This window comes from Microbacterium croceum (assembly GCF_023091245.1).
Taxonomy (GTDB): domain Bacteria; phylum Actinomycetota; class Actinomycetes; order Actinomycetales; family Microbacteriaceae; genus Microbacterium; species Microbacterium croceum.
Map to the genome: position 1 here is coordinate 454,151 of NZ_JAHWXN010000002.1, position 111,418 is coordinate 565,568.

Genomic DNA, 111,418 nt, shown 5'->3' on the forward strand with positions numbered 1-111,418 from the left:
GTCGGCAGCCAGGTGTCCCAGCTCGCGCGACGTGCCGCTGCGCTTCACGCCACCGAACGGCAGCTCCGGGCTGTCGGCCAGCACGAGGTTGACGTAGACCATGCCCGCCTCGATCTGGTCGGCCACGCGTTGGGCCTGCTCGGCATCCGTCGTGAACACGTAGGAGCCGAGGCCGAACGATGTGTCGTTGGCGAGCGCGACCGCAGCCGCCTCGTCCGCGACGCGGTAGACGACGGCTGCGGGGCCGAAGAGCTCCTCGCGGTACACGTCCATCTCCGGCGTGACGTCGGCGAGCACGGTGGGCGCGAAGAAGGCGCCGTCGCGGGTGCCTCCGGTGAGCAGCGTCGCCCCCTGCTCCACGGCCCGGTCGATCTGCTTCTGCAGGTTCTCGGCCGCGGTCTCCGACGCCACCGGTCCGAGCACGGTGTCGTCGAGGGTGGGATCGGTCGCCTGCACGGATGCCATCGCCGCCGTGAACTTCTCGACGAAGGAGTCGTAAAGGCCGTCGACGATGATGAAGCGCTTGGCGCCGTTGCAGGCCTGACCGTTGTTGTCCAGACGCGCATCGACACCGGCCTGCACCGTCGCATCGAGGTCATCCGTGGACAGCACGATGAACGGGTCGGAACCGCCGAGCTCGAGCGCGACCTTCTTGAGGTTGCGACCGGCGATCTCGGCCACCGCGGCCCCCGCACGCTCGGACCCCGTGAGCGAGACGCCCTGCACGCGGGGGTCCGCGATCATCGTGGCGATCTGCTCGTTGGTCGCCAGCACGTTCTGGTAGGCGCCCTTCGGGAATCCCGCATCGTGATAGATCGCCTCGAGGGCGGTCGACGACTCGGGGCACTGCGGTGCGGGCTTGAGCAGGATCGTGTTGCCGACGATGAGGTTCGGCGCCGCGAATCGTACGATCTGGTAGGCCGGGAAGTTCCACGGCATGATGCCGACGAGCGGGCCCAGCGACGAACGGCGGATGATCGCCGTACCGTCTCCGAGGATCGCGATCGGCTGGTCGGCCATGATGGCCTCGGCCTGATCGGCGTAGTACTCGGCGATGTCGGCGGCGAAATCGACCTCGCCCAGCGCGGCCTCGCGCGGCTTGCCCATCTCGCGCACGAACACGTCGGCGAGGGCCTCGCGACGCTCGCGGTGCAACTCGGCGGCCCGGCGCAGCAGCGCGGCACGCTCCGCGACGGTCGACGAGCGCGACCACTCGCGGTGCGCCTCGTCGGCGGCCGCGACGGCCTCCTCGATCTGCGCATCGGTGAAGGTGTCGAAGGACGCCAGCGTCTCTCCGGTGGCGGGGTTGATGACGGCGTAGTCGGTCATGTCTCGTCCTCTCTGCAGGCCGGTCAGGATACCGGGATCAGCGTGTACTTGGTGGACAGGTACTCGTGGATGCCCTCGAAGCCACCCTCGCGGCCGACACCGGACTGCTTGACGCCGCCGAAGGGTGCTGCCGCGTTCGACACCACGCCCACGTTGAGACCCATCATGCCGGTCTCGAGAGCGTCGATCATGCGCTGACCGCGCTGCAGGCTCTCCGTGAACACGTACGACACCAGTCCGTACTCGGTGTCGTTGGCCAGGCGCACGGCCTCTTCCTCGGTCTCGAAGGTGGCGATCGCGAGCACCGGTCCGAAGATCTCCTCGCGCAGGATCGCGCTGCCGGCGACCACGTCGGTGAGCACGGTCGGCTCGTAGAAGCTGCCGACACCGTCGAGCGCCTTGCCTCCGGCGAGCAAGGTGGCGCCGCGGCCCACGGCCTCGTCGACGAGTTCGCCGGCCTTGGCCACGGCGTCGTCATCGATGAGCGGTCCGATCGCCACGCCGTCCTCGGTACCGCGACCGATCTTCATGGCCTCCACGCGCTCGGTGATGCGCTTGGCGAACTCGCCCGCGATGTCCTTGTGCACGATGAAGCGGTTGGCCGCCGTGCACGCCTGGCCGATGTTGCGGAACTTCGCGGCCAGCGCGCCCTCCACCGCCTTGTCGAGATCGGCATCGTCGAAGACCACGAACGGCGCATTGCCTCCGAGTTCCATCGACACGCGCAGCACGCCCTCGGCGGCCTGCGCGATGAGCTTGCGACCCACCTCGGTCGAGCCCGTGAAGGAGAGCTTGCGCAGCCGCGGGTCGGCGATGATCGGAGCGGACAGCGCGCTGGAACGCGAGGTCTGCACCACGTTGACGACCCCGGCGGGAAGACCGGCCTCCTCCAGCAGCGACACGAAGAAGATGGTCGTCAGCGGCGTGAGCGCCGGGGGCTTGATCACCACGGTGCAACCGGCGGCGAGGGCCGGCGCGATCTTGCGGGTGGCCATCGCGAACGGGAAGTTCCACGGCGTGACGAAGAACGATGGTCCGACAGGACGCTGGGACACGACCATGTGGCCCGTGCCCTCGGGGTTGAGCCCGTAGCGGCCGTTGATGCGCACGGCTTCCTCACTGAACCAGCGGAGGAACTCGCCGCCATAGCCGACCTCACCGCGCGCCTCAGCGAGCGGCTTGCCCATCTCGAGCGTCATGAGCAGCGCCAGGTCCTCCTTGCGCGCCTGCACGAGGTCGAACGCACGGCGCAGGATGTCGCTGCGGGTGCGCGGCGCGGTGGCCGCCCACGAGTCCTGTGCGGCGACCGCGGCGTCGAGCGCACGGATGCCGTCGCCCGGTGTCGCGTCCGCGATCGTGCGGATGACCTCGCCCGTCGACGGGTCCTTCACATCGAAGGTCCCTCCGGTCTCGCCATCCATCCACTTCCCGCCGATGAAGAGTCCGGTGGGGATGCTGTCGAGCAGCGCCTGCTCTGCCGGTGCGATCTGAGTGCTCATGGATTCTCTTTCTGTGGGGAGAGGTGGTCAGCGACGGCGGGCGCTCGGCGGGGCGTCCATGCTCAGCGTCTTGCCGCGGAAGAAGTCGGGATTCACGATCCTCTGCACGAGCATCAGCACGGCGCCGAAGACGAGCAGACCGACCCCGATGAAGAACACGATGCCGATGCCGCCCTCGCCGTTCGCATCGGCACCGATGGCGATCGATCCGAAGTCGGGGGCGAGGCTGTCGATCGCGGTGATCACGAAGAGCACCAGCAGGATGACGCCGCCGACGAGGGGGCTCGCGAGCTTGAAGAAGAAGTCCTTGCCGGAGTCGAACCACTGGTGACGGAAGTACCACACGCACGACAGCGCGGTGATGCCGTAGTAGAAGCAGATCATCATGCCCAGCGCGAGGATCGTGTCCCACAGCGCATCCTCGCTGAGGAAGCGCATCACGGCGTAGAACCCGCCCGCGACGATGGCCGAGGCGATCGTCGCGAATCCCGGCGTGAAGAACCGCGGGTTGACACCGGCGAATCGCTGCGGCACCGCCCCATAGTGCCCCATCGCGAGCAGAGTTCTGGCCGGGGAGATGAACGTCGACTGCAACGACGATGCCGACGAGGTGAGCACGGCCAGCGAGAGCAGGAACGCAAGGCCCCCCATCACCGGGCCGGACAGGGCGAAGAACACGTTGCCGCCGATGTCCTCGTTCGTGAGTCCGAGGCCCTTGTCGCCGATGCCGGAGTACATCAGGCTGCTGACCGTGAGCAGCAGGTAGATCGCGATGATCGAGAGCACCGTGAGCATGGCCGCGCGTCCGGGCGTGCGCTCCGGGTCCTTGGCCTCTTCGTTCATCGTGAGGGTGACGTCCCATCCCCAGAACATGAAGACCGAGGCGGAGAGGCCCATCACGATCACCGAGATTCCGCCCTGGATGGCGAAGGGGTTGAACCACGAGAGTTCGGGCATGTGCGGCTCGAAGGCACCGCCCTGGATGGTCTGGACGATCGCCATCACGGCGAACACCACCAGGATCACGATCTGGAACGCCACGAGGCCGTACTGCAGCTTCTGCGAGGTCGAGACGTCCCGATACGACACCCAGGCGGCGAGAGCGACGAAGATCAGACACACGGCCACGTTCACGAACGGGTTGCGAGTGATCTCGGCGATCGCCTCGTTGCCGGAGATCTGCGAGATGAGCAGGAAGAGGAAGTCCACGGCGATGCCGGCGAGATTGGAGAGCACCAGGATCGTCGCAACGATCAGACCCCACCCCGCCATCCAGCCGACGTACGGTCCGAATGCCCTGGTCGCCCAGGTGAAGCTGGTGCCCGAGTCGGGCATGGCCTTGTTGAGTTCGCGGTACCCGAAGGCGACGAGCAGCATCGGGATGAACCCGAGCAGCAGGATCGCAGGTACCTGGAACCCGACGGCGCCCACCGCACCGCCGATGCCGGCTGTGTAGGTGTACGCCGGGGCGATGCACGAGATCCCCATCACCAGCGCGCCGAGCACGCCGACGGTGCCGACGCTGAGTCCCTTGCGGGAGATCCCGCCGGTCACCGGTGCCGCGGCCTCGGTGGCTCCGCCGAACTCGGGCTCCATTGCCCGACCTGTCGTGGTCATGAGAGGTTTCCTCCCTCGCCACGCGTACGCGGGACGACGATCATTGGTACGGGAAGCTCGTGCAGCATCTTCGCTGCTGTGGAGCCGAGGAAGAGCCGACGCGGCTGGGCGAGCCTGCTCGACCCGACGAGGACGACCTCGCCCGGGAGCCAGGAGAGATGAGCGACGGCATCTTCGACGCTGTCGCCGGGGGCGTCCACGGAGGAGGCTTCGAGGCCGCTCGGCAGTGCCGCGGTGACCGTGGCGAGCGCCTCATCCGCGTGCGCGTTGCCGACCAGCCGGATGGCGCCGGTGTCGAGCCCCGGGGGGACGTCGAACGGGACGAGGGAGACGAGGCGGATACCGCTGCCGCTGTCTCGCGCGACGGCGACGGCCTCATCGAGGAGCGCATCGGCTCCCGGACGGGTACCGACGGCGACCGTGACCCGGGAGACGACGTGATCGTCGGTCGAGGCCGTTCCGACGGGAGCGAGCGCGACGGGGATCGTGGAGGAATGCAGCAGCTCGGAGGCGACGCTCCCGAGACGGTGGCGCCCGAAGATCCCTCCGCCCGCGGCTCCGACCACGATGAGGCGCGCACCGAACTCCTCACCGGCGGCGATCAGCCCCTCGGCGAACGACTCGGCGATGCGCACGTGACCGCTGCGAGCGATCTCCTGGGGCAGCCGGACGATGGCGTCCTGCAGCCATTGCTTCGCCTGGGCCTTGATGTGGTCCTCGTAGGCGCGCTCGGGCGGGACCACCGAGGGGCTGCGAGTCCCCTCGGAAGGGAGCACGAGCACGAGGTGCAGCTGCGCGCCGAGGCTGCGGGCGAGGCGCGCGCCGAGAGCCGCCGCGTCGGCACCCGCATCCGTCGCCGTGTAACCGACGACGATGGATCCCCCGGGCATCAGCTGCCCTCCGCGGAGCCGGCGACGCGGCTGGACTCCACGATCTGCGAGGCGACCAGGCGACCCATGCGGATCGCACCGTCGACGTGCTGGTAGCCCGCCCCGGCCATGTCGCTGCAGGCGAAGCTGATGGGCCCGACCGGGGTGCGCAGGTCGGCGCCGTAGCGGTGCAGACCGCCCATGTCGAAGCTCGCCGCGTAGGCGCCGCGGGTCCACTCCTCGCTACCCCAGTCGCTCTCGTAGTAGACAACCGGGTTCTTGGCCTCGGGACCGTAGTAGTGAGAGAGCGACTCGAGGATGCGCTCCTTGCGCTCCTCCGCCGAGAGCTCGAAGACGCCGTCCGCGTTGCGATCGGACACGAAGCCGACCAAGGTGCCGCGCTCGTCGCCGTGGTTGGTGTTGTCGTAGGCCTCGTGCGAGAGCTCGTACGGGCTGAACGCGGTGCCGCTCAGGCCTTGCTCGCGCCAGAACGGCCGGTCGTACACGGCGTGCACCTTGATCACGAAGCCCATCGAGAGGTGCTGGTGCAGCTGGTGCTGACGACGCGGCAGCGGCGGCACGAACGAGATGCGGTCGTAGAGCACCGGGGCGTGCGCGAGGATCGCGAAACGGGCGCTGACGGTGAGGTCGTCAGTGATGGCTGTGACACCGTTCGCGCCCCATTCCAGGGTGCGTACGGGCTGGTTCAGGAACACGTCGTCTCCGAGGCGCTCGGCCAGCAGGATCGGCACCTGCTGAAGTCCGCCGACGACGCGCTTGTCGAGGATGAAGTCGGCGTCGACCAGGTGCGAGTAGGAGCCGGCGGATGCCGCCATGAGCAGCGACTGCAGCAGCGAGAACGCGTGCGTCGGCTTGGTGAGCATCGCGGACCCGGTGGCGAAGGCGAGGTTGCGCACGGCCTCGTCGTCGTCGGTCTGCGCACGCAGCCAGGCGTCCCAGGTGACGGAGTCCCACTCCGCCGCGTTCGGGTGCTCCCACGGGCGGTCGGGGTCGATCTCGGCGACCATCGCGTCGAGCCGCTCGGTGATCTCGGCGATCACCCGCTCGGTCTCCGCGGAGACCGGGAACATCTCACCCGTGAACCGCGAAGCCGTGCCGTCAGGCCCGACGTAGACGCTGTCGCCCTCGCGGTAGCGGCTGTAGGTCTCGAGGCCGAGCTCGGCGACCGTGTCGATCAGCGCATCCTGATCGGGAGAGACCCACTGTCCGCCGATCTCGAGCATGGCGCCGTCGATGACGTCGGTCCAGAGTCGTCCTCCGACTCGGTCCCTCGCCTCGAGGACGGCGACCGAGAGGCCGGCCTTCCGCAGGTCGTTCGCGGCCGTGAGCCCTGCGGCTCCGGCGCCGACGATGAGCACGTCGCGTGTGATCTCAGCCATCTGCAACTCCTTCGTTGGGAAAAATGCCGGTCGCGACCCGAAATCCCCCGATTGGGGTCGCGACCGGACGTGGGGTGGAGGCTGCGCGGGAGCGCGACCTCGAGCTTCTCCTAGGCCGCGGCGAGTGCCGCAGCGACGACGTCGAGTCCTTCGCGCAGGAGATCGTCGCCGATCGCGAGCGGAGGGAGGAAGCGGATGACGTTGCCGTACGTACCGCAGGTGAGGACGATGACGCCCTGTGCGATGCACGCCTTCGCGACGGCCGCGGTGAGTGCCGCGTCGGGAGCGTTGGTCTCGGGGTCGACGAACTCGGCCGCGATCATCGCACCGTGCCCGCGGACGTCGCCGACGCGCGGGTCGTTCTGCTGGATCGCGGTCAGACGCTCGGTGAGGATCGCGCCGATCTCGCGAGCGCGCTCGATCACTCCGTCGTTCTCGAAGACGTCGATCGCGGCGAGCGCCGCAGCGCAGGCGATCGGGTTGCCGCCGTAGGTGCCACCGAGACCACCGGCGTGCGAGGCGTCCATGATCTCGGAGCGACCGGTCACGGCGGCGAGCGGAAGCCCGCCGGCGATACCCTTGGCCGTCGTGATGAGGTCGGGCTCGATGCCGAAGATCTCGCTCGCGAACATGTGACCGGTGCGGGCGAAGCCGGTCTGCACCTCGTCGGCGATGAACACGACGCCGTTCGCGCGGCACCACTCGACAATCGCGGGCAGGAAGCCATCGGCCGGTACGATGAAGCCGCCCTCGCCCTGGATCGGCTCGATGATGACGGCGGCCAGGTTGTCGGCGCCGATCTGCTTCTCGAGCTGCAGGATGACACGGGCTGCGGCCTCCGGCCCTGCGAGCCCGTCGCGGAACGGGTACGACATCGGGGCGCGGTACACCTCGGGGGCGAACGGTCCGAATCCGCTCTTGTACGGCATGGACTTGGCGGTGAGCGCCATGGTCAGGTTCGTGCGGCCGTGGTAGCCGTGGTCGAAGGCGACGACCGCCTGGCGACCGGTGTGCTTGCGCGCGATCTTGATCGCGTTCTCGACGGCCTCCGCGCCGGAGTTGAACAGCGCGCTCTTCTTGGCGAAGTCGCCGGGAGTGACCCGGTTGAGCGCCTCGGCGACCTCGATGTACGACTCGTACGGCGAGATCATGAAGCAGGTGTGCGTGAACTGCGCGGCCTGCGCGGCGACGGCAGCGGCGACCTTGGGGTGCGCGTTGCCGACCGTGGTCACGGCGATGCCGGATCCGAGGTCGATGAGCGAGTTGCCGTCTGCGTCGACGACGACTCCGCCACCGGCCGCCACGGTCGCGACGGGCACGGTGTGACCGACACCGGCGGCGACGGCGTCCGCCTTGCGGGCCAGGATCTCGGCCGATCGGGGCCCGGGGAGTTCGGTGACCAGTCGACGCTCCTGAGGGAGCTCGGGTCCGCCGAGGGGAACTGCAACAGCTGCGGTGTCGAGGAGTGCCATGTCGCGAGCGTACGGCCACCCTCCGACATCGTGCATTCGCCACCTTGTACAATCTGGATGCCCCTCTGTACATCCCGTACACCTCGACGACACCCAGGAGGACGCATGGCCGCCGCGGAACAACCGACGCTGCGGGCGCTGCTGGACCGCCGCGATCTGGGGCTGCGCCTGGTCTCCCCCGACGGCTCCCTCCCCGCCGAAGCGCTCGACCGCCCTCTGCGCTGGGTGCACAGCTCCGATCTGGCCGACCCCACGCCGTTCCTGGCCGAAGACCTCGTGCTGCTCACCACGGGCACCCAGTTCGACGACGCCGCGGCGATCGACCTCTATGTGAGCCGCCTGATCGACCGCGGCGTCCTGGGGCTCGGCTTCGGCACCGAGGTGCATCGCGCCGGCATCCCCGAAGAGCTCCTCACCGCCTGCGTCACCCGCGGTCTTCCGCTGTTCGAGGTCCCCTACCGCACCCCCTTCATCGCGGTGGCGCGCGCGCACTCCGAGGCCATCGCCGCCCAGGCGTACGCGCGCCGCTCCTGGGCCCTCGACACACAGCGCGGGCTGGCCCTCGCCGCCCTCCGTCCACGCGGACTCGACGCGACCCTGGACGAGCTGGGACGCCGCCTCGGCGCGTGGGTGGGGATGTTCGACGCCGCCGGCGCCCTGGCCGTGGCCCATCCGCGCGGCGCGGTCGGACGCGATGTGCTCGACGACCTCGGCGAGCGCGTCATGGAGATCCTCACCCGCGGGCTCGAAGCGGGCCAGTCGCTCACGATCGACGAGCACACCTTCATGCTGTTCACGATCGGACGCGGCGGGCAGCTGCGCGGAGTGATCGCCCTCGCGATCGATGCGCTCGACCAGGAGGCGCGTTCCGTCGTCACCTCGGTGATCGCGATGGCCGGACTCTCGATGGAGCAGAGCGAGCAGCTCGCCCGCAGCCGCCGCCGCCTGCACAGGCAGCTGTTGGTCTCACTGCTCGACGACGATCCCGCCCTGGCTCGCCGGGTGCTCGGCGGACTCCCCCAGACCCCTGTGGTCGTGGCCGTCGCGGCCGACGCTCCGGCCGGCGCCCTCACCGACTGGTGGGAGCGGCAGCGCACCGAGCATGGCACCGCCTCCTTCCTCGCCGAGTCGGACGACGGCCTCACCATCTGCCTGTCTGCGAGCGATGAGGCACTTCTCGACGAGGTGGCGACGCGCTTCGGCATCCGCATCGGAGTCTCGGAACCCGAAGAGTTCGATGCCTTCTCCCGTGCGCACGCCCAGGCCGTCACCGTGCTCCGCCAGCGCGGGGCCATCGGCGCCGAACGATACGCCGACACGATCGGCACCAGCATCCTGTCCGCACTCGCCACGGATGAGGCACGGCTGGTGGCCGAGTCGCGGCTGGCACCGCTGCGCGAACACGATGCCCGCACCGGGTCAGCCCTCGAGTGGTCGCTGCGCTGCTGGCTGGAGCACGACGCCCGTGCGGAATCGGCAGCGGCGGTGCTCGGCGTGCACAGGCACACGCTCCGCGCCAGGATCGCGCAGGCTGGAGCGCTGCTCGGCACCGATCTGTCGACGTTCCCCGCTCGGGCGGAGCTGTGGACGCTGCTGCAGACCGCCAGGGAGTGACCGCGACATCAGCGGGCCAGGGCCGCGTCGCTGTCGGCGATGTCGATGACCGACTGGGCGATGAGGGCATCCGCGTCGGCGAAGCACAGCGTGGGGCGCAGGTAGGCCACGAGCTCCACCGCGAGCGTGCGGCCGTACAGGTCGACGTCGACTGCGTGCAGGTGCACCTCGACACGACGCTCCCGCTCACCGGCGAAGGTCGGGTTGGTCCCGACACTCACGGTGCCTGCCCGGGGTGTCGGATCATCGTCGATCCGCACCCACACCGCATAGATCCCGTCGTCCGGCAGCACGCCGTCGTGGCACCGGAGATTCGCGGTCGGGAATCCGAGGACGCGGCCGCGGCCGTCGCCCGGCACCACCTCGCCACGGAGCATCCGCGGGGCCCGGGTGGTCACCCCGGAAGTTCGGCCGCTGCGATCGAGCGGTAGCGACTCTGCTGGAAGACCAGCGGCTCGACGTCGTCGAACACCGTGATGTCGGCGATCTCGTAGAGCGCCACCTCGTGGTCGCCGCCGTCGAAGGTGCTGTGCAGGCGGCAGGTGAGCCACAGCGCGGCATCCTGCACGAGCACGGCGCCCTGCTCGCTCCGGTGCCAGCCGTGGGCGCCGAACCGGTCGTCCTCCCGCGAGGAGAGCAGGCGGCTGAGCGGTTCGTGATGCGCAGCGAGCACGCTCATGCCGAGCTCAGGCACGGCGCGGAGCACGGGCCAGGTCTTCGAGGTGCGCGCCGCGCTGATCGCCACCAGCGCGGGCTCGAGCGAGATCGACGTGAAGGAGTTGACGGCCATCCCCACGGCTCGACCGTCGACCTCGGCGGCGAGGGCGACGACACCGGTCGGATACACCGAGAAGGCCCGGCGGAGGGCGCGATCCCTGGGCAGGGTCTCAGTCGCAGCAGTCGTCATTTCTGCATCCTTTCGTTAGTCAACTTTGACTAGTTCTGATCATAGGCAACTTTGACCATGCAAACAACCACGACTTCCCGCCCCCAGCGGTTAGCATGAGGGCATGTCGACCACCCGCCTCGTCGTCCTCGGCGCCGTGAAGCAGTTCCAGCCCGTGCACGGGTACTTCCTCCGCCGCGAGCTGATGACCTGGCACGTCGACGAGTGGGCGCACATCCAGCCCGGGTCCATCTACAACGCCCTGCGTGCCCTGGAGGTCGACGGCTACATCGCTGAGAGCGGCACGGAGACCGAGGGGAAGCGCCCTGCCCGCACCACCTACCGCATCACTCCGGCCGGCGAGGTCGAGCTGCAGCGGATGCTGCGCGAGAACCTCTGGAACGTCGCGGCCTTCGACACGCAGGCCATCATGACGGTCGCGTCGTTCATGTTCGTGCTCAGCCGTCAGGAGGTGATCGCCGGACTGGAGCACCGCCTCATCAAGAGCGACGCGATCATCACGCAGAACGGCTTCGACGTGCAGGACACGCTGCGCTCCGAGACGACACCGAAGTACGTCCGTGAGATCTTCGACCTCTCCACCGCGCGGCTCACGGCCGAGAAGCAGTGGCTGCTCGACCTGCTCGAGCGCCTGCGCGAGGGCGAGTACGTGTTCGCCGGTGAGACGGTCGCGGAGGCCGCCGCAGCGAGCGAGTAGGCACCTCATGCGGGGCCCGGGCCGTCAGCGGCTCGGGCCCCGCATCGCGAACACTGCAGAGTCACTCGCGAGGAGCTGGTGCGGCCTCTGTCTTCGGGGGACCGACCAGCTCCTCGCGAGTGGTGTCAGACACGAGACATCGTCCGCCGGTACTGCGAGCCCGTGTGCGTGTCGGCCAGCGCCGGCGTCGGCGTGCCGATCAGGCGCTCGCGCAGGCTCTGCGGCTCGGCCGGTGGCTCGACGATCGCCCCGCGTTCCTTGAGGATCGGCAGCACGTGCTCGATGAAGTCGACGGTCGATGCCGGCGGGATGACGGGGGCGAACAGGAAGCCGTCGAGGTCGGCGCCATCGGCGAGCTCGATCATCCGGTCCGCCACCTGCTCTGGGGTGCCGACGATCGGCCGGGCGCCGACGCCGTGCGCATGCCAGTCGCCGAGCACGTCGCCGACCGTCTTGTCGGCGAAGCGCGCGACCTGCGTCTGCGACAGCTCGGTGCTCAGCTCGGCCATCGGCGTGCTGGGCGCGTAGGCCGAGAGGTCGAGGCCGGTGAACCACGCGTACGAGGCGACCGTGACGTCGGGGTTCTGCGCGTCGGCGACCTCGGCGTACTTGCGCTGTGCCTCCTCCTCCGTGCTGCCGACGATCGCGGCGAACGCCGACATGATCTTGACGTCGCTCGCTGCACGGCCGTTCTTCACGGCCTCTTCACGGATCGCGGTCGAGTGCGCACGCAGCTGCTCCACCGAGCCGCTGCCCACGAAGATCGCCTCGCCGTGCTTGCCGCCGAACTCGCGCCCGGCGGGAGAGGCTCCCGCTTGGAAGAGCACAGGGGTGCCCTGCGGCGAGCGCGAGGTGTTGCCGTACCCGTGGGAGCGGAAGTACGGGCCGTCATGGGCGATGCGATGCACCTTGGACGGGTCGGCGAATCGCCCGGACTTGTCCCGCTCCAGCGCCCCCTCCTCCCAGGCCTGCTCCCACAGCTTGTAGACGACCTGCATGAAGTCGTCGGCCATGAGGTAGCGCTCGTCGTGCCCGACCATGGGCACCCCGAAGCCCTGCACCGCGGTGTCTGCCGTGCCGGTGGTGACCACGTTCCAGCCGATGCGTCCGCCGGAGAGGATGTCGAGGGTCGCCATCCGACGGGCGAAGGAGTAGGGCGGCTCGAGCAGCGTCGATCCGGTGGCGACGAGTCCCAGCCGCGTGGTCTCGGGGATGAGGGCCGCGAGGATGATCGCCGGGTCGAGCCGCGGCAGGTCGAGACCCTCGACCGAGCAGATGTCGGGACGTTCGCCTGCGACGTCGGCCCACCCCCAGGCATCCGCGAGGAAGAGGAAGTCGAAACCGGCGTCCTCGACCATGCGCGCGGTGTCGCGCCAGTACTCGAGCTTGTCGAACAGGTAGCGCCCGTTGTCGGGGTGCCGCCAGGTCGCGGTGCCGGAGTCGTTCGCCTGCGCGTTCTCGAAGAGGCCGAGACGCAGGGGCTTGACGGAGTTCTGATCGGTCATGTGCGGGTGCCTTCCTTGTGGGTGGTTCGTAGGATCTTCCCTGGCGTCGGGCACGCCGGAGGAACCCGGGGCGGGTGGGGGCCCGCCCCGGGATGAGGATGCGGCGTCAGCCCTTCGCCGTGACCTCGCCGTCGCTCCACCACAGCACGCGCTTGCGCACGATCGCGAGGAGGATGATGAGGAGCACGCCGAGCAGGCAGAGCAGGGCGATGCTGGCCCAGGTGACGGGCAGGTTGGCCTGGGCGGCCGACGTCGTCACGAGCGAGCCGAGACCGGCCTGCTGCCCGGCGGCGACGAACTCCGCAACCGCGGCGCCGACGACCGCCAGCGGCAGCGCGATGCGCAGACCGGCGAAGACATACGGCATGCTGCCGGGGAAGCGCAGCTCGCGGAAGATCTCCCAGCGCGAGGCGTGCAGCGTCTTGAAGACGTCGAGTGCGCGCTGGTCGACGTCGCGGAGCCCGGCCAGGGAGTTCACGAGCATCGGGAAGAACACCACGAGACCGGTGACGATGAACTTCGGCACCATGCCGAAGCCGAACGCCACGACCAGCGCAGGAGCGATCGCCACGATCGGCGTCACCATCACGATGATGACCAGCGGCATCACCGCGCGCTCGATGATCTGGAACTCCGCCATCACCACCGCGAGCACGAAGCCCGCGAGGATGCCGGCGGAGGCGCCGACCACGACCTCCAGCAGCGTGACCAGGAAGTTCGACCAGTACATGCCGGCGTCGTCGATGAGGCTGCCGCCGATCGCCTCCAGCGTCGGGAGCACGTACGGGTTGGTCCAGGCCACCACCTGCCACAGTGTCGCGGCGATCACGAAGGTGATCAGGGTGGGACCCCAGGAGCCCCAGCGCAGCCACGGCGGGATCCCGCCGCGTCGTGCACCTGCACGCAGCCGCGCGGTGGCGAGCGTCGCGGTCGTGTCACGGATCGTCATCTCAGACATGGGCCTTCTCCGTCTGCGCGCGCAGGGTGGTGCGCACGACTGCTTCCAGTTCGCGGAACTCGTCGGTCGCGTACGCCTCTTCGGTGCGCGGCCGCGGCAGGTTCACATCGATCACCGCGGCGATGCGCCCGGGGTGGGCTGCCATCACGACGATGCGGTCCGAGAGCATGATCGCCTCGGGCACCGAGTGGGTGACGAACATGACCGCCTTGCGATTCGACTGCCAGAACTCCAGCAGCGCGATCCGCTGCAGGTCGCGGTTCATCTCGTCGAGCGCCGAGAACGGCTCGTCCATCAGCATGATCGCCGGGTCGAACACGAACGCCCTGGCGATCGCTGCACGCTGCTGCATGCCGCCGGACAGCTGCCCCGGGTACTTCTTCATCGCCTTACCGAGACCGAACGTCGAGAGCAGTTCCTGGGGGTCGCGCAGCGCGCGGCCCCCGTTCGCCTTGCGGTTCAGCCGGACGGGCAGCTCGACGTTCTCCTGCACGGTCTTCCACGGCAGGAGCGCAGGAGACTGCGGGACCAGGCCGATCTTCTTGTCCCTCGACGCCGCAGCCACGCTCTCGCCGTCGATCGTCACGCTGCCGGAATCGGCATCGATGAGACCCGCGACGACCTTGAGCAGCGTCGACTTTCCGCATCCACTGGGACCGATCACCGACACGAACTCGCCCATGCCGATCGTCAGACTCACATCGTCGAGCACGGTCACCCGCGTCCCGTCGACGCCGAAGGTCTTCGTGACGTTCCGGACCTCGACGCCGGCGCCCTGTGCGGCCGACATCACTTCGCCGGCCAGATCAGCGCGTCGCCGTCGTAGAGGTCGGCGACCAGGTCGGCATCCATCATGTCCTCGATCGCGGGGAGGTCCTTGACGTCACCGTACTTCTCGACGAGCGCGTACTCGGGCTTCCACATCGCCGCAGTCTGCACTCCGGGGTTGCCGCCGGCGCTCTCACGGACCCAGGCGGACTCCACCTCCCACGTGCGGGCGAGCTGGTCGCGCGGGAAGGCCGCACCCTGGTTGTTGTCCTCCGCGAGCTGCGCGAGCGTGTCGATGCAGGCATCCGACTCGTCCAGGCAGTACTGCAGCGCCTTGAGGCTCGCCCGCATGAAGTCGGCGGCGACCTCGCGGTGCTCGGCGAGGAAGCGCGAGTTGACCTCCATCACGTTGTACGTGCCCTCGACGCCGAGGTCGGCGGGGAGGAACTCGCTGAAGGGCAGATCCTGTGCCTTGAGCGACTGCGGCTGGTTGGAGGCGTAGCCGACGATCGCGTCGACCTGACCACGCACGACCACGGTCGGGTCGTAGTTGGTCATCTTCACCATCTCGACCTTCGAGACGTCGACGCCGGCCTCGTCGAGCATGGCGGAGGCGATCGGGGTGAGGTTGATGAAGTACCCCAGAGATCCGCCCTCGAGGTCCTTCAGGCTCTTCAGCTTCTCGTTGCCGAAGATCGAGAACGGCGGGGTGGTGCCGTAGGTGGCGACCGCGGTGAGGTTCTTGCTGTTCGCCGCCGCGAGCATCACATCGGATGCCGAGCCGAGTGCGGTGAACTGCGCCTGGCCAGAGGCCACGAGCTGCTGTCCGTTGGCACCGGAGGCGTTGATCTCGACGTCGAGGCAGAGCTCGTCGAAGTAGCCCAGTTCCTCGGCGAGGAACACGTCGAGCTGTCCGGCGCTGGCGGAGTAGCCGTAGCCGGAGATGTAGGTGATCTTGCCGGCATCCTTGTTGCGCTGGCAGGTGTCGGATGCGGCATCCGTGGGGGCGGTATCGCTGCCGGCTGGTTGCGCGGAGCAGGCTCCGAGCGTCAGCGTGGCGGCGAGAACGCACGTCAGGGTGGCGGTGATGCGGAATCGGGTTTCCGCAGAGGAAGTAGCCATGAGGGTCCCTTCTCGGCCGTTCGTCATTGATGGCTCGTTGAAAGTAACATAGTCAAGATTGACTAAGCAACAACAAACTACTTCTTGACGACGCGCCGGCTCCGGCGGACGCTCGAGTGCACGGCTTCGCGCCGAATGCCCGACCTATCGGCGCGCGGAAGCCGTGCATACGGCAGGATGTCGTGCACTCGGCGAACCGAACCGGGCCGCGAACCGGGCGGCGCGAGCAGGAGTGTGCGGGACTCAGCGCGGGGCGTGCGCCTCGAGGAACTCGTACACATCGGTCGTGTCGACGCCGGGGAACGCACCGGTCGGCAGGGTCGCGAGCAGCGTGCGCGGGGTCTTCACGTTGGGCCAGGAGTTCTCGCGCCAGCGTTCCTCGAGCTCGGCGGGCGCGCGGCGGCAGCACACCTCGACCGAGTGCTTCGAGACGCCGCGATTGGCGGTGTCGCGACCCACGAACCACTTCGTATCGTCGAAGCGCACCCCCACGCTCAGCGAGTGCAGCCCCTCGCTCGACGCCTCCACGCGGGCGGTGCACCAGTAGGTGCCGTTGCCGGTGTCGGTGTACTGGTAGTACGGGTTGAAGCGGTCGTCCTCGTCGAACACGACGCGACTGGTCCACTTGCGACAGCACATCTGCCCCTCGATCGCGCCGAGGCGGTCGGTGGGGAAGTTCACGTCATCGTTCTCGTAGGCCTTCGTGATCGTGCCCGACTCGTGCACCTTCAGGAAGTGCACCGGGATGTCGAGATGCCTGGTGGCGAGATTGGTGAACCGATGCGCCGCGGTCTCGTACGACACGGAGTAGGCGTCGCGCAGGTCCTCGATCGAGATCGCGCGCCGTGCCTTGGCCTCCGTCAACGCGGGGACGACATGCGCCTCGGGGATCAGCAGCGCACCGGTGAGGTAGTTGGTCTCGACGCGCTGGCGCAGGAACTCCGCGTAGCTGCGGGGTTCGGAATGGCCGAGCATGCGGCTCGACAGCGCCTGCAGCACCGCGGTGCGCGCATCCCCCTTGGCCTGGACCTGGCTCGACAGGTAGAGCCGCCCGTTCGCCAGGTCGGCGACGCTGCGCGTGGTCTGCGGCAGATCGGGGGCGTAGTGCAGGGTGAATCCGAGGTAGGCGGCGATCTCGGATGCCGCGCGCTGGGTCAACGGTCCACCCGAGTGCCCGACCGCCGCGAGGATCTCAGAAGCCTTGGCCTCGAGATCAGCGAAGTGGTTGTCCTGACGGCGCATCAGATGACGCAGCTCGACGTTCGCACGCCGCGCCTCCTCCGGAGTAGCCGCCCGCTCATCCTTGAGGCGGTCGATCTCGCCGTGCAGCGCGAGCAGCGCCTTCAGCGCATCCGTCGGCAGACTCTTGCCGATACGGAACGGCTCGATGCCGAGCGCCTGGAAGGTCTGCCCCTTCATCGCGCGTTCGAGCGCGATCTCCGCGGCGCTGCGCTCGTCGAGCGGCTCCCCCTCCATCAGCGCGTCGATCGCCGTCCCCAGCGCACGGGCGATCGCCTGCAACTGGGTGAGCTTGGGCTCGCGCTTTCCGGTCTCGATCATCGACATCTGGCTCGGCGCGCGATCGACCGCGGAGGCGAGCTCCTCGAGCGTCATCCCTCGGGCGGTCCGGAGCTGCCGGATGCGGCGGCCGATCGTGAGGGCGTCGGCCTCTTCCGAGTCCACCGGGGTCCCTGAGCTGGTCGAAGGGTGCATGGCGGCGATTCTGTCACAGAAACAGAATTTCGGGCAAACTTCACGCCCGTATTGGTCGTGAGAAGCCCTGAACTTCACACACAGTGGTCTCAAGCCAGACGGCGTCACAGCCGGACCATTCGAAGAAAGGGCTTCTGATCATGAGCACTCCCACCGTCACCGCGCCGATCCAGACGACCCAGCCGGGTCCGGCGATCGACGTCACCGGACCGCTCCGCGACCGCTACGACGAGATCCTCACTCCCGAGGCGATCGCCTTCCTCACCGAGCTGCACCACCGGTTCGCCTCGCGCCGCCATGACCGGTTGGCCGATCGCATGCGCCGCCGCTTCGAGATCGGCAACGGGCACGACCCGCGATTCCGCGAGGACACCGCGCACATCCGCCAGGATGCCGAGTGGCGCGTCGCCGGCGCCGGACCCGGGCTCGAGGACCGCCGCGTCGAGATCACCGGTCCCACCGACCCCAAGATGACGATCAACGCGCTGAACTCCGGCGCCCGCGTCTGGCTCGCCGACCAGGAGGATGCCACGAGCCCGACCTGGAAGAACGTGATCGAAGGCCAGCTGTCGCTGCGCGACGCGATCCGCGGAGAGCTGTCGTTCACGTCACCGGAGGGCAAGGAGTACCGCGTCACCGCAGAGCGCACGCCCACGATCGTGATGCGCCCCCGCGGGTGGCACCTGCCTGAGAAGCACATCTCCTTCGTCGACAGGGCAGGGCGCCGCACCTCGGCGTCCGGGTCGCTGGTCGACTTCGGGCTCTACTTCCTGCACAACGCGCAGGCCCTGATCGCCGACGGCCGCGGACCCTACTTCTACATCGCCAAGATCGAGTCGAGCGAGGAGGCGAAGCTGTGGGATGACGTCTTCTCGTTCAGCGAGGAGTACATCGGGATCCCGCACGGCACCATCCGGGCGACCGTGCTGATCGAGACGCTCCCCGCCGCGTTCGAGATGGACGAGATCCTGTTCGAGCTGCGCGACCACTGCGCCGGCCTCAACGCCGGCCGCTGGGACTACATCTTCTCGATCATCAAGAACTACCGCGGTCGCGGTGCGCGCTTCGTGCTCCCCGACCGCAGCGAAGTCACCATGACGGTGCCGTTCATGCGGGCGTACACCGAGCTGCTCGTGCAGACCTGCCACAAGCGGGGCGCCTTCGCGATCGGCGGCATGAGCGCATCCATCCCCAACCGCCGCGACCCCGAGGCGACGGCACGGGCGATCGAGAAGGTCGCGGCCGACAAGAAGCGCGAGGCCGGAGACGGCTTCGACGGCACCTGGGTCGCCCACCCCGACCTGATCCCGACCGCGCTGGCGGAGTTCGACGCCGTGCTCGGCGACCGTCCGAACCAGGTCGACCGCCAGCGGGACGACGTGCACGTGGAGGCGGCGGATCTGCTCGACCTGCACATCGGTCGTCCGATCACCGCCCAGGGCGTGCGCGACAACGTGTCGGTCGCGATCCGCTACATCGAGGCCTGGCTGCGCGGGCTCGGCGCCGTGGCGATCGACAACCTCATGGAGGATGCCGCGACCGCCGAGATCAGCCGCTCGCAGGTGTGGCAGTGGATCCACCAGGACCGCAGCACACAGGACGGGACGGCGATCACGGTGGAGTACGTCGAGGAGCTGATCACGCAGGTGCTCGCCCGGGCGACGCGCAGCGCGGGCGACCGCTTCGACGATGCCGCTGACGTCTTCCGGGAAGTCGCGCTGCAGGAGGAGTTCCCCACCTTCCTCACCCTGGGCGCCTACTCGCGCCACCTCATCGAGAACGACTGACCCGCTCACCCACCGCAACGAAGGACTTGACATGACTCAGTACCAGGACGACATCGACGCCATCCGGGCGCTGAAGGAGGAGCACGGCTCCCCCTGGAACGCCATCGACCCGGAGTCGGCCGCACGGATGCGCGCGCAGAACAGGTTCCGCACGGGACTCGAGATCGCGCAGTACACCGCCGACATCATGCGCCGCGACATGGACGAGTACGACGCGGACTCCTCCGTCTACACGCAGTCACTCGGCGTGTGGCACGGGTTCATCGGGCAGCAGAAGCTCATCTCGATCAAGAAGCACCTGAAGTCCACGAACAAGCGCTACCTCTACCTCTCCGGGTGGATGGTCGCCGCGATGCGTTCTGAGTTCGGGCCGCTCCCCGACCAGTCGATGCACGAGAAGACCGCAGTGCCCGCTCTGATCGAGGAGCTGTACACGTTCCTCCGCCAGGCCGATGCCCGTGAGCTGGACCTGCTCTTCACCCAGCTCGACGCCGCGCGAGCCGCCGGCGACGAGACGGCGGCGGAATTCATCCAGTCGCAGATCGACGGCTACGAGACCCACGTCGTCCCGATCATCGCCGACATCGACGCCGGATTCGGCAACCCGGAGGCGACCTACCTGCTCGCGAAGAAGATGATCGAGGCAGGGGCGTGCGCCATCCAGATCGAGAATCAGGTCTCGGACGAGAAGCAGTGCGGCCACCAGGACGGCAAGGTCACCGTTCCCCACGAGGACTTCCTCGCGAAGATCAACGCGGTCCGCTACGCGTTCCTGGAACTCGGCATCGACAACGGCATCATCGTCGCCCGCACCGACTCGCTCGGTGCGGGGCTGACCCAGAAGCTCGCCGTCTCGCAGGAGCCAGGAGACCTCGGCGATCAGTACAACTCCTTCCTCGATGTCGAGGAGATCTCGGAAGCCGGTCTGAGCGACGGCGACGTGGTCCTCAAGCGCGAGGGGAAGCTGCTGCGCCCGAAGCGTCTCGCGAGCAACCTGTACCAGTTCCGCACCGGCACCGGCGAGGAGCGCGTCGTGCTCGACTGCATCACCTCGCTCCGCAACGGCGCCGACCTGCTGTGGATCGAGACGGAGAAGCCGCACGTCGAGCAGATCGCGGGCATGGTCGACGCGATCCGTGCGGAGATCCCGAACGCGAAGCTGGTCTACAACAACAGCCCGTCGTTCAACTGGACGCTGAGCTTCCGTCAACAGGCCTATGACCTGCTCGCAGAGCAGGGCGGCGACGTGTCGGCGTACGACCGCAGCGCTCTCATGAACGTCGAGTACGACGACACCGAGCTCGCACGGCTGGCCGACGAGAAGATCCGCTCGTTCCAGCGCGACGGCTCCGCCCGCGCGGGGATCTTCCACCACCTCATCACCCTTCCGACGTACCACACGGCTGCGCTGTCGACGGATGACCTCGCGAAGGGCTACTTCGGCGACGAGGGGATGCTCGCCTACGTCAAGGGCGTCCAGCGCCGCGAGATCCGCGGAGGCATCGCGACGGTCAAGCACCAGAACATGGCGGGCTCCGATCTCGGCGACAACCACAAGGAGTACTTCGCCGGCGACGCCGCACTCAAGGCCGGCGGTCAGCACAACACGATGAACCAGTTCAGCTGACGAAGAGTCCGTGACGACCCGGCGACCTCCGGTTTCTCGGTGACGAGGACTGAGCCGTCGCCGCGGCACCCCTCGCCCGTTCTCCCACGGGCGAGGGGTGTCGCGTGTCCGCCCCGCTCGACTCTCACGGGCGTAGCCTGGAGCCATGACGGACGCATGGCACGGCATCGCCGAGGAGTTCCTCCACCTCTACCCCGCAGGACGTCGACTGCTCGCCGTGGCAGGTGAGGATGCGGAGCGCTCCCGCACGGCCGCGGACGCGCTCGCGTCGGCGCTCGTCGAGACCGGCCACGAGGTCGAGCGCGCGCACAGCGAGGACGGCGACGAGCAGACCCTGCGCGCCGACGTCGTCGCACCGTTCCGGAGCGGTCCGAAGGCCGACCGCGTGCTGGTCGTCTCCGGGCCGGCGGCGCTGCTGAGCCCGACGGCGCGCGGCATGTGGAACTTCACCCTGTGGCAGCTCGCCGGCGACGAACCGCCGCACAGCGTGGCCTCCGCGCTGGTCGACCTGACCGATCCCGCGCATCCGATCCGCCGCACTGCCGACTACTGCGCTCTGCCGGCGTCTTTCGGGTCCTGAGCCGGCCCCCGAGCTTCCGGGCGGGGCGCCGAACCACACCCGGAAGTCGTGACGGGGCGCTGGGGAGGCAGCCTCGGCTCGCAGGAGCTCTTCCGTCAGAAGCCCGACTGGGGAAGCGGGCAGATTCAGAGTAGGCGCGCGCTTCCACCCCGAGAAGAGCGCGGGCGAGGTCTGTCACCGCTTGCCGTCAAACCCGGCACGGAATAACCGGCTTGGCACTCGTTGCGCGTTCGCATGTCGCCGGATCGCCGCTGCGCTCACTGCGGAGGACTCGTCTGCTCATCCGTCAACAGCATCGCTTCGGCGAGTTGCACCGGCCGTGAGCGGGCGGCGAGGCGGAAGGCGCTGGGGCTCCCGCCCACGTGCCGCGAGAACTGCGCGCGCAGAGCCGCCGCATCGACGAACCCCGCCTTGCTCGCCACCACCGCGAGCTCCTGCGCGGGAACCACGAGCAGCTCCTCCCGCGCGGTCGCGAGGCGGCGACGCAGCAACTGCGCCGAGAGGCTCTCATCGGCGCCCGCGAAGAAGCGGAACAACTGGCGACGGCTCATGTGCAGCTCTGCGGCGAGCTCGTCGATCCCGAACCCGGCGTCGCGGTGCCGGCGTTCGATGATCTGCGCAGCCTCCGCTCTGACCCGGCTGACCCGGTCGGTCTCGCCGTCGCCGGGGAGCTGGCGGAACAGCCCTCGCACAAGAGCGACCAGCGCCGACTCCGTGCCCGTGAGCGCACCCGCGTCCTGATCGGCATCCCGCACCCACTCGTAGAGCATCCGGCCCATCGCCGCCCCCGCCGCCCGCGTGAGCGGCGTGTCGGGGAACAGCCCGGCGCCGTCCGACAGCGTATGGCGGTATCCGGGGATCGCCGTGAGCGGGACCACCACCCCGGTCGTCTCACTCAGACCGAGGTGCTCGGCAGCGGAGGAGCCCACGCTCGACATGAACCCCATCCGGCCGACGCGCAGGTCGTGGACGCCGTGCGCGGTGTGCAGCCGCTGCCCGCCGAGGTTCGACATCCCGACGATGATGATGTCCTCATCCTGCGGAGCGCCGCGATCGTAGGTGACGGTATGCGGCGTCTCGAGTGTGCTGAACAGCATCGTCGCGCCGATGGAGCGACGCAGCAGCGCCGCCTCAAAGGCGAGAGGGTCGGCGGCCTTCATGGTTCCGAAGTTCGACAGCTGCTGCATGCCGATCGGACCGTCGAGTCGGATGACCGCGGAGGTGTACCAGTCCGGCGGGTGCTGGTCACGATGGTCCTCCGTGTCCTCACGCGAGAGGCCGCCGGACAGGCGCCGCATCCAGGCAGCGGTCTCACCGGCGGTGATCGCCGTCACGCGCGACGCTCGCACACGACGACGAAAAGCGACTCGCACACGACGAGAGCATCGGAATTCCCCAGAGCCTGCACCATCATGGTCCCCCATGTCAGGCGCGTGCCGCCCACGCGACGCGCGCACCCCAACCCCATCCCCGCACACACCCTAACGAAGCGCTTCGGGCGCGTGCAATATACGATGCGGCCGCCCGCAGCGCTGCGGTGTCCACACCTACCCGGGCGCGGAAGGCGTGGGATGCGGGCCCGCTGAAGAGTGCCGAGAGGCGCGGCGTGGACTAGCGGAAAGCCGCTGCGACGGAGTTGCGGTGGTAGTCGAAGACGATGCTGGTGCGGGTCGATGCGACGCTGCTCTGCGCCGAGAGGTGCTCGAGCACGAACTCGCGCATCTGCGAGGAATCGGCCACCGCGATGTGGAGCAGGAAGTCGTCCTCTCCCCCGAGGAAGAACACCTGGATCACCTGGGGCAGCGCGCGCACCCGGTCGGCGAACGCGACGATGCTCTCCCGCCGCGCGCTCGGACGCAGGCTCACCCCGATGATCGCCTGGAGACCCGCGCCCAGCATCCGCTCATCGACGCTCGCGTGGAAACCGGTGATGACTCCGCGCTCGATCAGCGACCGCAGGCGCGCGTGGGCCGTGGAAGGCGCCACACCGAGCGTGGCGGCGAGCTCGGCGTTGGTCATCCGGCCGTCCGCGCCGAGGAGGCGCACGATCCGGGCATCGATCTCATCGAGCGCGGGCGCCCGAAGAGTGTTCGGCGAGCCTGCCGTATCCGACTGTTCCATACGAAGCATTATTCAGGATTTCGCGTCCCGCCGAATGTTCTGAATGAAATCTGTTGAAGTGCCGATGTTTCTGCGATTCTGTGTGCAGTCACACCCACACGAGGAGGATCGATGAAGATCGGCGTACCCACTGAGGTCAAGAACAACGAGAACCGCGTCGCGTTGACGCCCGCAGGCACCGACCGCCTCGTCCACGAGGGGCACCGAGTGCTCGTGCAGTCCGGCGCCGGCCTCGGATCGAGCATCTCCGACGACGCCTACCGCGCCGCCGGCGCCGAGATCGTCGACTCCGCGGCCGAGGTCTGGGGCGACGCCGACCTCCTGATCAAGGTCAAGGAGCCGATCGCGCAGGAGTACGGCTTCCTGCGACCGGACCTCACCCTCTTCACCTACCTGCACCTCGCCGCCGACCGTCCGCTGACCACGGCCCTCGTCGACGCCGGGACCACGGCGGTGGCCTACGAGACCGTGCAGCTGCCCGACCGCAGCCTGCCGCTCCTGGTGCCGATGAGTGAGATCGCCGGCCGACTCTCCGTGCCCATGGGCTCCTATTCGCTGCTGCGCTCGAATGGCGGACGCGGCACCCTGCTCGGCGGCATCGCGGGCACGCCGCGTGCCAAGACGGTCGTCATCGGCGGCGGCGTCGCCGGCGAGCACGCCGCGGCCAATGCGCTCGGCCTCGGCTCGAAGGTCACCGTGATCGACATCTCGCTGCCGCGCCTGCGCGAGCTCGAGCACCGCTACGGCGGTGCGCTGGAGACCCGCGCCTCCAGCCGTTACGACATCGCCGAGGAGCTCGCGACCGCCGACCTCGTGATCGGCTCCGTGCTCATCCCCGGTGCCGCCGCCCCCAAGCTCGTCACCGACGAGATGGTCGCGACCATGAAGCCCGGCTCGGTGCTCGTCGACATCGCGATCGACCAGGGCGGATGCTTCGAGGGTTCGCGCCCGACCACGCACGACGCTCCCACCTTCCCGGTGCACGATTCGATCTACTACTGCGTGGCGAACATGCCCGGCGCCGTTCCCGAGACAGCGACCCGCGCTCTGACCAACGCGACGCTGCCGTACGTCTCGGCGATCGCGGGCAAGGGCTGGGAGCGCGCCGCTGCGGATGACGCCGCCCTCGCGAAGGGCCTGAACGTGCAGGGCGGACGCATCGTGCTGGATGCCGTCGCGCGGGCGCACGGCCTGTGACCTGGACCACTCCTGCGGCGCACCCCGTGAGGAGTCAGGAACCGCCGCATGCCGGTCATCCGGCACGGCGTTTCGTGACTCCTCATGAGCGAATGGCGCCGACCCGAGTACGCTCGTAATCGTGACTGAACGCGCTCCTCTCTCCCGCAAACTGTCCGCGATCGCCGAGTCTGCGACCCTCAAGGTCGATGCGAAGGCGAAGGCTCTCAAGGCGGAAGGCAAGGACATCATCTCCTATGCCGCCGGCGAGCCGGATTTCGCGACGCCGCAGTTCATCGTGGATGCCGCCGCCGAGGCTCTCGCCGACCCCGCGAACTACCGGTACACCCCCGCAGCAGGTCTCCCCGCGCTGCGTGAGGCGATCGCCGCGAAGACTCTGCGCGACTCCGGTCTCGAGGTGTCCCCGAGCCAGGTCATCGTGACCAACGGCGGCAAGCAGTCCGTGTACCAGGCGTTCCAGACCGTGGTGAACCCGGGCGACGAGGTGCTGCTCCCCGCCCCCTACTGGACCACCTACCCCGAGGCGATCCGCCTGGCCGACGGCACACCCGTCGAGGTGTTCGCCGGCGCCGACCAGGATTACAAGGTCACGGTCGAGCAGCTCGAAGCCGCCCGCACCGAGCGCACCACGGCGCTCGTCTTCGTGTCACCATCGAACCCGACCGGCTCGGTGTACACCGAGGAAGAGACCGCGGCCATCGGCGAGTGGGCACTCGAGCACGGCATCTGGATCATCAGCGACGAGATCTACCAGAACCTCACCTACGAGGGCGTGAAGGCGACGTCGATCGTCGAGGCCGTGCCTGCTGTCGCCGGCCAGACGATCCTGGTCAACGGCGTCGCCAAGACCTACGCCATGACCGGATGGCGCGTGGGCTGGATGGTCGGGCCGGCCGATGCCATCAAGGTCGCCGGCAACCTGCAGTCGCATCTCACGAGCAACGTGAACAACGTCGCCCAGAAGGCCGCGATCGCCGCGCTCAACGGCCCGCAGACCGAGGCGGAGCAGATGCGCGAGGCCTTCGACCGCCGCCGCCGCCTCATCGTCTCGGAGCTCTCGAAGATCGACGGACTGGTCGTGCCGAACCCGCTCGGTGCCTTCTACGTGTACCCCGACGTGCAGGGCCTGCTCGGCCGCACCTGGGGCGGAGTGACACCGACCACGTCTCTCGAGCTGGCCGACCTGATCCTGGAGCAGGCCGAGGTCGCTGTGGTGCCCGGCGAGGCGTTCGGCCCCAGCGGCTACATCCGCATGTCGTACGCCCTCGGGGACGAGGCCCTGCTCACGGGCGTACAGCGCCTCCAGCGCCTGTTCTCCTGAGACGCACGGGCGCGCGCGGGCACCGACTGCCCGCGCGCGCCCTTCACTCCTGCGGGTGGTAGCCGATCAGCCAGCGGATGCCGTAGCGGTCGACGAGCGTGCCGTCCCAGTCACCCCAGGCACGCCGCTGCAGCGGGTCGATCACACGACCGCCCACGGACAGATCGGCGAACCAGCCGGTGAGCGTCGACGCATCGGCGGTGCCGAGCAGCGCGAGGAACATGCCGTTCATCTGCACGGCGTCGTCGTCGATACCGGCATCCGCTCCGGACAACGCCACGACGCCCTGCAGCGTCGCGTGCCCGATCGCGTCGCTCGGACCGTCGTGTCTGTCCAGCTGCTCGTAGTCGAACATCTCCAGCACGCCGCCGAAGACGGATTGATAGTGGCGCATCGCCTCGGCGGCGTTGCCGGGGAACAGGAGATAGGGGACCAGTCCGCTCATGCGGCGAGTGTAGCCCCGACCGCCCTCAGAGCTCGACGCCGACCAGCACCGGTTCCGGCTGGAGCACCAGCCCGAACTCCGCGTGGACTCGGCTCTGGATGAAGCGCGCGAGCTCTGCGACCTCGGCGGCGCTCGCTCCCCCACGGTTCGTGAGCGCAAGGGCGTGCTTTGTCGATACAGCGGCACGCGAGCGGGGCAGCCTGAACCCCTTGCGGATCCCGGCGTGTTCGATGAGCCAGGCGGCGCTCACCTTGACGTCGGTGGGACCACGCCGCGGGGCGGGAACCAGGCCGTCGTAGTTCGCCAGCGGGATGATCGTGATCGCGTCGAGATCGGGGGCGACGGGCCAACGCGGGCACTCCGGAGGCAGCGCGCGGGCGACGGATTCCGGCACGATCGCGTTCTGGAAGAAGGACCCCACGCCGTGCGTGTCTGGATCGTTCTCGTCGAGCAGCATCCCCTTGGACCCGCGGGTGGCGAGGATCCGCTCGCGCACCCACGACAGGGAGACCGGAGCGTCGCTGTCGAGCCCGAGGGCTCGGCGCAGCTGCTCCCCGCGCACGATGCGCTCCGGCGTCACGACCAGGTCGACGGTGACGGACAGGATGACGGCTCGGCGCTGCGGCTCGCTGCCGTAGTGGTGCTTGAGCACCGAGGTGCGGAATCCGAGCCCGAGCGCAGCGGCGGGAACGGTGGAGATCTCGCCTGTGCTCTCGTCGATCAGCTCGACCTCGACCAGGGTCTCCTGCACCTCCTGCCCGTAGGCACCGATGTTCTGTACCGGGGCAGCACCGACAGTGCCGGGGATCCCGGACATCGCCTCGAGCCCCGCATAGCCGTGCTCCACGGCGTAGGCGACGAAGTCATCCCACCCGTGCCCCGCCTGTGCGCGAAGACGGATGCGGCCGGCATGCGGCGAGGGCAGCTCTTCGATCCCGGTGGTGCGGATGCGGATGACCGTGCCCTCGAAGGGCTCATCTCCGACGAAGAGGTTGGAACCGCCGCCGAGCACGAACCACTCGTCGCCGCGAGCCCAGGTATCGCGCAGGGCCTCGACGAGTCCCGCGGTGGTCGTGGCCTCCTGCATCCGCTCGGGGGCAGCCCCCGTGCGGAGCGTCGTGAGGTCGGCGAGACGGATCGGATCGATCTCCTGCATGTCAGGCCGCGATGCGCAGCTGCGCCTTGACGAGCACGGTGGCGTCACCGAAGGTGACCTTCAGGTCGACCCGTGCGGCTTCGTCATCGACGGCGCCGACGGTCGCGATGACGTGCACATCAGCGCCCTCCACCGGGTCGACGACCACGGGCTTCGTGAAACGAACGCCGTAGTCGAGAATGCGCACGCCGGGGTCGAGCGCGGCGAGGAGCACGGATGAGGCGATGCCCATCGTGAGCATGCCGTGGGCGAGGACGCCCGGCAGTCCCACCGCGGTGGCGATGTCGTCGCGGTAGTGGATGGGGTTGAAGTCTCCGGATGCTCCGGCGTAGCGCACGAGCGACTCTCGGGTCAGGTGCACGGTGCGTTCGGCGAGGACGTCTCCGACGGAATACGACATCAGTGCGTCCCCTCCTCTTCCTTGGCATCCTCTGTGTCCTCGCCGACCAGCAGGACGCTGGTGGCGGTCACCACGTGGGCGCCGGCGACATCGGTGATCTCAGCCTCGCTGGTGATCAGTGCGTTGCCGGCCATCGTGCGGATGCCGGTGACGCGCAGCTGTCCGACGAGCTCGTCGCCGGCCACGATCGGTCGCGAGTAGGTGAACCGCTGCTCCGCGTGGATCGTGCGGGACAACACGATGCCCGAGTCCGGCAGCGCGAGCAGCTGCTGCAGCGTCAGGTCCTGGATGACCATCGCGAAGGTCGGCGGTGCCACGACGTCGGCGTAACCGGCCGCGCGGGCCGCCTCCACGTCGGTGTGCTGAGGGGCATCGGCGAAGACAGCGCGCGCGAACTCGCGCACCTTCTCACGGCCGACGAGGTACGGGGCGGTCGGCGGGAACTCCCGGCCGATCAGATCTGTGTTCACTGCCACCCCTCGATCCTATCGAGCGTGGCGGTCGGCGGGTTCCGCGTCAGCCCTTGCGGCGACCTCGCACGGCCTTGAGCGCCATCTGCACGGCGATCACCACGAGATATGCCGCGAAGAGAATGTTGCCGACCGTGGGGTCGATCAGGGTTGCGATCCAGGCGCCGAGAGCGGTCGTCGTGCAGGCCGAGACTCCGATGAATGCGGCAGCGGGCAGGTCGACGTTGCGGGTGCGCAGGTTGCCGATCGTGCCGGACACCGCCGTCGGGATCATCATCAGCAACGACGTGCCCTTGGCCACCAGATCGCTGGTGCCGAAAGCCAGCATCAGGACGGGGACGACGATCACGCCGCCGCCGACGCCGATCAGGCCGGCGAGCACACCCGTGCCGAGCCCCACTCCGACCAGCGCGAGTCCGGTGAGCAGCGTGAGATCGAAGGTCGCATCGCGCGAAGGAATGACGACGAACAGCGTGATGATGACGAGAACCAGGAAGCCGACGAAACCCCAGCGCAGCGCGGTCTGCGAGATCCGCGGAAGGAGTCGGGTGCCGATCTGCGCGCCAACCACGGCCCCGGCCGCGAGGATGAGGGCGGGGATCCAGGCGACTGAGCCGGAGATGGCGTAGGAGATCACCCCGACGCTGGCCGTCGGCACGATCGCGGCGAGCGAGGTGCCGGCGGCGATGCGCTGGTCGAACTGGAGAAGCAGCACGAGCAGCGGCACGATGACCGTGCCCCCGCCGACGCCGAAGAGACCGGAGAGCAACCCGGCGAGCAGGCCGATTCCGATGAAGGCGGCGTATGCTCGCGGCCCTCGGCGCAGACCTGCTGCGACTTCGTCCACGCTGCGTTCCTCCCCCGCGACGCACGACGGCCGCACCGCCGACCAGCCTACTCCGTGCCACGAGCTTCCCGACGACCGTGACGGTGACGACGACGAGCAGAAGGCCCGAGCGCGGGGGGAGCCGCGACCGGGCCTTCCGGTGTGCCTGTGCATCGTCGCGCAGTGGGAGTCACGCGACAGCTGCGATCAGTTCACGAGCGGCGCGGCACGGTGGGGAAAGGGGAGATGTGCGCACCTCTCGCTCCCAGGAGAGCACACCCTTCCGCGGGCGTCACGCCCCCAGCACGGGATCCCCCAGTTGCGGGGTACACCGCGTGGTGGCAACTCGCGCCGTGTCGTGATGCTCGATGACCGCGTTCACCCCTGGGACGCAGTGCCGTCATATGCGAGACTGGATCGCGACACCGGTGATGGCGCCGGCATCGGACGGATCGAAGGAGATCTGATGGTTCGCAGCACATTCCCCGACCTGGACATCCCGGACCTCTCCGTGTACGACTTCTTGTTCGGCGACCTCGACGATGCGCGTCTGGACGCGGTCGCGCTGGTCGACGGCATGAGCGGCGCGACCACGACCTATCGAGAGCTCGTCGGGCAGATCGGTCTCTTCGCCGGCGCGCTCGCGGCACGGGGCGTCGGCGTCGGGACGCGCATCGGCGTACTGTGCCCGAACATCCCGGCCTTCGCCACGGTCTTCCACGGCATCCTGCGCGCGGGGGCCACAGCCACCACCATCAACTCGCTCTACACCCCTGACGAGATCGCGAGCCAGCTCACCGATGCCGGCGCAGAGTGGCTGATCACCGTGTCTCCCCTGCTGCCCGGAGCTCTCGCTGCTGCGGCCGAGGTCGGCATCGACGCCGATCACCTCATCGTGCTCGATGGGACCGAAGGACACCCGTCGCTCCCCGGGCTCCTGGGCGAGGGACGCGCAGCGCCGGAGGTCTCGTTCGACCCCGCGACACATCTCGCCGTGCTCCCCTACTCCTCGGGGACGACCGGACGCCCGAAGGGTGTGATGCTCACTCACCGCAATCTGGTCGCCAACGTCTCGCAGTGCCGCTCGACGATCGCGCTCGGCGATGACGACCGGGTGCTGGCCGTGCTGCCGTTCTTCCACATCTACGGCATGACGGTGCTCCTCAACTTCGCGCTGCGGCAACGCGCCGCCCTCGTCACCATGCCGAAGTTCGACCTCGTCGAGTTCCTTCGGGTGGTCGCCGAGCATCGCACCAGCTGGGTCTTCATCGCCCCGCCGATCGCGGTGGCGCTCGCGAAGCATCCGCTGGTCGATCAGTACGACCTCTCGGCGATCAAGGTCATCTTCTCGGGGGCCGCCCCGCTGGACGGCGCTCTCGCCTCGGCGGTCGCCACGCGCCTGGGCTGCACGGTGTGCCAGGGCTACGGCATGACAGAGACCAGCCCGGTGACCCACGCCATCCCCTACGATCGCGACGACATCGATCGCTCCTCGGTGGGACTGCTGCTCGCCGGCACGGAGGCGCGTCTGCTCGACGCGGAGACCGGCGCCGAGGTCGAGGTTCCCGCCGACGGAGCCAGCGAGCCGGGAGAGCTCCTCATCCGCGGTCCGCAGGTGATGAGCGGATACCTGAACCGACCGGATGCCACAGCGGAGATGCTCGACGCCGACGGGTGGCTGCACACCGGAGACGTCGCCACGGTCACCCACGACGGTATCTTCCGGATCGTCGACCGCCTCAAGGAACTGATCAAGTACAAGGGCTACCAGGTCGCCCCGGCGGTACTGGAGGCGGTGCTGCTCGAGCATCCGTCGATCGCCGACGCCGCAGTGATCGGCGCGCTGGACGACGACGGCCAGGAGGTGCCGAAGGCATTCGTCGTCGTGCAGCAGGGCGCGGAGCTCGACGCCGATGCCGTGATCGCCCATGTCGCCGGGCGCGTGGCGCCGCACGAGAAGGTGCGTCAGGTCGAGTTCATAGACGCGATCCCGAAGTCGACATCCGGCAAGATCCTGCGCAAGGACCTGCGCTCCCGTTGACACGACGGCGCGCACGCTCCGTCCGACGATTCACGGAGTGTGTGACGATCTGCAGAGGTTTCGGCGGCGGATGCTCCGCGATCCGTCTCGACGTCCGTGAATCGTCGCGGCACCCCGCAGCCGCCCGACATCGCCCCGGACAGGACGAAGCCCGCCACCCCGGAAGGGCGGCGGGCTTCTTCATGAGGTCGAGTGATTACTCGGACTTCTCCTCGGCGGGAGCCTCGGTGGTCTCCTCAGCGGGAGCCTCCTCCGCGGCAGCCTCGGGAGCCTCCTCGACGGGAGCCTCCTCGACGGGAGCCTCCTCGACGACCTCGGCCGGCTTCTCAGCCTTGGCGGTCTTCTTGGCCGACTTCGGCTTCGGGTTGACGGGCTCGAGGACGAGCTCGATCACGGCCATGGGGGCGTTGTCGCCCTTGCGGTTCCCGACCTTGGTGATACGGGTGTAGCCACCCTCGCGGTCCGCGACGAGCGGAGCGATCTCGGCGAAGAGCGTGTGGACGACGCTCTTGTCACCGATGACGGCCAGCACGCGACGACGCGCGTGCAGGTCGCCACGCTTGGCGAAGGTGATCAGACGCTCAGCGAGCGGACGGAGGCGCTTGGCCTTCGTCTCGGTCGTCTTGATCGACTTGTGGGTGTAGAGCGCGGCTGCGAGGTTCGCAAGCATGAGGCGCTCGTGTGCGGGGCCGCCTCCGAGGCGGGGACCCTTAGTGGGCTTGGGCATAATCGTCTAGCTCCTGGTCAGAAAGGTCGGGTATCAGAAGGACTCGTCTTCGCTGCCGCCGTAGAAGTGGGCGCCGTCGAAACCGGGCACCGAATCCTTGAGCGACAGACCGAGCGAGATGAGCTTGTCGCGCACCTCGTCGACCGACTTCTGGCCGAAATTGCGGATGTTCATGAGCTGCGTCTCCGACAGGGCGACGAGCTCAGAAACGGTGTTGATGCCCTCACGCTTCAGGCAGTTGTACGAACGGACCGACAGGTCGAGGTCCTCGATCGGCATCGACAGCTCGCTGGAGTTCACTGCCTCCACCGGCGCCGGGCCGATCTCGATGCCCTCGGCCTCGACGTTCAGCTCGCGAGCGAGACCGAACAGCTCGGTCAGCGTCTTCGCAGCCGACGCGACGGCGTCGCGGGGGCTGATCGAGGACTTGGTCTCGACGTCGAGGACGAGCTTGTCGAAGTCGGTGCGCTCACCGGCACGAGTCGCCTCGACGCGGTAGCTGACCTTCAGGACGGGCGAGTAGATCGAGTCGATCGGCACCTGGCCGGCCTCGGCGTACTCGTTGCGGTTCTGCGTCGCCGAGACGTAGCCACGGCCACGCTCGATCGTCAGCTCGAGCTCGAACTTCGCGGTGTCGTTGAGCGTCGCGATGACGAGCTCGGGGTTGTGGACCTCGACACCGGCCGGAGCCGAGATGTCAGCGGCGGTCACTTCGCCCGCACCGGTCTTGCGCAGGTACGCCGTGATGGGCTCGTCGCGCTCCGAGGAGACGACCAGCTGCTTGATGTTGAGGATGATCTCGGTGACATCCTCCTTCACGCCGGGGATGGTGCTGAACTCGTGCAGCACACCGTCGATGCGAACGCTGGTGACCGCGGCGCCGGGGATCGACGAAAGCAGGCTGCGGCGCAGCGCGTTGCCGATCGTGTAACCGAAGCCGGGCTCCAGAGGCTCGATGATGAACCGGCTACGGTTCTCGACGATCTTTTCCTCGGTCAGTGTGGGACGCTGTGCAATAAGCACTCTGTGTTCCTTTCGATCACATGCCCGCTATATGACATGTGGTGGGTGAGGTCTTGAGTTGTGGAAGTCGATGCCCGCACGCGGGCGGAGAGCCGCTCGGCGCTTCAGTATGTCGAAGGCACGAGCGGCTCAACCAGCCGGATCAGACGCGGCGACGCTTCGGCGGGCGGCATCCGTTGTGCGCCTGCGGGGTGACGTCCTGGATCGAGCCGACCTCGAGGCCTGCGGCCTGGAGCGAACGGATCGCGGTCTCGCGGCCGGAGCCTGGACCCTTCACGAGGACGTCGACCTTCTTGACGCCGTGCTCCGCCGCCTGACGGGCAGCAGACTCGGCAGCCATACCGGCGGCGTACGGGGTCGACTTGCGGGAGCCCTTGAAGCCCACGCCACCCGACGATGCCCACGCGATGACGGCGCCGGACGGGTCGGTGATCGAGACGATCGTGTTGTTGAACGTCGACTTGATGTGGGCCTGGCCCAGCGCGATGTTCTTCTTTTCCTTGCGGCGCGGCTTGCGCGCGGCGGCCTTGGGTGCAGCCATGAAAGTGTTCTCCTAGTCCCTGGGGCCCCGCTTAGCGGGCCTTCTTCTTGCCTGCGACGGTGCGCTTCGGGCCCTTGCGGGTACGGGCGTTGGTCTTGGTGCGCTGACCACGGACCGGGAGACCACGACGGTGGCGGATGCCCTCGTAGGAGCCGATCTCGACCTTGCGGCGGATGTCTGCGGCGACCTCGCGGCGCAGGTCACCCTCCACCTTGTAGTTGCCTTCGATGTAGTCGCGGAGGGCGATCAGCTGGTCGTCGCTGAGGTCCTTCACGCGGATGCTCTCGTCGATCTCCGTTGCCTTGAGGATCTCGACCGAGCGGGTACGGCCGACGCCGTAGATGTAGGTAAGGGCGATCACCACGCGCTTATCGCGCGGGATGTCAACGCCGGCAAGACGTGCCATGCGGTTCTCCTGGATGTTGTGGAGGTGTGGGACAGGATCGGTGCCCGGGCCTCCGCCCGAGGTGTCCCCCTTCTGGGCCCCTGAGCCTGTCGAAGGGCCCGGGAGGGAAGGGTTCTGATCCTGCCGTCTGTGTATTCAGTTATGAGATGTGCGCGAGCGATGCCGCGCAACGCCGGTGCTTAGCCCTGGCGCTGCTTGTGACGCGGGTTGCTCTTGCAGATCACCATGACGCGGCCGTGACGGCGGATCACCTTGCAGTGATCGCAGATGGGCTTGACGCTGGGGTTGACCTTCATGATGTTTCCTGTTCGCTGTCTTCGTACCGCCCCGATGCCGAGGCAGGCCGTTACTTCTCGACCGGTCAGCGGTAGCGGTAGACGATACGGCCGCGGGTGAGGTCGTAGGGGCTGAGCTCCACGACCACGCGGTCCTCGGGGATGATACGGATGTAGTTCTGCCGCATCTTGCCGGAGATCGTTGCCAGGACCTTGTGTCCGTTGCTGAGCTCAACGCGGAACATCGCGTTGGGCAGTGCTTCGGAGATCACGCCCTCGATCTCGATGACACCGTCTTTCTTAGCCATAGCCTCGCTGACGCTTCTGCAGACCGGTCGATCTGCGGTGGGTGATTGGATTGTGGTGCTGCACCGCCGGACACGCCGAATCAAGGCACAAAGCACCAAAGATCTATATTAGACGACGAAGGGAGTTCCGGCAACCTGAGCAGGATGCCGGAACTCCCTTCGCGTTCCCGGTGGGGGGCTAGGCCTTGCTGACCGAGTACGAGACTTTGCCTTTCGAGTAGAACGGCTTGTGACAGCCACTGTCCCACACGAATGACTGCGACGCGCGGATCACCTTGGTCTTGGTGAAGGCCTGATACCCGGGGAGAGACTGGCACGTCACCTTCACAGTGACCTTCTTGCCGGGGTCAACCCGACACGTACCTACAACGTCTGGCTTCTCGTTCGCCCAGCTGAGATTGCAGGTCGTTGCGGCGCTCGCGGGTGCGGCGGTCAGCACTCCGGCGCCCAGAGCGCCCATCACGATCGCTGCGCCTGCGAATAGCTTCGCGCCAATCGAGCGGTACTTCGTCTTCATTCCCTGTCCTCCGGTCGTATCGAATCGATTGATTCGATGCGACCGTAACTCGCACGAGTCCGGGACCGGGCGTTATCCCAGTATCTTGCTGAACTCCGCCTGGATGTCTGCGTTGTTGATGCGATCGCCGTTGATCACCACAGTCGGCGTTCCCACGCGCCCGGTGTCGGGGTCCGGCGGAGTGTTCTTCGTCTGGTCCGCTACGAACTTCGAATACGTGCCGTCGGTGATGCAAGAGACCGCGGCCTCCGCGCCGGCCTGTGTGGCGAGGTCGCCGAGCTGCTCGTCAGTGAGCCCTGCAGTGCCTTCCTGCGGCTGGTTGGCGAAGAGCGAGTTGAAGTAATCGAGCGCGGAGTCCGGAGCCTCAGCCGCCACGCAGTACATCGAGTTGGCGGCGCGCGTCGAGTACTTCGAGTTCTGCGACTGGAAGTCAAGAATAGAGATCGGATGGATGTTCAAGGTGATCTTGTCATCCGCCGCCGCCGTTTGGAGCTGCTCGCCATACGCGTCCTCGAATTGCCCGCAGACGGGGCACATGAAGTCAACGTAGGTGTCGATGCTGTCTTCGCCACCCCCGAAGGTGATGGCTCCGGTTTTATCATCCACAATCGCGCTCTGCGGTGCGACGCCGGGAGCCGTGGCCTGGTTGTTCAGGAACACCACGAGTCCGCCCAGGGCGACCAGTACGACGACCACGGCGGCGGAGACGCCGATCGCGAACCAGTTGGTGTTGCTCTTCGCCGCTGCCATTGTCTTCCGTTTCTCTCGGTATCGCCGCACCTCATGCAGGCGCATGTACCTTTGGATTCTGCCGTATCAGCCTATGCGGTTCGTGTGAGGGATGCCCGCAGGATCAGGCGACAGGTACCGGCACGATGCCGAACGGCGCCAGGCCGGCGGCACCGCCATCCGCCGCCGTGAGCACCCAGATCCCGCCCACGTGACGGGCGACGCTGTGTTCCCAGTGCGAACCATCGCTACCGTCGACGGTCGTGACGGTCCAGTCGTCGTCCTCGATGTAGGTCGCCTCGCCGCCCGCGGTCACCATGGGCTCGATCGCCAGGACGAGGCCGTCCTTGATCTCGGGGCCGGGATCCGGCGTGCGGTAATTGAAGACGCTCGGCGCCTCGTGCATCTTGCGTCCGATGCCATGGCCGACGTACTCGCGGAGGATGCCGTAGGTCTCCCCCGACACGGCCGATGGCCCCTGCGCCTCGATGTACTCCTGGATGGCTGCGCCGATCTCGCCGATGTGCGACGCCGTGGCCATGGCCGCGACTCCGGCCCAGAGCGAGCCCTCTGTGACGCGCGAGAGCTCCTCGCGTCGGGCGACGAGCTCAGGGCGCTCCGGGTCCGGAACGACGAAGGTCACGGCGCTGTCGCCGTTCCAGCCCTCGAACTGCGCACCGCAGTCGACGGACACGATGTCGCCCGGCTGCAGGACGAGCTCACCGGGGATGCCGTGCACGACCTGCGCGTTCACCGACACGCAGATGGTGTGGTGGTAGCCGCGCACGAGCTGGAAGTTGGACTCCGCTCCCCGCTCGACGATCACGCGGTTGGCGGCCTCATCGAGCTCGAGCGTCGTGACACCGGGCCGGATCAGCGGACGCACCGCGTCCAGGGCCGCTGCGGTGATGAGACCGGGCTCGACCATGGCCCGCAACTGAGCCGGAGTCTTGTAGATCGACCGACGGAACATCGGTCCGCTCAGGCCGCGAGGCGAAGACCACGAGCGGTCAGCGCAGCGAAGATACGCGAGGTGATCTCCTCGAGCGATCCGACCCCATCGATGCGGTCGACGATGCCCTTGGCGCCGTAGACCTCGAGGATCGGCGCCGTCTCACGCTCGTAGATGTCGAGGCGGTGACCGATGGCCTCCGGCGTGTCATCCGAACGCCCCTGCTCGGTCGCACGCAGCGTGAGCCGCGACAGGCTCTCCTCGCGTGGGACATCGAGCAGGATCACGGCGTCGAGAGCGACGCCCCGCTCGGCCAGGAACGCCTCGAGGTGCGCCACCTGCGCCGTGTTGCGGGGGTAGCCGTCGAGCAGGAACCCGTTCGCCGCATCCTCCTGCGACAGGCGGTCGCGCACGATCTCGCTGGTCAGCTCGTCCGGCACCAGATCACCCTTGTCGAGGATCGCCGTGACCTGCTGGCCGAGCGGCGTCCCCTCCTTGATATTCGCGCGGAAGATGTCTCCCGTCGACACCACGGGGATGCCGTACGACTCGGCGATGCGCACACCCTGCGTGCCCTTGCCGGAGCCCTGAGGGCCGACGATCAGGAGACGTGCGGATGCTGTCATCGAAGAAGCCCTTCGTAGTGGCGCTGCTGCAGCTGCGCGTCGATCTGCTTGACCGTCTCAAGACCCACACCCACGATGATCAGGATCGAGGCGCCACCGAACGGGAAGTTCTGGTTGGCGCCGACCGTGGCGAGGGCGATGAGCGGAATCAGCGCGATGAGACCCAGGTAGATGGAACCGGGGAGCGTGATACGTGTGAGCACGTAGTCGAGGTACTCGGCGGTCGGACGTCCGGCACGGATGCCCGGGATGAACCCGCCGTACTTCTTCATGTTGTCGGCGACCTCGACCGGGTTGAACGTGATCGCGACGTAGAAGTAGGTGAAGCCGATGATGAGCAGGAAGTACACGGCCATGTAGACCGGGTGGTTGCCCGTGGTGAAGTTCGCACTGATCCAGGAGACCCATGCCGGCGGAGTCGATCCGTCCTGCGGGGTGTTGAACTGCGCGATCAGCGCCGGGATGTACAGCAGCGACGAGGCGAAGATCACGGGGATCACACCCGCCATGTTCACCTTGATCGGGATGTAGGTGTTCGTACCGCCGTAAGTGCGGCGTCCGACCATCCGCTTGGCGTACTGCACCGGGATGCGACGCTGCGACTGCTCGACGAACACGACGAGACCCATCACGATGATGCCCACCAGGAGCACGAGCAGGAAGACCTCGAAGCCCTTGCTCTCCCAGATCATCCACATGGCGCCGGGGAAGGTGGCGGAGATCGAGGTGAAGATCAGGAGGGACATGCCGTTGCCGATGCCACGCTCGGTGACGAGTTCCGCGAACCACATGATGAGTCCGGTACCGGCGGTCATCGCCATGATGATGAGCAGCTGCGCCCACCACACGTCATTCGTGAGCAGGTTCTGGCAGGCGGCGACATCCGTCGTGCCGAAGAGCTGGCCGCTGCGGGCCACCGTGACCAGCGTGGTCGACTGCAGCAGCGCCAGCGCGATGGTGAGGTAGCGCGTGTACTGGGTCAGGCGGGCCTGACCGGCCTGGCCTTCCTTGTGCAGCGCCTCGAAGTGCGGAATGACGACGCGCAGCAGCTGCGTGATGATCGTCGCGGTGATGTAGGGCATGACGCCCAGCGCGAAGATCGACAGCTGCAGAAGCGCTCCGCCGGAGAAGAGGTTGACCAGACCGAGCAGTCCGTCTGCGCCCGAGTTCTGGGCGAGGCACTCCTCCACGTTCGGGAAATGCACGAACGGGGCAGGCACGTTGGAGCCCAGCCGGTAGATGGCGACGATCGCCAGGGTGAAACCGATCTTCCGACGCAGGTCGGGCGTGCGGAAGATCCGCGCGATGGCGCTAAACAAGGACGTTCCTCCTGAAAGGGTTGCCGAATCCCGAAGGGCGGCTGAAAGACCAGGGTAACCTACACGGACCAGGCGGGGAGACCAACCACAAGAGGGGCCGGAGAATCTCCGGCCCCTCTTGCCTGGTGGTTACTTGACGGATCCGCCGGCAGCCACGATCTTCTGCTCGGCAGAACCCGAGACCTTGTCGACCGCGACGGTGAGCTTCACGGCGATGTCGCCGTTTCCGAGAACCTTGACCTTCTCGTTCTTGCGAACGGCACCCTTGGCGACGAGGTCGCTGATGGTGACGTCGCCACCCTTCGGGTACAGCTCCGCGAGCTTCTCCAGGTTCACGACCTGGTACTCCACGCGGAACGGGTTCTTGAACCCGCGCAGCTTCGGGGTGCGCATGTGCAGAGGCATCTGCCCACCCTCGAAGCCGACGCGAACGGTGTTGCGAGCCTTGGTGCCCTTGGTACCACGACCGGCGGTCTTACCCTTGGAGCCCTCACCACGACCGACACGGGTCTTCGCGGTGTTGGCGCCGGGGACCGGACGCAGGTGGTGAACCTTCAGCACGCCGGGGCGGGATGCCGGAGCATCCTTCTTCGGCGCAGCCTTCTTGGCGGCGGGCTTCTTGGCCGCAGCGTCAGCCTTGGCGTCGGAGGCGGCGGCCTTGGCCGGAGCCTTCTTCGCTGCGGGCTTCTTCTCGGCGGCAGCCTTGGGAGCGGCAGCCTTCTTCGGGGCCTTCTCGGCCTCGACGGCGTCGTTCTTCTCAGCCATTAGTCGATCTCCTCAACCTTGACGAGGTGGGCGACGGTCTTGACGTAACCGCGCGTCTGCGCGTCGTCGGGGCGAACGGTGCTGTCGCCGATTCGCTTGAGACCGAGGCTGCGCAGCGTGTCACGCTGGTTCTGCTTCTCACTCACCTTGGACTTGACCTGCGTGACCTTGAGGCGCGAAGCCATCAGGCACCTACCTTCTGTGCGGCGATGGCCTCGGCCTCCGCACGGACGAGACGCGCCGGAGCCACCTGGTCGAACTCGAGACCACGACGCGCGGCGACCGCACGGGGCTCCTCGAGCTGCTTCAGAGCAGCGACGGTCGCGTGCACGATGTTGATCGTGTTCGACGAGCCGAGGGACTTCGACAGGACGTCGTGGATACCGGCGCACTCGAGCACGGCGCGGACGGGACCACCGGCGATAACACCGGTACCGGCCGCGGCCGGGCGCAGCAGAACCACACCGGCGGCCGCCTCACCCTGCACCGGGTGCGGGATCGTGCTGCCGACGCGCGGAACGCGGAAGAAGTTGCGCTTGGCCTCTTCGACACCCTTCGAGATCGCGAGGGGAACCTCACGAGCCTTGCCGTATCCGACACCGACGAGACCGTTGCCGTCACCGACGACCACGAGAGCGGTGAAGCTGAAGCGACGTCCACCCTTCACGACCTTCGAGACACGGTTGATGGTGACCACACGCTCGAGGAACTGGTTGTCCCCACGATCGCGCGAGTTGCGGTCACGTCCGCCGCCCTGGTTGCGATCGCGTCCGCCGCCACGGCGGCCTTCGCGAGCAGGCTCGGCCTGGGTCGTACCGGCGGCCGTCTCAGAGACGACTGCGGCCGCCTCAGGAGCGGCAGCTGCCGTTTCGGTCACTTCGTTCTCCTTGTTGTCACTCACAGTGCCAGCCCCCCTTCACGGGCGCCATCGGCGATGGCTGCGACACGACCGGCGTAGCGGTTGCCACCACGGTCGAACACTGCCTCGGAAACGCCGGCAGCCTTTGCGCGCTCGGCGAGAAGCTCGCCGACCTTGCGAGCCTTGGCGGTCTTGTCACCCTCGAGCGAGCGCAGGTCGGTCTCGAGCGTCGAAGCCGACGCCACGGTGTGACCCTTGCTGTCGTCGACGAGCTGCACGAAGACGTGGCGAGCCGAACGGTTGACGACGAGGCGCGGCCGCACCTCGGTGCCGACGACCTTCTTGCGAAGGCGGGCGTGACGACGCGCGCGGGCGTCAGACTTTGACTTGAGAGCCATGGTTACTTACCACTCTTTCCGGCCTTGCGACGCACGATCTCGCCGGCGTAGCGCACACCCTTGCCCTTGTACGGCTCGGGCTTGCGGATCTTGCGGATGTTGGCAGCTGCCTCGCCGACAGCCTGCTTGTCGATTCCGCTGACGGTGAGCTTGTTGTTGCCCTCGACCGTGAGCGTGATCCCGGCGGGCGGGTCGATCAGGACCGGGTGCGAGAAGCCGAGTGCGAACTCGACCGAGCTGCCCTTCTGAGCCACGCGGTAACCGGTTCCGACGACCTCGAGACCCTTGGTGTAGCCCTGGGTCACGCCGATGATGTTGTTGTTGATGAGCGTGCGGGTCAGGCCGTGAAGCGACCGCGACGCGCGCTCGTCGTCGGGACGGGAGACCAGAATCTGGTTCTCCTCGACCGCGACCTCGATGGGGCTGGCCACCGTGAGGGTGAGTTCACCCTTGGGGCCCTTCACCGCGACCTCACGGCCGTCGACCGAAACGGTGACGCCCGCAGGCACGTCGATGGGAAGTCGTCCAATACGCGACATTTCGAATTACCACACGTAGGCGAGAACTTCTCCGCCCACGCCCTTCTGCTCTGCCTGACGGTCGGTGAGAAGACCGGAGGAGGTGGACAGGATGGCCACGCCGAGGCCGCCGAGGACCGTGGGGAGCTCCGTGGACTTCGCGTACACGCGGAGGCCGGGCTTCGAGACACGCTTGATGCCTGCGATCGACCGCTCACGGTTCGGGCCGTACTTCAGCGTCAGCGTCAGGTTCTTTCCGACGCGAGCGTCAGAGGTCTCCCAGCCGGCGATGTAGCCCTCCTGCTGGAGGATGGCGGCGATGTTCGTCTTCAGCTTGCTCGACGGCAGGGTCACGGATTCGTGGTGCGCCGAGTTCGCGTTGCGCAGACGGGTCAGCATATCTGCGACCGGGTCTGTCATTGTCATGGTTTTGTTCCTTTGTTCATGAGGTTCCGGCTGCCGTTACACGACAGACGGCCTGCGATGAGCACGCAATCTTCAATTGTACGTGCACATTGGCGATGAATCCGACAGGCTCAGAAACCCGAGGGTTCCTGAGCCTGTCGAGGGATCACGCCTGTGCGTCTTCCGAGCGGAACGGGAAGCCGAGGTGGCGGAGCAGTGCCCGACCCTCGTCATCCGTCTTCGCGGTGGTGACGACGGTGATGTCGAAGCCGCGAACCCGGTCGATGCGGTCCTGATCGATCTCGTGGAAGACGCTCTGCTCCTGGAGACCGAAGGTGTAGTTGCCGTTGCCGTCGAACTGCTTGCCCGAGAGTCCGCGGAAGTCGCGGATACGAGGCAGTGCGAGCGAGACGAGGCGGTCCACGAACTCCCAGGCGCGGTCACCGCGGAGGGTGACGTGCGCGCCGATGGGCTGTCCCTCACGCAGCTTGAACTGCGCGATGGACTTGCGGGCCTTCGTGACGATCGGCTTCTGGCCGGTGATCTTGGTGAGGTCGTCGACCGCGCCATCGATCACCTTGCTGTCGCGAGCTGCCTCGCCGACACCGGTGTTCACGACGACCTTGACCAGTCCGGGGATCTGCATGACGTTCGCGTAACCGAACTCTTCCTGCAGAGCCTTCTTGATCTCAGAGTTGTACTTCGCCTTCAGGCGGGGCTGCACCTTGACAGCCTCCGCAGCGTCAGTAGCTGCCATCAGAGGTCCTTACCGCTCTTCTTCGCGAAGCGCACGCGGACGTTGCGCTTGACGCCGTCCTTCACCTGCTCCTCGACCCGGTGGCCGACCTTGGTCGGCTTCTTGGTCGAAGGGTCGACGAGTGCGACATTCGAAATGTGGATGGGAGCCTCGACAGTCTCGAGGCCACCCGTCTTGGTGCCACGCTGCGTCTGACCGACGCGGGTGTGCTTGGTGACGTAGTTCACGCCCTCGACGACGACGCGGTTGCGCTCGGACAGGATCTCGAGGACCTTGCCCTGCTTGCCGCGCTCGTCCTTGGATCCGGTGATGACCTGAACCAGGTCACCCTTCTTGATCTTCGCCATGATTAGATGACCTCCGGCGCCAGCGACACGATCTTCATGAACTTCTTGTCGCGAAGCTCACGACCGACCGGCCCGAAGATACGGGTGCCGCGGGGCTCCCCGTCGTTCTTCAGGATGACGGCGGCGTTCTCGTCGAACTTGATGTACGAGCCGTCAGGACGGCGCGTCTCCTTCTTGGTGCGGACGATGACCGCCTTGACGACGTCGCCCTTCTTGACGTTTCCACCGGGGATCGCGTCCTTGACGGTCGCGACGATGGTGTCGCCCAGGCCGGCGTAACGACGCTTGGAGCCACCGAGCACACGGATGGTGAGCAGCTCCTTGGCACCGGTGTTGTCGGCGACCTTGAGTCGGGATTCCTGCTGAATCACTTGGCCTTCTCCAGAATCTCCACCAGACGCCAGCGCTTCGTGGCGCTCAGCGGGCGGGTCTCGTTGATGAGGACCAGGTCGCCGATGCCGGCGGTGTTCGCCTCATCGTGCGCCTTGACCTTCGAGGTGCGGCGGATGACCTTGCCGTAAAGCGGGTGCTTCACGCGGTCCTCGACCTCGACCACGATGGTCTTGTCCATCTTGTCGCTGACGACGTAGCCACGACGCGCCTTGCGGTACCCACGGGCATCCGCATCGCGGACGTCGTGAGCGGCGTGCTCAACCTCGACGGCTGCTTCCTTCTTGGTGGCCATCACTCAGCCTCTTCCTTCACGGCGTCGTCAGCGGAGTCCGCCTTCTTCGCCTTCGACTTGGTCGCCTTCTTCGCCGGGACCTCGACCGGAGCGGGCGTCGCACGGATGCCCAGCTCGCGTTCGCGGATCACGGTGTAGAGACGCGCGATGTCGCGCTTGACGGCGCGGATGCGGCCGTGGCTCTCCAGCTGGCCGGTGGCCGACTGGAAACGGAGGTTGAACAGCTCCTCCTTGGCCTTACGCAGCTCCTCGACGAGGCGCTGGTCTTCGAACGTGTCGAGCTCTGTAGGAGCGAGCTCCTTGGTGCCGATCGCCATTACGCGTCGCCCTCCTCGCGCTTGATGATGCGTGCCTTGAGCGGCAGCTTGTGAATGGCACGGGTCAGTGCCTCGCGAGCGAGTTCCTCGCTCACGCCGGCGACCTCGAAGAGGACGCGACCCGGCTTGACGTTGGCGACCCACCACTCGGGAGAACCCTTACCGGAACCCATGCGGGTCTCAGCAGGCTTCTTCGTGAGCGGACGGTCCGGGTAGATGTTGATCCACACCTTGCCGCCACGCTTGATGTGACGCGTCATGGCGATACGAGCGGACTCGATCTGACGGTTCGTCACGTAAGCGGGCGAGAGCGCCTGGATGCCGAAGTCTCCGAACGAGACCTTGGTGCCACCAGTAGCCTGACCCGAACGACCGGGGTGGTGCTGCTTGCGGAACTTGACCTTACGGGGGATGAGCATTATGCCGACGCTCCTTCTGCAACAGGTGCCTCGTTGCGCGGGGCACGACGGCGGTCGCCGCCACGGTCGTCGCGACGGGCCTTCGGTGCGTTGGCCTGCTCGCGAGCGAGCTCCTTCGCGGTGAGGTCGCCCTTGTAGATCCAGACCTTCACGCCGATGCGGCCGAAGGTGGTCTTGGCCTCGTAGAAGCCGTAGTCGATGTTCGCGCGCAGCGTGTGCAGCGGCACACGACCCTCGCGGTAGAACTCCGAACGGCTCATCTCGGCGCCGCCGAGGCGGCCGGAGACCTGGATACGGATGCCCTTGGCGCCAGCGCGCTGTGCGCCCTGGAGACCCTTGCGCATCGCACGACGGAACGCCACACGAGCAGAGAGCTGCTCGGCGATGCCCTGCGCGACGAGCTGAGCGTCAGCCTCGGGGTTCTTGACCTCGAGGATGTTCAGCTGGATCTGCTTGCCCGAGAGCTTCTCGAGGTCGCCACGGATACGCTCGGCCTCTGCACCACGGCGACCGATCACGATGCCCGGACGGGCGGTGTGGATGTCGACGCGGACGCGGTCACGGGTGCGCTCGATCTCGATGTTCGAGACACCGGCGCGGTCCAGCTGCGTCTTCAGCAGGTTGCGGATCTTGATGTCCTCGGCGACGTAGTCGGCGTAGCGCTGACCCGGCTTCGTCGAGTCCGAGAACCAACGCGACACGTGGTCCGTGGTGATGCCGAGACGGAAGCCGTACGGGTTTACCTTCTGTCCCATTACTTGCTCGCCTTCTTGTTGCTGTCACCCGTGGCGGCCGGAGCTGCCTCAGGCGTCGAGAGCACGACCGTGATGTGGCTCGTGCGCTTCTTGATCTGGAAAGCGCGACCCTGTGCACGGGGCTGGAAACGCTTGAGCGTCGTGCCCTCGTCGACGTAGGCGTTAGCCACGTACAGGTCCTGCTCGTCGAGGTACTCGCCGTCGCGATCCGCCTTGACCTGCGCGTTGGCCATAGCCGACGCGACAAGCTTGTAGATCGGCTCACTGGCGCTCTGCTGTGCGAACTTCAGGATCGCCAGAGCCTCCTGGGCCTGCTTGCCCTTGATGAGCGCAACGACACGACGAGCCTTCTGAGGGGTCACGCGGATGTGTCGCACGCGTGCGATCGATTCGACCATTAGCGGCGCCGCCCCTTCTTGTCGTCCTTCTCGTGGCCGCGGAAGGTGCGGGTGGGCGCGAACTCGCCCAACTTGTGACCGACCATGGTCTCGGACACGAACACAGGGATGTGCTTGCGACCGTCGTGGACCGCGATCGTGTGACCCAGCATGGCCGGGATGATCATGGACCGGCGAGACCAGGTCTTGATGACGTTCTTCGTGCCCTTTTCGTTCTGACCGATCACCTTGCGAAGCAGGTGCTCGTCGACGAAGGGGCCCTTCTTAAGACTGCGAGGCATCTTCTCTTACTCCTACTTACGCTTCTTGCCGGCGTTACGACGACGCACGATGTACTTGTCGCTTTCCTTGTTGGCGTGACGGGTGCGACCCTCAGCCTGACCCCAGGGGGAGACCGGGTGACGACCACCGGAGGTCTTACCCTCACCACCACCGTGCGGGTGGTCGACCGGGTTCATGGCGACACCACGGACGGTCGGGCGGACGCCCTTCCAGCGCATGCGGCCGGCCTTACCCCAGTTGATGTTCGACTGCTCGGCGTTGCCGACCTCGCCGATGGTCGCGCGGCAGCGCGCATCGACGTTGCGGATCTCGCCCGAGGGCAGACGCAGCTGGGCGTAGGGGCCATCCTTGGCGACGAGACGGACCGAGACTCCGGCCGAACGTGCCATCTTCGCGCCGCCACCGGGGCGGAGCTCGATCGCGTGGATGACGGTACCCGTCGGGATGTTCTTCAGCGGGAGGTTGTTGCCCGGCTTGATGTCAGCCCCGGCGCCCGACTCGACGATGTCGCCCTGCTTCAGCTTGTTCGGCGCGATGATGTAGCGCTTCTCGCCGTCGAAGTAGTGCAGCAGCGCGATGCGTGCGGTGCGGTTGGGGTCGTACTCGATGTGAGCGACCTTGGCGTTGACGCCGTCCTTGTCATTGCGACGGAAGTCGATGACGCGGTACTGGCGCTTGTGGCCACCACCGATGTGACGGGTCGTGATGCGGCCCTGGTTGTTGCGACCACCGGTCTTCGAGAGCGGGCGCAGCAGCGACTTCTCCGGCGTCGATCGAGTGATCTCGGCGAAGTCAGCCACCGACGAGCCGCGACGGCCCGGGGTCGTGGGCTTGTACTTGCGAATAGCCATTATTGTCCTTATCCCCCGGGTCAGCCGATTGCCGTGAAGATGTCGATGGTGCCCGACTTCAGGGTGACGATGGCGCGCTTGGTGTCCTTGCGCTTGCCGGTTCCGAAGCGGGTGCGACGAGCCTTGCCGACGCGGTTGAGGGTGTTGACCCCAGCGACCTTGACGCCGAAGATCTTCTCGATGGCGAGCTTGATCTCGGTCTTCGAAGCGCGCGGGTCGACGAGGAAGGTGTACTTGCCTTCATCGATGAGACCGTAGCTCTTCTCGGACACGACCGGCTTCAGGATGATGTCGCGCGGGTCCTTGTTCAGGGCCGTCTGGAGAACAGATGCCTGCTCGCTCATGCGGAGACCTCCTGGTTGGCGCCGGACTTCGAGGCGATGAACCCCTCGAGCGCGGCCTGGGTGAAGACGATGTCGTCGGAGACGAGCACGTCGTAGGCGTTGAGCTGGTCGAACGTCAGCACGTGCAGGTTCGACAGGTTGCGGATGCTCTTCAGCGTCACGTCGTCGCCCCGCTCGATCACGACGAGCACGTTCTTCGACGAGACGACGTTGGTGAGGAAGCTCACCGCGGACTTCGTCGAAGGCGTGCCGTCGATCCCGAAGGACTCGATGGCGTGGATGCGGTCACCGCGGAAGCGGTCGCTGAGCGCGCCCAGGAGGGCGGCGGCGATCATCTTCTTGGGGGTGCGCTGCGAGTAGTCGCGCGGCTTCGGTCCGTGGACGATGCCACCACCGGTCATGTGCGGCGCGCGGATGGAACCCTGACGGGCGTTACCCGTGCCCTTCTGCTTGAAGGGCTTGCGGCCGGCACCGGAGACCTCACCGCGACGCTTGGTCGAGTGCGTTCCCTGGCGAGCCGCCGCGAGCTGCGCGACGACGACCTGGTGGATCAGCGGGATGTTCGTCTTGGCGTCGAACAGCGCGGCGGGAAGCTCGATCGAGCCTGCCTTCTTGCCGTCTGCCTTGAGGACGTCGAGCGCGAGAGTGGAGTCAGCCATGGTCAGGCACCCTTCACTGCGTTGCGGACATAGACGATGCGGCCACGAGCACCGGGGACGGCGCCCTTGACGAGCAGCAGACCCTTCTCGATGTCGATGGCGTGCACCGTGAGGTTGAGGACGGTCACGCGCTCGCCACCCATACGGCCGGCCATGCGCATGCCCTTGAAGACGCGGCTCGGGGTCGACGATGCGCCGATGGAGCCGGGCTTGCGGTGGTTGCGGTGCGAACCGTGCGATGCCGAGACGCCCTTGAAGTTGTGACGCTTCATGACACCGGCGAAGCCCTTGCCCTTGCTCGTGCCGACGACGTCGACGAGCTGGCCGGCCTCGAACGTGCCGTCGACCGTGAGCTCCTGACCGAGTGAGTAGTCAGCAGCATCCGCGGTGCGGATCTCGGTGACGTGGCGTCGCGGCGTGACGCCGGCAGCCTCGAAGTGAGCCGTGAGGGGCTTGTTCACCTTGCGCGGGTCGATCTGGCCGTACGCGATCTGCACGGCGTTGTAGCCGTCCTTCTCGGGCGTGCGAACCTGAGTCACCACGTTGGGTGCGAGTTCGATGACGGTGACGGGGATGAGCTTGCCGCTCTCGTTCCACACCTGGGTCATGCCGAGCTTCGTGCCCAGCATGCCCTTGGAAATCTTTGCGTTGATATCAGCCATGTCGAACCTCAGAGCTTGATCTCGATGTTGACATCGGCCGGGAGGTCGAGACGCATCAGCGAGTCGACAGCCTTGGGCGTCGGGTCGACGATGTCGATCAGACGCTTGTGGGTGCGCATCTCGAAGTGCTCGCGGCTGTCCTTGTACTTGTGGGGCGACCGGATGACGCACACGACGTTCTTCTCGGTCGGAAGCGGCACGGGGCCGACGACGGTCGCGCCCGCACGGGTCACGGTGTCGACGATCTTGCGTGCCGACGAGTCGATGACCTCGTGGTCATACGACTTCAGGCGAATGCGGATTTTCTGTCCCGCCATTGTCTGCTCACTCTCTTTAAGCGTCTTACCGACCTGGGCCGGATGGCCCGGGGGCATTGGACGCACGTCGGCGCTGTTCGCGCCTCGGCACTCGAACGGCTCTCGCGAGTCGATCTGCTGCACCACTGTTCTTCTGTCAGCCCGGGCACCTCTCAGCGACCGGGATGCCGACGTCTGCCGCACATGGCGGAGCCCTCATCATGAAGGTGTCGGGGGTTGTGTTCTGCTACCCGCGGCCTAGAACCCTGCAGCTCCCGGAGGAGACGCCGTCTATGCACTGCCCTGGTAGTGATCCGGCATACGCATAGCGCGCCGAAATGTCGAACCTGTCTATTCTGCCACGGCTGATTTCACTTGTGCAAACCCGGGCGTGTCGCGCGTCGGATCCGACATCGCGAAGCGGGGTCCGCCCCCTCCCCCGCAGCCATCTGCGGCCATGTCCTGAGGGTCAGATCTCTCCGTTCTGCGCGCGAACTGCAGGAGGGACGGCGGCGTGCAGGACGCATCGGCGGCATGTCATCCGACGCCTCGCGATCACTCCTGCAGATGGCGGTCGGTCACGGCGCCTCGGTCGATACCGAACGTCGATATCGACCAGGGGTCGAATGACGTCACGCCGCAGGAGATAGCGGGGCGAGGCATCCCCATGCCTCGCCCCGCTTGGGGAGGGCGTTCAGTGCGAGGGGGCACACCGAACGCGAGGAATCCGGCGTGAAGGGACGCCAGGATCCTCGTTCGAGGGCGCGGCGGAGAACCCGCTGCGCGAGCGGGGCGGAATGGCGGCGCACAGACGGCGCGCAGCGCACGGTGATCCCCAAATCGATTCCCCAGTTGTGAGCACGGCGACCGCCGTGCAGCTTCGGTGCGTCGAACCCCTTCGATGCACCAGGTCGCAAGATCCCCAGGCGACTGACCACAGTCTACGGGTTCCGCATCACGGATGCGAGCGTCCCGGCCAATGATTCTCGGGGAGGAACGCGGAGACGGCGGCCCACCTCAGTGGGTCGCCGTCTCTGCGAAGCTCGGTCGAGCGCTTACTCGTTGCCGACAGCCTTGTCGGCACTGTCGCGGATCTCGTCGATCTTGTCCGCCGCCCCCGGAGCGATCTTCTTGGCGAAGTCGGCCACCCCGTCGAGCACCTTGTCGCTGATGTCCTCGGCCTGCTCGCTCTTGACCGCCTCGGCGATCTTGTCCTTGTTCTGCTCGAAGAGATCCTTGCCCTTGTTCACGGCGTCTTCGATACCCATGTTGTCCCCCTTAGCGGTGTGTGCTGCCGACCGGTCAGGTCGATCAACCTCATTGTGCATGTCCGCATCGGGGAACGGAACCCTCGACACTGATTGATACCGCAGATGTCTCCGCGCCTCGTCCCCTCAACGACAGCAGGGCCGGACCCGAAGGTCCGACCCTGCTGCGAGAAAGCAGATGCTTACTTGATGATCTTCGTGACCGTACCGGCGCCGACGGTGCGTCCACCCTCACGGATGGCGAAGCCGAGGCCCTCCTCCATGGCGATCGGCTGGATCAGCTCGACCGTCACGTCGGTGGTGTCGCCGGGCATGACCATCTCGGTGCCCTCGGGCAGCGTGATGACGCCGGTGACGTCGGTGGTGCGGAAGTAGAACTGCGGGCGGTAGTTCGTGTAGAACGGGTTGTGACGCCCACCCTCATCCTTGGACAGGATGTACGCGGTACCGGCGAAGTCGGTGTGCGGCGTGACCGAACCCGGCTTGACGATGACCTGACCGCGCTCGACGTCCTCACGCTTCGTGCCACGGAGCAGGAGACCGCAGTTCTCGCCGGCCCAGGCCTCGTCGAGCTGCTTGTGGAACATCTCGATACCCGTGACCGTGGTCTTGACGGTCGGACGCAGTCCGACGATCTCGACCTCGGAGTTGATGGCCAGCGTGCCACGCTCGGCGCGGCCGGTGACGACGGTTCCACGACCGGTGATCGTGAAGACGTCCTCGACGGGCATCAGGAACGGCTTGTCCTTGTCGCGCACGGGGTCGGGAACGTTCTCGTCGACGGCCTCCATGAGGTCGAGGATCGACTGGACCCACTTCTCGTCGCCCTCGAGGGCCTTGAGAGCGGAGACGCGGACGACAGGGGCGTCCTCGGCGAAGCCCTGCGAGGCGAGCAGCTCGGAGACCTCGAGCTCGACGAGCTCCAGGATCTCCTCGTCCTCGACCATGTCGGACTTGTTCAGCGCGACGAGCAGGTACGGAACGCCGACCTGCTTGGCGAGCAGCACGTGCTCACGCGTCTGCGCCATCGGGCCGTCGGTGGCGGCGACCACGAGGATCGCGCCGTCCATCTGAGCCGCACCGGTGATCATGTTCTTGACGTAGTCGGCGTGGCCGGGGGCGTCGACGTGCGCGTAGTGGCGCTTCGGGGTCTCGTACTCGATGTGCGAGATGTTGATGGTGATACCACGCTGGCGCTCTTCCGGCGCCGAGTCGATGGAAGCGAAGTCGCGCTGCACGTTGGTGTCAGACGGGAACTTGTCAGCAAGCACCTTCGAGATCGCTGCGGAGAGCGTGGTCTTGCCGTGGTCAACGTGACCGATGGTTCCGATGTTGACGTGCGGCTTGGTCCGCTCGAACTTGGCCTTAGCCACTGGGTCCTCCTCAGGACGTCATGTAGAGGTTGCCGGGCACTGGTTTGCGACCGGTTCTCTACGGGTGTGAATCTCAGTTTAGTAGAGAGGGAATGTGAAGTTGTAGGGGACCTGAGAGCCGGGCCGGAACCCGGCTCTCAGAAAGACGATTACTCGCCCTGGTTCTTCTGGACGATCTCGTCGGCCACAGCGCGGGGAACCTCAGCATAGCTGTGGAACTCCATCGAGTAGACGGCACGACCCGAGGTCTTCGAGCGCAGGTCGCCGATGTAGCCGAACATCTCGGACAGCGGCACGTGCGCACGGACGACCTTGACGCCTGCAGCGTCTTCCATCGACTGGATCTGACCGCGACGCGAGTTCAGGTCACCGATGACGTCACCCATGTACTCCTCGGGAGTACGCACCTCGACCGCCATCAGCGGCTCGAGGAGCACGGGGTTCGCCCGACGAAGAGCTTCCTTGAAGCCCATCGATCCGGCGATCTTGAACGCCATCTCCGAGGAGTCGACGTCGTGAGCGGCACCATCGACGATGGTGGCCTTCACGCCGACGATCGGGTAGCCGGCGAGCACGCCGACGTTCATGCCGTCCTGGAAACCGGCATCGATCGATCCGATGTACTCACGAGGGATGCGACCACCGGTGACGGCGTTCACGAACTCGTAGGTCTTGTCGCCGTCCAGGTCGAGAGGCTCGATGTTGAACTGGATCTTTGCGAACTGACCCGATCCACCCGTCTGCTTCTTGTGGGTGTAGTCGTACTTCTCGACGGCCTTCTTGATCGTCTCGCGGTACGCGACCTGGGGCTTTCCGACGTTCGCCTCGACGTTGAACTCGCGCTTCATGCGATCCACGAGGATGTCGAGGTGCAGCTCGCCCATGCCCTTGATGGTCGTCTGACCGGTCTCGGGGTTGAGCTCCGTGCGGAAAGTCGGGTCCTCCTCAGCGAGCTTCTGGATGGCGACACCCAGCTTCTCCTGGTCGGCCTTGGTCTTCGGCTCGATGGCCACCTCGATGACCGGCTCCGGGAACGTCATCGACTCGAGGACGACCGGCTCGGCGGGGTCGGTGAGGGTGTCACCCGTGGTGGTGTCCTTCAGACCGATGACCGCGTAGATGTTTCCCGCGGTGACCGAGGGGACCGGGATCTCCTTGTTGGCGTGCATCTGGAAGATCTTCCCGATGCGCTCCTTCTTGCCCTTGGTCGAGTTGACGACCGCGGAGCCCGACTCGAGGTGACCCGAGTAGACGCGCACGTAGGTGAGACGACCGAAGAACGGGTGCACGGCGACCTTGAACGCGAGGGCCGCGAACGGGTCATTGGCGTCGGGGTGACGCTCGATGATCGTGTCGTAGTCCTTGGGGTCGTGCGCCTCGATGGAACCCACGTCGAGGGGGTTCGGGAGGTAGTCGACGACCGCGTCGAGCATCGGCTGGACACCGCGGTTCTTGAACGCGGAGCCACAGAGCACCGGGTAGATCTCGGAGGCGACGGTCAACTTGCGGATCGCGCCCTTGATCTCGGCGACGGTGAGCTCCTCGCCACCGAAGAACTTCTCGAGCAGCGCGTCGTCGGTCTCCGCGACGGTCTCGAGGAGAGCCTGACGGTACTCGTCGGCCTTCTCCTTGAGGTCGGCCGGGATCTCCTGGATCTCGTAGGAGGCGCCCATGGTGACGTCACCCTTCGAGTCTCCGGCCCAGACGAGGGCACGCATCTCGACGAGGTCGATCACACCGATGAAGTCGTTCTCTGCGCCGATGGGCAGCTGGATGACCAGCGGCTTCGCGCCGAGACGGTTGATGATCGTGTCGACCGTGAAGTAGAAGTCCGCGCCGAGCTTGTCCATCTTGTTGACGAAGCAGATGCGGGGGACGTTGTACTTGTCAGCCTGACGCCACACGGTCTCGGACTGGGGCTCGACGCCCTCCTTGCCGTCGAACACGGCGACGGCACCGTCGAGGACGCGGAGCGAACGCTCCACCTCGACCGTGAAGTCCACGTGACCGGGGGTGTCGATGATGTTGATCTGGTTCTTGTTCCAGTAGCAGGTCACGGCGGCAGACGTGATCGTGATGCCGCGCTCCTTCTCCTGCTCCATCCAGTCGGTCGTCGAGGCGCCATCGTGCGTCTCGCCGAGCTTGTGGTTGACGCCCGTGTAGAACAGGATGCGCTCGGTCGTCGTGGTCTTGCCGGCATCGATGTGCGCCATGATGCCGATGTTGCGGACCTTGCTCAGGTCGGTGAGCACGTCTTGTGCCACAGGAGTGTCCTTATCTGTCGAGCAGTGGTACTGCGAAGAGTGGGTGCCCGCCCCCGGCGAGTGGCCGGGGGCGAGCGAAGCTGTTTACCAGCGGTAGTGAGCGAACGCGCGGTTCGACTCGGCCATCTTGTGAGTGTCTTCACGGCGCTTGACCGCGGCACCCAGGCCGTTCGACGCGTCCAGGATCTCGTTCTGGAGGCGCTCGGTCATCGTCTTCTCACGACGACCCTTGGCGTAGCTGACGAGCCAGCGCAGCGCGAGGGTGTTCGCGCGGTGCGGCTTGACCTCGACCGGCACCTGGTAGGTCGAACCACCGACGCGGCGGCTGCGGACCTCGAGGGTCGGGCGCACGTTGTCGAGCGCCTTCTTGAGGGTGGCGACGGCATCCTGACCGTTCTTCGCCTCGACGCCGCGGAGGGCACCGTAGACGATCGACTCGGCCAGCGACTTCTTGCCGTCGACGAGGATCTTGTTCACCAGCGAGGTGACGATCGGAGCGCCGTATACCGGGTCGTTGACGACGGGGCGCTTGGGGGCGGGACCCTTACGAGGCATCTAACTCAACCCTTCTTCGCGCCGTAGCGGGAACGAGCCTGCTTACGGTTCTTGACAGCCTGGGTGTCCAGGGCGCCACGGACGATCTTGTAACGCACACCGGGGAGGTCCTTGACACGACCGCCGCGGACGAGCACGAGCGAGTGCTCCTGCAGGTTGTGGCCCTCACCGGGGATGTACGCGGTGACCTCGGTGCCGTTGCGGAGCTTCACACGAGCGACCTTGCGCATCGCCGAGTTCGGCTTCTTCGGGGTGGTGGTGTAGACGCGGGTGCAGACCCCGGCCTGCTGCGGGTTCGACTTCAGGGCGGGCGCCTTGGTCTTGGTGACCTTGGGCGAGCGACCCTTGCGAACCAACTGCTGAATGGTTGGCACGTTCTCTCCTCATAGTGCTGCACGGTGACAGCGTGATGGGTTTCACATCATGACCCACCGGCACGCCGGAATCGACGCGCTTTGTGGTGTGGTGGGTATGCCGTGGAGGCGGACCGGCAAGGTGCCGGCGCCCAGTGCACACGCCGAGACGTGCACACACCTGATCAAGTGTAATGGCGCGTAACGTGACGGTCAAATGAGGGCGGACCGGATTCCGGCGACTCCCCCACCGCTGACGGGCGTCGTGCCCGTGGACGCGGGGTCAGGGCGCGTCGGGGTCGAACGGCGAGTCGAGCGACTGCGTCAATTCGGCGAGGAGTGCCTCGATCTGCGGCTCGACGTGCTGCGAGATCGCCGCCTGGATGGACAAGCGGTGCCGCAGCAGCAGGCCGCAGACCTCGCGCCCGATCATGTTCGCGTACTCGTCGGCCAGGCCGACCTCCTGGCGCAGTGCGGCCTTCGCCTCGTCGGACAGGGGCGGCAGGGGCGGCAGCTCGGCAGCCGCATCGTCTGCGAGTCCGGCGATCGTGAACAGGAAGGGAGCGCCGGCGACCGGTTCCGGATCCAGCGGCAGCCCGTCGAACTCCGGGTCGAGGTCCTCGTTCGGGCGGTAGGCGCGGGCGCGGTTGCGTGCAGCCTGCTGATCGAGCTCGCGCTGCAGGGTGGGCAGATTCCGCGCGGTGTACTCGGCGACCGCGTGGTCCACGATCGTCTTGATCCGGGTCGAGAGACCGTGCTGCACACCGTGCGGGACATCAGCTCCGATCCCGGCGGCGGAAAGGATGGGAGAGCCGAGGCAGCGGCGGCACGGGGCCACGCGGCCCCGATGGGTGGCCGGCTCCCAGCGCGGCACCCAGCGCAACCAGGACTCGACAGCCTGGTCCACCTGCGCCTCCAATGAACGCTCCACACCGACAGCGTACGGCGCTCACGCCACCCGCGCGCCGATTTCTGCCGCGACGGCGGGGCGTCACTCCTCTTCGTCGCGCTCCCAGGGCCAGCGCGGCCTGGCTGATCGCGTACGTCGCAGCGCGATGCCGGACCAGGCCGCGATCGCGGCAGCGATGATCAGCACGACGCTCGGCCCGCCGCGGACCAGGTCGCCTGCGACGGCCGTCGCGGTGATCAGACCGCCCGTTCCGATGAGCACGGCGATCCACACGCCGACCAGATGCCCGAGCGCCGTCGCCAGCGAGATCGCCAGCGAGGCGGCAGAGGAGGGGGAACGCCGACGCAGCGTGAGCCCCAGCATCAGAGCGAACACGAGGAGGGCGATCAGCATCCCGGTCACCCCCGGCCCCTGGCCGAGACCGGGCACCGAGATGATGTCGGTATCCGTCGCCGCGCTCACCGCACCGAGACCGAAGACCGCGAGCGCGAAGAATCCGATGGTGGCGAGCACCAGCGCCAGGATGGCCGAAACCCCCGCGGACTCAGGTCCGCGGGGGTTCGGCGTGGTGGCGTTCGTGATTACCTCGCCAGCGTGGGGCCGGCCTCGAGCGTGCGCTCGTACTCGCGCTGCGCCTCGGCGTTCTGCTCGGTCTTGCGAGCGCCGCTGCGCGCGACCCAGGCGCCGAACCAGATGGTGAGCTCGCGGGCGAAGATGAAGGCGGCGATCGCGAGAGGCGCAAGGAGCTGCTCGCCGACGAGTTCGGATGCGGCCGAGGGGGTGAGCGTGAGGATGCCCGCCTCGAAGATCTGGCCGAGGAGGTGCCCACCGTAGGCGATGGCGCCCACGATGATGCCGAACACGACCCACAGACCCCAGCGGCCGCGGTTGATGATCGCGCCCAACAGCCAGAAACCGATGAAGAAGACGACGACCGGCGTCCAGTACCCCCACGTCGCAAGCGGCGCGAGTGCGGACTGACCGATGTTCTCGCCGGTCACGTCTCCCGCGAGAGCACCGAGGCCCAGCGTCGTGCCGAGGTACAGGACGGCGAAGACGAGCGTGGCGAGCAGACCGATCGCACCCGCGGTTCCCCGATTGCCGCGGTCGCGCGGCGGCTCGGGAGCCTGCACGAAGATCGGCTGCGGGAGCTGCGGAGATGCCGCGGCGACGAGCAGGGGCTCGGAGGGAACGACCTGGGTGTCAGCAGCGCCGTACGCCGGCGCGTAGGCGGCATCGGCCACGGAGGGTTCCTCGACGTGCGAGGCCGGAGCGGCGAAGACGGCGGTCGCGTCCGAATCGCGGTCGGAGCTGACGACTGCCGGCGGCGCTGCGGCAGCGGCCGGAGGCGCGAAGGTACCGGGGTAGGAGCGCTCGGCCTCTTCGAAGGCGGCGAGGTCGGGGTCGACGGCCTTCTCCTCGATCGGACGTTCGACGGCGTCGGGTTCCTGGACCGCACCGGGGACGTCGGCGCCCGCTGCGGCCGCAGCGTCCAGGCCGGCGTTCGCGCTGCCGACGACGTCGTCGACGTCTGACGGCTTCTCGGGCTGGGGAACGTCGGGGTCACTCATGGGGGTGCGCCTCTCATCGGATGTCTGCATTGCGAGGGTACCGCCGGGAGCGCGGGCGCTCAGGGAGGCGTGCCGACGTGTCGCCAGACCCCGTCACCCGCACTGCGTGCGTGATCAGGGCAGTGCGTTGCGCAGGGCCGTGTCGGCGAACTCGGCGAGCACGGGGAGCATGGGGAGCGAGAGCCAGAGCAACGCCAGGATCACACCGGTGCAGAACACGCCGGCGATCCAACTCATCGCCAGATTGCGCCCAGCCACCCGTGCCATGGTCCCACCGTACGACGAGGCCCGGCCGCGACGCGGAAGCAACGCCGAGCATTCGTGCGCGTCGCCCGATCAGCGCGTTGCGCGTCCCCGCAGCCGCCACAGCAGCCAGAGTCCCGACGCGGGGATGAGGACCAGCCCCAGCGCGATCACTCCGAACCAGATGAAGTCGTACCACGCGGGCAGCAGGGGGTTTGCGACGGGCGGCGGTGTCCCGGTGCCCGAGGAGCTGCCGCTCGTCTCGGCGACGGCGAAACCCTGCATGGTCGTGATCAGGACGGCCGTGAGCACGAACACGCTGAACGGCACCACGATGGCGACGACCTTCTCCCACGTCTTCCACAGCGCACTGAGGCTGACCAGCGCGGCGCCGACGAACCAGCCGACGACGGGCACGATGATCCCGCCGAAGCTCAGGGTCAGCGCCGCCGTGATCGCGAAGCCGCGCGTCGACGTGATCGGCGGACGAGGGGCCTCCGGTGCGGGCACGGGAGCCGCCACGACGAAGGTCGGCCCGGCCGGCGTCTCATCCTGCGCCTCACGCGCGATCGCCACCGGGTCGCCCAGCTGCGCGATCCTCGCGGCGGTCGCGGCGGCGTCCAGGCCGTGCAGCTCTTCGGCGATGCCCCCGCGGATGTCGGCGGCGACGCCGTGCGGCAGTCCGCGCATGGCCTCGTCGAGTCGCGCGAGATAGTCCTCGCGCAGCCCCTCAGCGGTGGTCTCGGTCATGATCATCCCTCTCCGACGATGCCAGTGACGACACGGGCGAACGGGGCCCACTGCGCACGGAACCGGGCGAGCTGCTCGATTCCGGCATCCGTGAGCCGGTAGTACTTGCGCACCGGCCCGCTCTCCGAGGGGAGGTCGAACGTGCTGACCCAGCCGTTGTCCCTCAGCCTGCCCAGCAGGGGGTAGAGCGTGCCGATGCTGGCGATCAGGCCCGCCTGCGTGAGCGCGTCCGCCAGCTGCCAGCCGTACATCGGCTCGCGCGAGAGCAGCCCGAGCACGCAGTACTCGACCACCCCTTTACGCATCTGCGCGCCGATGTCAGCTGTCATGCATCACAAGGTAGCATGCGTGGCACGTTAGTGCCATCCTGTCTCACCCCTTGGTGGCCCCTGCGGTGAGACCGCCGACGATGTACTTCTGCAGGAACAGGAACAGGATCATCACCGGGATCGCCGCCATCACCGCGCCGGCGGAGAAGGCCGACCAGTCGGCGTAGCGCGGGTTGGCGACCAGCTTGGTGAGACCGACGACCAGCGTCTGCTGCTCGGGCTCGATCAGGATGACGCTCGCGATCACGTACTCGTTGACCGTGCCGATGAACGACAGGAGCCCCACGACAGCGAGGATCGGAGCGACCAGGCGCAGGATGATCGTGAAGAAGATGCGGGCGTGGCCGGCGCCGTCGATGCGCGCGGCCTCATCGAGCTCCTTCGGGATCGTGTTGAAGAAGCCGTACATGAGGTAGGTGTTCACGCCGAGCGCGCCGCCGAGATACACCAGGATCAGGCCGGTATGGGTGTTCAGCCCGATCGCGGGGAACCAGTCCCCCAGCGTCGACAGCAGCAGGAAGATCGCGACGACGGCCAGGAGCTGCGGGAACATCTGCACGACGACGATCGTGACCAGTCCCACCCGACGTCCGGCGAAACGCATGCGCGAGAACGCATATGCGGCGCAGGCGCCGATGAAGACGGTCACCGCCCCGGTCACCAGCGCGATGAGGAGCGTGTTCCCGAACCAGCGGAGATAGGGGTTCTGCGGATCGGTGAGGATGCGCACGTAGCTGTCGATGCCGATCGCGGAGAACAGCTGGTTCGATCCGGTCAGCGTTCCCTTCGGGTTCAGCGACGCCGAGACGACGTAGAGCAGCGGGAACAGAGCGAATGCGCTCACCACGATGCCGACGACATGGCGCCATCCGGTGTCGGCGAACCAGGCTCCGACGCTGCGCCGGCGCACGGGGGTGTCGATGGTGCTCATCAGTTCAGCTCCTCGAGGGCCTTGGTCTTGCGGAAGCTGATGATCGAGATCGTCGCCACCACGATGAAGATCAGGATCGTGAACGCGGACGCGAGACCGTAGTCGCGCGTCTGACCGGTGAAGGCCACCTTGTAGACCATCGAGATCAGGATGTCGGTGTGACCGACCGGGATCGACACGTCACTGAAGCGCGGGCCGCCGTTGGTCAGCATGTAGATCAGGTTGAAGTTGTTGAAGTTGAAGGCGAACGACGAGATCAGCAGCGGCGCGACCGTCACCAGCAGCAGGGGCAGCTTGATGCGTCGGAACACCTGCCAGGGGTTCGCACCGTCCATCACGGCCGCCTCGTTCACGTCTTCGGGGATGCCCTGCAGTGCTCCCATGCAGACCAGGAACATGTAGGGGAACCCGAGCCACAGGTTCACGATGAGGATCGAGACCTTCGCGAGCGTGGGGTCGGTGAGCCACGGGATGTCCGCTCCCCCGAAGATGACCTGGTTGATGAAGCCGAAGCTCTCGTTCATCATTCCCGCCCACACCAGCGCGGAGAGGAAGGCGGGGAACGCGTACGGGAGGATCATGATGATGCGGTAGCCGTTGCGGAACCGCATCCGGGTGTTGTTGAACACCAGCGCCAGGAGCAGGCCGAGGAAGAACGTCGTGGCGACCGAGATGATCGCGAACACGAACGTCCAGATCGTCACAGAGATGAGCGGGCCGCGGATCGAGGCGTCGGTCACGGCGCGCACGAAGTTGTCGAAGCCGACGGTGACCTGCCAGCCGGGGAGAAGCTCTTCACCGTTCTCGGCGGTGAAGGCCCCGGTGCCGATGTCGGCGTATACCGTTCCGGTGCGGGTGTCGGTGATCGCGTCTGCGTCGGCATCGTACTCGAGCGTCGAGACGTACAGGTATCCGCTCTGTCCGTCGGGAGCGCGGAGGCTGCCGTCGTTCGGATCGTCGCTGAACGGCACGGCGAGGTTCTCGAGCTGCTCGGAGAGCGTGAACACCGTGGCGAGCGGGAGCGTCGTCCATCCGTCGACCGCGACCGCCTTGCCGCCGTCGAACTCGGCCTGCACCTGCTGCAGCGGCTGGTCGGCCGTGCCCAGCAGCGCATCGCCGGAATCGGGGTCGGTCACCAGCAGGCCGTAGGTGCCGAACTGCTCGACGACGGTCACCGGGTAGGTCGGGGAGTCCTCCACCCGCTCCTGCGCGGAGGCGAGCAGAGAGGAGATCGCCTGGCCCTTGGACCCGTTGTGCCCCGTGCCGTAGTTCGTGAAGCCGATGTACCCCGTGTACAGCAGGGTGAAGACCTGGAACACGACCAGGAAGATGATGCCGGGAGTGAGGTACTTCGCCGGTACCCGCCGGCGGGAGAAGTAGATGTAGTTGACGAAGACCGTGACCGCGATGACCAAGGCCAGGATGAGCCACTCCTGGTGCATATACAGCACGAATGCCGCGTAGACCGCGATGGCATCGACGACGGCCAGCAGCAGGATCTTCAGCAGCAACCAGCCGATCGGGCTGGATGCCGCCTCCGCGATCTTGGCGGCCTGTCGCTGGCGCTTCGTGAGAGGAGCCGTGGGCTCGACGGTGTCTGTCATCTCGTCCTCGTCAGGGTTCTGCCGGGGCGGGCGCGCAGCGCCCACCCCGGCAGGGTCGGTACGTGAGGTGTTACTTGATCGCGGCGGTCACGTCATCGACGAGCTTCTGCCACGTCGACTTCGCGTCCGCGCCGTTGATGATCGCGGCCTCGGCCACGCCCCAGTACTGCCAGACAGATCCCATCGCAGGGATGGCGGGCATCGGGACCGCGTCGGCGCCGACGGCCTGGAAGCCGGCGATGATCGGGTCGGATGCCGCGGAGTCCGCTGCCGCGGTGAGGGCGGGAAGCACGTTGCCCGCCTTGAAGAGCTCGAGCTGCACCTCTTCGGTGCCGAGGTAGTTCACGAGGAAGTCGTTCGCGGCGACCTTGTTCTTGGACTCGGCGCTGACGAAGAAGCCCTTCACGCCGGCGAACGGCGAGGCCGTCTCACCCGTGGGGCTCGGCACCGGGTCGATCGCGACGTTGATGCCGGCGTCCTTGGCAGCTCCGACGTTCCACGGACCCGTCAGCCAGAAGGCTGCGGTGCCGTCGAGGAACTGCTGCTTGGCGATCTCGCCGTCGATGTCGGTGTTCAGCGTGCCCGCTGCACCCTGCGCGGCGAGCCAGTCGGCGAAGGCGAAGCCACCCTCGCTGCCCAGCTGGAGGTCGGTGGAGTCGTAGCTGCCCGACTCGTCGGTGCCGAAGACGGGGGCGCCGAACGCGGTCTGGAACGGGTACAGGTGGTACGGGTTGCCCTCTGCGCCCTGCTCGACCACGAAGGTGCCCTTCGACACCATGTCGTCGAAGCTGGTGGGGGCGTCGGGGACGAGGTCGGCGTTGCGCAGGATCGCGATGTTCTCGACCGCGTACGGGAGCATGTAGACCGTGCCGTCATAGGTGGCGGCCTGCAGTGCGACGGGCAGGTAGTCCGCGGAGCTGTCTCCGAGCTCGATCGGCGCGACGACACCGTTGGTCGACAGCTCGCCCAGCCAGTCGTGTGCGCCCATGACGACGTCGGGGCCCTTGCCGGTCGGGACCTGCTGGATGAAGTCGTCCTTCATGTCGTCGACCGACTTGCCCACGAGCTCGACCTTGACGCCGGTCTTGTCCTGGTAGGAGTCGGCCGCACCCTGCAGCGCATCGACGCGCTCGGCGTCGACCCAGACGGTCAGCGTGCTGGCGCTGCCGCTGTCGGAGGAGTCGTCGCTGCTGGTCCCGGTGGAGCAGCCGGCAAGCGACAGAGTGGAAACGATGGCGATGGCGCCTGCGGCGACGATGCCCCTCTTGTTCACCTTCATTGGTGTGTGCCTCTCTCAGTGCTGATGGCCTGCGATACTGCAAGCGCTTACAGTATGCAATGAGTTCCGCTCGAATCGCAATGGACCATCCCTTCGATATCAAGCTGTGATGCCGATCTGTTGCCCGCCGCCGAGTGAAAGCGTTTCCAGACGGGCGGCACGCGGCCAGGCTCGGTACACTGCCTGTATGGCTGACAGTTCCTTTGACATCGTCTCGAAAGTCGACCACCAGGAGGCGGAGAACGCCCTCAACCAGGCCCGCAAGGAGATCGAGCAGCGCTACGACTTCAAGGGAACCGGTGCGTCGATCGCATGGAGCGGCGAGCAGATCCTGATCATCGCCAACTCCGAGGAACGCGCCAAGGCCGTGCTGGATGTCTTCCAGTCGAAGCTCATCAAGCGCAGCATCTCGCTGAAGAGCCTCGAGTCGGGCGAGCCCTTCGCCAGCGGCAAGGAGTTCCGCATCGTCTCGACCATCAAGGACGGCATCTCCTCCGAAAACGCGAAGAAGATCAACAAGATCATCCGCGACGAGGGCCCCAAGGGCGTCAAGAGCCAGATCCAGGGTGACGAGCTGCGCGTGCAGTCCAAGAGTCGCGACGACCTGCAGGCCGTGATCGCGCTGCTCAAGGGCTCCGACCTCGACGTCGACCTGCAGTTCATCAACTACCGGTAAGCACCGCCGCCCCCGGACATCACTTCGCCTCCCGCACGCACCAGCCAGCGGGAGGCGAAGTCACGTCGGTGTCAGTCCGGGAAGACCTGCGTGTACGGGACGACGATCTCGGCATCCGTGTAACCGGGCGCGGAGAAGCGGATCGTGTAGGCACCGTCGTATGCGGCGAAGCCGCCGATCGGCGTCTCCTCGCCGTACATGATGGCGTTCGATGTGCTGCCCAGACGTCGCGAGACGACAGGGACCTGCGTGGTGCCGGTCGCGACGGTGGTCTGGAGGATGACTGCGGGATAGAGTCCGTCGTTCGGTGCACCCTGCACGAAGGTCCATCCGTCGATGGTGCTGTCAGGTGCGTAGACCCAGATGCCGTCCGTTCCCGCGTTGTCGCCCGCACCCGCCCACGTGAACGTCACGGTGACGTTCGTCGGTGCGGTGGTCGCCGAGGAGAAGGTGATCTGACCGCTCAGGGAGAGCTCGGAGCTTCCGCCCAGGTTCGCATCGGGGAACGTCAGCACGACCCCGTCTGCGTTGATCGCGCCGGTGGCGACGCTGGCCGCGTGCAGCGGCACGGCGACCGCGGCGGCGACCACCGGGATCGACCAGGCGCCGGCGCTGAGGACCGTGCGGCGTGACAGTGAGGCGCGGGAAGCGGGGACGACGGACTCTTCAGTCATGGGACATCCTTAACGATGCGATCTCGGGGGCCGAAACCGGGGCGTCTCGGAATGGGACGAGCCTAGCAGTGAGGTCGACGCGGCCAGTTCATGTTTTCGGTCCGCCACCGCATCCCCCGAACTGGGGGTTTGGGGGCTCGCACCCGGCGAATAGCCGCAATCCGAGGAATAGCATACCGATATACGGGTCGCTATCACCAAGACTGTATGAGGCCGCAACCGGAGGCGGCCGACGACGCGGAGTCACATGCCGCGCTGCCGCACTTCGGCTTCGCGGTCTCGGGATCACGGAACCGGCCCTGTGGGGAACGGGAACCGGCAGCCGCATGTGGACGCGTCGTCCGTGGCCGGCGGGTGCCTCAGGCGCCCACCGGCCACAGAGCGGTCGCGCATCCTGTGCGTCCACCGTTCGGGTATTGGCACTGCGCACGATTCATGATGTAGTTGCCCTCCCGGGCGAAGATTCATGGGGTGCGCGGGAACAGAAGGACAAAACTGGGGGCAGTTCCATGAGCATCACGGAATCCAAGAGCATCGGGGAGAGCAAGCAGCTGTTGGCCGATGAGGTCTTCCACCACATCGGCCAGCAGATCATCGACGGCGTCCTGCCGCCGCAGCACCGGATCCGCGACGTCGAGGTCGCCGAGGAGTTCCACGTGTCGCGCACGCCTGTGCGCGAGGCGCTCCAGCGGCTGGAGCGCCTCGGCCTCGTCATTATGTACCCCAGCAGGTACACCGAGGTCACGATCGTGACGGAGGAGATCGTCGAGCAGACCCGCGTGTTCGCGGGCTACCAGGCGGGGATCTCGGCCCGGATGGGCCTCCCCCGGATCACGGCGATCCAGCGCACGCACCTGGCGAAGCTCGTCGACGACATGCACACCGCGCTGGAGGGCGATGAGGGCACCTCCGAGAGCCGGTGGGCGGTGTTCTCGTACCTGAGCGATCACAGCGGCAACACACAGCACATGTCGCTGATGAACGATGCCGAGGTCGCGCTGTTCCGCAACCTGCGCGACTGGCGAGTGCCTCGCGACGATCGGGAACGCATGCACACGACGTACGCGAGTTTCCGTGCCGCCATCCTCCGCGGCGATGCCGACGAGGCGGAGCGGCTCGCCCGAGCGATGTACTACGTCTGAGCGACGCTCACCATGTCGCGCGCCACCCGGTGACCCACGTCGCGAGCCGGTGATACGCGTCCTCCCGCGCCTCGTGCCGTGAGAGGAAGATGTCGTGCAGTGCGCCGTCGATGCGCTCGACCGTCACGGACGAGCCGAGCTTGAGCGACGCGCGCGCGATGTCATCCACGACGAGCACCGAGTCCGCCCTGGTGAGGTCATCGGACCAGCGAGTCGGAGTCGCCGAGCGCGCGGAGAGCAGCACGCACACCGGCGCGGCGATCGAGAGTCCGGACGCGACAGTGCGGTGCCCCGAGAGGATCGCGCTGAGCCATCCGGCGTACACCGCCATGCTCTGCACCGGACGCCACTCCAGGTTGATCTCCATCGGATCGTCCGGATCGAGGACCTCCTGCTGCGCCCGCGTGTAGAAGCCGAGATCCACCTGGGGTGCGACCTCGAGCGGACGCAGCCGCGCCGTCAGCTCGACCATCGGCGCGATCGCCGAGCGCACCGACGCGAACTGGAACTCCAGCCACGGGCTGTTCAGGACCACGGCATCGGCGGCATCCGGATGCCGGGAAGCCCACAGGCTCAGCGTCAATCCCCCGGTCGAGTGGCCGAGGAGCACGAGCTTCCGCGTCGTGCCCGTGCCGTCGGCACCGCGTCCCATCGCGTCGAGAGCCGCAGCGATGTCTTCGTCGTAAGTGCGCAGATCGGTGATGTACCCGGGCGTCTGCCCCTGGCGTAGGCTGCGGCCGTACTTGCGCAGATCGAGCGCGAAGAACCGTGCACCGCGCGACGTCCAGAAGCGCGCCAACCGCTTCTGGAAGAAGTAGTCCGACCAGCCATGGATGTAGAGCACGTCGACGCTCTCGAGCGGACGGCTGGTACCGGCGAGGCGCTCCCACCAGCGCAGCGGCCTCGGCAGCGCCCGCACGAGCGTCGCCACCACCGGACCCTGATCGTCTTCGCCGAGGTCGAGCGTCAGCTGCTCGAACTCGTCGCCGAGCACGTCCGGAGTCCAATCGACCATGCCGCCAGGCTAGCCGAGGGAAACGCGACGACAGGGCGGCAGGCCCGTCAGGACCTGTTCTTCACTCGCCGCGGGAGACCCGGACCATCTCGTCGCGCGGCACGACCTTGATGCGCGCACGCTCTTCGGGAGCGCCGAGTGCGATCTCATGCTCGTCGAGCCGGTGCCAGCCGTCGAGGTCGGTCCAGGTGACGCCGCGCTCCTCCAGGAGCGCGGGGATCGCCTCTTCCGAGGGGTCCTCCGGGCGCCACCAGGAGCCCTGGTCGTTGATGATGTGCCGCACGGTCTCCATCGCGTCGGACTTGGTGTGTCCGATGAGCCCGACCGGACCGCGCTTGATCCAACCCGTGGCGTAGATGCCCGGCATCTGCTGGTTCGAGTCCTTCGCGAGCACCTGCCCCTCGCGGTTGGGGATGACGCCGTGCTTCTTGTCGAACGGTACGCCGGGCAGCGGCGAACCGAAGTACCCGATCGCGCGGTACAGCGCCTGAATCGGCACCTCGCGCATCTCGCCGGTGCCGATGGCTCCACCCTGGCCATCAGGCCGGGTGCGCTCGTACACCAGGGCCGCGACGCGACCGGCGTCATCCTTGCGGACCTCGACGGGGCGCGCCCAGAAGTGCAGGTGCAGTCGGCGCGAGGCCGTTCCGCCCGCGTTGTTCACGGATTCGCGCTTGCGCCACGACTGGAGCACCCGGTCGATGACCATGACCTGCTTGTTGCTGGCGACGGCATCCTTCGACGCATCGTCGTAGTCGAAGTCCTCGTCGTAGACGACCATGTCGACATCGCGCAGCTCACCCAGCTCGCGCAGTTCGAGCGGCGTGAACTTCACCTGCGCCGGTCCCCGGCGTCCGAAGACGTGGACGTCGGTGACCTCGCTGGCCTTGAGTCCCTCGTAGACGTTGGCCGGGACCTCGGTGACGAGGAGGTCCTCCGCGTGCTTCGCGAGCATGCGGGCGACGTCGAGCGCCACGTTGCCGTTGCCCAGCACGGCGACGGAGGCGGCATCCAGCGGCCACTCGCGCGGCACGTCGGGGTGACCGTCGAACCAGCTCACGTAGTCGGCTGCCCCGTAGGAGGCGACCGCATCGATGCCGGGGATGTCGAGGGAGGTGTCGCGGATCGCTCCCGTCGCGAAGATCACCGCGTTGTAGTGGCGCTTGAGATCTTCGAGAGTGATGTCCTCGCCGAAGCGGACGTTGCCGAACAGGCGGATGTCGCCGCGGTCCAGCACGTCGCGCAGCGCCGTGATGATGCCCTTGATGCGTGGGTGGTCGGGGGCGACCCCATAGCGGACCAGACCGTACGGCGCGGGGAGCTGCTCGAAGAGGTCGATGGAGACATCGAACCTGCGCTCGGCCTTCAGCAGGATGTCGGCGGCGTAGATGCCGGCGGGCCCTGCTCCGACGATGGCCAGTCTGAGCTTGGTCATAGGGGGGTCCTTTCGTGTGCCGTCGCCTCCTCCGCGCGCAGCCGAGGAGGCCGCGCCGTCGTCAGCTGGAGCGTTCGACGAGGGTCTCTGCGAAACGGGTGAGCGCGTCGCGCACGGTGCCACGCGGGAGCGGGGCGAGGGCGGCGATCGCATCCTTGGTCCAGGTGTGCGCGAGTGTCAGCGTCTTCTGCGTCCCCGCGTGGTCTCGCAGCTCGGTGAGCGGTCCGTCCAGGATCGCGGGATCGGCGCCGTCGGCGATGCGGGCGACTCCGTCGTCGATGCGTGCCGCGAGCTCGACCGAAGCCGCATCGGACTCGGCCTTCAGCAGCAGGTAGGGCATGGTCGGCACACCGGCGCGAAGGTCCGTTCCCGGCACCTTGCCCGTGTCCTCGGGCTTGGCGGACAGGTCGATCACGTCGTCGAGCAGCTGGAACGCGACTCCGATCTTCTCGCCGTACACGCGCAGCGGCTCTTCGTATTCGGCCGGTGCGTTCGAGAAGATCACGCCGCCCTGCGTCGCCGCGGCGATCAGGGAGCCGGTCTTGTCGGCCAGCACCTGGATGTAGAACTCGATCGGGTCGTCGTCGGGCTGCGCCCCGAGGGTCTCGTGCATCTGTCCGAGCACCAGGCGCTCGAAGGTGTCGGCTTGCAGCCGGATGGCCCGCTCACCGAGGCGCGACATCAGCTGACTCGCCCGCGAGAACAGGATGTCACCGGTGAGGATGGCGATGTTGTTGCCCCATACCGCGTGCGCGGCGGGCACGCCGCGGCGGCGGTCGGCGCCGTCCATCACGTCGTCGTGGTACAGCGAGCCGAGGTGAGTGATCTCCAGCGCCTTGGCGACGTCGATCACGGCCTCGGTGTTGCCGTCGCCGAGCTGCGCGGCGAGCAGCGTGAGCACCGGCCGGATGCGCTTGCCCCCGGCCTCGTACAGATAGCGGCTGGCAGCGTCGGCCAGCGGATCGGCGACGCGCACGTCTTCCGCCAGTCCCGTCTCGACGAGCTCCAGCCCGTCTTCGATGGACTGGGCGATCCGCCTCGCGGCAGGGCCGATGAAGACACGGTCGCTGAAACCGAGACGGCTCGCCAGTCGCGAACCCGGGGCTACGCGGCTCGAAGTCACGACCCCAGCCTACCGTCGTCGCGAAGCGGTGAGACGTCCATGCGACTACTCCGGCTTGCGCGCACGGTGCAGGGCGACGATGCCGAACGTGAGGTTGCGGTACGCGACGTCGGTCCAGCCCGCATCGCGGATCCAGGCCGACAGCTTCTTCTGGTCGGGCCAGTCGCGGATCGACTCGTTCAGATAGTCGTACGCATCGCCGTTCGTGCCGGCGACGCGGGCCACCCGCGGCAGGACCTTCGCGTTGTAGAAGCGGTAGACGCTGCGGAACAGCGTGCCAGGAGGAGTGGAGAACTCGTTGATCACGAGGCGTCCGCCCGGCTTGGTCACGCGGAAAAGCTCGCGCAGCGCCTGGCGCGGGTCGCTGACGTTGCGCAGCGCGTACGACATGGTGACGGCGTCGAACTCGGCGTCGCCGAAGGGCAGGTTCGTGGCATCCGCCTCGACAAAAGAGAGGTTGCGCATCGCCCCGTGGCGGCGCTGGCCCTCGGCGAGCATGCCAGGCGAGAAGTCCGCGGCGACGACCTGGGCGCCGCTGCGCGCGAGCGATGCGGACGACGAGGCGGTGCCGGCCCCCAGATCGAGGATCCGCTCCCCCGGCTTCGGGGCGACGGCGCGGGTCGTGGCGGCACGCCACAGTGCATCGTTGCCGAAGGTCATGGCCGTGTTGGTGCGGTCGTAGCCGGCCGCGACCTGGTCGAACATGCCGCTGACGCGGGCGGGGTCCTTGCCGAGATCGGCGCGATTGGGCTCGTTCGGGGTCACCTGATCCAGTGTAGGTGTCATGACCTGGGCGCGAGCCCCCGCTCCTCGAGCCGGTCGAGCCAGATGTCGGCGGTGGCGTCGTCGAAGGGCGCCACCTGCTGTCGGACCCGGTCTTCGAGGTCCAGGGCGAGAGCCTCCAACCGCGACATCACGTCGGCGGGATACCCGTAGCGGATGCTGTGCTCCGCCCACTCGTCGCGGTCGTCGACCCAGGTGCCGCGCTCGCCTTCGACCCGCACGACGTCGAGGTCCATGTCGATGCCGGTGGCCAGCAGGGGGTCATCCGACCACCGCACGTCGTAGCCGAGGTCGATGTAGATGCGCATGCCCTTGGGATGGTCACGGTTGACGGTGAGCGCGAAGTCGCCCTCCGGCGGGACGAGCGTCACGTTGGGCCCGGCGGCCACGAAGGCGGCTCCGGGTCGCGCGCTTCTCCAGCCCACGGGCTGGCCGAGCCAATCGCCCCATTGGTCGGCACCGAGGTACACGCACTCGTGCCGCCAGTGCGGCGAGTCGTCCCACTTGCGCCACTGGAAGATCATCTCGGCACCGGCTGCGGGACGTGCGTCACTCATCCGCCCACCCTAGAGCGACGCGCTGTGCGCGATGGCGTCCCGCCCCCAGCCCCGAGTCTTAGGCTGGAGCAGTGAGCAGCACGCTGGTCGTGGAGACCCGAGAGATCGATCCGGTCGAGGATCTTCTGGCCGCGGCGGACCCCGCGCGACCGCTGGCCTGGCTGCGACGCGGCGAGGGCATCGTCGCGGTGGGTGAGCCGCTGCGCGAGCTGCGTGCGTCGACCGGCTCCACCGGACTGCGCAGTTCCGCGCTCGCGACGGCGTGGCGCCACCTGGCGTCCGGAGCTCGGATCGACGACCCTGTCGGCCTTCCCGGCACCGGACTGGTCGCCTTCGGCGCGCTCGCCTTCGACGAGAAATCCGCCTCCGACAGCGTGCTCGTGATCCCCTCGCAGGTCATCGGACGACACGGCCATACCTTCTGGCGCACGACGATCCGCGCCGCGGACGCCCCCGACCCCGTCGTCGCCGAGGACCAGCCGTATGGGCCGCACTGGGCCGGCACGGTCGGTCCGGGGGCGCAGAGTCCGCAGGGCTATCAGGACTCGGTGCGCCAGGCGCTCGGGCGCATCGCTCAGGGGGAGCTGAGCAAGGTCGTGCTCGCGCGCGACCTCACCGGCACGATCCCGGCCGGTTCCGACCTGCGGCGTCTCGTGCGGGCGCTCTCGACCGGCTACCCCGACACGTGGGCGTTCGCGGTCGACGGGCTCATCGGCGCCAGCCCGGAGACCCTGGTGACGGTGCAGAACCGCACCGTCACGGCGCGGGTGCTCGCCGGCACGGCCGGGCGCGGGGCCGATGCCGATGCCGACACCGCCGTGTCTGCTGCCCTGGCCTCGAGCACCAAGGACCTCGACGAGCACCAGTACGCGGTGCAGAGCGTGCTCGCCTCGCTCCGCCCGCACACGCGGGCCCTCGCGGCGAGCGAACAGCCGTTCCTGCTCAAGCTGCCGAACCTGTTCCACCTCGCGACCGATGTGGAGGGGGAGCTCGCGGAAGGCGAGTCTGCGCTCGACCTGATCGGCGCCCTGCATCCGACCGCCGCGGTCGCCGGCACCCCGACCACCATCGCGATCGGTGTGATCCGCGAGCTCGAGCCCTTCGACCGCGGCCGCTACGCCGGGCCGGTCGGCTGGGTGGACGCGGAGGGCAACGGCGAGTGGGCGATCGCACTGCGGTGCGCGCAGTTCGAGGCGGGAGCGGACGACATCCACGTCACCGCCTACGCCGGGGCGGGGATCGTCGCGGGTTCCGACCCGGAATCCGAGTTGCTCGAGACGCGCGTGAAGTTCCGCCCCCTGGTCGACGCGCTGGCCTGAATCGGTCCGGGAGCCGGGGACGCGACCTCCACGACTCAGGCGCAACGGAACCGAACCCAACCGAATCCGCCGTTTCCGGCGCGAGCGAGGCCGATCGTTCTGAGTTGAGGCGGGGCTCGGCGGTCAGCTCGCCTCGAGGCGCTTCTTCTCAGCCTCGACATCGAACTCCGCGACCGGCCACTGCGGATCGATGTCCTCCAGCACCGCGAGCAGCAGCTCCTGCACGGCCAGCCGCGCGTACCACTTGCTGTTCGCCGGGATCACGTGCCACGGCGCAACCTCGGTCGAGGTGCGGTCGAAGGCTGTCTGGTACGCCTCCATGTACTGCGGCCACAGCAGGCGCTCGTCGACATCGCCGGGGTTGTACTTCCAGTGCTTGTCCGGCCGCTCGAGGCGCTCGCGCAGGCGTGCCTTCTGCTCGTCGGGCGAGATGTGCAGCATGACCTTGATGATGCGCACGCCGGATGCCGCGACCTGCGCCTCGAACGCGTTGATGGCCTCGTAGCGGCGCTCGATCTCGGAGGCGTCGGCGAGTGCGCGGACCTTGCCGATCAGCACGTCCTCATAGTGCGAGCGATCGAACACGCCGATGAACCCCGGCTCGGGGAGGCGCTTCTCGATGCGCCACAGGAAATCGTGCTCCCGCTCCTCGGGAGTCGGGGCCTTGAACGCCGCGAGCGCGACGCCCTGCGGATCGACGCCTCCGACGACGTGCCGCACGATGCCGCCCTTGCCCGCCGAGTCCATCGCCTGCAGCACCAGCAGCACGGCGTCCTGCGCCACCCCGGCGCGGCTCTCGGCGAACAGCCGTTCCTGGAGCGTGTTCAGCGAACCGAGCCCCTTCTCCAGGTCGAGGGCCCCCTGCGCCTTGCCGTGCTCGTAGCCTGGCGTGCTCTCGGGGTCGACGTCCGCGAGACGGAAGCCCTCGTCGACACGGAGGATGTCTGCCCAGCGGCGCGCATTCGTCATGTGCTCATCCTGCCTACTCTCGGCCGGTTCCGCACCTGTGGCGTCAGCGCGGCAGCGGGACCTCGATGAGCTGACGGCCGCCGCCAGGTGTGGTGAGTACCTGGTCGAGCGCCGTGCGAGTGGTCACCCGCTGGTATTCCCAGCCGTAGGCGATGGCCAGGTGCTCCAGTCGCACGGTGTGCGGAGTGTAGAAGGCGCGGTCCAGATCGGCGGGCGCTGCGGAGCTCGCGACCTCGAGCGAATCGAAGATCGTGCCGCCTCCGTCGTTGCCGACGATGACCTGCAGCCGCGGCTCGATCTCGTCCGGTGGTAGCAGCAGCGAGCCGACGTCGTGCAGGAAGGCGAGGTCGCCCAGCAGCACCCGGGTGACACCGGGCGTGCCGTCCGCCTGACTCGCCAGCGCGATGCCGGTTGCGGTCGCGATCGTGCCATCGATGCCCGCAAGACCCCGGTTGGCGTGCACCGGCACCTTCTTGCCGCCGAGCACGGCATCGGCCACCCGGACCAGCCGCGAGGACCCGAACACCAGGCGGTCGTGCGGCCACGTGGCCCGCCACACCGAGTCGACGAGCAGTTCCCGATCCAACGGCCGGCGCACCGCGTCGAGCTCGGCACGCACGGCGTCGCGTCGAGCGGCGAAGTGCGTGGAGGAGAGTCCGTCCTGGTCGGGAGCCGCTTCGCTGAGGTCGACGACCGCCCCGGCAGAGGCTTCGAGCCAAGCGCCGAGCCACTCCCGATCGGGGGTGCCGTCCGCGACGACCACGGACGCCGCCGCGCGAGTGCGGTGGTTGAGATCGAGTTGCTCGCCGCCTCGCCGAACCGCCACGACATCGACGTGCGGACGGGAGAGCAGTGCCGTGACCTCGCGGCTGAGCGTGGGATGCCCGAGCACCACGGCGCGCTCGATGCGACCGCCGAGGTCGTCGCGGCGCAGGAGCCCGCGATAGCCGTGCACGATCTGACGCCCGAACCGCGCTCCGCTGACGATCTCGGCGATCAACGGCCAGCCGCCGGCATGCGCGAGCTCCTCCGCACCGGCTCCGGCATCCGCCCCGGCGATCACCACCGTGCGTGGCCCTCGTTCCAGCACGAGCGGTTCGCCCGCCACGATCACGGGGGGCGGCCCGGGGATCGCGTCGGGCGTGGAGACCCCACCGGATAGCGGCTCACGCGACGGCAGGTTGAGGTGCACAGGGCCGGCGACTCCGGCACGACCACGAGCCGCGTCGGCGCCGAGAGCGACGCACACGACGCGCCCTGCCAGGGCCGACCACTCGTCACCGACCACCGGGACCGGCGCATCGATCTCTTCACGCGCCCACGACGAGAACATCCCCGGCTGCGCGGTGGCCTGGTTCGCGCCGACGCCCCGCAACTCCGGAGGGCGGTCGGCTGTCAACAGCAGCAGCGGCACACCGGAGTGGAAGGCTTCCATGGCCGCGGGCAGGAGGTTCGCTGCCGCGGTCCCCGAGGTGCACAGCACGGCGACAGGGAGTCCGGTCTCGCGCGCGATGCCCAGGGCGGTGAACCCGGCGACGCGCTCGTCGATGCGCACGTGCACGCGGAGCAGACCCTCGTCGGCCCGACGGACCGCGGCAAGCGCGAGCGCCTGGGAGCGCGAGCCCGGCGACAGGACGAGATCGCGCACGCCATGGGCGATGAGTTCGGCGATCAGCGACGCCGCGGCTTCGGAGGCGGGAGACGTGGTCACGCGCGAGGTTCCGGCGCCGGACCTTCGTCGGTCTCGTCGTCCAGGCGGGCGAGTTCCTCTTCGAGACGGCGGATGCGGGCGTCCTGCTCGGTCTTGCTGATGCTGCGCAGGAACGCGGGGTCGTCATCCGGAGCGAGCACCCGGGGGACGCCCTGATCATCGGCGCGGCGACGTCCGATCACGAACCAGAGGATCCCGCCGATGACCGGGATCAGGATCACGATGACCAACCACACGGGCTTTCGCACACCACGATGCCGCGTCGCCGGCTGCACAGCGCAGTCGACGATGCTGAACACCCAGAACACGGCGGCGAGGAAGCCGCCGACGATCAGTAGTCTCGCCACCCTTCCAGTCTAGGCGGGTCGACAGGAGCCGGGTCCGCCTCCCGATCCGCACCGACGCGCCGTTGCTAGACTGCGCGGGAAATGCCGCTCTCGCTCCTTCATCTTCCGCTGCGAGCGCGGACCGAGCAGATGCTGCTGGCGAAGATCGTCACGGCCCTCGGTCTCGCGCTCCTGCTCGTCGTGGGCGCCTGGTCGACGTCGCGCGGTGACGCCGATGTGCACGCCACCCTGTGTCTGGCTCCCGGAGCCTCCGCCCCGGCTGCCGCCGCAGGGGCCGAGCACCACGACGAGGGCGCCGCTGTGGACGTGCTGTCATCGGATGCCGCGCTCTGCGTGATCGCCGTGCTCTGCGGTGTGGCGCTCGTGCTCCTGCTTCGCCGTGTGCTCGCGCGCGGCCGCGGTGTTCTCGCGGGAAGAGGAACCAGGACGGTGCCGCTCGTGCGCGCGGGACCGCAGCGCATCCCCTCCGCTCTCACCCTCATCGAGCTCTCGATCTCCCGTACCTGAACGACCGCGTCGAACGAGCCGCCGCCCGCGGCACCCTTCCCCTGTCGTTGCACCCGTACCTGGAGACCCCTATGAGAACCCCTGTCAAGGCGACCCTGATCGCCATCGCCGTCGCCATCGTCCTGCTGATCGTCGGCATCGTCTTCGCCATCAACCAGCGCGCTGCCACACCGGAGCCGCAGGCCGGAGAGAAGCTGCAGACCGTCCGTGCCGACTCGCATGTGCTCGATCAGGGCGGTGCGGATGCCGTCACGGTCGTCGAGTTCCTCGACTTCGAGTGCGAGGCATGCGGCGCCTTCTACCCGATCGTGGAGGAGCTCCGCGAGACCTACGCCGGCGACATCACCTACGTGGTGCGGTACTTCCCGCTCCCCGGCCACATCAACTCGACCCAGGCCGCACTGGCCGCGGAGGCCGCAGCCCAGCAGGACCGGTTCGAGGACATGTACCACCGCCTGTTCGAGACTCAGGCGCAGTGGGGCGAGGGTTCCGAGGAGACCCCGGCCGTGTTCCGCGCGTTCGCCGAGGACCTCGGTCTCGACATGGCTGCGTACGACGCCGCGATCGCCGACCCCGCCACGCGCCAGCGCGTCGAGTCGGACAAGGCCGATGGCGAGAAGCTCGGCGTGAGCAGCACCCCCTCGTTCTTCATCGACGGCGAGCCCGTGGTGCTGCAGGAGTGGGACGACCTCGAGCAGGCGATCGAGAAGGCCGTGAACGGCTGAGTCCGGCCTCCCTGTCGGTGCCCGCTGCGGCACCGACAGGGCTCGCGCCGCGTTCCGAGCGGCGCATTCGAAGAAGGGCGGATGTGCCGCCACCCTCGCTACGCTGAGCGCATGACCGAGGCGCGAACGCACACGCCGAACCGCGTGCTCTCCATCGCGAGGCGCATGCCGGCGACGCTGTCGATGGTGCTGCTGATCGTGGCAGTGGGCGTGATCTGGCACGGTCTGTGGGCCCCGTTCGAGGACACGGCTCTGTTCCGCACCGTGGCGTACGGGCTGCCGAACCTCGCCGACGGCAAGTGGTGGACGCCGCTGACGGGCACGTTCTTCGTCAACCAGCCCTGGGTGTACGTGTTCACCATCTCCGGATTCTGGGGCATGGCGTACCTGGAGTTCCGACGCGGTTCGCGCGTGGCGCTCGCGTACTACTGGATCGGTCAGCTCTTCGCGATCTTCGCCACCGCACTCCTGCTGCTCGCGCTCTCTCAGTTCCCCTGGGCGTGGGCCGCGACGCAGGCGCAGGCGCTCGACGTCGGCGCATCCGGCGGCACCATGGCCTGCATCGCGGCAGCAGTCGGCCTCTTCCGCCCTCCCTGGCGGGTCCGCGGCTGGCTGATCCTGCTCGGGTTCGTCTTCATCGCGATGCTGTTCTGGGGCAAGGTCGCCGACCTCGAGCATCTGCTCGCGGTGCTGCTGATCCTGGTGGTCGACCGGTCTCTGCGCGTGCGCCGCACCACTGTGCGGGAGCAGCGGCTCATCGCCGTGGTCGCGATCCTCGTGCTCGGCGCGGTCGAGCTCATCACGACCTTCGTCGCGACCGACGGTCCCTTCGGCCCGACCGATCCCGCTTCCGGTGGCTTCATCGATCTCGCGATCGACCTCGTCGTGATCCTGGTGCTGGTCAACGGCCTGCGTCGGGGACGACGCTTCGCCTGGGTGCTCGCGATCCTGCTGGGTCTGTACAACCTGCTGGGTGCTGCGCTGGTGCTCACTCTCATCATCCTGACCAGCCAGGCGGAGCTCGATCTGCACTGGGACGGCGAGACCGAGCTCGTGATGGCCAACGGATTCCTGTGGCTGATCATGATCGTCTACCTCGTATGGGTGCGCCGCGCATTCCGCGCCAAGCGTCGCTCCCCTCTGGGCATCCAACCGCCGCCCACGATCGACGACGCGAAGACCGAGCTGCGCACGCATGGCGGCGGGACGCTGTCGTGGATGACCACGTGGGACGGCAACAGCTACGCGCGCACCAACGGCGGCATCCTCGCGTACCAGCGGCGCAACGGCGTGGCGCTGGCTCTCGCCGACCCGATCGGCCCGGCCCCGCTGCGGGCCACTGCGGTCGAGGACTTCATCCGCGACGCCGAGCTTGCGGGGCTGGTCCCCTGCTTCTTCAGCGCGGATGAGGCCACCCGCGCTGCCGTCCCGCCGACCTGGCGCAGCATCGTGGTCGCCGACGACACGATCGTCGACCTACCGGGACTGACCTTCACCGGAAAGCGCTGGAACTCCGTGCGCACCTCGCTCAACAAGGCGGGTCGCGAGGACATGACCTTCCGCATGACGCACCTGAAGTCGGAATCGTGGGGCGTGCAGCAGCAGCTGCGTGCGATCTCCGAGGCGTGGGTCGGCGACAAGGACCTGCCCGAGATGCGCTTCACGCTGGGCACGCTGGAGGAGGCGGAGGACCCCGAGGTGCGACTCGCGCTCGCGCTCGCGCCCAACGGCGACGTCGACGGCTTCCTCTCGTGGCTCCCGGTGTACGGCGAGGGCGGCGCGGTGCGCGGCTGGACGCTCGACCTGATGCGGCGCCGCGAGGGGGGCTTCGGCCCGGTGATGGAGTACCTGATCGGATCGTCGGCGCAGCAGTTCTCGGAGGAGGGCGCCGCGATCATGTCACTGTCGGGCGCGCCGCTCGCGCACGACTATCCGCCGGACGCGGGAGTGATCGCGGCGCTGAGCGATCGGCTCGCCGAGGCACTGGAGCCCGTCTACGGCTTCGGATCACTGCACCGGTTCAAGCAGAAGTTCCACCCGCGCTACGAGACCATGTATCTGCTGTTCCGCGACGAGAGCGACCTCACCCGGATCGGCGGGGCGCTGACGCGTGCCTTCCTGCCGGATGCGACGCTGCGGCAGTTCGCGGGTGCAGGCCTGGAGCTGGTGCGCGGCGGCGACAAGGACTGACCGCGACCGGGTCGGGTGAGCGGGGGCACGTGCTGCCACACGCGACGTGCAGGAGAAGTGCGAGATGCAGGAGCATCCACCCCCCGTTTCGCCCTGCAGGTCGCGGATGATCCTGTACGTCGCGCCGGGAACGGGGCGGGTGTGACCGCGCCGGATGCCGGCCTCAGGAATCGCGGGGGCGCTGACGCAGCTGCTTGACGTCGGTGCGTCGCTGCTTCGCCTTGAGCCGACGCTCCTTCGAGCCGCGGCTCGGCTTCGTCGGGCGACGTGGCGGGGACGGCGGGCGCAGCGCCTCGGCCACCAGGGCCACGAGCCGCTCCCGCGCGGCATCCCGGTTGCGCAGCTGCGCGCGATGCTCGGAGGCCGCGACCGTCAGGACGCCGTCGACCAGGCGGCCATCGAGGCGCTCCAGGAGCCGCTCGCGCTGCGCCGGAGACAGGGCGGTCGAGGCTGCGGCATCCCACACGAGCTCGGCGCGGGAATCCGCGGTGTTCACGCCCTGTCCGCCGGGACCGGACGACCGCGAGAACCGCCACGAGAGCTCGGACTCGGGGATCGTGACCCCGGCCGAGACGCGCAAGCCGGGACGGTGGGCGGAGGGCATGCATCCATCATCCTCCGCTCACTGCCCCGGCGGCCAGCCGGGGCTCAGGCGAGAGCGTCCGCCCGCTCGACGTGCGCCTCGTTCGGCGCGACCTTCGCCGTGTTGGCGATGTGCGCGCGAGCGACCACCACCGCCGCGACCACCATGAGCGCGGCCCCGAGCCAGTACGGAGCCGCGTGGCTGACCGTGACGTACAGCGCTCCGGCGATCAGCGGGGCCGCGGTGTTCATGGCCGCGGTCAGCGACTGCGTCGCCCCGCCGAGCCAGCCCTGCTCGTCGTCGCCGACCGCGTTCGACATCGCGCCGTCCATCGCGGCCGTCGATGCACCCTGACCGGCGGCGAGCATGAGCGCGCCGACGATGAAGACCCACGGCTGGGCGAAGACCGAGGCCACGACAGCGAGACCGATGAGACCGATCATCTGCGCGATGATGGCGCTCACGATCACGCCGCGCTCGCCGATGCGCGGGAGCAGGATGCCGAGCAGCACGCCCTGGATCAGGATGTCGATGATGCCGACGGCCGCAGTCAGCAGCCCGATCTGCGTCGGACCCCACTGGATGGCGTCGAACGCGAGCACGCTGAAGTTGTTGACGAAGAACCCGAACGGAAGCGCGAGGATGCCGAAGGCGATCATCAGGCCCCGCAGCTCCTTGCGGCCGAAGGCCTCCCTGAAGACGCCGAACGGCTGGATCTCGCGCAGCGCGATCCGGGGGACGCGGTTCTCGGGCTTGAGGCTCTCGGGGAGCAGGAAGATGCTGAGGATCGCGATCACGAGACCGACGCCGGCCGTGACGAACACGGGGAGCTGAATGCTGACCGCTGCGAGCAGACCGCCGAGCGCGGGGCCGAGCATCATGCCGATACCGGTGAGAGCACCGAGCAGACCGAATCGCTTGGCGCGTTGCTCCGGTGGCGTGATGTCGGCGAGGTAGGCGAACAGTGCCGGCATGTCACCGGCGGTCAGGCCCTGGATGACGCGGGCGAGCACCAGCACCCAGAGAGCACCGCCGATGCCGAAGAGTGCCATGGAGAAGGCGGCGCCGAACGCAGCGCCGATGATGACGGGGCGTCGTCCGAAACGGTCGGAGAGACGTCCGAGGAACGGCGCGACGAGGAAGGCGCAGAGCCCGTTGACCGCCTCGAGGATGCCGACCCAGATGGCGAGATCCTTCTCCTCCGAGACGTACTGGAGCACGACGAAGGGAAGAACGGGAAGGACGACGGTCATCCCGATGACGGTGAGCATCGTCAGCACGACGAGCATGACCCAGGCGCGGTTCACGCCGCGCGGGGAAGAAATAAGTGAAGTCATACCGAAAGTGTATCGATACCAGTTTTGGTGTCAAGCCAGTTTTGTATCGAGTGCGCGATAGGCTGAAGGCATGACCAGCACCGAGCCGATGGGGCGCCGCGAGCGGAAGAAGGCTGCGACCCGCAAGGCGATCTCCGACGTCGCGACGATGATGTTCCTCGAGCGCGGCTTCGACAACGTGAGCATCCGGGAAGTCGCGGATGCCGCGGACGTCTCCCCCACCACCGTCTTCGCGCACTTCCCGCAGAAGGAGGCGCTGGTCTTCGACGAGGACGACGAGCAGCGCGACCGGCTCGTCTCCGCCGTACGCGATCGACCCACGGGCAGCACGATCAACCGCGCGATCCACGACTTCTACGCCACGGAGCTCCGCGCCAACGTCGATGAGCACGGCGACGACGTCACCCGCATCTTCATGAAGTTCCTGAACGAGACACCGGCGTTGCGCGACTACGCGGCGCGGATGTGGCTCCGCCACGAAGACGCCCTCTCGGATGCGATCGCCGACGAGCTCGGACTGCCCGAGCCCACCGCCGAGATCCGCGTCTACTCCCGCTTCATCCTGCAGATGCAGCTGCTCGTGAACGACACGGACGACCAGCTCGGCACGCTCGACGCCGGGTTCGCGATCCTGGAGCGCGGCTGGTCGCCGATCGAGGCACGATTGGCGAGCGCGAGCGACGCAGCACGATGAACTCATACCGGCGGGACGACTGGGACGCGAGCCCGGAGCTCGCGTCGACCGTGGTCCCGCCGTACCTCATGGGAACAGGGGTCGTCACCGGGGAGGACACCGGCACCCGCCCGCTCTCCCCTCCGCACTCCCACGCCGACGCGATGCTCGCGTGGTGCTATCGCGGCACCGTGTGGGTGCACCTGCAGGACGCGATGTGGCGCCTCGCCCCGGGCCAAGGCGTGTGGATCCCCGCACGGACGCCGCACACGGCGCATCACGAGCGGGACTCCGTCGGCTGCTACACCTACCTGCCCGCCACCTCCGCGATCACGCCGATCGTTGACATCACACGGATCCTCGTGCCACGGGCCGTGCAGGAGATGCTGCTGCATCTGGGCATCAACGACATGCCCACCGATCTGCGCGTGCGCATCCAGTCCACTCTGATCGAGATGCTGCAGCAGCCGGCTCCTGAGGCACTGGACGGCTGGGGCGAAGTGCCGCTGCCCACCGACGAGCGTGTGCGCGCCCTGGTGCAGGCGGTGCTGGACGATCCGGGCGACCCGCGCAGCGCGGGCGAGCTCTTCCTCGCCCACGGCCTGCATGAGCGCACCGTGCTGCGCATCTTCCAGAACGACGTCGGCATGACGTTCGGTCGCTGGCGCACCGGGGTGCGGATGACCCTCGGCGCCCGCCTGATCGTCGACGGCACCCCCATCGGCGCCGCGGCGCACCGGTGCGGCTACGCCACGACCAGCGCCTTCTCCGCGAGCTTCAAAGAGAGGTTCGGACTCACGCCCCGTCAGCACGTCGCTCGCGTGCAGGCCGATTCCGCGCACCACCTCTACTGGCGCTGACTCCCGCGCCCACCCGACGCGATCTGTCCGTTTCGCGACACAAGTCGTCCATCGATCGACACTTGCCCGAGCATCCGCGTTCTAGCATCGTTCTGTTAGGGCATGCTTACCTAACTTCTCGCCGCGCCGACGCGGCACTCCCCTCCCCATCTCTCAGAAGGAGAACCATGTCGCACGCTCTCGCGCGCCCGAAGATCCGACGAGGCTCTGCGCTCGTCGCCGCGGCCATCGCCGCCGCTCTCACCCTGGCCGGATGCTCGACCACCGGTGACGACACCGAATCCGCCCCGTCGTCGACATCCACCGACGGCGTGGTCATCGAGCACGGCCACGGTGAGACCGTGATCCCCGAGAAGCCCCAGCGCGTCGTCGCCCTCGGCTGGATGACGCCCGACATCGTCGCCGCCCTCGGCACCAACCCCGTCGGCATCGAAGAGGTCTGGGGCGCCGGCGAGAGCGGCTACCAGCCCTGGTTCGAGGACTTCGTCACCGAGGAGTACGGCGAGAGCCCCGAGATCATCCCGTTCACCGAGGACGGCCCCAACTACGAGGCGATCAAGGCCCTCAAGCCCGACCTGATCCTCAGCCTGTACTCGGGCGTGAGCGACATCGAGTACGAGCGGCTGAGCGAGATCGCGCCCACCGTGCCCTACATCGAAGGCCCTTGGAACCCCGGCACCTGGGAGGGAATGACCCGCACCGTCGGCAAGGCGCTGTCGGAGGATGCCAAGGCCGAGGAGCTGATCGCCGAGACCGAGGAGCAGATCAGCACTCTCGCCGGAGAGCACCCCGAGTTCCAGGACAAGACCTTCGTGTGGGGGCTGACCCTGAACGAGGGCGGCACCGACCTCGGCGTCTACCTGGAGTACGACCCCCGCGTGCGCATCACCGAGGCGCTCGGCTTCACCTCCACCTCCTCGATGGACAGCTTCCTTGCGAGCGCCGAGGGCGACAACTGGTACACCGGCGTCAGCCTGGAGAAGCTGTACGACGTGCAGGCCGACCTGTTCGCCGCCTGGGGCAGCACCGCCGCCGAAGGCGAGTACACGGTCGAGAACAAGGTGGTCTCGCGCTGGAACCCGATCGCGAACGGCTCCTACGTGATCTATGCCGATGCCGCTGAGGCCTCTGCGATCAGCGCCCCGACCGTGCTGTCGCTGAAGTACATCCTCCCGAAGTACGTCGACGACCTCGCAGCCGCGCTGCAGGGCGAGCCGACCATCGCCGGAGAGTGACGCGCGAGATGTCCCTGGCGACGGAAGACGGCACGGACGTCTCGAACACAGGTGCGGGGGGTCGTGCAGACGGCTCCCCGCACCGGCGCGGGACGCTGGTGCGGGGACTGATCGTCTCGGCGGTGGTGCTGGTGCTCGCCACCATCGCCTCGCTCGCGGTCGGCAACCGTGCGATCGATCCTGTCACCGTGCTGCAGTCCCTCTTCGCCTACGACGACGCGAACGCGCTGCACCTCATGGTCCTGGAGCTGCGGCTCCCGCGCACACTGCTCGGCATCGTCGTCGGCGCCGCCCTGGCGGTGTGCGGTGGGCTCATCCAGGCCTTCACCCGCAACCCCCTGGCCGACCCCGGCATCCTGGGCGTGAACGCCGGTGCGTCCTTCGCCGTCACCTTCGCGGTCGGCGTGCTCGGGCTCACCACCCCCGGCGCCTATGTGCCCTTCGCGCTGGCGGGCGCCTTCGTGCTCACGATCCTCGTGTACGCGCTGGGCTCGTTCGGGGCCTCCGGAGCGACCCCCATGAAGCTGACGCTCGCCGGGGTCGCCCTCGGAGCGGCGTTCACGGGTCTCACCACCGCGATCGTGCTGCACGACCTGGGCACTCTCCAGGTCATGCGCTTCTGGGGCGTCGGCTCGATCGGCGGACGCACTCTCGACCAGCTCGCCTGGGCGGCGCCGCTGATCATCGCCGGCCTCGTGATCGGGCTGCTCTGCGCTCGCTCACTGAACGCTCTGACGCTCGGCGACGACCTGGCACAGGCGCTCGGCGCCCGCGTGCAGGTCACGCGCGTGCTGGTGATCATCGCGGTCACCCTGCTGGCCGGCACGAGCGTCGCCGCCGCCGGCCCCATCGCCTTCGTCGGCCTGATGATCCCGCACATCGTCCGCTGGTTCACGGGCCCGGATCAACGCTGGGTGCTGTCGTACTCGATGATCATCGGTCCGTCCTTCCTGCTGTTCGCCGACATCCTCGGCCGCATCGTGCTCCCCAGCGGCGAGCTCCGCGTCGGGATCGTCACCGCGCTGCTGGGCGCCCCGCTCCTGATCGCACTCGTGCGCCGCAAGCGGGTGAGCGGACTGTGAGCATCGACCAGCGCCCCGCCGTCCCCGCCACCGCCGCCGCGCACGTCGGCGCGGATCTCACCCCCGTCGACCACGGACGCCGCCAGATCCGGATCGATACCGCGCGCATCGCGACGCTCATCCCGGTGCGCTCGATCGTGGTCTGCGCGGTGCTGGCCGCCGTGATCATCGTCGCGGGTCTCGCGTCGATGACGATCGGCGCCTACGAGGTGGACTTCGGCTCGGTCATCCGTGCCATCGTCGACCCCTCCTCCGACCCCGACATCCGCCAGGTCGTCTTCGAGTGGCGGCTGCCGCGCGTGCTGTTCGCGGTGCTCTGCGGTGCGGCTCTCGCCCTCGCCGGCGGCATCTTCCAGTCGCTCACCCGCAATCCGCTCGGCTCCCCCGACATCATCGGCTTCGGCATCGGCGCGCAGTTCGGCGTGACGCTCATGATGGTGGTGCTCGAGCTCAACACCTACATGTTCAAGGCGGTCGGCGCGCTCGTCGGCGGACTGATCACTGCGCTGCTCGTGTACGTGCTGGCGAGCAAGAACACCCTGTCGTCGTTCCGCCTGATCATCGTGGGCATCGGCGTCTCCGCAGGGCTCGGGTCTCTCACCTCTTGGATCCTGATCTCGGTCAGCGTCGAGAAGGCGATGATGGCCGCGACCTGGGGAGCGGGTTCACTGGCCTCGCTCGGCTTCGACCAGCTGATCCCCGCCTCGATCGTGTTCGCGATCGTCACCCTGCTGTCACTGCCGCTGAACCGTACGCTGCCGGTGCTCGAGATGGGCGACGACGCGGCGACGGCGCTGGGCATCAGCCCCGGTCGCACGCGGCTCGCGGCAATGGTGTTCGGCGTCGCCCTGGTCGCACTGGTCACCGCAGCCGCCGGGCCCATCTCGTTCATCGCGCTCGCAGCTCCGCAGATCTCGCAGCGCCTCACCCGCTCGAACACCCCCATGGGCACCATCCCCGTGATGCTCACCGGCGCCGCCCTCGTCGTGGTCTCCGACGCGGTCGCCCAGCTCGTCGCCGTCCCCGTCGGCGTCGTGACGGTCTCGATCGGCGGACTCTATCTCGCCTGGCTGCTGGCCTCCCAGTACGCGCGCCGCACCTGAAAGGAACACGCATGACCGCTTCGCTGCAGGCCCGCGACATCACGCTGGGCTACGGGGAGACCCCCATCATCTCCGACCTGTCGCTGGAGGTGCCGGACGACTCGTTCACGATCATCATCGGACCGAACGCGTGCGGCAAGTCGACCCTGCTCCGAGGGTTCGCCCGACTGCTGCGTCCGACCACCGGCACCGTGCTGCTCGACGGCGCCGAGCTGCGCTCCCTCAAGCCGAAGGAGGCCGCGCGCAAGCTCGGCCTCCTCCCCCAGTCATCGATCGCGCCGGACGGGATCACGGTCGCCGACCTCGTCGGGCGGGGCCGGTTCCCACACCAGAGCGCGATGCGCACGTGGAGCAGCGCGGATGAGCGCGCGGTCTCCGAAGCGATGGCGGCCACCGGGGTGACGGATCTCTCGCGTCGCCTGGTCGACGAGCTCTCGGGTGGCCAGCGCCAGCGGGTGTGGGTGGCGATGGCCCTCGCCCAGCAGACCCAGCACCTGCTTCTCGACGAACCGACGACCTTCCTCGACATCGCGCATCAGATCGAGCTGATGGAGCTGTTCGCGGATCTGCACCGCAGTGGCACCACCCTGGTGGCCGTCCTACACGACCTCAACCACGCCGCGCGCTATGCGACCCACCTCGTGGCGATGCGCGACGGGGCCATCGTGGCGCAAGGCGATCCGCGAGAGATCATCACCGCCGAGCTCGTGCAGGCCGTGTACGACCTTCCCTGCAAGGTCATCACCGACCCGGTCTCCGGCACGCCGCTCGTGCTCCCGCTCGGGAGGAGAAGGCCGTGACGAACACCCCGCGGCAGCTCTTCGGGATCGCGCTGAAGGCGGAAGGACGTGGCATCGCCCTGGCTGGAGCGACGGCGCTGCTCATCGTGCACGCCCTGGCCGAGGCCACGATCCCCGTCATCATCGGAGCGACGATCGACCGCGCGGTGCTCCCCGCCGATCCGCTCGCGCTCGCGATCTGGATCGGCGTGCTGGTCGTGACGTTCCTGGTGCTGACCTCGAGCTACCAGTCCGCTTCCCGCCTGATGGTCTCGATCTACGGCTACGGCGAGCAGGCACTGCGCCACCTCACCCTGTCGCGGATGCTGCACCCCCGCCTCTCACGCCGCACGATGTCCCCGGGTGAGGCGCTGACCTTCGTGACCTCCGACACCTATCGCGTGGCCGGTGTGGCCTGGTCGGTGGCGCAGCAGTGCTCCACGATCGCCGCGATCATCGGGGCCGGGCTCGCGATGCTGGTGATCTCGCCCGTCGCGACGCTCGTCGTGTTCGGCTCGACCATCGCGATGATGTCCGTGATGCGGGCCGTGTCGCGTCCACTCGAACGTCGCGGCTTCGCCGAACAGCATGCAGCCACCGAGGCCGGGGCCGTCGCCGCCGACTTCATGAGCGGATTCCGCGTGCTCGTGGGCATCGGCGCTCGTGAGGAGGCCGTGCGGCGCTACGTCGCCGCGAGCGACACCTCCCGGCGCGCCGCGACGGCCGCCGGTCGATCCCTCGCCTCGTATGAGGCGATCAGCAGCACGCTGGCCGCGGTCGCGACGACTGCACTGGCGGGGATGTCGGCGTGGTTCGCTGCCGAGGGCCGCATCAGCATCGGCGAGTTGGTCACCGTGCTCGGCCTCGCCCAGTTCATCAGCGGCTACCTGGCCCATGCGGGCTCGTTCCCCTCGAACTGGATCCACAAGCTCGCCTCGGCCAAGCGACTCGCCGAGGTCATCGATGCGGAAGAGCTGCTCGACGGCCCGGCCTCACACGAGGGACGCGCGGACCCGGCGGATGACATCGTGCTCGCCTTCCGTGCAGGCCCGGGGTACGAGTCACTCGTGGAAGTGCGGGACGGTGAGCTGCTCGGCATCCGCCCCGCCGACAGCGACAGCGCGCGGGCGCTCTCCCGGCTTCTCGGTCTGCGCACGCCGCCTGAGCGCGGCAGAGTGCAACTCGCCGTCGACGGCGAAAGGCGGGATCTGACGGAGTGGGATCCGGTGGAGTACCGCCGCCGCGTCGTCGCTCCTCCGCACGGGCAGACGATCGTGAGCGGCACCCTGCGCGAGGCGGTGCGCGGGCACGGCATCGACGGATCGCCGAACCCGGCCCTCGTCGACATGGCGGCGCTGCACGATACCGTCGTGCAGGTCGGCGGCTGGGAGTCGCAGGTCGGCGAGGCGGGCCGACGCCTCTCGGGCGGACAGCGCCAGCGCATCGGGATCGCACGGGCGCTGCATGCGGAGGCCGACGTGCTGGTGCTGGACGAGCCGACCTCGGCGGTGGATGCCGTCACCGAGGCGCACATCGCCCGCTCGCTGGCGGCGCACAGCGACACCGTCATCGTCATCGTCATCACCACCTCGCCCGTGCTGCTCGGCGCGTGCGACCGGGTCATCGAGCTCGCCTCCCACGGAAAGGATGCACAGCATGACTGACCCCGGCACCACCTCACCCCTGTTGCCGATCGCCTCCAGCGCCCGCGTGCGCGCCGTGGTCCGAGCACTGCTGCGGCAGCATCCGGGCAGGGCGACCGGCGTCGCCGTGCTGTTCCTCGCGGCATCCGCTCTGGGCATCGTGATGCCCGCGTGCCTGGGGCGCATCGTCGACGCCGTGTCATCCGACGCCGGATTCGCGATCATCGCGGGCTGGGTCGTCGGAGCCGGCGCCGGCGCGATCGGCGCCGCCGCCGTGATGCTGTGGGCCGTGCGGGTGCTCACGGGGCTGGTGCAGGACATGCTGGCCACCCTGCGCGAAGACGTGTTCACCTCGGCCATGCGCCTGCCGGTGAGCACGGTCGACGACGGCGAGAGCGCCGACCTGCTCTCGCGCGTCACCGGCGACGTCGACGCCGTGGCCGAGGCCGGTGGGAACGTCGCACCGACCCTGTTGTCCGCCGCCTTCGCGATCGCCGTCTCGGTGGTCGCGCTGACCGCGCTCGACCCCTGGCTCGCGCTGGCGGGCGTCGCCTCCGCGCCGTTCTACGTGCTCGGCACCCGGGCGTTCCTGCGCCGGTCGCGTGTCGTGTTCCGCGAGGTGCGCGTGCGCGAGGCCGCGCGCAGTCAAGCAGTGCTCGATGCGGTCGAGGGCATCGACACGCTCACCGCGTTCAACGAGCAGGAGCACGCGCTCGCCCGCGTGTCCGAGCGAGCTGAGGCCTCGATCAGGATGCAGATCGAGGGCGTGCGCGTGACGAATCGGCTGTTCCGGTGGATCAACGGCGGCGAACTGGTCGGTCTGGCCGCGATCCTCGGCACGGGCTTCCTGCTGCAGTCCGCCGGTGCCATCACGGTCGGCATGGTCACCACCGCGGCGCTGCTCTTCCACCGCCTGTTCGGCCCGGTCGGTCAGTTGATCTTCAGCCTCGACGACATCCAGCGCGCGGCGATCGGACTCGCACGCCTGGTGGGCGTCATCGACCTCGCCCCGGCGACCTCCGAGGCGCAGGTCGCCGAACCGGATGCCGTGCCGACGGCCTCTGCGGGCATCGAGGTGCGCGACCTGACGTTCCACTACCCGACCACCGGCCGCGGCATCAGCGACGTGAACCTGCACGTCCCCGCCGGCACGACCGCTGCGCTGGTCGGCACCTCCGGGTCGGGCAAGAGCACCCTCGCGCGGGTGATCGCGGGCCACCACCCGGCGACCTCGGGCAGCGTGCATCTGGCCTCGACCACGGATGCGCCGTACTACCTGTCGCAGGAACTGCACCAGTTCCGCGGCACGATCGCCGACAACCTGCGACTGGTCGCACCGGAGGCGAGTCATGACGAGATGGTCGCCGCGCTGCGGGCGGTCGGGGCTGAGTGGGCGGTCGATGCGCTGAACCGGGAGTCCGAGGCCGACTCGTCGGATGAACCAGCCGTGCCGATGGACGAGGGCCGCATCCAGCAGCTCGCGGTCGCACGGGCGTTCCTGGCCGACCCCTCGGTCGTGATCCTCGACGAGGCGACCGCCGACGTCGGACTGCATCACCGCGACGCGGTCGAGGGCGCCATCACCGCACTGCGCAGGGGCCGCACGGCGCTGCTCATCGCGCACCGGCTGCAGCAGGCCACGACCGCCGAACAGATCGTCGTGTTCGCCGACGGACGCCCGACGCAGCGCGGCACGCACGAGGAGCTCCTCGCCGCCGACGGCCTCTACCGCGACTCCTGGCTCGCCCAGACCGCGCACGCCCCGACCACCCCCACTCACTCCCCCACCCCGAACGAAGAGACGGAGACTCCGTGAGCATCCACCGCGGCATCGTCAGCAGCACGACCACCCTCACCCCGAACCTGGTGCGCATCACCCTCGGCGGCGAGGGCGTCGCCGACTTCCTCAGCACCGGCATCGGCGACGAGTACGTGCGCGTGTTCTTCCCGCATGGAGAGGATCCCACCGACGTCTCGCTGCCCGTGCCAGCCGGCGACTGGTGGGAGACGCCGGAGGGGGCACCGGAGGCCCCGATGCGCACCTACACGGTCAGCGGTGTGCGTCCGGATGCCGGCGAGCTCGACATCGACTTCGTCATCCATGAGGCGGGGGTCGCCGGTCCGTGGGCCGCCCGCGCCGAGCCCGGCCATGTGCTCGGGCTGAACGCGCCGACCGGCCTGTACGCACCCCCGGCCGACATCACCTGGCAGGTGCTCGTGGCCGACCTGACCGGTCTGCCCGCCGTCGCGCGCATCGCCACTGCGGCGCCGGAGGGCGTGCGCACCCGGGTCGTGCTCGAGGTGCCCAGCGCGCAGGATCAGATCGCGTTCGAGGTCGGCAGCGACGTGGAGGTCACCTGGGTCGTGGGCGGCAACGGTCAGGGGCCGAGCGCGCTCGGGCAGCTGGTACGCGGCATCGTCGACGACCGCCTCGCCCTCGACGAGGGATACGTCTGGGTGGCGGGCGAGACGGTCGCGCTGCGCGATGTGCGCAAGTATCTGCGCAAGGAGCTCGGTCTGCCCGCGACGCGTTTCAAGGTCGTCGGCTACTGGACCCCGATCGCCGCCTGGGACGAGAAGTTCGCCGCACTGCCCCCCTTGGTGCAGAAGGAGCTCGACGCGATCTGGAGCGAGATCGACGACGACGAGCCGGAGGACGTGCAGGTGCGGTTCGAGGAGAGGCTCGACCAGCTCGGGCTCTGAAGGAGGGGCGGCACTGCGGCTCTGTGAGGCGCCGCGCGAGCGTCTGTTGCCGATCGCTCGGCCTTCGCCGTACGTTTGTCGCACACTCGACAAGTCCCCTGGAGATGACATGTCCCTCGTCCGCGTGCACAACTTCTCGGTCTCCCTCGACGGCTTCGGCGCCGGCGAAGGGCAGACCCTCGAGGCGCCGTTCGGCCACGCCGACTCGCGCCTGATGCAGTGGGCGTTCGGAACCCGCACGTTCCGCGAGATGGGACTGCCCGGTCCGACCCCCGGCTCCACCGGCGTCGACGATGCGTTCGCCCGCCAGTGGGGACCCGGCATCGGCGCGGAGATCATGGGGCGCAACAAGTTCGGCCCGCAGCGTGGTGCGTGGGAGGACGAGGAGTGGCAGGGGTGGTGGGGCGATGAGCCCGTCTTCCGCACTCCGGTCGTGGTGCTGACGCATCACCCGCGACCGACGCTGGAGATGGCCGGAGGCACCACGTTTCACTTCGTCGACGCCGATCCCGTCGACGCACTGGCGCAGGCGCGTGCTCTGGCCGGTGACGGCGACATCCGCATCGGCGGAGGCGTCGACACCGTGCGGCAGTTCCTCGCTGCCGACCTGATCGACCACCTGCACATCGTGCTCGTGCCGATCGTGCTCGGCCGCGGCGAACGCCTGTGGGACGGACTGGAAGGACTCGAGGAGCGGTTCGACATCGCGGCGACGCCGTCACCCTCCGGCGTCGTGCACCTGGTGTTCACGCGGCGATCCGCGCGGTGACGACCTGACGACCGGGAGGGGTCGTCAGGTCGCGAGGCGTCACGCCACCCGTGGGTGGTCGCGGTGTTGCTGCGACCACCCACGGAACGTCAGGGCTCGTTCGCGCGAGCCCTGACCGGTCAGGCCGTCACTGCCTTGGCGTTGTGAGAGCCGACCGAATCGATCTGGATCTTGCGCGGCTTGGCACGCTCGGCGATCGGGATCACCACGCTGAGCACGCCGTTGTCGTAGGTGGCGCTGATGCCCTGCGCGTCTACGTCGTCACCGATCGTGAAGCGGCGGACGTAGGACCCGAACGGGCGTTCCTGTGCCAGCCAGCGCGAGTTGTCACGGTTCGCCTCGGTGCGTTCGGCGCGGATCGTCAGGAGGTGGCCGTCGACATCGACATCCACCGACCCTGGGTCCACCCCCGGGAGGTCGGCGTTGAGGACGTAGCGGTCGCCTTCACGGAACAGGTCCACCGGCATCAGGCGCGGTTGCCGGCTGGTGTCGAAGACGCTCTGGGCGATGCGGTCCAGCTGGCTGAAAGGATCAAATGACATCGACATGGTGAAAGATTCTCCTTCCATGGGAGGACGGCGTCAGGAGCCGTCCGGTCGTAGCGGGTGATGAGAACGGCCGCGCGCGGCGGCCCCCTGCGGAGGCGCCCGCACCCGTTCGGAGAGTGCTCGGACCCACAGCTCCACGACCGGTGCTGTTCGGCGGCCCCGGAGAGCGCCGCGCTCTTCTGCGGGGCGCGGCACGGTGGCAGTCGCCGTGGACTCGGCCGCCAAGACGGCCACGATCTGCGCGAACTCCGACGCGATCCACTCCGCATCCGCGGACACGATGTCCGCGAACTCTTCTTGCGCAGCAGTCACCTGCGTGTCATCCGCCTGGCACATCGCCGCCATACGCGATCACCTCCATACCTGTCGTCGCCTGCCGTCGCGGTGCCCGTGTGTCGTGGGCTCGCGACCCGGATAGATCTGGATCAACTGATGCATATTTTCTACACCCAGATTTGACGAAATGCAAGTCCATGCGAGATGCTCCCTTCATGGATCAGACTTCCCGCGCCGTGCCGGTGTACACCATGAGCGTCGCGGCCGAACTCCTCGACCTGCCTCCGGCGACACTGCGGCTGTACGAGCGGAAAGGACTGGTCCTCCCGGCGCGCACCGACGGCGGAACCCGGCGCTACAGCGCGGATGACATCGACCGCATGCGACGGATCGCCGACCACCAGAGTGACGGAATCAATCTGGCCGGCATCAGAACGGTCATGGGGCTCGAAGATGAGAACGCGGAGCTCAGGGCGACCCTCGATCGACGGGATCCCCGCCCCGACGCCCGCGAGAAGGACGACCCCGCGCCCTGACGCGACGCCGGGAGAACCCGCGGGTCGACGCGTCAGGGGCGTGCGGGCGACGCACGGCACGCGGCCAGCGCGATCGCCACGGCACCCAGCACCACGGCGGCGATCAGGAGGGCCACCCCGCCTCCGAGCCGGTGAGCCGCCGCGCCCACGACCGCTCCGCCCGCAAGCGCGCCCCACAACAGCAGGGGACGCTGCCACGCTGTACGCGAGCGCCCTGTGACCAGTGCCGCGAGCGCCAACCCGAGGCTCACCAGCGTGCCGGTGGCATAGGTGATCGCGACCCGCGCGCGTCCTTCCGACAGATACAGAGTGTTCAGCGCGCCCATCGCCGCCGCGAGCAGCAGAAACCGCCACGGTCCGTCGGGCAGCAGGAATGAAAGGCCGGCGCTGAGCGCGACGGCGGCGGCGGATGCGGCCACAGCCCAGGCCCGTTGTTGTCCGTGCCGACCGATGAGAGCCCCGGCGGTGACGCCGACGACGAACGCCGCGACGAGCGAGAGCGGCAGGAACACCACCCCCGCCCCTTGCGCGATGACCTCGACACCCGCCTGGGTGGAGTTGCCACTCATGAACGAGACGAACAGGCCTCCCGTCTCGATGAAGCCGATGGCGTCGACGTATCCCGCGATACCGCCGAGCAGCAAAGAGAGCAGCAGGCCGCGACGTGTCACGTCTCTCATGCCAGGAGCCTCATGCTGCGAGTCTAGGAGGCTGTGCCACCACAGCCGTCGAAGGAGAAGCCCCGCGAGCCCTGAATCATCAGGACAAGCGGGGCTCCCGACATGGACGCGACGGCGGGAGTCGAACCCGCAACGCCACCAGGTATGAACTGAGGCCCGGGACCGCCCGGATCGCCGCGATGAGCACGACGTTACCCGGCCGTGATCTGCAAAGCCAGGGAGGGCGCCTGAGATGACGCCAGGAGTCGACGGATGACGCAGGGTGTCATCCACGGGGACGGGCCGGGCACCAGCGCGCGGCATCCTGGGCGGGCGGATGCCGGGCGCACGCTCAGTCGGCGAGTCTGATCACGGTCTTGCCGCGACCCCCTCCCCCGGCGAGCCCGGCCAGCGCTTCCGGCAGTCGCGTGAACGGATACGTCTGCGCGACCACCGGCCGCAGCACGCCCTGATCGATCAGGGCGGCGATCTCGCCGAGCTGCGCGCCGTCCGCCCGCATGAACAGGAACTCGTAGGTCACCCCGAGCTTCTTCGCCTGACGGCGGATCCGCAGGCTGAGCGCGGTGATCGCCAGCCGCAGGAGTGGATTCATGCCCCGGGCTGCGGCGAATGCAGGATCGGGTGGGCCGGAGATGCCGATCGCCCTACCGCCCCGCTTCAGCACCCGCAGCGACCTTTCGAGGTTCTCGCCACCGAGGCTGTCGAGCACCAGGTCGTAGCCCGACAGCTCCTCCGCGAAGTCCTGCGCGCGGTAGTCGATCACGACGTCGGCGCCGAGCTCGCGCACGAACGCGGCGTTCGCCGCGCTCACCGTGGTCGCCACCGTCGCCCCCAGGTGTGCAGCGAGCTGGATCGCGATCGAACCGACTCCCCCTGCACCGGCATGGATGAGCACCTTCTGCCCCGGGCCCACCCCGCCGCGCTCCACCAGTGCCTGCCACGCCGTGAGCGCGACCAGCGGCAGCGAGCCCGCCTCGACCATCGAGATGCTCGTGGGCACGAGGGCGAGGTCGGCCTCCGCAACCGCGATCCGCTCGGCGAACGTCCCGATGCGGGAGTCGTCCGGCCGGGCGAAGACGCGGTCACCCGGCTGGAAGCGCCGCACCAGCCGGCCGACGCGGATCACCGTGCCGGCCAAGTCGTTGCCCAGGATCAGCGGCAGCTCGTAGGGCAGGATCTGCGCGAACTCACCGTTGCGGATCTTCTCGTCCAGCTGGTTGAGACTGGCCGCTTCGACCCGGACCAGGACGTCCCGGTCCCCCACCACGGGTTCCGGAACGTCTCTGAGGACCAGCGGCTGCTTGTACTTCTCGACGACGAATGCGCGCATGACTCCGTGCTCTCCCTTTGCTCGATCGACGGTCGCGGATCAGGCCGCCGCGGCCCGGAGCTGCGGGTAGAGCGCTTCCAGCGGCGCGCTCAGGCCCGCCTTGACCTGCACCGAGGTCTCGTCGGCGAGCACTTCGTACTCGCCGCGCTCGGTCGCGTCGAGGACGGCACGCACCAGCTCGGCGGGGTCGGTCTTCGGGTCGTCGACGTGCGCGGCCATCGCGGTGTCGACGTAGCCGACGTGCACCCCGACGACGTGCACTCCCGCCGGCGCCAGCTCGAGCCGCAGCGAGTTCGTCACCGACCACAGCGCCGCCTTCGTGGCGCTGTAGATCCCGGCGACCGCGAACCACGAGAGCGCGGAGTGGATGTCGATGATCGTGGCACCGGGGCGACCGGCGAGGAGCGGGGCGTAAGCGCGCGCGAGGAACAGCGGCCCGAGGAAGTTGGTCTCGACGTTGCTGCGGATGTCGTCATCCGAATGGCTCAGGATGCCGGCCGTCGGCACGGACGCCCCCGCATTGTTGATCAGCACGGTCACATCGGGTGCCGCCTCCACGACGGCACTGATCGATGCGGGATCGGTGACGTCGAGAGCGAGAGGCACCACCCGCTCGTCATCCCAGGTCCGCGGCGTGCGGGCCGTCGCGTAGACCTTGGCGGCACCGCGCGCGAGCGCCTCGGCGACGAACTGCGTGCCGATGCCTCCGTTCGCTCCGGTGATGAGGACGACGGATCCGGTGAGTGAAGGCATGGACTGTTCTCTCTTCTTTGCGACAATGGATTCTGAGTGCGCACGTAAGCGACTTCACTCATAACTGAACACACTCAGTTTCTATTCCCGGAGGTTCCATGTCATCCGACGCAGCCGTGGGCCGCCGCGAGCGCAACAAGCAGCAGAAGCTCGCGCGCATCACCGCGGCAGCCGCCGAGCTCTTCGCGGAGCGCGGCATCGACGACGTCACGACGCAGCAGATCGCCGAACGGGCGGATGTCGGCACCGGCACGCTGTTCCTCTACGCCAAGACCAAGGGTGAGCTGCTGCTGCTGGTGCAGAACACGCACTACGCCGTCGCGCTCGAGTCGGGGATCGCGATGGCCGCGCGCATCTCCGATCCCCTCGACGCGCTCATGGCGCTGCTGCGTCCGATCATCGAGTGCAATCGCGTGCAGATCGACAACGGGCGCGTCTACCTGCGCGAGATGGTGTTCGGCGACCCATCGGACGCGCATCACGCGGAAGCGCTGCGCATCGTCGCGGCCACGGAGGATGCGGCAGCCGCGATCCTGCGACGCGACCCGGCGGTCACCGAGGACGACGCCGCATCGCTGGCGCGGATCATCTCGGGCATCATGTTCCTGACGATGAGTGCGAGCCTCAAGGTCGGCCTCACCGTCGACGAACTCGCCGACGACGTGCGCCGACAGATCGGCGCCCTGCTCGCCCGCTAGTCACCTACCGCCGAATAGAGTCCTGGAAGGGGTTCGGTTCGAGCGTGTAGTCCGTGGACGCGTCGGACCAGGTGCCGCCGTCGGCCGGCTGACGTCTCCGGCGCACCGCGGCGAGCGCACCCGTGACCGGGACCCCGACCGCGAGTGCCGCCGCGCCCCGCACGGTGCGGTCTTCGGTGCCGAGCACGCTCGCCCGATGCCAGGCGTCGTGCAGCGCGCCGCCGCGTGCCGCCGGCACACGCTTCGCGGGCAGGGCCCCCGCGCGGCGGAGGGCGACGAGCTGCTCGACGCGTTCCCACCACGTCGACTCGGATTCGGGGTGGAAGTAGTTGTCGCGCAGCCAGTCCGGATGCGGATGCCGGAACCTCCCCGCGACGACCTCGCTCCGCCCACCGAGAAGCCCGCTCCCCACGAACACCGTGTTCAACAGGCTCTTGCTCACCCCGAACGAGTCGAGCGCGATCACCGGAATGCCCAGGGCTGTCGCCTCGATCGCGGCCGTGGAACTCACGGTGACGAGCCCGGCTGCGCTGTCGAGCGCCGAGGCCATCGAGTCGTAGGAGAAGACCAGGTTGTCGGGTCGCTGCTCCGGCAACAGCTCCGCATAGGGCGCGCACTCGAGGTGCGTCTCGGACTCCCCCGGCCGGGAGCGCAGCTTCACGACCACGCGCCTTCCCGGATCGGCCTCGGCCGCACGCACCAGCATCGCCGCGATCTCCGCACGCTCCGCGCGCTCGACCGGCACCAGGGCCTGCGCGGCGAACACGATGTCGGTGGCCGCGGGCCGCACCGCGACGGGAGTCGACGGACGCTCGGCCACCACGACAGCGCCCTGGCTCCGCGCCACGGCATCCACGCGTACGTGCTCCGGCTTCAGCATCCGCTGTCGCCGCCGCGCGAAGGGCAGTGTGGCGAGCGCGGTGGGGAGCGTCACGCCGATGCGTCGCCCCAGCTCCGCGAAGGCGCGCTGCTCGCGGTGGGAGTGCAGGATGAGCAGATCGGTGTGGCGGCGGTAGTCCAGGGCACCGCGCTGCGCGGGGATCGCCATGCCGGGAAGTCCGGAGATCGTGACCGGCCGGTGGGTGAGCGCGTCGATCACACGCCCCAACAATCGTACGAACGGCCCACGCCCGGCGAGCAGCACGACGTCGGGCCGCTGCCCTTCGAGCCAGGCCTGCACGTCGGCGAAACGCACACGGGTGACCGCATCGGCCGCCATGCCGGTTCCGGCCAGCGCCGTGCGCTGCTGATCGACGCTCGCGGTGAGAGGTGTGCGCACCAGCAGCAGGTGCGCACGGATGCCGGGCACCGCACCGAGCAGCGACGCCGACCATTTCACGAACGAGTCGGCATCGGCAATCGCGACGACCCGCAGTCCCTCGTGACTCCTGGGTGCCCCGCTCATGCGCTCTCCGGTCATGCGCTCTCCGGTCATGCGGTCTCCTGTCATGCGGTGATGCGACGCAGCTTCGCCATGGGGGCCAGCTCACTGTCGAAGACGCGCTTGACACCGTCACCCAGTGCCGTCTCGATCACGCGGATGTCGCGCACGAGGTGCTCGAGTCCGGTCGGCTCCAGCGAGGCCGCGTGGTCGGAGCCCCACATCGTGCGGTCCAGAGTGATGTGGCGCTCGACAGCGACCGCGCCGATGGCCACGGCCGCCAGCGAGATCTGCAGTCCGCGTTCGTGGCCGGAGTAACCGATCGGGACGCCGGGGTAGCGGTCGCGCAGCGTGGCGATCGCCCGGAGATTCGCCTCTTCCGGTTCCAGCGGATACGTCGAGGTGGCGTGCATGAGCACGACACGGTCGGTGCCGAGCGTGTCGAGCGCGCGGTCGATCTGCGCGATCGTCGACATCCCGGTGGAGAGGATCACGGGCTTGCCCGTCGCCCGCAGCGCCTGCAGCAGCTCGGTGTCGGTGAGGCTGGCCGAGGCGACCTTGTGAGCCACCACGTTCAGGTCCTCCAGGAAGTCGACGCTCGGCACGTCCCACGGCGAGGCGAACCAGTCCAGGCCCTGCAGCGTGGCGTGGTCGCCGATCGCGACGTACTCGTCACGGCCGAACTCCACCCGGCGACGGTAGTCCAGGTAGCTCATCGTGCCCCACGGGGTCTCCCGCGGCACGTCGCGCATGTGCTCGGGCGTGGAGATCTCGGGGGTGCGCTTCTGGAACTTCACGGCATCCGCCCCGGCGCGCGCGGCGACGTCGATCAGACGCCGGGCGATATCGACATCACCATTGTGGTTCAGGCCGATCTCGGCGATGACGTAGGCGGGATGACCGCCTCCGATGACGCGCGATCCGATGCTGACAGTCATGATTCCTCCGGTCGTCGAGCGGTCTGAGATCCCCGCCCCTCCTGGCTACGCCTCGCGGGTGAACGCCATGCGACCGAAGAGTTACCGGCACCGGTCAGCTCGACAACACCCGCTCGATGAGCTCTCGCACAGCCCCGTGTCCTCCGCGCCGGGTGAGCACGACGCGCGCCTCCTCGAGTACGAGCGGATGCGCGTCGGCGACGGCCACCGGCCACCCCACGATCCGCATCGCGGGAAGGTCGTTGACGTCGTTGCCGAGATACGCGATATCGTGCAGCGCGACGCCGACCTCCTCCGCCCATCCACGCAGCGCCGACTCCTTGTCGTCGATGCCGTGCAGCACGGGCACCCGCAGCTTCTCGGCTCGCGACCGCACCACCGGGTTGACCTCGGTGGAGAGGATCAGCATCGGCAGCCCCGCCCGGCGCAGCAGCGCGACCCCCATCCCGTCCTCGCGGCTCACCCGCACGCGTTCCCGCCCGTCCGCGTCGACGAGGGCGGTGTCGTCGGTGTGCACGCCGTCGAAGTCGGTCACGACCGCCTGCACGGCGATCCGCTCGACCTTGTCGTGCCGCGCGGCGAGCGCCCTGGCGATCTCGAGCTGCTGCGCGTCGTCGATCTCGATCGCCGACCACTCCGGCACCTCGGCGATGCGGATCCGGCCGAAGAAGCGATGCCTGCTCTCGCGGAAGCCATCCGCCCGGAAGACGTAGAAGGCGCCGGTCTCGAGATGGTGCGGCTCCCGGTCCTGACGCCGCGGACGATGCGCGGCCTCGTGGTTGATCGCGACCGCCGCGCCGTCGGTATCCCGGCGCCAGAGGAACCCATACGTCGCGTGCGCCGAGAACACGCTGTCGGCACGACCGGCCGCGACCTCGGCGACGGCCGCGGCGAGCGCGTCGCTCGGGATGAACGGCGACGTCGCCTGGAGAAAGGCCACGATGTCGTAGTGCTCGCCCTGCGCCTCGAACTCGTCGAGCGCGTGCAGGATCGCGCTCTCGGACGACGCCGTGTCACCCGAGATCTCGGCGGGGCGGCGCATCACGCGTGCTCCCGCGGATGCCGCGACACCGGCGATCTCGTCGTCGTCGGTCGACACGACCACCCGCTCGATGCCCGCCGCCAGCGCCGAACGCACACCCCGCGCCACCAGGGCGATCCCGCCCACGCGCTGCAGGTTCTTACGCGGGACGCCTTTCGACCCGCCGCGCGCCGGGATGATCGCCACCGTGCGCGGGGGCGCGTCCGTCATCACCTGTTCGGCGTTGTCGATCATCATCGTCCTCGCATCACTCGCCACACCCGTGCTGCACGGTTCCGCGCCCCGAGAGCCGTCAGCCGCCACTGCTCCACCCGCCCCACTCCCCCCGCGGAGCGCAGCATCCGTCGCACCGGCCTCTCGGCGGGCGCTCCAGGCAGACGCAGGAGCGACAGCCGCTCGGGGGCGAAGTAGCGGTCGCGCTCCGACGGGGCCAGCGTACGCAGCAGTAGTTCGGCCCGCGGCCGCAGGTGCCCGGCGATCTCCGGCTGCATGGCGTGGCCGAGCGCATCGATCAGCAGCTGCAGGTGCGCGGGATCCGCGGCGGGGACATCGTCGCGGGTGAGTGCATCGACGATCGCCAGCGGCACGCGGTTGCTGTTCTCGAAGGGCGCCAACCGCGCGAGGAGGCGCGTCGTCCCCGCCGATCCCACCGGAATGCCGAGCGTCGCCCGCACGGTCGGCAGCGCGGTCGAGAACCCCGCCACCACGGCGACCGCGTCGATCCGCTCGGCGAGCACCTCGGCGGGCAGCGCTCCGCGATACTCGGCGTACTCGAGCCCGAGCGAGAGAACCCGCTCTCTGACGGCATCCGACTGCAGCGGCGGCGCGGCGGGGTGCGCCTTGAACACGACTCGCTGCGGCGACCACGTCATCGCGCGATCGACCAGGTCGCGGTGCAGAGCCGCCTCCTCGCGGACGGACAGCAGCCCGAGCGCCGACAGGTACTGGCCCAGCACGAGCACGGTCGGCACCGCGTCGTCCAGCGCCGCACCCGAGGCATCGACCACCGGTGCACCGGAGTCGGTCTCGCGCAGCACCTGCTGGAAGCGACTCGGCGGCACCGGGAGCGGGGTCGCGAAAGGCGATCCGACCAGCGGCCGCACTCCCGGCACCACGTCGGCGTACACGACCTGCCCGATCCGCGCGGCGACCAAACGACCGAGTGCGACCCGCATCGGCGAATAGGTCATCAGCCCGTCGCCGATGATCGACAGCCGCGCGCGCGGGAAGATCGACATCAGCGTCCGCGCGGGCGCCACCTGAGGGCTCTGCACGAACAGCTCCAGGTCGCCGGGGTCGATACCCCAGGCGCGCGTGAGCAGCTTCTCCAGCAGCGGCAGATCCGCGTCGGACGGCTGCCAGTCGCTCGGATGCTGCGCTCCCAGCAGCACCCCGAGGTCTTCGACGCGGTCGAATCGCCCCCGCAGCGATTCCAGCGACGGGTCGATGCCGATGCCCACCACGGTCTCGGGCACCCGGGCCGAGACGAAGGGGACGAGCACGCGGTCCGCCGCGTCGCCGAGAAGGCCCTCATCGATCGCCGCGACGGCGGTCGCGAGTCCGTAGGTGCTGTGCACCGCGAACAGCTGAGTCATCGCGCCTGCCCTGAGCCGCGGAGGCTGGAGGCGAGCACTCGGCGGCGAGGACCGTCGAGCCGGGCCACCGCCGCCTGCACCTCGGCGTGCGGCAGACGCTCGAGCAGGCCGCGGATCGCGGCCCGCATCTCGCCGCGCAGCGCGCGGGGCATCCGACGCGATCGCACCAGATGATGAGAGCTGAGCGCGAGCGCCGTCCACACCGCCTTGGGCAGGAACCGCTGCGACTCCGGATCGATCTCGACGAGGTCGACGACCTCCGACATGGCCCGGGCGAAATCCAGCTGTCGTCGATCGCGCACCTGTGTCAACGAGGTCGAGACACCGCGACGATAGAGCAGCGCCGGGGCATCCACCACCGCGAAGGACTCCGCCTGCAGGTGCAGCCGCCAGATCCAGGGCCGGTCCTCCGCCGTGAACAGCCCGGGCGAGAACCCGGCCAGGCCGTGGTCGATCACCCGGCGATGGAAGATCCCCGCCCACGCGAACGGGTAGTCCACCATCGTCGACTCCGTGTCCGGAAGGATCGCCTCACGCGGCGGCACGAGCTGCTCGCGCCACGGGTGCGGTGCCCGCACGAGCGTACGCACCCCGTCGCGAACCGTCACATGGTCGGTACGGACGAAATCGGCACCGAGGTCCCGCAACCGCGTCGCCAGCACGGCCAGGCGCCCCGGCTGCATCCAGTCGTCGCCGTCGACGAAGCAGAACGACTCGGCCTCGACGAGCGCGAGCCCCTGGTTGCGGGCGCTCGCGAGTCCGCGAGGCGCAGGATTCACGATCACCTCGGCATTCGCGAAGCGCGCGGCGTAGCGGCGCATGAGATCCCCAGTCCCGTCGTGGGAGCCGTCGTCGATCGCGACGAGCTGGAGCGCCGAGGGGTCGTCGAACTGCCGCAACAGGGTCTCCAGCGTCGTCGCGATGTACGCGCCGGCGTCCTTCGCGGGCAGGATGACGGTGACGAGCGGTCTGCGCACGGAACTCCCGGGGGTGGACGGTGCCCGCATGGTCTCAGTCGCGCATGGCGGGATGCTGACGCCGCGGTAAACGCGGGGTGTCCTGGTCACGGGACCCCCGCGGATCGGCGACGATGGACAGATGCTCTGGTCTCGGCACTCGCACGGTCGCCCGATGCGCCGCCGCGTGCGCGAGACGGACGAACTGCGTTGGTTCACCGCACGGGCCTGGACCACGCGGTGGTATCCGCAGGGCATCGATGTGGGCGCGTGGCGCGGTCGACGCACTCTCGCGGTGAGCTGGTTCCGGCAGGACCGCAGCGGCAGTCACCTCGCCTCCCGTGTGGTGCTGATCGACCTGCAGCGCTCCCGCCACATCGACATCGCCCTCGCGATCGAGGAGGACGGCGAGCTGCAGCCCGCCCGCATCCACACCGGAGGGATCGCGTGGTTCGGTGATCGGCTGTTCGTCGCGGCGACCACGCAGGGCATCTGGGAGTTCGACCTCAGTGCGGTGCACGAGGTGCGGGGTGCCGTCGCGCGACGCGTGCGCGGGATCTCGGGACGTCGTCCCGGCGCGCGGTCGCTCGTGGCGGTGCGCACGCGGGTGCACCCGGTCGCCCTGCGCTGCTCCTTCCTCGGCCGCGTGTACGACGAGGACGGCATCTCCCTGCCGCGGGTGCTGATCGGCGAGTTCCGCTCGGATGACCGCGGTCGTATCGGCGAGTTCGCGATCCCGTCCGGCGCAGACGGTGAGTTCGAGGAGAAGGACCGGTTCGTGCCGGGCATCGGCCACATGCAGGGCGCGGTGCGCGGGGGCGACCAGGTCTTCGTGTCGCAGTCCGACGGGATGCGACCCGGCACGCTGTGGTCAGGACCGGTCGGAGCCCTGACCCCGCACGCGTACCGGCTGCCCGTCGGCTGCGAGGACCTGGCGCTCGACCCCGAGGCGAGGATGCTGTGGTCGCTGGGCGAGCATCCGCGCAAGCGCGTGGTCCGCGGCATCCCCTTCGCATGGATCGGGCTCGAAGGCTGAGCTGCGGCCGCGCGTCTAGACTGGTGGGGTGAAGCCTGCACCCCTCCTCGTCTACACCGTGCTGCGGCTGCTGGCGTTCCTCGTCCCCCTCGCGATCATGTGGTTCTTCTTCCCGATCTTCCGGGAGTTCTGGTGGCTCGCGGCTATCTTCGCCGCGCTGATCGGCACCAGCATCTCGATGCTCTTCCTGCGCGCGCCGCTGTCGAAGGCGTCCGCCGAACTGCACGAGCGCCGCGAGGGACGCACCTCCGCACGCCAGGCCGACGCCGACGCCGAGGACGCGGTCGTCGAGGGTGCCGCCGTGGAGGATGGCACCACTACCCGCGACTGACCGGTCGCATATCGTCGCGTCCGCCCCTGCGAAGCGACCACTCCCGACCACTCCTCAACCGGCGGGATGCCGCTGCCCGCGTGTGTCAGCCGGCGAACGCCCAGAACAGCGCGCCGGCGTAGAGCAGTGACGTCAGCGACGTGAGCGCGAGGGCGATCACGAGTTCGCGCGGCTGACGGTAGGTCCAGACGATCAGCACCGCGGGCAGTCCCGCCAGCAGCGCCAGCAGAGAGATCCAGGCGATCGGGAACACCAGCGCGAGGAACACGGCGATCCCGAACGGCACCAGGATGAACAGCGTGAACAGCACCTGGGTCGCGCGGCGGCCGATCAGCACGGTGAGCGTGCGCTTGCCGACCTCTCGGTCCTGATCGATGTCGCGCAGATTGTTCGCCAGCAGCACGGCGCAGGCGAACAGGCCGGCGGCGACCGCCCCGAGCCAGGCCTGCTGCGGCAGCTGGAACACCTGCACCCACGTGGTGCCGAGCGTGGCGACCAGGCCGAAGAACACGAAGACGAAGACCTCGCCCAGACCCGCGTAGCCGTAGGGCCGCTTGCCGCCGGTGTAGAACCACGCGGCCACGATGCAAGCCGCACCGACCGCCAGCATCCACCACTGCTCGGTGCGCACCACGATCGCGAGGCCGACGAGAGCCGCGAGTGCGAAGAAGCTCAGCCCGATGATCAACACCGTGCGGGGCTTCACCCGCCCCGAGGCGGTCAGTCGCGCCGGTCCCACGCGCACGGCGTCGGTGCCGCGGATGCCGTCGCTGTAGTCGTTCGTGAAGTTCACGCCGATCTGCAGCAGCACCGCGACGGCGAGGCACGCGAGGGCGATCACCCAGTGGAACTCCGGTCCCGTGCTGCGCGCCGCACCGGAGCCGATGATGACCGGAGCCGCGGCGAGCGGCAGCGTGCGCAGTCGCGCGGCGCCGATCCAGTCCGCGGCCGTGACCGGTCCGGCTTCGACGACGGGGCGTCGAGCAGGGTTGCCGCTGGTGCGACTCGGGGTGCGCGGGGTGCTCTTGGTGCGCGCAGAACTCTTGCGCTTCGACGATGCTGCCACGCTCGGAATCCTACTGGGCGCGCTGATGACACCCCTCGACAGGGTCGCGGCTTCGCGCGGCCTCGGCGAGCGATCTCAGGCGTCGGGGTTGGAATCCTTGCCGTCGAGCCAGAGCGTGTCGCTCTTGTCGCCGTGCGCCCCGGGCTTGCCGACGTGCTTGTCGCCGATCTTCGGGCCCTTGGTGATGACGTGCACCAGTGCCATCGCATGGCCCTGGCCCAACTGGTACTCCTCTTTCAACCACGCGACGATCGGCGTCGCCTTGGTCGTCTCGTCGAACCCCTTCGCCTTCGCGAGTTCGATGAACTGGCGCGGGGTGAGGCCGGTCTTGGTCTCGATGTTGTCGAGGTAAGCCTGGAAGGACATGAGCTCTCCTGTGTTCAGCGGTGCGACAGCCATCATCGCCGAGCGCACAGCGGATGACAATGCCGACGGAGCGCTTGTCAAGACTCGACTGCGTCCTCGGTGGCGAGGGGCAGGATCGGCCGGTTCTCGTAATAGGTCTGCAGCACGACGGTCGTGCGGGTGCTGACGGATGCCGCCGTGCGGATATCGCGGACGAGCTCCTCCAGCGCGCGCGGCGAAGCCACCCGCACGAAGAGCATGTAGCTGGCGTCACCGGCGATGGAGTGGCAGGCCTCGATCGCGTCGAGGTGCTCCAGCAGCTCGGGGGCGTTGTCGGGCTGCGCAGGGTCGAGCGGGGTGATCTCGATGAACGCGGAGAGGGGCGTACCCACGAGCTCGGGGTCGAGGATCGCGCGATAGCCGGTGATCACGCCGCGGGTCTCGAGCCGCCGGAGCCGCGACTGCACAGCCGACACCGAGAGGCCGACGGCATCCGAGAGCTGGGAGAGCGTCGCGCGTCCGTCACGAGCGATCTCCGCGACGATCGCGCGGTCGACAGAATCATCCATGGATGTAAGATTATCGTCAGTATCCCGTTATGACCGGAAAATTTCCGGCATGCCGCATGATCGGAGGTTTCGATGTCCATCATTTCCGCCCACAGCTCTGCTGCACAGGCCATCGTCGGCGAACCCGAGGTCGTCGAGGATGCCTCTCTGGCCGAGCAGTCGAGCGCCTGGGCCCAGCTCAAGGACGCCGCGATCGCGATCCGCGAGTTCCAGATCAAGGACGGCTCCATCCCGGATGCCGCGCACCACGCCACCGCGCGTGACCTCGTGCGTGCCATCACCGCAGCGATCCGCGCTCTCGCGCCCGCCTTCCCGCACGACGCGGAGTACCTGGCCGCCTCGATCGTCGACTTCGACCGCTGGGCGTCCGGGGACTTCGGCGTGCCGGACTTCCTCGACTCGCTCATGGCCTTCCAGCCGCAGCAGCACCGCGTCGACGGCATCCGTCACCTGGTCGTGTTCCCGATGTACACGCAGAACGGCTCGAGCGACCGCCTGGTCGAGGCCCTGATCGTCGAGACGATCTGGCCGGAGTTCATCGCGGCGCTCGAAGCGGGCGACTACGGAAACAAGCTGTTCGTCTCGCTGCGTCTCGTGGACTTCACGCCCGGATACGACACCAACTCCGCCGTGCTCTTCCCCGAGACCGTCGCGATGCGCGAGATCCCGTCGTTCACGTGGGGCGCGATCTTCCAGGACCGCGAGGCTGCCCGGTACCGCCGGGTCACCCGCGCCGCGGCCGAGATCACCAACCTCGACCTGCCGGAGCGCGCAGCCGCGATGCTCGACGACCAGCAGGTGGCCGAGAAGACCTTCGTGATGTGGGACATCATCCACGACCGCACCCACATGCGCGGCGACCTGCCGTTCGACCCGTTCATGATCAAGCAGCGGATGCCGTTCTTCCTGTACTCGCTGGAGGAGATGCGTTGCGACATGACCGCGTTCCGCGAGTCGGTGAAGATCGAGCGTGCCCTCGCCGCCCGTATCGCGGCCGGCGAAGTGCTCACCGAGACCGAGCAGGAGATGCACGACTACGCGCATCTGGTGCAGTACGCGGTGATCTTCGACCGCATCTTCCGCTTCTCGATCACCGGCACCCGCACGCGCAACTACGACGCGGTCGGCGGTCAGCTGCTGTTCGCGTGGCTGCACCAGCGCGGCGTGCTGCACTGGACCGACACCGCGCTCGCCTTCGACTGGGAGAACGTGCCGGATGCCGTGGTGGCACTGGGCGACGCGATCGACGACCTGTACTGGCACTCGATCGACCGCCCGAAGGTCGCGCATTGGCTCGCCGCCTACGAGCTCGTCCGCGGCACGCTCACGCCGCATCCGGCGTCGCAGTGGGCGCGCGGCTTGTCCGACGAGATCCTCGCCGGTGCGCCGAAGGGCTACACGGATGCCGTGATGGACGACGAGTTCCCGCTGTCGATGTTCTTCGAGACCCTCGACAAGAAGATGAAGCCCGTCATCGAGTCGACGGTCGGCATCCGCGGCACCGACGACTGACCGTCACGCGCCCGAGGCGCGTGTGAATGCAGCGCTGGGGGCGCACTGCTTCTGCGGCCGGAACCACTTTCTGCGGATCATCCCGCCGGTTCTGGCCGCAGAAGTGTCTTCCATCCGCGAAAGTGAGAGACATGACTGACCACCAGGACATCTCCGGACGCACGGTTCTGCTCGCTGGCGCGACGAGCGCGGCCGGGCTCGAGGTGACGCGTGCGCTGCGAGCCTCCGGCGCACAGGTCATCACGACCGGCCGCTCGGCCGAGCGGTTGCGGGACCTCGCGGATGCCGGTGCACAGGTCGAAGTCGCTGATGCGACCTCCCTCGCCGACATGACGGACCTGGCTGCCCGTGTCGGCCACGTGGATGCCGTCGTGCCGCTGGTAGGCGGGTGGCGCGGTGGCGGCGGGCTCGCCGGGCAGAGCGACGAGGACTTCGCCGCTCTGCTCCCCGCGCTCGAGGCGGTGCGCGCGACCAGTCGCGCCTTCGACGCGGCGCTGGAGGCGTCGGATGCCGGACGCTTCGCGATCGTGTCATCCACCGCCGTCGCCCGACCCCTCGCTGGGGGCGCGAACTACGCCGCGGTCAAAGCCGCGAGCGAGGCCTGGACCCGCGCCGTCGCACAGGGCTTCGCCAAGGCAGCCCGCGAAGCGGGAGAGCCGCTGCGCGCAGCATCCGTCGTGTTCCGGGCGAAGACCCTCGACCCGCAGAGCCTCGCGGCGCGGGTCGTCGCGTTGTGGGATACGGATGCCGCAGACCTCAACGACCGCGTGATCGACCTGGGCTGACGCTCGGTCGGCACTCGGTCGTCACCACGCGTCCGGGGGCATCCCCGGAACGATCGGCGGAGCATCCACCCTCCTGACGCCCTCCCGCGATTCCCTCGCCGGCGACACGGCATCCGGCACGGCGCTCTCGTCGCTCCCGGCATCTGTCTCGTCGTCCCGCTCGGGGGCAGGATCCGGCGCGTTCGCGTACAGCTCGGTGAGCTGACGGTAGGACTTCGTGAAGAACGCGAGCGTGCCGACCACCACCATGATCAGACCGGCGAACAGGCAGATCAGCGCGATGCCACGGGCCTCGCCCTCGCCGAGGAGCCATCCCCACTGCTGCTGTCCTTCCGCCGTCTTCATGTACGGGATGATCAGGAACTCGGCGATCGGGGCGATCAGGAAAGCGGTGATCGGGGCCGCGGCCGCCTCCATCGCGGCGGCGACACCGAACACGCGCCCCTGACGCTCGAACGGCACGACCTTCTGGATCACGGTCTGCTCCGCCGCCTCCACCGGAGGCACCAGCGCCATGTAGACCCACATGCCCAGCACATACAGCGGCCACCACTCGCGCAGCATGAACACCGAGCCCAGGAGCCCCATCGCGATCACGACCAGCAGCATGGTGCGCATCGGCTTCGCGCCGAGACCGAACTTCGCGACCACCAGCCCGCCGATCAGGAACCCGGTCGAGGCGAACGCCAGCGCGAAACCCCACAGCTGGGCGTTGAACAGGGTGAGTCCGTACGGATCCATGAGCGCCATGTAGACGCCGCCGATGAGGTTGTTAAAGGTCGAGAAGATGATCAGCGCGAACAGTCCGGGCGCGAGCCGGATCGCCCGCACACTCCCACGGAAGTCCAAGGCGCTCTTGGCCTCGGGGTCGACCTCGGGAGCGCCCTCCGGGATGCGGATGAACAGCAGGTGCGCGAAGGTCAGCACCATGGCGGCGATCGCGATCGCGAGGGTCCACCCCATGCCGAGGAACCCGATCGAGAGCCCCGAGAAGACACTCGTCACCAGGAAGGCAAGACCCTGCACGGTGCCGACGAGGCCGTTGGCGTTCGCGCGCTTCTCCTCGTCGACGAGCAGTGTGACCGTGGTCGAGAGGGCGATGTTGCGCAGCTGCTCGATCACGCCGCCGAAGAGGATGACGGCCGAGAACAGCCAGAACCACGGGCCGCCGAGGTCGAGCAGCGCGCTCTCGGGCTGCGAGACGTACAGCACTCCCGCGAGCAGGAACGCCATCGCCGAGATGACGCTCGAGAGCAGCATGACCGTGTGTTTGCGGTGCCGATCGACGATCGTACCGAAGAGCATCGCGAAGAACGCGACCAGGAGCATGTACGCTCCGCCGATGATCCCGGTGGCCAGCACGGACTTCGTCTCGATGTACACCCAGAACGTGAGCGCGAACCACAGGAAGCTCGTCGTGACGTTGGCGATCAACGTGTTGACGAGGACATTGGCGAAGGCGGTCTTCGCTGCGGTGCGCTGCATGTTCCGAGGGTAGAGCGCCCCTCCGACATCCGGAACCCCTCCCCCGGACCTTCTCCCGAGTCGACGGTTCACCGACGGATCGGGGCCGACGATCCACGGAGATCAGGACGATCGGCGGAGGTTCTCCCGTCGATCGGTCCGTGATCCGTCCGTTCGTCCGTGATCCGTCGGCAGCTCGACGAACCCGTCGGCAGCTCGACGACCCCGCACCCCCGGCCAGGGGGAATCGGGCGCCCGTCCGCCGGCCGCGGCGAGCCGGGGCCGTAGGCTGTATCGGTGACCATCCAGCATGACCCCGCGATCCGGGGCTTCGCCAGCGACAACTATTCCGGCATCCACCCCGAGGTCCTCGCGGCCATCGCGGAGGCCAACGACGGGCACCAGGGCGCATACGGCAGCGACGTCTACACGGCGCGGCTGCAGGAAGTCTTCCAGGAGCAGTTCGGCGACGGTGTCGAGGCGTTCCCCGTGTTCAACGGGACCGGAGCGAACGTCACCGGGCTCCAGTCCATGCTGCCGCGCTGGGGTGCCGTGATCGCGGCATCCACGGCGCACATCAACGTCGACGAGGGCGGGGCCCCCGAGAAGATCGGCGGCTTCAAGCTGCTGACGGTCCCGACCGACGACGGCAAGCTCACCCCGGAGCTGATCGACCGCGAGGCCTGGGGCTGGGGCGACGAGCACCGCGCACAGCCGCTGGTCGTCTCGATCACGCAGTCGACCGAGCTGGGTACCTTGTACACCGCGGAGGAGATCCGCACGATCGCCGACCACGCCCACGAGCGCGGCATGAAGCTGCACCTCGACGGCGCCCGCCTGTCGAACGCGGCCGCCGCGCTCGACCTGCCGCTGCGCGCGTTCACCCGCGACGCCGGCGTCGACGTGTTGAGCTTCGGCGGCACCAAGAACGGCGCCATGCTGGGCGAGGCGGTCGTGGTGCTGAACCCCGCGGCATCCGAGGGACTCGTATACTCCCGCAAGTTCAACATGCAGCTGTCGTCGAAGATGCGCTTCGTCTCGGCGCAGCTGATCGCACTGCTCGAGGGCGATCTGTGGCTGCGCAACGCCCGTCACGCGAACGCCATGGCCGCCCGTCTGCGCCGCGAGATCGAGGACGGCATCGCGGCAGGCTCCATCAACGGCGTCTCGTTCACGCAGCCGACGCAGTCCAACGGCGTCTTCGCCACGGTCCCGGACGGGGTCGCCGATGCGCTGCGCGAGTCCTTCCGCTTCTACGACTGGGATGCCGCGCGCAACGAGGTGCGCTGGATGTGCAGCTTCGACACGCACGAGTCCGACGTCGACGCGTTCGTCGCCGAGCTGTCACGCCTCACGGCCTCCTGAGCCGCAGGCGCAGACGCGCGCGCGGACACGGGCACGGGCGCGCGGCCACCGAGTGCACGGCTTGGTGCCGAGCGCACGCCTTGGCTGCGTCAGCATCCCGTGCACTCGCCAGCATCCCGTGCACTCGTCAGCATCCCGTGCACTCGCCAGCATCCCGTGCACTCGGCGGATGCACGCGGATGCACGCGGATGCCCGCGGATGCACGCGCCGCGGCTCAGCGCTTCGACTTGCGGTAGCCCGCCTTGACGGCTGCAGCCTCCGACGAGAAGCACACCTCGGGCTTGGTACGCGAGTAGTACTGGCCTGACGGCACGTGATAGATCCCGGAGTTCGCATTCCCCTTGATCGGCGCCCAGGCCGGGCAGTTCCACGCCGACACAGGCTTCGTGCGAGCGGGGTAGCTCACGACCCCGCTCTTCGCGGAGGTCTTGGCTGCCGTCACGTAGCCGCTCTTGGTGCCGGTCACCTTGACCGTGATCCTCTTCTTCACCAGCGCTGCGGTCACGGCCAGCGACGATCCCGTCGCCCGGCTGATCGCCTTGCCGTTCGCATACCACTGGTAGGTGAGCTTCGTGCCGCTGGTCCAGGTACCGGCAGAGACAGACAGCTTCGAGCCGACGATGGTCGATCCCTTGATCTGCGGGGTCGACGTCTTCAGGATGCCCTTCACCGCGGCCGTGGCCTTGGACCGCTTCGACGCGGTCGCGTATCCGGCCTTGGTGCCCTTGACGACCACGGTGACCGTCTTCAGGGTCGCGGAGGAGGGGAGCCTGAACGAAGCGGCGGTGGCCTTCGCAACCGCGACGCCGTTGAGGTACCACTGGTAGGTCAACTTCGTTCCGGCCGTCCAGGCACCCGGCTTCACCTTGAGGGTCTGACCGACCGTCGTGGTCCCCGTGATGGCCGGGACCGGGGCGGCGAGCGGACGCAGCACAGCGGCGGTGGCTACAGATGTCTCGGTCTTGGTGGCGAATGCGGTCTTCTTCCCCGTGACCTTGACCGTGATCCTCTTGCCGGCGACGGCGGCGGGAAGCTTCAGCGACGCGGCGGTCGCCTTCGCGATGGCGGCTCCGTTGGCGTACCACTGGTAGGTGAGCGTCGCCCCCGAGGTCCATGCCCCGGGCGCGGCCGTGAGCGTCTGGCCGACGGTGGTCGTTCCGCTGATCTTGGGGATCGCGGTGTCGAGGATGCCGAGCGTCGCGAGCGTGATGTCGGCGGTCGCGACCTGGACAGCCCCCAGCGCGATCGATCGCGCCTTGGCGAAGCTGGGCGCGTCGTTCCACCATTCGGATGCCGCTCCGGCCGCTGCCGAGACGAAGGCCAGACGGTAGTCACCGGCGGGCAGACCGCCGACGGCGTACGCGCCGGTATCCGTGACGTAGTTCGCTGCGGTGGCGAACTCCGCGGTGCCGGCGGAGGGGTAGACGACAGCTGCGACCTTCTGCCCTGCGGTGCTGACGCTCGCAGGGACCGTCACTTTCCCGGTGATCAGCGCGGACTGTTCGAGCGTCGGGCTGTACTCGAGACCCTCGACGTCCAGCGTCCGAACGTCGTCGGGGCCGAACCCACCACCGGACGGGCCACCGATGTCGAACACCGCGCGCCCTTCGGAGAGCACAGCCAGCACGAGCTGACCGACGGGCGCCCGCAGGACGTAACTCCCGTCCGCAGCGACCGCGGCGGCGGCGAGAGGCGACGAAGTGTCGGAGTTCGGCGCATACGCGACCACGAACGTACGCCCCATTGTCAGATCGGTGGCCGCGGGAAAAGCGACGGTTCCCGTGACGTCGGCGCTCCCCTCTGTCGCATCGATCGGCGATTCCGCGGCGAGAGCGGCAGCCTCGGAGAGCGCGACGGGCAGACGGTCGGCGAAACCGGCGTGCGCGGGGTCGACGACGGTGGTCGTCGGCACGACGGATGCCGAGGCCGGAGCGGCGGCGACGACCAGCATCGACGCCAGGAGCGCCGCGGCGATGGCAGCGGCGGTGGAACGCGCGGACCGGGAAAGAGCGGGGAACACCATGAGGGCATCCTCTCGAGCAGGACGCGGCCGGGCGACCGCATGGAAGGGCGGTCTGAGCAGATCCCCTCCGTCATACATACACGGGAACCGGCACGGGCGCCACATTCCCTGGACATATGCCCGCCGCACGTGCGACGCAGCTACGAATGCACGGCTTGGTGCCGAGTGAACGGCGTGCGCGCGTCAGCAGGTCGTGCGCTCGGCAGCATCCCGTGCGCTCGGCGGGACCAGGCTCGG

Annotated in this window: 122 protein-coding genes and 1 tRNA gene (1 of these 123 only partly in view); 31 read left to right on the top strand and 92 right to left on the bottom strand. The window is 68.2% G+C overall.

Annotation, left to right across the window (positions count from 1 at the left end; all coding sequences use genetic code 11):
- The 6 genes from KZC51_RS16235 to gabT form a co-directional block, all read right to left on the bottom strand.
- A protein-coding gene (locus KZC51_RS16235) for an NAD-dependent succinate-semialdehyde dehydrogenase (protein WP_247631057.1) crosses the window boundary here: on the bottom strand, positions 1–1,329 show its 5' portion. Its footprint begins 36 nt before the window's first position; only the first 1,329 of its 1,365 coding nucleotides appear in the window; the start codon lies at positions 1,327–1,329; its stop codon lies off the left edge, out of view.
- A gap of 23 nt (positions 1,330–1,352) precedes the next feature.
- Positions 1,353–2,828: an NAD-dependent succinate-semialdehyde dehydrogenase gene (locus KZC51_RS16240; RefSeq protein ID WP_247631058.1), complete on the bottom strand. Its 1,476-nt coding sequence runs from the start codon at positions 2,826–2,828 to the stop codon at positions 1,353–1,355.
- A gap of 27 nt (positions 2,829–2,855) precedes the next feature.
- Positions 2,856–4,445 carry an APC family permease gene (locus tag KZC51_RS16245; protein WP_247631059.1) on the bottom strand — a complete coding sequence of 530 codons (1,590 nt, stop codon included), beginning with the start codon at positions 4,443–4,445 and terminating at the stop codon, positions 2,856–2,858.
- Positions 4,442–5,335 (bottom strand): universal stress protein, encoded by an 894-nt coding sequence (locus KZC51_RS16250; protein ID WP_247631060.1) that lies wholly within the window; start codon positions 5,333–5,335, stop codon positions 4,442–4,444. Before KZC51_RS16250 ends, KZC51_RS16245 begins: the two co-directional genes overlap by 4 nt.
- Entirely contained in the window at positions 5,335–6,714 is a 1,380-nt protein-coding gene (locus tag KZC51_RS16255) for a flavin monoamine oxidase family protein (RefSeq protein ID WP_247631061.1), read from the bottom strand. The genes KZC51_RS16250 and KZC51_RS16255 overlap by 1 nt, the downstream gene beginning before the upstream one ends.
- Before the next feature lie 110 nt (positions 6,715–6,824).
- Positions 6,825–8,186, bottom strand: coding sequence for a 4-aminobutyrate--2-oxoglutarate transaminase (gabT, locus tag KZC51_RS16260; protein WP_247631062.1), 1,362 nt, complete (start codon positions 8,184–8,186; stop codon positions 6,825–6,827).
- A 105-nt stretch (positions 8,187–8,291) separates the two neighbouring features.
- Here gabT and KZC51_RS16265 point away from each other — a divergent pair, with 105 nt between their 5' ends.
- On the top strand, positions 8,292–9,800 hold the full coding sequence (locus KZC51_RS16265) for a PucR family transcriptional regulator (RefSeq protein ID WP_247631063.1): 1,509 nt from the start codon (positions 8,292–8,294) through the stop codon (positions 9,798–9,800).
- 8 nt (positions 9,801–9,808) lie between these two features.
- Here KZC51_RS16265 and KZC51_RS16270 read toward each other — a convergent pair whose 3' ends face one another.
- Both KZC51_RS16270 and KZC51_RS16275 read right to left on the bottom strand, forming a co-directional pair.
- Positions 9,809–10,198, bottom strand: coding sequence for a riboflavin kinase (locus KZC51_RS16270; RefSeq protein ID WP_247631064.1), 390 nt, complete (start codon positions 10,196–10,198; stop codon positions 9,809–9,811).
- A complete protein-coding gene (locus KZC51_RS16275) occupies positions 10,195–10,707 on the bottom strand; it encodes a flavin reductase family protein (protein ID WP_247631065.1) in 513 nt (170 codons plus the stop codon). Before KZC51_RS16275 ends, KZC51_RS16270 begins: the two co-directional genes overlap by 4 nt.
- Positions 10,708–10,810: 103 nt before the next feature.
- Between KZC51_RS16275 and KZC51_RS16280 the strand changes: the two genes are divergently transcribed.
- Positions 10,811–11,404, top strand: coding sequence for a PadR family transcriptional regulator (locus KZC51_RS16280; RefSeq protein WP_247631066.1), 594 nt, complete (start codon positions 10,811–10,813; stop codon positions 11,402–11,404).
- A gap of 125 nt (positions 11,405–11,529) precedes the next feature.
- Here KZC51_RS16280 and KZC51_RS16285 read toward each other — a convergent pair whose 3' ends face one another.
- From KZC51_RS16285 to KZC51_RS16305, 5 genes are all read right to left on the bottom strand, one after another.
- Positions 11,530–12,909, bottom strand: a complete 1,380-nt coding sequence (locus KZC51_RS16285; RefSeq protein ID WP_247631067.1) for an NtaA/DmoA family FMN-dependent monooxygenase — start codon at positions 12,907–12,909, stop codon at positions 11,530–11,532.
- Positions 12,910–13,015: 106 nt separating this feature from the next.
- The gene (locus tag KZC51_RS16290; protein WP_247631068.1) at positions 13,016–13,867 is read right to left on the bottom strand and encodes an ABC transporter permease; all 852 of its coding nucleotides are present in this window, start codon (positions 13,865–13,867) and stop codon (positions 13,016–13,018) included.
- Positions 13,860–14,657 (bottom strand): ABC transporter ATP-binding protein, encoded by a 798-nt coding sequence (locus tag KZC51_RS16295; RefSeq protein ID WP_247631069.1) that lies wholly within the window; start codon positions 14,655–14,657, stop codon positions 13,860–13,862. Before KZC51_RS16295 ends, KZC51_RS16290 begins: the two co-directional genes overlap by 8 nt.
- Positions 14,657–15,757 carry an ABC transporter substrate-binding protein gene (locus KZC51_RS16300; RefSeq protein WP_247631070.1) on the bottom strand — a complete coding sequence of 367 codons (1,101 nt, stop codon included), beginning with the start codon at positions 15,755–15,757 and terminating at the stop codon, positions 14,657–14,659. The genes KZC51_RS16295 and KZC51_RS16300 overlap by 1 nt, the downstream gene beginning before the upstream one ends.
- 243 nt (positions 15,758–16,000) lie before the next feature.
- Positions 16,001–17,470 (bottom strand): helix-turn-helix domain-containing protein, encoded by a 1,470-nt coding sequence (locus KZC51_RS16305; protein WP_247631071.1) that lies wholly within the window; start codon positions 17,468–17,470, stop codon positions 16,001–16,003.
- 140 nt (positions 17,471–17,610) lie between these two features.
- Between KZC51_RS16305 and aceB the strand changes: the two genes are divergently transcribed.
- The 3 genes from aceB to KZC51_RS16320 all read left to right on the top strand — a co-directional run bounded on the left by aceB (position 17,611) and on the right by KZC51_RS16320 (position 21,464).
- A complete protein-coding gene (gene aceB / locus KZC51_RS16310; RefSeq protein ID WP_247631072.1) occupies positions 17,611–19,257 on the top strand; it encodes a malate synthase A in 1,647 nt (548 codons plus the stop codon).
- Between the two features lie 31 nt (positions 19,258–19,288).
- The gene (locus tag KZC51_RS16315) at positions 19,289–20,884 is read left to right on the top strand and encodes an isocitrate lyase (protein WP_247631073.1); all 1,596 of its coding nucleotides are present in this window, start codon (positions 19,289–19,291) and stop codon (positions 20,882–20,884) included.
- Positions 20,885–21,029: 145 nt separating this feature from the next.
- On the top strand, positions 21,030–21,464 hold the full coding sequence (locus KZC51_RS16320; RefSeq protein WP_247631074.1) for a hypothetical protein: 435 nt from the start codon (positions 21,030–21,032) through the stop codon (positions 21,462–21,464).
- Positions 21,465–21,721: 257 nt separating this feature from the next.
- Here the strand turns inward: KZC51_RS16320 and KZC51_RS17905 are convergent, their stop codons facing one another.
- Both KZC51_RS17905 and KZC51_RS16330 read right to left on the bottom strand, forming a co-directional pair.
- Entirely contained in the window at positions 21,722–22,798 is a 1,077-nt protein-coding gene (locus tag KZC51_RS17905) for an AraC family transcriptional regulator (RefSeq protein ID WP_247631075.1), read from the bottom strand.
- A 277-nt stretch (positions 22,799–23,075) separates the two neighbouring features.
- Complete coding sequence (locus KZC51_RS16330) at positions 23,076–23,594, bottom strand: Lrp/AsnC family transcriptional regulator (RefSeq protein WP_247631076.1); 519 nt, start codon at positions 23,592–23,594, stop codon at positions 23,076–23,078.
- 102 nt (positions 23,595–23,696) lie between these two features.
- Between KZC51_RS16330 and ald the strand changes: the two genes are divergently transcribed.
- Complete coding sequence (gene ald, locus KZC51_RS16335) at positions 23,697–24,782, top strand: alanine dehydrogenase (protein ID WP_247631077.1); 1,086 nt, start codon at positions 23,697–23,699, stop codon at positions 24,780–24,782.
- A 121-nt stretch (positions 24,783–24,903) separates the two neighbouring features.
- The gene (locus KZC51_RS16340) at positions 24,904–26,103 is read left to right on the top strand and encodes a pyridoxal phosphate-dependent aminotransferase (protein ID WP_247631078.1); all 1,200 of its coding nucleotides are present in this window, start codon (positions 24,904–24,906) and stop codon (positions 26,101–26,103) included.
- A gap of 43 nt (positions 26,104–26,146) precedes the next feature.
- Here KZC51_RS16340 and KZC51_RS16345 read toward each other — a convergent pair whose 3' ends face one another.
- The 5 genes from KZC51_RS16345 to KZC51_RS16365 are packed head-to-tail and all read right to left on the bottom strand — an operon-like array spanning position 26,147 to position 29,421.
- A complete protein-coding gene (locus KZC51_RS16345; RefSeq protein ID WP_247631079.1) occupies positions 26,147–26,548 on the bottom strand; it encodes a VOC family protein in 402 nt (133 codons plus the stop codon).
- A 25-nt stretch (positions 26,549–26,573) separates the two neighbouring features.
- Positions 26,574–27,704, bottom strand: a complete 1,131-nt coding sequence (locus KZC51_RS16350) for a UDP-N-acetylmuramate dehydrogenase (protein WP_247631080.1) — start codon at positions 27,702–27,704, stop codon at positions 26,574–26,576.
- A 1-nt stretch (position 27,705) separates the two neighbouring features.
- Positions 27,706–28,104 carry a MaoC/PaaZ C-terminal domain-containing protein gene (locus KZC51_RS16355; RefSeq protein WP_247631081.1) on the bottom strand — a complete coding sequence of 133 codons (399 nt, stop codon included), beginning with the start codon at positions 28,102–28,104 and terminating at the stop codon, positions 27,706–27,708.
- Positions 28,104–28,580: an FAS1-like dehydratase domain-containing protein gene (locus KZC51_RS16360; protein ID WP_247631082.1), complete on the bottom strand. Its 477-nt coding sequence runs from the start codon at positions 28,578–28,580 to the stop codon at positions 28,104–28,106. Before KZC51_RS16360 ends, KZC51_RS16355 begins: the two co-directional genes overlap by 1 nt.
- A 40-nt stretch (positions 28,581–28,620) precedes the next feature.
- Positions 28,621–29,421, bottom strand: a complete 801-nt coding sequence (locus KZC51_RS16365; RefSeq protein ID WP_247631083.1) for a sulfite exporter TauE/SafE family protein — start codon at positions 29,419–29,421, stop codon at positions 28,621–28,623.
- A gap of 445 nt (positions 29,422–29,866) precedes the next feature.
- On the opposite strand from KZC51_RS16365, the gene KZC51_RS16370 reads away from it, so the two are divergent.
- Positions 29,867–31,441 (top strand): AMP-binding protein, encoded by a 1,575-nt coding sequence (locus KZC51_RS16370; RefSeq protein WP_247631084.1) that lies wholly within the window; start codon positions 29,867–29,869, stop codon positions 31,439–31,441.
- Between the two features lie 196 nt (positions 31,442–31,637).
- Here the strand turns inward: KZC51_RS16370 and rplQ are convergent, their stop codons facing one another.
- The 45 genes from rplQ to KZC51_RS16595 all read right to left on the bottom strand — a co-directional run bounded on the left by rplQ (position 31,638) and on the right by KZC51_RS16595 (position 62,011).
- On the bottom strand, positions 31,638–32,168 hold the full coding sequence (gene rplQ, locus KZC51_RS16375) for a 50S ribosomal protein L17 (RefSeq protein ID WP_247631085.1): 531 nt from the start codon (positions 32,166–32,168) through the stop codon (positions 31,638–31,640).
- A gap of 33 nt (positions 32,169–32,201) precedes the next feature.
- Positions 32,202–33,191 carry a DNA-directed RNA polymerase subunit alpha gene (locus tag KZC51_RS16380; protein ID WP_141870974.1) on the bottom strand — a complete coding sequence of 330 codons (990 nt, stop codon included), beginning with the start codon at positions 33,189–33,191 and terminating at the stop codon, positions 32,202–32,204.
- 142 nt (positions 33,192–33,333) lie between these two features.
- On the bottom strand, positions 33,334–33,732 hold the full coding sequence (gene rpsK, locus KZC51_RS16385; protein ID WP_017829189.1) for a 30S ribosomal protein S11: 399 nt from the start codon (positions 33,730–33,732) through the stop codon (positions 33,334–33,336).
- Between the two features lie 31 nt (positions 33,733–33,763).
- Positions 33,764–34,138: a 30S ribosomal protein S13 gene (rpsM, locus tag KZC51_RS16390; protein WP_047524098.1), complete on the bottom strand. Its 375-nt coding sequence runs from the start codon at positions 34,136–34,138 to the stop codon at positions 33,764–33,766.
- A gap of 179 nt (positions 34,139–34,317) precedes the next feature.
- A complete protein-coding gene (gene rpmJ, locus KZC51_RS16395) occupies positions 34,318–34,434 on the bottom strand; it encodes a 50S ribosomal protein L36 (protein WP_005050492.1) in 117 nt (38 codons plus the stop codon).
- A 65-nt stretch (positions 34,435–34,499) separates the two neighbouring features.
- Positions 34,500–34,721, bottom strand: coding sequence for a translation initiation factor IF-1 (gene infA, locus KZC51_RS16400; RefSeq protein WP_017201569.1), 222 nt, complete (start codon positions 34,719–34,721; stop codon positions 34,500–34,502).
- Between the two features lie 178 nt (positions 34,722–34,899).
- Complete coding sequence (locus KZC51_RS16405; RefSeq protein WP_247631086.1) at positions 34,900–35,238, bottom strand: hypothetical protein; 339 nt, start codon at positions 35,236–35,238, stop codon at positions 34,900–34,902.
- Between the two features lie 72 nt (positions 35,239–35,310).
- Positions 35,311–35,988 carry a DsbA family protein gene (locus tag KZC51_RS16410; protein WP_247631087.1) on the bottom strand — a complete coding sequence of 226 codons (678 nt, stop codon included), beginning with the start codon at positions 35,986–35,988 and terminating at the stop codon, positions 35,311–35,313.
- Positions 35,989–36,091: 103 nt separating this feature from the next.
- On the bottom strand, positions 36,092–36,940 hold the full coding sequence (gene map, locus KZC51_RS16415; RefSeq protein WP_247631088.1) for a type I methionyl aminopeptidase: 849 nt from the start codon (positions 36,938–36,940) through the stop codon (positions 36,092–36,094).
- An 8-nt stretch (positions 36,941–36,948) separates the two neighbouring features.
- A complete protein-coding gene (locus tag KZC51_RS16420) occupies positions 36,949–37,545 on the bottom strand; it encodes an adenylate kinase (RefSeq protein WP_247631089.1) in 597 nt (198 codons plus the stop codon).
- Positions 37,542–38,864 (bottom strand): preprotein translocase subunit SecY, encoded by a 1,323-nt coding sequence (gene secY, locus KZC51_RS16425; protein ID WP_247631090.1) that lies wholly within the window; start codon positions 38,862–38,864, stop codon positions 37,542–37,544. Before secY ends, KZC51_RS16420 begins: the two co-directional genes overlap by 4 nt.
- 129 nt (positions 38,865–38,993) lie before the next feature.
- On the bottom strand, positions 38,994–39,629 hold the full coding sequence (rplO, locus tag KZC51_RS16430; protein WP_247631091.1) for a 50S ribosomal protein L15: 636 nt from the start codon (positions 39,627–39,629) through the stop codon (positions 38,994–38,996).
- Positions 39,629–39,814, bottom strand: coding sequence for a 50S ribosomal protein L30 (gene rpmD, locus KZC51_RS16435; RefSeq protein ID WP_046013417.1), 186 nt, complete (start codon positions 39,812–39,814; stop codon positions 39,629–39,631). The genes rplO and rpmD overlap by 1 nt, the downstream gene beginning before the upstream one ends.
- Positions 39,814–40,506 carry a 30S ribosomal protein S5 gene (gene rpsE / locus KZC51_RS16440; protein ID WP_372491805.1) on the bottom strand — a complete coding sequence of 231 codons (693 nt, stop codon included), beginning with the start codon at positions 40,504–40,506 and terminating at the stop codon, positions 39,814–39,816. The genes rpmD and rpsE overlap by 1 nt, the downstream gene beginning before the upstream one ends.
- 20 nt (positions 40,507–40,526) lie before the next feature.
- Entirely contained in the window at positions 40,527–40,886 is a 360-nt protein-coding gene (gene rplR / locus KZC51_RS16445) for a 50S ribosomal protein L18 (RefSeq protein ID WP_029260926.1), read from the bottom strand.
- Positions 40,887–40,888: 2 nt separating this feature from the next.
- The gene (rplF, locus tag KZC51_RS16450) at positions 40,889–41,425 is read right to left on the bottom strand and encodes a 50S ribosomal protein L6 (protein ID WP_247631092.1); all 537 of its coding nucleotides are present in this window, start codon (positions 41,423–41,425) and stop codon (positions 40,889–40,891) included.
- A 6-nt stretch (positions 41,426–41,431) separates the two neighbouring features.
- Positions 41,432–41,830: a 30S ribosomal protein S8 gene (gene rpsH / locus KZC51_RS16455; protein ID WP_247631093.1), complete on the bottom strand. Its 399-nt coding sequence runs from the start codon at positions 41,828–41,830 to the stop codon at positions 41,432–41,434.
- A gap of 145 nt (positions 41,831–41,975) precedes the next feature.
- Positions 41,976–42,566 carry a 50S ribosomal protein L5 gene (rplE, locus tag KZC51_RS16460; protein ID WP_247631094.1) on the bottom strand — a complete coding sequence of 197 codons (591 nt, stop codon included), beginning with the start codon at positions 42,564–42,566 and terminating at the stop codon, positions 41,976–41,978.
- On the bottom strand, positions 42,566–42,913 hold the full coding sequence (gene rplX / locus KZC51_RS16465) for a 50S ribosomal protein L24 (RefSeq protein ID WP_247631095.1): 348 nt from the start codon (positions 42,911–42,913) through the stop codon (positions 42,566–42,568). Before rplX ends, rplE begins: the two co-directional genes overlap by 1 nt.
- Before the next feature lie 2 nt (positions 42,914–42,915).
- Complete coding sequence (rplN, locus tag KZC51_RS16470) at positions 42,916–43,284, bottom strand: 50S ribosomal protein L14 (protein WP_045278746.1); 369 nt, start codon at positions 43,282–43,284, stop codon at positions 42,916–42,918.
- Positions 43,281–43,598 (bottom strand): 30S ribosomal protein S17, encoded by a 318-nt coding sequence (gene rpsQ, locus KZC51_RS16475; RefSeq protein ID WP_136028883.1) that lies wholly within the window; start codon positions 43,596–43,598, stop codon positions 43,281–43,283. Before rpsQ ends, rplN begins: the two co-directional genes overlap by 4 nt.
- On the bottom strand, positions 43,598–43,915 hold the full coding sequence (gene rpmC / locus KZC51_RS17780; protein ID WP_105526205.1) for a 50S ribosomal protein L29: 318 nt from the start codon (positions 43,913–43,915) through the stop codon (positions 43,598–43,600). Before rpmC ends, rpsQ begins: the two co-directional genes overlap by 1 nt.
- Entirely contained in the window at positions 43,915–44,334 is a 420-nt protein-coding gene (rplP, locus tag KZC51_RS16485) for a 50S ribosomal protein L16 (RefSeq protein ID WP_247631096.1), read from the bottom strand. Before rplP ends, rpmC begins: the two co-directional genes overlap by 1 nt.
- A complete protein-coding gene (rpsC, locus tag KZC51_RS16490; protein WP_017201587.1) occupies positions 44,334–45,089 on the bottom strand; it encodes a 30S ribosomal protein S3 in 756 nt (251 codons plus the stop codon). The genes rplP and rpsC overlap by 1 nt, the downstream gene beginning before the upstream one ends.
- Positions 45,089–45,487: a 50S ribosomal protein L22 gene (gene rplV / locus KZC51_RS16495; protein WP_045278749.1), complete on the bottom strand. Its 399-nt coding sequence runs from the start codon at positions 45,485–45,487 to the stop codon at positions 45,089–45,091. The genes rpsC and rplV overlap by 1 nt, the downstream gene beginning before the upstream one ends.
- On the bottom strand, positions 45,487–45,768 hold the full coding sequence (gene rpsS, locus KZC51_RS16500; protein ID WP_045278750.1) for a 30S ribosomal protein S19: 282 nt from the start codon (positions 45,766–45,768) through the stop codon (positions 45,487–45,489). Before rpsS ends, rplV begins: the two co-directional genes overlap by 1 nt.
- Before the next feature lie 12 nt (positions 45,769–45,780).
- The gene (gene rplB, locus KZC51_RS16505) at positions 45,781–46,620 is read right to left on the bottom strand and encodes a 50S ribosomal protein L2 (RefSeq protein ID WP_141870961.1); all 840 of its coding nucleotides are present in this window, start codon (positions 46,618–46,620) and stop codon (positions 45,781–45,783) included.
- A 20-nt stretch (positions 46,621–46,640) separates the two neighbouring features.
- Complete coding sequence (gene rplW / locus KZC51_RS16510) at positions 46,641–46,964, bottom strand: 50S ribosomal protein L23 (RefSeq protein WP_017829206.1); 324 nt, start codon at positions 46,962–46,964, stop codon at positions 46,641–46,643.
- Positions 46,961–47,623 (bottom strand): 50S ribosomal protein L4, encoded by a 663-nt coding sequence (gene rplD, locus KZC51_RS16515; RefSeq protein ID WP_247631097.1) that lies wholly within the window; start codon positions 47,621–47,623, stop codon positions 46,961–46,963. Before rplD ends, rplW begins: the two co-directional genes overlap by 4 nt.
- Positions 47,624–47,625: 2 nt before the next feature.
- Positions 47,626–48,285 carry a 50S ribosomal protein L3 gene (gene rplC / locus KZC51_RS16520; RefSeq protein WP_247631098.1) on the bottom strand — a complete coding sequence of 220 codons (660 nt, stop codon included), beginning with the start codon at positions 48,283–48,285 and terminating at the stop codon, positions 47,626–47,628.
- Positions 48,286–48,293: 8 nt separating this feature from the next.
- The gene (rpsJ, locus tag KZC51_RS16525) at positions 48,294–48,602 is read right to left on the bottom strand and encodes a 30S ribosomal protein S10 (RefSeq protein ID WP_030147986.1); all 309 of its coding nucleotides are present in this window, start codon (positions 48,600–48,602) and stop codon (positions 48,294–48,296) included.
- Positions 48,603–49,636: 1,034 nt separating this feature from the next.
- A complete protein-coding gene (locus KZC51_RS16530) occupies positions 49,637–49,849 on the bottom strand; it encodes a hypothetical protein (RefSeq protein ID WP_045278754.1) in 213 nt (70 codons plus the stop codon).
- A gap of 182 nt (positions 49,850–50,031) precedes the next feature.
- The gene (gene tuf, locus KZC51_RS16535) at positions 50,032–51,222 is read right to left on the bottom strand and encodes an elongation factor Tu (RefSeq protein WP_247631099.1); all 1,191 of its coding nucleotides are present in this window, start codon (positions 51,220–51,222) and stop codon (positions 50,032–50,034) included.
- A 149-nt stretch (positions 51,223–51,371) separates the two neighbouring features.
- A complete protein-coding gene (gene fusA, locus KZC51_RS16540) occupies positions 51,372–53,486 on the bottom strand; it encodes an elongation factor G (protein WP_308194317.1) in 2,115 nt (704 codons plus the stop codon).
- Between the two features lie 84 nt (positions 53,487–53,570).
- The gene (rpsG, locus tag KZC51_RS16545) at positions 53,571–54,041 is read right to left on the bottom strand and encodes a 30S ribosomal protein S7 (RefSeq protein ID WP_017201608.1); all 471 of its coding nucleotides are present in this window, start codon (positions 54,039–54,041) and stop codon (positions 53,571–53,573) included.
- 5 nt (positions 54,042–54,046) lie between these two features.
- A complete protein-coding gene (rpsL, locus tag KZC51_RS16550) occupies positions 54,047–54,415 on the bottom strand; it encodes a 30S ribosomal protein S12 (RefSeq protein WP_017201609.1) in 369 nt (122 codons plus the stop codon).
- A 262-nt stretch (positions 54,416–54,677) separates the two neighbouring features.
- A complete protein-coding gene (locus KZC51_RS16555; RefSeq protein WP_247631100.1) occupies positions 54,678–55,325 on the bottom strand; it encodes a spermidine/putrescine ABC transporter substrate-binding protein in 648 nt (215 codons plus the stop codon).
- Positions 55,326–55,385: 60 nt separating this feature from the next.
- Positions 55,386–55,817, bottom strand: a complete 432-nt coding sequence (locus tag KZC51_RS16560) for a DUF6121 family protein (protein WP_247631101.1) — start codon at positions 55,815–55,817, stop codon at positions 55,386–55,388.
- Between the two features lie 68 nt (positions 55,818–55,885).
- Complete coding sequence (locus KZC51_RS16565; protein ID WP_247631102.1) at positions 55,886–56,875, bottom strand: ABC transporter; 990 nt, start codon at positions 56,873–56,875, stop codon at positions 55,886–55,888.
- 114 nt (positions 56,876–56,989) lie between these two features.
- Complete coding sequence (locus KZC51_RS16570) at positions 56,990–57,142, bottom strand: hypothetical protein (protein WP_247631103.1); 153 nt, start codon at positions 57,140–57,142, stop codon at positions 56,990–56,992.
- A gap of 69 nt (positions 57,143–57,211) precedes the next feature.
- Positions 57,212–57,868 carry an HAAS signaling domain-containing protein gene (locus KZC51_RS16575; protein WP_247631104.1) on the bottom strand — a complete coding sequence of 219 codons (657 nt, stop codon included), beginning with the start codon at positions 57,866–57,868 and terminating at the stop codon, positions 57,212–57,214.
- Between the two features lie 2 nt (positions 57,869–57,870).
- Positions 57,871–58,197 carry a PadR family transcriptional regulator gene (locus tag KZC51_RS16580; protein WP_247631105.1) on the bottom strand — a complete coding sequence of 109 codons (327 nt, stop codon included), beginning with the start codon at positions 58,195–58,197 and terminating at the stop codon, positions 57,871–57,873.
- A gap of 43 nt (positions 58,198–58,240) precedes the next feature.
- Positions 58,241–59,128 (bottom strand): sugar ABC transporter permease, encoded by an 888-nt coding sequence (locus KZC51_RS16585; RefSeq protein ID WP_247631106.1) that lies wholly within the window; start codon positions 59,126–59,128, stop codon positions 58,241–58,243.
- Positions 59,128–60,732 carry a maltose ABC transporter permease MalF gene (gene malF / locus KZC51_RS16590; RefSeq protein ID WP_247631107.1) on the bottom strand — a complete coding sequence of 535 codons (1,605 nt, stop codon included), beginning with the start codon at positions 60,730–60,732 and terminating at the stop codon, positions 59,128–59,130. The genes KZC51_RS16585 and malF overlap by 1 nt, the downstream gene beginning before the upstream one ends.
- A gap of 70 nt (positions 60,733–60,802) precedes the next feature.
- Positions 60,803–62,011, bottom strand: a complete 1,209-nt coding sequence (locus KZC51_RS16595) for a sugar ABC transporter substrate-binding protein (protein ID WP_247631108.1) — start codon at positions 62,009–62,011, stop codon at positions 60,803–60,805.
- A gap of 187 nt (positions 62,012–62,198) precedes the next feature.
- Here KZC51_RS16595 and KZC51_RS16600 point away from each other — a divergent pair, with 187 nt between their 5' ends.
- Complete coding sequence (locus tag KZC51_RS16600; protein ID WP_247631109.1) at positions 62,199–62,687, top strand: YajQ family cyclic di-GMP-binding protein; 489 nt, start codon at positions 62,199–62,201, stop codon at positions 62,685–62,687.
- 71 nt (positions 62,688–62,758) lie between these two features.
- Here the strand turns inward: KZC51_RS16600 and KZC51_RS16605 are convergent, their stop codons facing one another.
- Positions 62,759–63,361: a hypothetical protein gene (locus KZC51_RS16605; RefSeq protein ID WP_247631110.1), complete on the bottom strand. Its 603-nt coding sequence runs from the start codon at positions 63,359–63,361 to the stop codon at positions 62,759–62,761.
- Between the two features lie 509 nt (positions 63,362–63,870).
- Here KZC51_RS16605 and KZC51_RS16610 point away from each other — a divergent pair.
- Positions 63,871–64,503 carry a GntR family transcriptional regulator gene (locus tag KZC51_RS16610; RefSeq protein WP_247631111.1) on the top strand — a complete coding sequence of 211 codons (633 nt, stop codon included), beginning with the start codon at positions 63,871–63,873 and terminating at the stop codon, positions 64,501–64,503.
- Between the two features lie 7 nt (positions 64,504–64,510).
- On the opposite strand, the gene KZC51_RS16615 is transcribed toward KZC51_RS16610, so the two are convergent.
- The 5 genes from KZC51_RS16615 to KZC51_RS16635 form a co-directional block, all read right to left on the bottom strand.
- Complete coding sequence (locus tag KZC51_RS16615) at positions 64,511–65,518, bottom strand: alpha/beta hydrolase (protein WP_247631112.1); 1,008 nt, start codon at positions 65,516–65,518, stop codon at positions 64,511–64,513.
- Positions 65,519–65,579: 61 nt separating this feature from the next.
- Positions 65,580–66,953 (bottom strand): FAD-dependent oxidoreductase, encoded by a 1,374-nt coding sequence (locus KZC51_RS16620; RefSeq protein ID WP_247631113.1) that lies wholly within the window; start codon positions 66,951–66,953, stop codon positions 65,580–65,582.
- Between the two features lie 61 nt (positions 66,954–67,014).
- A complete protein-coding gene (locus tag KZC51_RS16625; RefSeq protein WP_247631114.1) occupies positions 67,015–68,076 on the bottom strand; it encodes a polyprenyl synthetase family protein in 1,062 nt (353 codons plus the stop codon).
- A 45-nt stretch (positions 68,077–68,121) separates the two neighbouring features.
- Entirely contained in the window at positions 68,122–68,841 is a 720-nt protein-coding gene (locus KZC51_RS16630) for a class I SAM-dependent methyltransferase (protein ID WP_308194318.1), read from the bottom strand.
- Between the two features lie 17 nt (positions 68,842–68,858).
- Positions 68,859–69,416 (bottom strand): DUF402 domain-containing protein, encoded by a 558-nt coding sequence (locus KZC51_RS16635; protein WP_247631115.1) that lies wholly within the window; start codon positions 69,414–69,416, stop codon positions 68,859–68,861.
- A gap of 71 nt (positions 69,417–69,487) precedes the next feature.
- Between KZC51_RS16635 and KZC51_RS16640 the strand changes: the two genes are divergently transcribed.
- The gene (locus KZC51_RS16640) at positions 69,488–70,735 is read left to right on the top strand and encodes an isochorismate synthase (RefSeq protein WP_247631116.1); all 1,248 of its coding nucleotides are present in this window, start codon (positions 69,488–69,490) and stop codon (positions 70,733–70,735) included.
- 123 nt (positions 70,736–70,858) lie between these two features.
- On the opposite strand, the gene KZC51_RS16645 is transcribed toward KZC51_RS16640, so the two are convergent.
- Genes KZC51_RS16645 through KZC51_RS16655 form a run of 3 tightly spaced genes read right to left on the bottom strand, consistent with a single transcriptional unit; the run spans position 70,859 to position 73,762 of the window.
- Positions 70,859–71,704, bottom strand: a complete 846-nt coding sequence (locus KZC51_RS16645; protein ID WP_247631117.1) for a PPK2 family polyphosphate kinase — start codon at positions 71,702–71,704, stop codon at positions 70,859–70,861.
- A 43-nt stretch (positions 71,705–71,747) separates the two neighbouring features.
- Entirely contained in the window at positions 71,748–73,415 is a 1,668-nt protein-coding gene (gene menD / locus KZC51_RS16650) for a 2-succinyl-5-enolpyruvyl-6-hydroxy-3-cyclohexene-1-carboxylic-acid synthase (protein WP_247631118.1), read from the bottom strand.
- Positions 73,412–73,762, bottom strand: coding sequence for a PLD nuclease N-terminal domain-containing protein (locus KZC51_RS16655; RefSeq protein WP_247631119.1), 351 nt, complete (start codon positions 73,760–73,762; stop codon positions 73,412–73,414). Before KZC51_RS16655 ends, menD begins: the two co-directional genes overlap by 4 nt.
- Before the next feature lie 81 nt (positions 73,763–73,843).
- Between KZC51_RS16655 and KZC51_RS16660 the strand changes: the two genes are divergently transcribed.
- The 3 genes from KZC51_RS16660 (at position 73,844) to KZC51_RS16670 (ending at position 77,184) form a co-directional block, all read left to right on the top strand.
- Positions 73,844–74,269, top strand: a complete 426-nt coding sequence (locus KZC51_RS16660; protein WP_247631120.1) for a hypothetical protein — start codon at positions 73,844–73,846, stop codon at positions 74,267–74,269.
- A gap of 71 nt (positions 74,270–74,340) precedes the next feature.
- Entirely contained in the window at positions 74,341–74,994 is a 654-nt protein-coding gene (locus KZC51_RS16665) for a DsbA family protein (protein ID WP_247631121.1), read from the top strand.
- Between the two features lie 111 nt (positions 74,995–75,105).
- Positions 75,106–77,184, top strand: a complete 2,079-nt coding sequence (locus KZC51_RS16670) for a bifunctional lysylphosphatidylglycerol flippase/synthetase MprF (protein ID WP_247631122.1) — start codon at positions 75,106–75,108, stop codon at positions 77,182–77,184.
- Positions 77,185–77,347: 163 nt separating this feature from the next.
- Here the strand turns inward: KZC51_RS16670 and arfB are convergent, their stop codons facing one another.
- Together arfB and KZC51_RS16680 are read right to left on the bottom strand one after the other, a co-directional pair.
- Positions 77,348–77,788, bottom strand: coding sequence for an alternative ribosome rescue aminoacyl-tRNA hydrolase ArfB (arfB, locus tag KZC51_RS16675; protein WP_247631123.1), 441 nt, complete (start codon positions 77,786–77,788; stop codon positions 77,348–77,350).
- 44 nt (positions 77,789–77,832) lie between these two features.
- Positions 77,833–79,104, bottom strand: a complete 1,272-nt coding sequence (locus tag KZC51_RS16680; RefSeq protein ID WP_247631124.1) for an MFS transporter — start codon at positions 79,102–79,104, stop codon at positions 77,833–77,835.
- A 70-nt stretch (positions 79,105–79,174) separates the two neighbouring features.
- Between KZC51_RS16680 and KZC51_RS16685 the strand changes: the two genes are divergently transcribed.
- The 10 genes from KZC51_RS16685 (at position 79,175) to KZC51_RS16730 (ending at position 89,951) form a co-directional block, all read left to right on the top strand.
- On the top strand, positions 79,175–79,798 hold the full coding sequence (locus KZC51_RS16685; protein ID WP_247631125.1) for a TetR/AcrR family transcriptional regulator: 624 nt from the start codon (positions 79,175–79,177) through the stop codon (positions 79,796–79,798).
- Positions 79,795–80,637, top strand: a complete 843-nt coding sequence (locus KZC51_RS16690) for a helix-turn-helix transcriptional regulator (protein ID WP_247631126.1) — start codon at positions 79,795–79,797, stop codon at positions 80,635–80,637. The genes KZC51_RS16685 and KZC51_RS16690 overlap by 4 nt, the downstream gene beginning before the upstream one ends.
- A 167-nt stretch (positions 80,638–80,804) precedes the next feature.
- On the top strand, positions 80,805–81,872 hold the full coding sequence (locus KZC51_RS16695) for an ABC transporter substrate-binding protein (RefSeq protein ID WP_247631127.1): 1,068 nt from the start codon (positions 80,805–80,807) through the stop codon (positions 81,870–81,872).
- A gap of 8 nt (positions 81,873–81,880) precedes the next feature.
- Positions 81,881–82,954: a FecCD family ABC transporter permease gene (locus KZC51_RS16700; RefSeq protein WP_247631128.1), complete on the top strand. Its 1,074-nt coding sequence runs from the start codon at positions 81,881–81,883 to the stop codon at positions 82,952–82,954.
- Positions 82,951–84,057 (top strand): FecCD family ABC transporter permease, encoded by a 1,107-nt coding sequence (locus tag KZC51_RS16705; RefSeq protein ID WP_247631129.1) that lies wholly within the window; start codon positions 82,951–82,953, stop codon positions 84,055–84,057. Before KZC51_RS16700 ends, KZC51_RS16705 begins: the two co-directional genes overlap by 4 nt.
- Before the next feature lie 11 nt (positions 84,058–84,068).
- The gene (locus KZC51_RS16710; RefSeq protein WP_247631130.1) at positions 84,069–84,857 is read left to right on the top strand and encodes an ABC transporter ATP-binding protein; all 789 of its coding nucleotides are present in this window, start codon (positions 84,069–84,071) and stop codon (positions 84,855–84,857) included.
- The gene (locus tag KZC51_RS16715) at positions 84,854–86,500 is read left to right on the top strand and encodes an ABC transporter transmembrane domain-containing protein (protein ID WP_247631131.1); all 1,647 of its coding nucleotides are present in this window, start codon (positions 84,854–84,856) and stop codon (positions 86,498–86,500) included. The genes KZC51_RS16710 and KZC51_RS16715 overlap by 4 nt, the downstream gene beginning before the upstream one ends.
- Positions 86,493–88,295 (top strand): ABC transporter ATP-binding protein, encoded by a 1,803-nt coding sequence (locus KZC51_RS16720; RefSeq protein WP_247631132.1) that lies wholly within the window; start codon positions 86,493–86,495, stop codon positions 88,293–88,295. Before KZC51_RS16715 ends, KZC51_RS16720 begins: the two co-directional genes overlap by 8 nt.
- Positions 88,292–89,182 (top strand): siderophore-interacting protein, encoded by an 891-nt coding sequence (locus KZC51_RS16725; RefSeq protein ID WP_247631133.1) that lies wholly within the window; start codon positions 88,292–88,294, stop codon positions 89,180–89,182. Before KZC51_RS16720 ends, KZC51_RS16725 begins: the two co-directional genes overlap by 4 nt.
- A gap of 109 nt (positions 89,183–89,291) precedes the next feature.
- Entirely contained in the window at positions 89,292–89,951 is a 660-nt protein-coding gene (locus KZC51_RS16730) for a dihydrofolate reductase family protein (protein ID WP_247631134.1), read from the top strand.
- A 119-nt stretch (positions 89,952–90,070) separates the two neighbouring features.
- Here KZC51_RS16730 and KZC51_RS16735 read toward each other — a convergent pair whose 3' ends face one another.
- The gene (locus KZC51_RS16735; protein WP_247631135.1) at positions 90,071–90,499 is read right to left on the bottom strand and encodes an Hsp20/alpha crystallin family protein; all 429 of its coding nucleotides are present in this window, start codon (positions 90,497–90,499) and stop codon (positions 90,071–90,073) included.
- Between the two features lie 33 nt (positions 90,500–90,532).
- A complete protein-coding gene (locus KZC51_RS16740) occupies positions 90,533–90,811 on the bottom strand; it encodes a hypothetical protein (protein ID WP_247631136.1) in 279 nt (92 codons plus the stop codon).
- Positions 90,812–90,990: 179 nt separating this feature from the next.
- Here KZC51_RS16740 and KZC51_RS16745 point away from each other — a divergent pair, with 179 nt between their 5' ends.
- Positions 90,991–91,311 carry a MerR family transcriptional regulator gene (locus KZC51_RS16745; RefSeq protein ID WP_247631137.1) on the top strand — a complete coding sequence of 107 codons (321 nt, stop codon included), beginning with the start codon at positions 90,991–90,993 and terminating at the stop codon, positions 91,309–91,311.
- 32 nt (positions 91,312–91,343) lie between these two features.
- Here the strand turns inward: KZC51_RS16745 and KZC51_RS16750 are convergent, their stop codons facing one another.
- The 4 genes from KZC51_RS16750 to KZC51_RS16765 form a co-directional block, all read right to left on the bottom strand.
- Positions 91,344–91,991: a DUF1275 family protein gene (locus KZC51_RS16750; RefSeq protein ID WP_247631138.1), complete on the bottom strand. Its 648-nt coding sequence runs from the start codon at positions 91,989–91,991 to the stop codon at positions 91,344–91,346.
- A gap of 103 nt (positions 91,992–92,094) precedes the next feature.
- A tRNA-Met gene (locus KZC51_RS16755) sits at positions 92,095–92,170 on the bottom strand.
- 152 nt (positions 92,171–92,322) lie between these two features.
- Positions 92,323–93,321, bottom strand: a complete 999-nt coding sequence (locus KZC51_RS16760; RefSeq protein WP_247631139.1) for an NADP-dependent oxidoreductase — start codon at positions 93,319–93,321, stop codon at positions 92,323–92,325.
- A 39-nt stretch (positions 93,322–93,360) separates the two neighbouring features.
- On the bottom strand, positions 93,361–94,074 hold the full coding sequence (locus tag KZC51_RS16765; protein WP_247631140.1) for an SDR family oxidoreductase: 714 nt from the start codon (positions 94,072–94,074) through the stop codon (positions 93,361–93,363).
- A gap of 98 nt (positions 94,075–94,172) precedes the next feature.
- Between KZC51_RS16765 and KZC51_RS16770 the strand changes: the two genes are divergently transcribed.
- Positions 94,173–94,772, top strand: a complete 600-nt coding sequence (locus tag KZC51_RS16770; protein ID WP_247631141.1) for a TetR/AcrR family transcriptional regulator — start codon at positions 94,173–94,175, stop codon at positions 94,770–94,772.
- Positions 94,773–94,776: 4 nt separating this feature from the next.
- Here the strand turns inward: KZC51_RS16770 and KZC51_RS16775 are convergent, their stop codons facing one another.
- The 5 genes from KZC51_RS16775 to KZC51_RS16795 all read right to left on the bottom strand — a co-directional run bounded on the left by KZC51_RS16775 (position 94,777) and on the right by KZC51_RS16795 (position 100,705).
- Positions 94,777–96,207, bottom strand: coding sequence for a DUF6716 putative glycosyltransferase (locus KZC51_RS16775; RefSeq protein WP_247631142.1), 1,431 nt, complete (start codon positions 96,205–96,207; stop codon positions 94,777–94,779).
- An 11-nt stretch (positions 96,208–96,218) separates the two neighbouring features.
- A complete protein-coding gene (locus tag KZC51_RS16780; RefSeq protein ID WP_247631143.1) occupies positions 96,219–97,091 on the bottom strand; it encodes an N-acetylneuraminate synthase family protein in 873 nt (290 codons plus the stop codon).
- 94 nt (positions 97,092–97,185) lie between these two features.
- Complete coding sequence (locus tag KZC51_RS16785) at positions 97,186–98,370, bottom strand: acylneuraminate cytidylyltransferase (protein WP_247631144.1); 1,185 nt, start codon at positions 98,368–98,370, stop codon at positions 97,186–97,188.
- Positions 98,367–99,728, bottom strand: a complete 1,362-nt coding sequence (locus tag KZC51_RS16790; RefSeq protein WP_247631145.1) for a polysialyltransferase family glycosyltransferase — start codon at positions 99,726–99,728, stop codon at positions 98,367–98,369. Before KZC51_RS16790 ends, KZC51_RS16785 begins: the two co-directional genes overlap by 4 nt.
- Entirely contained in the window at positions 99,725–100,705 is a 981-nt protein-coding gene (locus tag KZC51_RS16795; protein ID WP_247631146.1) for a glycosyltransferase family 2 protein, read from the bottom strand. The genes KZC51_RS16790 and KZC51_RS16795 overlap by 4 nt, the downstream gene beginning before the upstream one ends.
- A 154-nt stretch (positions 100,706–100,859) precedes the next feature.
- On the opposite strand from KZC51_RS16795, the gene KZC51_RS16800 reads away from it, so the two are divergent.
- Both KZC51_RS16800 and KZC51_RS16805 read left to right on the top strand, forming a co-directional pair.
- Positions 100,860–101,720, top strand: coding sequence for a hypothetical protein (locus KZC51_RS16800; RefSeq protein WP_247631147.1), 861 nt, complete (start codon positions 100,860–100,862; stop codon positions 101,718–101,720).
- A 28-nt stretch (positions 101,721–101,748) separates the two neighbouring features.
- Positions 101,749–102,051, top strand: a complete 303-nt coding sequence (locus tag KZC51_RS16805) for a DUF4229 domain-containing protein (RefSeq protein ID WP_247631148.1) — start codon at positions 101,749–101,751, stop codon at positions 102,049–102,051.
- A gap of 85 nt (positions 102,052–102,136) precedes the next feature.
- Here the strand turns inward: KZC51_RS16805 and KZC51_RS16810 are convergent, their stop codons facing one another.
- The 3 genes from KZC51_RS16810 to KZC51_RS16820 form a co-directional block, all read right to left on the bottom strand.
- Entirely contained in the window at positions 102,137–103,117 is a 981-nt protein-coding gene (locus tag KZC51_RS16810) for a 1,4-dihydroxy-2-naphthoate polyprenyltransferase (RefSeq protein ID WP_247631149.1), read from the bottom strand.
- Positions 103,118–103,192: 75 nt separating this feature from the next.
- Positions 103,193–103,483, bottom strand: coding sequence for a DUF4287 domain-containing protein (locus KZC51_RS16815; RefSeq protein ID WP_247631150.1), 291 nt, complete (start codon positions 103,481–103,483; stop codon positions 103,193–103,195).
- A gap of 77 nt (positions 103,484–103,560) precedes the next feature.
- A complete protein-coding gene (locus tag KZC51_RS16820) occupies positions 103,561–104,031 on the bottom strand; it encodes an Lrp/AsnC family transcriptional regulator (protein ID WP_247631151.1) in 471 nt (156 codons plus the stop codon).
- 72 nt (positions 104,032–104,103) lie between these two features.
- Between KZC51_RS16820 and KZC51_RS16825 the strand changes: the two genes are divergently transcribed.
- Entirely contained in the window at positions 104,104–105,543 is a 1,440-nt protein-coding gene (locus tag KZC51_RS16825) for a DUF6421 family protein (protein ID WP_247631152.1), read from the top strand.
- Between the two features lie 131 nt (positions 105,544–105,674).
- On the top strand, positions 105,675–106,328 hold the full coding sequence (locus KZC51_RS16830; protein ID WP_247631153.1) for an SDR family NAD(P)-dependent oxidoreductase: 654 nt from the start codon (positions 105,675–105,677) through the stop codon (positions 106,326–106,328).
- 21 nt (positions 106,329–106,349) lie between these two features.
- On the opposite strand, the gene KZC51_RS16835 is transcribed toward KZC51_RS16830, so the two are convergent.
- A complete protein-coding gene (locus tag KZC51_RS16835) occupies positions 106,350–107,813 on the bottom strand; it encodes an MFS transporter (RefSeq protein WP_247631154.1) in 1,464 nt (487 codons plus the stop codon).
- A 276-nt stretch (positions 107,814–108,089) separates the two neighbouring features.
- On the opposite strand from KZC51_RS16835, the gene KZC51_RS16840 reads away from it, so the two are divergent.
- Entirely contained in the window at positions 108,090–109,157 is a 1,068-nt protein-coding gene (locus KZC51_RS16840; RefSeq protein ID WP_247631155.1) for a threonine aldolase family protein, read from the top strand.
- A gap of 215 nt (positions 109,158–109,372) precedes the next feature.
- Here KZC51_RS16840 and KZC51_RS16845 read toward each other — a convergent pair whose 3' ends face one another.
- Positions 109,373–111,181 carry a sunset domain-containing protein gene (locus tag KZC51_RS16845; RefSeq protein ID WP_247631156.1) on the bottom strand — a complete coding sequence of 603 codons (1,809 nt, stop codon included), beginning with the start codon at positions 111,179–111,181 and terminating at the stop codon, positions 109,373–109,375.
- Between the last annotated feature and the right edge of the window lie 237 nt (positions 111,182–111,418).

Coding starts and splice junctions, on each gene's coding strand:
- rpmD (WP_046013417.1), bottom strand. CDS start 39,814: ATGGCTTCGCGCCTCAAGGTCACGCAGGTCAAGTCCAAGGTGAGTGAG.
- KZC51_RS16835 (WP_247631154.1), bottom strand. CDS start 107,813: ATGCAGCGCACCGCAGCGAAGACCGCCTTCGCCAATGTCCTCGTCAAC.
- rplC (WP_247631098.1), bottom strand. CDS start 48,285: ATGGCTGATATCAACGCAAAGATTTCCAAGGGCATGCTGGGCACGAAG.
- rplP (WP_247631096.1), bottom strand. CDS start 44,334: ATGCTCATCCCCCGTAAGGTCAAGTTCCGCAAGCAGCACCACCCCGGT.
- rplX (WP_247631095.1), bottom strand. CDS start 42,913: ATGGCGAAGATCAAGAAGGGTGACCTGGTTCAGGTCATCACCGGATCC.
- KZC51_RS16730 (WP_247631134.1), top strand. CDS start 89,292: ATGTCCCTCGTCCGCGTGCACAACTTCTCGGTCTCCCTCGACGGCTTC.
- KZC51_RS16770 (WP_247631141.1), top strand. CDS start 94,173: ATGTCATCCGACGCAGCCGTGGGCCGCCGCGAGCGCAACAAGCAGCAG.
- KZC51_RS16245 (WP_247631059.1), bottom strand. CDS start 4,445: ATGACCACGACAGGTCGGGCAATGGAGCCCGAGTTCGGCGGAGCCACC.
- rpsS (WP_045278750.1), bottom strand. CDS start 45,768: ATGCCTCGCAGTCTTAAGAAGGGCCCCTTCGTCGACGAGCACCTGCTT.
- KZC51_RS16250 (WP_247631060.1), bottom strand. CDS start 5,335: ATGCCCGGGGGATCCATCGTCGTCGGTTACACGGCGACGGATGCGGGT.
- KZC51_RS16410 (WP_247631087.1), bottom strand. CDS start 35,988: ATGGCAGCGGCGAAGAGCAACACCAACTGGTTCGCGATCGGCGTCTCC.
- rplR (WP_029260926.1), bottom strand. CDS start 40,886: ATGGCTCTCAAGTCAAAGTCTGACGCCCGCGCGCGTCGTCACGCCCGC.
- KZC51_RS16710 (WP_247631130.1), top strand. CDS start 84,069: ATGACCGCTTCGCTGCAGGCCCGCGACATCACGCTGGGCTACGGGGAG.
- KZC51_RS16845 (WP_247631156.1), bottom strand. CDS start 111,181: ATGGTGTTCCCCGCTCTTTCCCGGTCCGCGCGTTCCACCGCCGCTGCC.
- KZC51_RS16285 (WP_247631067.1), bottom strand. CDS start 12,909: ATGACCGATCAGAACTCCGTCAAGCCCCTGCGTCTCGGCCTCTTCGAG.
- rpmJ (WP_005050492.1), bottom strand. CDS start 34,434: ATGAAGGTCAACCCCAGCGTCAAGCCCATCTGCGATCACTGCAAGGTG.
- KZC51_RS16290 (WP_247631068.1), bottom strand. CDS start 13,867: ATGTCTGAGATGACGATCCGTGACACGACCGCGACGCTCGCCACCGCG.
- KZC51_RS16785 (WP_247631144.1), bottom strand. CDS start 98,370: ATGATGATCGACAACGCCGAACAGGTGATGACGGACGCGCCCCCGCGC.
- KZC51_RS16275 (WP_247631065.1), bottom strand. CDS start 10,707: ATGACGACTGCTGCGACTGAGACCCTGCCCAGGGATCGCGCCCTCCGC.
- rplF (WP_247631092.1), bottom strand. CDS start 41,425: ATGTCGCGTATTGGACGACTTCCCATCGACGTGCCTGCGGGCGTCACC.
- KZC51_RS16320 (WP_247631074.1), top strand. CDS start 21,030: ATGACGGACGCATGGCACGGCATCGCCGAGGAGTTCCTCCACCTCTAC.
- rplO (WP_247631091.1), bottom strand. CDS start 39,629: ATGGCTGAGAAGAACGACGCCGTCGAGGCCGAGAAGGCCCCGAAGAAG.
- infA (WP_017201569.1), bottom strand. CDS start 34,721: ATGGCTAAGAAAGACGGTGTCATCGAGATCGAGGGCGTGATCTCCGAA.
- KZC51_RS16405 (WP_247631086.1), bottom strand. CDS start 35,238: ATGAAGACGAAGTACCGCTCGATTGGCGCGAAGCTATTCGCAGGCGCA.
- rplB (WP_141870961.1), bottom strand. CDS start 46,620: ATGGCTATTCGCAAGTACAAGCCCACGACCCCGGGCCGTCGCGGCTCG.
- KZC51_RS16680 (WP_247631124.1), bottom strand. CDS start 79,104: ATGACTTCACTTATTTCTTCCCCGCGCGGCGTGAACCGCGCCTGGGTC.
- KZC51_RS16620 (WP_247631113.1), bottom strand. CDS start 66,953: ATGACCAAGCTCAGACTGGCCATCGTCGGAGCAGGGCCCGCCGGCATC.
- rplD (WP_247631097.1), bottom strand. CDS start 47,623: ATGGCTGACTCCACTCTCGCGCTCGACGTCCTCAAGGCAGACGGCAAG.
- KZC51_RS16695 (WP_247631127.1), top strand. CDS start 80,805: ATGTCGCACGCTCTCGCGCGCCCGAAGATCCGACGAGGCTCTGCGCTC.
- KZC51_RS16685 (WP_247631125.1), top strand. CDS start 79,175: ATGACCAGCACCGAGCCGATGGGGCGCCGCGAGCGGAAGAAGGCTGCG.
- KZC51_RS16565 (WP_247631102.1), bottom strand. CDS start 56,875: ATGAGTGACCCCGACGTTCCCCAGCCCGAGAAGCCGTCAGACGTCGAC.
- rpsQ (WP_136028883.1), bottom strand. CDS start 43,598: ATGGCCACCAAGAAGGAAGCAGCCGTCGAGGTTGAGCACGCCGCTCAC.
- rpsG (WP_017201608.1), bottom strand. CDS start 54,041: ATGCCTCGTAAGGGTCCCGCCCCCAAGCGCCCCGTCGTCAACGACCCG.
- KZC51_RS16660 (WP_247631120.1), top strand. CDS start 73,844: ATGCCGCTCTCGCTCCTTCATCTTCCGCTGCGAGCGCGGACCGAGCAG.
- KZC51_RS16330 (WP_247631076.1), bottom strand. CDS start 23,594: ATGCTTCGTATGGAACAGTCGGATACGGCAGGCTCGCCGAACACTCTT.
- KZC51_RS16765 (WP_247631140.1), bottom strand. CDS start 94,074: ATGCCTTCACTCACCGGATCCGTCGTCCTCATCACCGGAGCGAACGGA.
- KZC51_RS16780 (WP_247631143.1), bottom strand. CDS start 97,091: ATGACTGTCAGCATCGGATCGCGCGTCATCGGAGGCGGTCATCCCGCC.
- KZC51_RS16300 (WP_247631070.1), bottom strand. CDS start 15,757: ATGGCTACTTCCTCTGCGGAAACCCGATTCCGCATCACCGCCACCCTG.
- KZC51_RS16420 (WP_247631089.1), bottom strand. CDS start 37,545: ATGACAGCATCCGCACGTCTCCTGATCGTCGGCCCTCAGGGCTCCGGC.
- ald (WP_247631077.1), top strand. CDS start 23,697: ATGAAGATCGGCGTACCCACTGAGGTCAAGAACAACGAGAACCGCGTC.
- KZC51_RS16790 (WP_247631145.1), bottom strand. CDS start 99,728: ATGACTCAGCTGTTCGCGGTGCACAGCACCTACGGACTCGCGACCGCC.
- rplW (WP_017829206.1), bottom strand. CDS start 46,964: ATGAGCGAGCAGGCATCTGTTCTCCAGACGGCCCTGAACAAGGACCCG.
- KZC51_RS16370 (WP_247631084.1), top strand. CDS start 29,867: ATGGTTCGCAGCACATTCCCCGACCTGGACATCCCGGACCTCTCCGTG.
- arfB (WP_247631123.1), bottom strand. CDS start 77,788: ATGCCCTCCGCCCACCGTCCCGGCTTGCGCGTCTCGGCCGGGGTCACG.
- KZC51_RS16585 (WP_247631106.1), bottom strand. CDS start 59,128: ATGAGCACCATCGACACCCCCGTGCGCCGGCGCAGCGTCGGAGCCTGG.
- KZC51_RS16255 (WP_247631061.1), bottom strand. CDS start 6,714: ATGGCTGAGATCACACGCGACGTGCTCATCGTCGGCGCCGGAGCCGCA.
- rpmC (WP_105526205.1), bottom strand. CDS start 43,915: ATGGCGATCGGCACCAAGGAGCTCGCTCCTACAGAGCTCGACACGTTC.
- KZC51_RS16635 (WP_247631115.1), bottom strand. CDS start 69,416: ATGAGTGACGCACGTCCCGCAGCCGGTGCCGAGATGATCTTCCAGTGG.
- rpsH (WP_247631093.1), bottom strand. CDS start 41,830: ATGACAATGACAGACCCGGTCGCAGATATGCTGACCCGTCTGCGCAAC.
- KZC51_RS16355 (WP_247631081.1), bottom strand. CDS start 28,104: ATGTCGTATTCCGTCGGAGACGTCCTCGCCGAACGCACCGTGCACCTG.
- rpsK (WP_017829189.1), bottom strand. CDS start 33,732: ATGGCTGCACCCAAGGCCGCCGCGCGCAAGCCGCGCCGCAAGGAAAAG.
- gabT (WP_247631062.1), bottom strand. CDS start 8,186: ATGGCACTCCTCGACACCGCAGCTGTTGCAGTTCCCCTCGGCGGACCC.
- KZC51_RS16800 (WP_247631147.1), top strand. CDS start 100,860: ATGCGCCGCCGCGTGCGCGAGACGGACGAACTGCGTTGGTTCACCGCA.
- KZC51_RS16595 (WP_247631108.1), bottom strand. CDS start 62,011: ATGAAGGTGAACAAGAGGGGCATCGTCGCCGCAGGCGCCATCGCCATC.
- KZC51_RS16280 (WP_247631066.1), top strand. CDS start 10,811: ATGTCGACCACCCGCCTCGTCGTCCTCGGCGCCGTGAAGCAGTTCCAG.
- rplQ (WP_247631085.1), bottom strand. CDS start 32,168: ATGCCCAAGCCCACTAAGGGTCCCCGCCTCGGAGGCGGCCCCGCACAC.
- KZC51_RS16820 (WP_247631151.1), bottom strand. CDS start 104,031: ATGGATGATTCTGTCGACCGCGCGATCGTCGCGGAGATCGCTCGTGAC.
- KZC51_RS16775 (WP_247631142.1), bottom strand. CDS start 96,207: ATGACCGGAGAGCGCATGACCGGAGAGCGCATGAGCGGGGCACCCAGG.
- KZC51_RS16305 (WP_247631071.1), bottom strand. CDS start 17,470: ATGCACCCTTCGACCAGCTCAGGGACCCCGGTGGACTCGGAAGAGGCC.
- rplE (WP_247631094.1), bottom strand. CDS start 42,566: ATGGCAGCTACTGACGCTGCGGAGGCTGTCAAGGTGCAGCCCCGCCTG.
- map (WP_247631088.1), bottom strand. CDS start 36,940: ATGTTCCGTCGGTCGATCTACAAGACTCCGGCTCAGTTGCGGGCCATG.
- KZC51_RS16750 (WP_247631138.1), bottom strand. CDS start 91,991: ATGAGAGACGTGACACGTCGCGGCCTGCTGCTCTCTTTGCTGCTCGGC.
- KZC51_RS16825 (WP_247631152.1), top strand. CDS start 104,104: ATGTCCATCATTTCCGCCCACAGCTCTGCTGCACAGGCCATCGTCGGC.
- rpsC (WP_017201587.1), bottom strand. CDS start 45,089: ATGGGACAGAAGGTAAACCCGTACGGCTTCCGTCTCGGCATCACCACG.
- KZC51_RS16690 (WP_247631126.1), top strand. CDS start 79,795: ATGAACTCATACCGGCGGGACGACTGGGACGCGAGCCCGGAGCTCGCG.
- rpsJ (WP_030147986.1), bottom strand. CDS start 48,602: ATGGCGGGACAGAAAATCCGCATTCGCCTGAAGTCGTATGACCACGAG.
- rpsM (WP_047524098.1), bottom strand. CDS start 34,138: ATGGCACGTCTTGCCGGCGTTGACATCCCGCGCGATAAGCGCGTGGTG.
- KZC51_RS16315 (WP_247631073.1), top strand. CDS start 19,289: ATGACTCAGTACCAGGACGACATCGACGCCATCCGGGCGCTGAAGGAG.
- rplV (WP_045278749.1), bottom strand. CDS start 45,487: ATGGTCGAATCGATCGCACGCGTGCGACACATCCGCGTGACCCCTCAG.
- KZC51_RS16265 (WP_247631063.1), top strand. CDS start 8,292: ATGGCCGCCGCGGAACAACCGACGCTGCGGGCGCTGCTGGACCGCCGC.
- KZC51_RS16645 (WP_247631117.1), bottom strand. CDS start 71,704: ATGACGAATGCGCGCCGCTGGGCAGACATCCTCCGTGTCGACGAGGGC.
- KZC51_RS16345 (WP_247631079.1), bottom strand. CDS start 26,548: ATGAGCGGACTGGTCCCCTATCTCCTGTTCCCCGGCAACGCCGCCGAG.
- KZC51_RS16580 (WP_247631105.1), bottom strand. CDS start 58,197: ATGACAGCTGACATCGGCGCGCAGATGCGTAAAGGGGTGGTCGAGTAC.
- KZC51_RS16745 (WP_247631137.1), top strand. CDS start 90,991: ATGGATCAGACTTCCCGCGCCGTGCCGGTGTACACCATGAGCGTCGCG.
- KZC51_RS16530 (WP_045278754.1), bottom strand. CDS start 49,849: ATGGGTATCGAAGACGCCGTGAACAAGGGCAAGGATCTCTTCGAGCAG.
- aceB (WP_247631072.1), top strand. CDS start 17,611: ATGAGCACTCCCACCGTCACCGCGCCGATCCAGACGACCCAGCCGGGT.
- KZC51_RS16815 (WP_247631150.1), bottom strand. CDS start 103,483: ATGTCCTTCCAGGCTTACCTCGACAACATCGAGACCAAGACCGGCCTC.
- KZC51_RS16350 (WP_247631080.1), bottom strand. CDS start 27,704: ATGCAGGAGATCGATCCGATCCGTCTCGCCGACCTCACGACGCTCCGC.
- KZC51_RS16615 (WP_247631112.1), bottom strand. CDS start 65,518: ATGGTCGATTGGACTCCGGACGTGCTCGGCGACGAGTTCGAGCAGCTG.
- KZC51_RS16670 (WP_247631122.1), top strand. CDS start 75,106: ATGACCGAGGCGCGAACGCACACGCCGAACCGCGTGCTCTCCATCGCG.
- KZC51_RS16605 (WP_247631110.1), bottom strand. CDS start 63,361: ATGACTGAAGAGTCCGTCGTCCCCGCTTCCCGCGCCTCACTGTCACGC.
- KZC51_RS16665 (WP_247631121.1), top strand. CDS start 74,341: ATGAGAACCCCTGTCAAGGCGACCCTGATCGCCATCGCCGTCGCCATC.
- KZC51_RS16735 (WP_247631135.1), bottom strand. CDS start 90,499: ATGTCGATGTCATTTGATCCTTTCAGCCAGCTGGACCGCATCGCCCAG.
- KZC51_RS16240 (WP_247631058.1), bottom strand. CDS start 2,828: ATGAGCACTCAGATCGCACCGGCAGAGCAGGCGCTGCTCGACAGCATC.
- KZC51_RS16760 (WP_247631139.1), bottom strand. CDS start 93,321: ATGCGCGCATTCGTCGTCGAGAAGTACAAGCAGCCGCTGGTCCTCAGA.
- malF (WP_247631107.1), bottom strand. CDS start 60,732: ATGACAGACACCGTCGAGCCCACGGCTCCTCTCACGAAGCGCCAGCGA.
- KZC51_RS16700 (WP_247631128.1), top strand. CDS start 81,881: ATGTCCCTGGCGACGGAAGACGGCACGGACGTCTCGAACACAGGTGCG.
- KZC51_RS16570 (WP_247631103.1), bottom strand. CDS start 57,142: ATGGCACGGGTGGCTGGGCGCAATCTGGCGATGAGTTGGATCGCCGGC.
- KZC51_RS16295 (WP_247631069.1), bottom strand. CDS start 14,657: ATGTCGGCCGCACAGGGCGCCGGCGTCGAGGTCCGGAACGTCACGAAG.
- KZC51_RS16720 (WP_247631132.1), top strand. CDS start 86,493: ATGACTGACCCCGGCACCACCTCACCCCTGTTGCCGATCGCCTCCAGC.
- KZC51_RS16830 (WP_247631153.1), top strand. CDS start 105,675: ATGACTGACCACCAGGACATCTCCGGACGCACGGTTCTGCTCGCTGGC.
- KZC51_RS16600 (WP_247631109.1), top strand. CDS start 62,199: ATGGCTGACAGTTCCTTTGACATCGTCTCGAAAGTCGACCACCAGGAG.
- KZC51_RS16610 (WP_247631111.1), top strand. CDS start 63,871: ATGAGCATCACGGAATCCAAGAGCATCGGGGAGAGCAAGCAGCTGTTG.
- KZC51_RS16575 (WP_247631104.1), bottom strand. CDS start 57,868: ATGACCGAGACCACCGCTGAGGGGCTGCGCGAGGACTATCTCGCGCGA.